Here is a 115343-nt window from a genome sequence, read left to right on the forward strand (position 1 = left end):
AAGGAAGCCTGAATGCGCAAAAACTGTGCCAAGATTATCGCAGCTGAAGACTCAATCTAAAGTAAGTGCCATTCGGCGGAAGCCCCGAGACATTGGACGCAAATACAAAAGGTCGCCCCGGATGGGGCCGTCGTTGCTGTCGTCGCGTCGCATGACGCGGACGGTTGGCAGTGGGTTGGGTGGCGATGAGGCCCGGCCGTTGAGGGCTGCCCGACGGAACAGTTGAGACAACTGTTCTACTCTGGCTTCGTTCTCCTCGCCCCGGACGGGGCCGACTTGGTTAGCTCGGGGCGGAAGCCCCGAGACATTGGACGCAAGTACAAAAGGTCGCCCCGGATGGGGCCGTCGTTGCTGTCGCCGAGCCGCGTGACGCGAACGGTTGGCAGTGGGCTGGGTGGCGATGAGGGCTGGCCGTTGAGGGCTGCTCGACGGAACAGTTGAGACAACTGTTCTACTCTGGCCTCGTTCTCTCCTCTTCGCTATCAGGACGCCAATAGCAAGCATTTAGCGGCCCAGGCAAACGCCCAAACAATTGGAAGTCGACTCAGTCAACAGCCCGCTAGCGGCGTTTTTTGTTGCCGGGTTTGCCGGACTTCCCGGAGGGTGGTCGTTTGCGGTCCTTGGGCAACGGGGCAGCTTCTACTTCCGGCGTTCCCAATCGCTCGCGGAGTCGATCGGCCATCGTTTTCGGTTTGCTGTCGGAATTTTTCTTTCCATTGGCGCCCGCGGAATCGTTGACTTTGCCATCGACTGTACCGCCACCTTGCAGTGTCGCCGGGTCAAAGTGTGGCTTGGACGGAAGTGTCTTTTTGACCAAGACTCGTTCGCCGATGCCCCACAGACTGCTGGTGATGAAGTAGATGCACAGTCCAGCTGGCACGCGGAAGAAGAACAGGCCCATGACCAAGGTCATGTAGTTCATCATCTTTTGCGTCATCGCGGTTTGTTCATCCGTTGCCGGTGGCATGAACATTTTTTGCTGGGCCAGGAACAGCGAGACCACGATCATCGGCAGGATGTTGAAGTACGGTCCCAACCAACCGGTGCCGCGGCCGGCTAAGTAGTCCCACATCCAGTCGCCCCAGTAGTACATCATGTCGGGAGCGGCCAGGTTCGACGCCCAGGTTGTCCAGGAAGCAAACGCGGCTTGTCGCAGTTCGATGTCCACCGACAGGGTTCGGTACAGGCCGATGAAGATTGGCAACTGCAGGAACATCGGGGCACAGCCTGCCATCGGATTGAAGCCGACGCGTTGCTGCAGTTCCCGTTGGGCTCGGACGCGAGCCTCCATGTCGTCTTTGTGCTTCTCGGCGATCTTCTTCAGTTCAGGGGCCAGCTCTTGCATGCGTTGCGCATTGATCGCCGCTTTTCGCGAAAGCGGGAACATCAGGCCTCGTACGCACAACGTCAGCAGCACGATTGCCAACGCGTAGTTGCCGACGTTGGAGAACAGGTGCAGCAGGCCGCCAAGAGGTTTGGCGACAAACGAGAACCAACCGTAATAGATGCAATCACCCAAGCCGTAGGCTTCCATCACGTCGGGTTGTTTCGGGCCCGCGAACAATCGCAGCGATTGTTTCAGGGAGGATCCCGGGGGCACATCGGCGATGGCGCTGTCGAGGTAGAAGCTGGCGTTGACCGCGCGTTCTTTGTTGTCTGGGACGGCATTGGGGTCGGCGATGATATTCGCGGCAGCGCGACGGAAGGTTTGCAGTGAGGCTTGGCCTTCCGGGGGCAACATCGCGACAGTGAAGTACTGTGCGTCGACGCCGATGTAGCTCAGGTCGCGAGCTGGTGGAGCGGAGTCGGGGGCAAACAACGTTTGGTCGTTTGCTTCGGATTCATTCTTGGCTCGTTTCAGCAACGCGTATCCCGAGACCAGTTCGTGGCCTTCTGCGGTGGTCTTGTAGACGACATCGCGAGCGGCGGAACCGCCCCAGTTGGGACTGATCTTGTTGCTGTACCACCAACCTTCCAGCGTGATGCCGTTGGCACCTTCGATTCGGTAAGCCAGTTCTTGAGCTTCCTCGGCACGGTTGTCGATTTGAACATCCATGTCCAATGAGTAGCTGTCTGGCTTCAGCGAGTAAGTTCGTTGCAGCCCCACCGATTTGCCTGAGGCCGGCTTCATCTCGGAATCGGACAGTTGCAGTTGGTAGGAAACTTGGTCGCCGTTCTGAGAGGCGTCCCAGATCAGATCGCCCGTGTCGACCATTCCCTCGATGGTTTTCTCGCCCGATTGAATTTCGCGTCGTCCCACGCGGCCCACGGTCAGCAAGCACGACAGTCGAGAGAGGTTGCCTTCGACCTCGTCATCGCCGCCGTGCTCGGCCAAGCGGACCAGGTCCAAGGGATGCTCGGACAAGGTGGTTTTGAATTCAATCGGTTTTTCGTTTCGCAGAACCGTGACCGTGGCGTCTTCGCCCGGTTTGGTTTCCAGCATCGCTTCCCGAAGCATCGACAGGTTGTTGACGTTGGTGTCGTTGAAACCGGTGATGATATCGCCCGGCTTCAGTCCGCCTGGCACGCTCGAGGCGGTTGCCAGATCAGCTGGCGTGCCGGGGCCGACCACGTTGACTCGGATGCCAAGGTCGGTGGCGGCGGGGTCCGCGGCCAAATAACCGAGGTAACCGGAGCGGACGTCGACGCGTCGATACTTCAGGCGACCGTTTTCTTTTCGTTCGGTCAGTTCGATCCGTTCAATGCCACCGCCGCGACTGTTCAGGGTGACCAGCATCACATAGCCACTGGCCGCGTCCATCGAACCGAGCGTTGACCAGGTCGGCGATTCGGGGCGAGTGATCGCGTCGGCATCCTCCGGGGCCTGTTCACTGTCGCCGGGCGCATCCGGGTCCGTGTCAGCCACCAAGTCCTCCGCTGACTCGACGGTTTCGCCATCGATTTCGGCGACCACGTCTTCCTCGGGGGGCAGTGGTGGCGCGAACATGGTCCGGAGGGACATGTAGATCAGGAAAAACGCCATCGACGAGAGGATGAACGAAAAGAGTCGGCGTTCCACAGAAATGTCGGCCAATCAGAAGGGAGGCGGGTGAGGAAGCCCGCTATTCTTGCCGCCCGATGCGTTCTTGAAAAGCCAAACTCCTTGCGTGGAGCAGCCGAGAGGCTCAAAAACGCGGCCTCATGCCGTCAAAGGCAGCGGCGTTTCGCCCAATCGTTTCAGATAAGCCTGCAGTTCGGACTCGGAAATCCCCTGTTTGGAACGATCCAGCACAATCCAGGGGCGAGCCTTGCGGATCACACCTTTTTCAAGGAATTCGCCAAACAGTCGCAGTTGCAGGTGCCCTTCGCGACGAAGATCGGTCGTGAAGGGGGCATCGGTGGGGGCCAGAAGCACCGCAATCGAGCCCGTTTCGCCATGCAACTTCACGGTCGAGATCGGCGGGCTGCCGTCGCCCAGCGTGTCGCCTTCATCAAAGATTGCTCCACAATCACCCAGGGCCGTGAGATCCAAGGTTGGATGGGTATCGAGCAGCAGGGTTTGAATCGACAGCGTGGGCTCGATCACCAAGCGGGTTTCGGTGGCTTCGATCACGCGCAAAGCCAGTCGCAACGAATACTGGCTGTCGCCCTGTGGGAGAGTCACATTCCAAACATCACCGCGGATCGATTGTTCCGTGGCGACGGGAAGCGTGTCGTCTCCCACCGGCAACAGGCTGACATGCAACGACCCGTCGGGGTCACCGAAGCTGATTCCATTGGAACCTCCCGCGGTGTGGCAAACCCAATCGTGACCATCCGCATTCCAGTGCGCTGTGTAGCACTGGCCGGCGCTTTGGTCGCGGGCGGCACCAGGTGTTGGGGCCGCGAAATCTTGAAATTGCCACATGGGGATCAGCTCGTTTGTTTGCTTAGCTCTTGTATTCGGCGTCGAAGAACTCTTTGCTGCCTTCCACGTCAGCTTTGATTGTACGCGAGCCTTCTTGCCAGTTGGCAGGGCAGACTTCGCCGTTGGTTTCAAAGTACTGAAGGGCTTTGACCATTCGCATGGCTTCGTCGACGCTGCGGCCGAGTGGCAGGTCGTTGACGACTTGGTGACGCACGAAGCCCTTTTGGTCGATCAAGAACAGTCCACGCAGAGCGACACCGCCGTCGAGCAGCACGTCGTAGTCACGCGAGATTTGTTTGTTCAAATCGGCGACCAAGGGGTAATCCGTCTTGCCGATGCCGCCTTCATTGCGAGGCGTGTTGGTCCATGCCAAGTGCGTGAAGTGGCTGTCAATCGAGACACCGATGATGTTCACGCCGAGGGCTTCGAACTCTTTGGCTCGGTCGCTGAACGCGATGATTTCGGTTGGGCAAACGAAGGTGAAGTCGAGTGGCCAGAAGAACAGCAGGACGTACTTGCCCTCGTAGTCCGACAACTTGAAGTCGTCTTTGAACGTGCCATCGGGCATGACGGCGGTGGCGGTGAAGTCAGGGGCTTTTTGGGTGACCAAAACACTCATGGTGAAGCTTGCTTTCTAAAAAAGAGTGAAACGTGTTGGTGAATGGAGATCGGGATCAGTCGCGAAGGTTCGAATCGAAGACGCGAACTTCGGCCCAGTTGGGTTTTTGACGCTCGATGAATTCCAAGTGCCGGGGGGCGGTTTGGTAAGCATCGTGGGCGGCACGGTTTTCGAAAACGGTGTGCAGGGCCACGTCGTAGTCCATGTTGACCGGGCGGTCGTAGTCAGGCTCGCAGCGACCCACGGCAAAGTCCACCAACCCGGGGTGGTCGTTCAGGTAGGTTTGACAATCGTCCAGCAGCGCGTTGATGGTTTCGTCGCTGCGGTCTTTGGTCGTGAAGAAGACTTGATGGGCGAGTCGAGACATGGTGCTCACGAAGGATCGGAAAAAGGTCAGAAACGCTGCTTCGTGGACAGGACGACGAAGCCGGCGTGGCCGAAATCAAGATGGCTCGTCGGTGATTCTAGCCGCCGCATCAATTGGCTTGAACCGGTCGCCCGCCGCCAACAGGAGGTCGCCGTGGGGTGTACTGGCAGCAATCCTGCGGGCACACATCATGCCAAGCCCCCAGGTCACCCAGAGCGGGTTTTTCGTTCGAAACGCCCAGGCGTTCTTGGACCAAGCCGCAGATCATTTCGACAAAGTCAGGGTGCGTCCCCACCGACGAGGCTCGCGCCATTTTGATCCCACGCTGCTGGCAGAGCTGAGCGGCTTCTTCGTCCAAATCGAACAGCACTTCCATGTGGTCGCTGACGAAACCAATCGGCAAAATCACCAGCGTGTTCAGTTTCTGTGCTTCGTCCATCTCGACGATTGCGTCCAAGACGTCTGGTTCCAACCACGGTTGCGAGGGCGGGCCACTGCGGCTTTGGTAGACCAGGTCCCAGTCCGTCGCACCGCAGGCATTGGCAACCAGACGACATGATTCACGCAGCTGTTTTTCGTAATCGCAGTTGTCTGCCATTCCCATCGGGATGCTGTGCGCGGTGAACAGCACCTTGGTCTCCGCCGGTGAAACACCGATTGTCTGGGCCGCTTTGGAAAGGTTGTCCGACACCGCCGCGATGAATCCTGGATGGTTGAATCCCATCCGAACCTTTTCGACCAACGGGGCGCCCTCGCCGACCTCTTCACGAGCCTGGATGATGTTTTCGCGGTACTGGCGACATCCGCTGTAGCTGCTGAACATGCTGGTGAAGAACGCCAACGATCTTTGCTTGCCGTCTGCCTTCATCTGGCGAAGAGTGTCCGCAAAGGTCGGGTCCCAGTTGCGGTTGCCCCAGTAAATCGGCAAGCCAATTCCGTTGGCGTCAAAGCGTTCTTGCAGGGCCGCGATGAGCTGACGGTTTTGCTCGTTGATCGGGCTGACGCCGCCGAAGTGTCGGTAGTGCTCCACCACTTCCAGCATGCGTTCACGCGGCACATTCTTGCCTCGCAAAACGTTTTCCAAGAACGGAATCACGTCGTCCTGGCCTTCGGGGCCGCCAAAGGACACCAGTAAAAACGAATCGTAGGGAGGCAGTTCACTCATGTTGGGAAGTCACGAAGGCGGCGGTTGGACGAGATGTGCGATGGCCTTCCAAGGCCGTCGACCCTGATTCTGATGGCCTTGGAAGGCCATCGTACGGAGTGATCAACCAACTGTCGGGCGGCAGACCATTAAGACGAAGTGTCAACTCCACCGTGGCCCAACGGCGGCGGCTGGTTGTTGACGCCAAGACAAACCGACTCAGTAGATGTCTTGAGGCGGGAGGTTGTCCGCATCGAGGTCGTCTTCGGTGATGATCCGAAAGCCTTTTTCGCTGAGCGTTTTCATCGCCAAGTCGATGTTTTCCACCATGATCGCGACCGCGGGTTTGCCGTGTGGACGCACGAACAATGGGTAAGCCTGAATGATATTCAATTCGGCTTGCAGCAGCGCCGTGCAAACTCGGAGCAACGGTTGGGGGCCTTCAGGAAGTTCGACGCCGACCAAGTCGGATTCGATGATGGCCAGTCCAGCGCGTTCCAGAATCTCGCGACCGCGGTCCGCATCGCTGATCAGGAAACGAACGAACGCACATTCTGCGGCATCATTGATTGACAGGGCCACAATTCGAATCCCAGTCCCCTCGAATCGACGCACGACTTCGAGCAATTGCCCGACTCGGTTCTCGAGAAAAATGGTGAACTGACGGATCGCGGGGAATTCGCGACCGTGCATGGTTTCGAATTGCGTGTCGGCACCGGCTCCAAAGCTCATGCTCGCAATCTCTTGTTAGCGGCAAAAAGGCGTAATCGCCGGAGTCTACCGGTCGGTTCATCGCACGGCAAACCGTCTGGTTTCGCGATTTGATGCAGGGTACCGCATGGATGCAAGCATTTTCGGGTGCGAATTGGATTTCGGCGACGAAGCGAAATGATCGCTGGGCGACCGCAGTGGTGCCAAATTGAGTGGTGCAATCGCCTGAGGTCTGCCGTGCAGCCTTAAGCGGGTGGGCTGGCGCGCCGTTTGCCTCCCTTGAGTGGTGCTTTTCTATGTCCACGGCAAACGCGGACACTCAACATCACCAACAAAAGGTTCCCCCATGAAATTCCTCCATCGCCAACAACCCCTGCTTCGTTCTTTGGTCGCGACCGCTGCCGTTTCTTTCCCGCTCGCCTGCACGCCAGTCGCGATGGGGCAAACGGGAGACTTTGATCCGGAGGACCGAGGCAGCAAAGTCGAAGACGATGCCTGGTACGACATCTCGGAATGGTTTGACGGAAACGACTACAACCCGACGGACGAGGCTATCGGACGCTGGGACGATGAGGTCTTTTCCTACGAAGAAGCTCGCACAAGCAGCGACTCAGACAATGACCAATTGATCATTCCTGCTGACACGTTTTATGGCGAGGACTACAACGAAAGTCATGTGTCGTACGAGGATCGGGATAAAGACGGAACCTACGAGCGATCCACTCGGTACATCGATCGTGACGGAGACTACCTGAACGATGCCTACGTCTCTTACGTCGACGAAGATGGCGATGGCACGTACGACAGCTATGACTACTCGGAGCTAGGCAACACGTCCAAAAACGCGGTGCCTCCATCCGCGATCGCTCAATCCGTGAAAGAAGGTTTGAGTGGCAAGCGTCATGAAGTGATGGGCACGGTTCGCGATATCAAGACCGTCCAGCGAGGCAACGAGTACTCGATGATGATGCAGGTCAATTCACAAGACGGAAAAGATGTCTGGATCGATCTCGGCGGACATGCAACAGGAGTCCAGCTCTTCAAGGATGACCAAGCCACTTTCTACGGACCGATGGTGAAACGAGGCGAGAAGGAGGTGCTGGTGGCGACCGCTGTCGATCTGCCGAAACACGGAATGTACAAGGTGGAACGATCCGGCAGTCGCTACACGGGTGAGGTTCAGTCAACCAAGACGGCCACGGTTCGCGGGCAAGAGCATTTGGTCGTCAAGTTGAAAACCAAGAACGACAAAATGATGACCGTCGACATGGGACTCGCCTCGGAGGCAAAGAAACCGAGCGAAGGAGAAAAAGTCACCGTCACAGGGGTGCCAGTCAAAATGGGCGACCGAGTCATCCTGATCGCTGATCAAAAGCAGAGCTGATCAGGATTGTGTTCCGTTCGCCGCAAACCAGTGCACCAACTCTAAGGCGAGTGGTCTGTCTATAGAGGTCGATTGCGGTGTCTTGTTGTCCCTTGCGGGGGCCGCGCGGGGGATCGAGCGTGTTTTCGGCACGTAAGTTCCACTGGCGATCGCGCGGCTCTCGTCCGCTGCGGCCCCGCAAGCGAGGGCAATCTTCCCGAAAAATCTATAGGTTTGGGTGGTGAAATAGGCCGGGGAATGTGTCATATTTGCATGCTAATGTGAAAAGCGATTGACTTAACGCGTGCGTTGAGCATGATTCCTGCGCGTTACCCGCATTTCGCTCTTTGTCCCAATCACGCGGTTTCAATCTGCCGGGTGGTCACGTGGCCAAATGAAAAAAGAAGTTTCCCGATCTGCTAATGTCACGATCGATCTTAATTCTATGGAGTCATTTCTATGAAGTTTTGTCACTTTAAAATGCTCGGTTTGGCTGCGTTGGTGTGCGTGGCTGCAATCAGTGGTTGCACCGAATCGAAACCAGCAGCGACGTCGACCGACGAGTTGACTCAGTTCTTGAATGACAACCCCGAGCTGAAGGAGCCGAAGGACGAAGTTCCTGCATCGGATCCATCCAAGCCCTGATGCTTTGATTTGACATCCGGGTGGTGCGTTCTCGCTGGCGAGACCGCCTCTCATGCACTTTTTGATCGCTCTTTTTTCGAAGAAGGAATTTTCTATGAATGCTTCCAGAAAGCATCAGGGCTTCACGTTGGTGGAGTTGCTGGTGGTGATCGCCATCATTGGCGTTTTGGTCGGTTTGCTTTTACCGGCCGTCCAGGCTGCTCGTGAAGCCGCTCGCCGAATGAGTTGCAGCAACAACTTCAAGCAACTTGGTTTGGCAATTCACAACTATCACTCGGCTTACAACGCGATGCCGAAGCACGGTTCAGGGACCTACACCGATTATCCAACGGACAACGGGATCAACCCGCCCGGCGGAAACCGATCGGATTTGTCTGTTTTGGTAGGCATGTTGCCGTTCGTCGAGCAGCAAGGATTGTGGGAAGTGATCAGCAACCCAACGGCTTCCGGTTTCCAGGCGATGGGGCCTTGGCCCAATCGTCAATTGGCTGCCCACGCTGCTGTTCCTTATGATCCGTGGCTGACCAACATTCCTACCTTTCGTTGCCCCAGTGATCCCGGCGTTGGCTTGCCCGCTCACGGTCGTACGAACTATGCCGTGTGCCTCGGTGACTCGGGAACGTTGTGCGACGTTGGTGACACCACCGACTTGGGTAACAGTCGCGGTTTGCGGATCTATCAACAAACGGCCTGTCGCGGGGCTTTCATTCCCCGGACGCAAACCAAGTTCCGCGGGATCTTGGATGGTCTGTCCAACACCATTGCAATGGGCGAAATCATCACCGACTTGGGTGACTACGACACTCGCTCTCACGCAGTGGACAGCCCTGTTGAGGTTTGGCGTGAAAACAACGCGTTGTCGTGTCGGCAGTACATCGATGTGGACCGCCCTCAGTTCTGGCGGAACGATGGTTCCACACCATTCACCGGAGATTCAGAGCAGCGTCGCGGTTTTAAATGGGCACTCGCTCGCCCGTTGTACACGGGCTTCGTCACTGTCCTGGCTCCTAACGATGAGTTGTGTTTCCAAGGCAACCAGGAACGGGAAGGCGACGTCACGCCCAGCAGTCGTCACCAAGGTGGCGTGCATGTCCTGATGTGCGACGGTGCGGTCAAGTTCATCACGGACTCGATCGAAGCCGGCAACAGCAACAGCGCTCAAGTGCGACACGGTGGCGGATTCTTGACCCCTGGTTCGCCATCACCGTTCGGCGTCTGGGGAGCCTTGGGCACTCGCGCCGCGAAAGAAATCATCGACGCAGAATTCTGAGTTCTGGCTGTGCGAGACTTCTTGTTGGTCGTTTGAGACTTTGAGCGACGTTGGTCGCTCAGGTCGGTTGGCTCTCGCGGTGAAAAGCGATCACCGCGGTGTCGGCATTCAGATTGGGATCGTTGTCGGGTTCAATGCGTTGACCCTGGTCAACGTCCCAGAAGACTTCCTGATCGATCACGACGTTCAGTTGGCCCAGCAGGTCACGAACGTCGGCGATCGTGGGGAAGCGTCGGTTGGGCGTGTTGTGCCAATCGAAATCAAACTCGCCCGGGGCTTTGGGCGATCGCCCATGTGTCACGTAGTGATCTCTGAGTTGGCGATAGGCAAAGTTGGGGAAGCTGATGATCGCGTGTCGGCCGACTCGTAGCATCTCGTCCAGCAATTCGACAACGTTCTCGACCGCTTGCAGTGTCGCGTTGAGCACCACGTAATCGAACTGGTTGTCGATGAAGGCGGGCAGTCCGTTGTTCAGGTCGTAGTCGATCACATCGATGCCTCGCATCGCGGTCGACAACAGGTTCTCTTGAGCCACCTCGACGCCCATCAGTCGCTGTCCCGGTTCAACGTGCCGGTCGCGAATCGCGGCGAGCAATTGGCCGTTGCCACAGCCGAGGTCCAGCACGCTGGCTCCCGTGGGGATGATTTCCAAGATGGATTCTTCGTCCACGCTCAGCCTGGTCTCCGAGGGGACCTCGGGACGTGTTTCCGGGTCTCGCAATCGTTCGCGAACCAGCGGTCCGTAGGTCGCGATGTCTTTTGCGATCAGGAAGGCATCGTGCCCCGCGTTGGTGGTGATCTCGGCGTAGGTGACACGTTTGTCGAGTGCCGTCAGCGCGTTGACGACCTCGCGGGATTGAGCGGGTGGGAACAACCAATCGCTGCTGAAACTGATGAGCAAGAAATCACAGGATGCTTCGTCAAACGTTTCCATGAGCTTCAATCGCGTGCCGCCAAGGTCGAATAGGTCCATCGCCATCGACAGTGTCACGTAGCTGTTGGCATCGAAGCGTGTTGTGAACTTCTGGCCTTGATGGGCCAAGTAAGAGCCAATGCTGAAACGTTGTTCAAATTGCGAGGCAATCTGCCGTGGGTCATGACGGTCGGGATCGAACTTGGCCTCCATCGCTTCGACCGACAGGTACGTGATATGACCGAGCATTCTCGCGATCGCGAGTCCTGTGTCGGGGCGTTGGGCTTGATTGTAGTACTGGCCGTCGGCGTAGTGTGGGTCGGTTTGGATCGCGTTGCGAGCGATGACATCAAACCCGAGTGCTTGGCTGTTCAGTCGTGGGGAGGTCGCGATGGCGATGCAGGTTTTCGCCGCGTCGGGGTAGCGATTGATCCATTGCAAGACTTGATGACCGCCCAGGGAACCGCCAACCACGGCCCGCCATTGTTGGATTCCCAGGTGGTCCGCCAATCGCTTTTGAACTTCGACGATGTCGCCGATGGTGATCCGGGGGAAGTTGGCTCCGTAGGGTTTGCCATCAGGCGAGGTGGGGTCCGCGTCGCCGGGGCCGGTGCTGCCGCGACAGCCTCCCAAGACGTTCGGGCAGACGACGAAGAATCGATCGGTGTCCAGGGGCAAACCGGGGCCGATCAAGCCATCCCACCAACCCGGTTCGTCGTCTTGATTGTGACGTGCCGCATGGGAGTCACCTGAGACGGCATGGCAGACCAGAATCGCATTGGATGCTTCGGCGTTCAGCCTGCCCCAGGTCTCAAAGCAGCATCGAACCTCGGGAAGTTCGCCGCCGCGTTCGAGTGTCAGCGGTTGATCAAACGTCACGTACTTGGCATGCGTCAAAGGAGCGTCGGTCCGCACATCGTCGGTGCTCGACAGGTCCTCGTTGGAAAGCTCACCCATGGAAGTTTGGCTCTCGATTCGTGCTTTCCGAAACGATCTCCCGGAAGCTTTTTCGCGGGAGATGGAATGTTTCGGAGGCAACGTTTCGAATGCTTCTGCGGTTACGCGGTCGCAACGGCCAGAGCCTGTTTGAGGTCATCGAGGATATCGTCGATGTCTTCGATGCCCACCGAAACCCGGACGTACTCGGGGCTGACACCGGCGCGTCGTTGCTCGTCTTCGGTGAGTTGCTGGTGCGTGGTGCTGGCGGGGTGAATGACCAGCGTTTTTGCATCGCCGATGTTGGCCAGATGCGAGCAAAGTTGGCAAGCGTTGATGAACTTCTTGCCCGCTTCCATGCCGCCTTTGATACCAAACCCGAGGATGGCACCTTTGCCGTTGGGAAGGTATTTCTCTGCCATCGCATGATGCGTGTGCGATTTCAGGCCGGGGTAGTTGACCCATTCCACGGCGTCGTGAGCTTCCAGGAACTCAGCCACTTTCATCGCGTTTTCGCAGTGACGCGGCATGCGAAGGTGAAGGGTTTCGATGCCTTGCAAGAACAGGAACGCAGCGAAGGGGCTCATCGCTGCCCCCGTGTCACGCAACCAGTGCGTGCGGATGTGGACGTTGTAGGCGATGTTGCCCATGCCACGCAGGTGTTCTTCGAAAACCGCACCGTGGTAGGAAGGGCTGGGGGCACAGAACTCAGGCCACTTTTCGGGTTGGTCGGCCCATTTGAAGTTGCCGCTGTCGACGATGCAGCCACCGATGTGCGTGCCGTGGCCACCCAGGAACTTGGTTGTGCTGTAGATCACGATGTCGATGCCGTGCTCGATCGGACGCAGCAAGTAGGGCGTCATCACGGTGTTGTCACACAGCAGAGGGATTGCGCCGTGAGGTGCCGAGTGGGCGGCGTCCGCGATGGCTTTGAAATCGGGCACATCGTTTCTGGGGTTGCCGATGCTCTCCATGTAAACCAGTCGCGTGTTCTCATCGACCAGTTCGTGGATCTTTTCGGGGTGATCGGGATCGAAGAAGCGAACTTCGATGCCGAGGTTCTTCAGCGTTTGCGTGAACAGCGTCCAGGTGCCGCCATACAGCGACGTGCTGCTGATGATGTTTTGGCCGCTGTGAGCGATCGCCAGAACCGCCGCGGTGATCGCGGCTTGTCCCGATGCGAAGCACAGTCCCGTGGCACCGCCGTCCATCGCTGCGATGCGTTTTTCCAGCACATCGACCGTGGGGTTCATCAAGCGACTGTAGATGTTGCCAAATTCCGCCAAGCCAAACAGGGCGGCTGCGTGATCCGTGCTGTCGAATTGGTAGCTGGTGGTGGCGTAGATCGGCACCGCGCGGCTTTTGGTCGTGGGGTCAGCGACTTGTCCGGCGTGAAGAGCTCGGGTCGCCAGGCGATGATTTTGAGTCGGATCGGCGGACATGCAAAAACTCGATCGTGGGGGACTAGGAAGGGGATTTCAGCGGCAAAGACGCAGCAGGCTAACAAATCGTTCAGCGATTGTCGCCAGCCAGCTTGATCAGCTTTTCGGCACCTCGACGCAGCGTGTCATCGCTGGCCGCGAAGCTGATTCGGAAGTGGGAATCGTGTTGGCTGAAAATCTTGCCAGGAATGATCAGCAAGCCATCGGCGATGGCGCGTTCGACAAACGCTGTCCCGCCCTCGTTTCCCGGGGCTTTCGGAAACAGGTAGAAAGCGCCCCCAGGGCTGGTCAATTCAAAGTGCGGGGACAATTGTTCGACCATGAAATCGCGTTTTCGGCGGTAGTCATCGATATGGCCGTCCAGCGAGACTTCCATCGCTCGCAGGGCTCCCCACTGGGCGGGCTGCGGCGAGCAGACAAACGAATACTGTTGGATCTTGAGCATCGTCGCGATGATTTCAGGCGGCCCGTGGACGTAACCCACTCGCCAGCCTGTCATCGCATGCGATTTGCTGAAACCGTCAATCACGATCGTCTCGGGGTTGGTCGCCGCGGGCGATGCAAAATCGCCGTCGTAGAAGAATCGGCTGTAAATCTCGTCGGAAAGCAATGCGATGTTGTGCTTGGCCGCCAATTCGCCGACGTCCCGCAGGTCTTGCTCCGAAGCGGTCACCCCGGTCGGGTTGGCCGGGCTGTTGACCAGGATCATCTTGGTTTGGGGGGTGATCGCCGCTTCGATCTTGGCTGGATCCAAGCGGAAATCGGGGTAGGAGTCGATCGTGACAGGGATTCCGCCGCACAGACTGACGAGGGCCGGGTACATCACGAAGTACGGGTCCAGGAAGATGACCTCGTCGCCGGGATTGATCATCGACAGCATTGACAGCACCAAGCCGCCCGATGTCCCGCTGCTGATGAACACGTCTCGGTTTTGACCGGGGTACTTGGCGTTGACCTCTGCCAGCAGCCTTTCTCGCAGCGGAGCGATGCCCTGGGTTGGCGAGTAGGCGTTTTTGCCCGAGCGAATCGCGTCGATGGTGGCGTCTTGGATTTCTTCGGGGACGTCAAAGTCCGGTTGCCCGATCGACAAGTTGATCGGGTCTTTCAGTTTCGCAGCCAGATCGAAAACTTTTCGAATTCCGCTGCTATCAAAGGAGGCCGTTCGATCCGCGATCCAAGGATGCATGGTGACTCGTTGTCAGTGATTGAGGGTTGGGGCACCGTAGCGGAAGTCGTCGAGACTTTCGGGACTTCGTCAAGGAAGTCGAAACTCTTGACGAGTTTCGCTACTCAAGCAAATCACGCTCGTTTCGCGGATCAGGATATCATTCACCTCGGGTTTCGGTAGTCCGTGTTTGAGTCTCGAGCTCCGTCGATTGACACCGCCGCCCTGCCCTGCCCAAGATTTGGGATGGCCCGCCCGGGATTATCAGAGGGTCCGTTGCGGGCGGTTGGTGAAGCGAAAAGGAAAAATCGTGCTAGGAAGGATGTTGAAAACGGGATGAGCGAAATTCGATTGATCGAGCCTGTGGTCCGTTTTTGCGCCGTGATTTCGCGACACGAGGAGGCTCGCCAGTGGGCGAAGCAGCGGTTGGCCGAACGCTGGGGTGAACTCGGTGAGCAAGGCACGCCCAGTTCGTTCGAAGCAGGAGGGTTTTACAAGCCTGAAATGGGCGATGGTTTGACCAAGGAATTGATTGGAATCGCCGAATTCGCCGATCCGGCTGGGTTGGCGGACTGGAAAAACGTCACCAACGATTGGGAAGCCGAATACGCTTCGCTGGGCCGGCATCCCGAGCCTCGGCCGTTGAATTTGGATCCCGGGTACGTCAGCCAGGCCAAGTTAGTGTTGGCGACGATCAAGGATCGCGATCACCGGATTTATCTGCGAGACGGGATCTTTGCCGAGGTCACCTTGAACTATGTTGGTGGCCGTTGGGTTCATCACCGATGGAGCTACCCGGATTATCGCATTGAAACCGTGGCCCAGTTCGCGGCGGCATGCCGAGGGCGGTTGCGTCAGCATTTGAAGGCGACCGGCGGTTTTCGTGTTGGGGTCAAGAAAACCCCCGGTGCGAAGTCCGTGACTGGCTCCTGAGGCTCGTTTCGTCGGCCGGTGAGATCCTGGCGATCGCACAGGCAAACAAATCCGCCGAATCCGTGTTCTGGCTGCAAACCAAACGGGTTGGTCTCGCGTAGCAGCCTGACCGAAGGTTCTTTCCGTCCTTTTCTCGACACGAGTCGCCAAGCATGATTGCTGGGTCCGCTATTTCACTGTTCTCCGATTTTGCTGGCGTTGAATCGGGTTTGTTTCCAGTTGCCCAGGTCGGCAAGTGGCTGCCCGTGTTCGTCACCCCCCTTTGGGTTCTGTCGATTGGGTTGCTGCTCGGGGCGTTGGTGACCGCGGTGGTCCACGGCGTTTTGAGTGCCCTGTCGTTTGTGCCGGGGTTGGGGAATTTGGCAGACGACCCCAAGCGTGGCGTCACGCTGTCGCTGGTCGCCGGTGCGATTTTCTCGGCCGTGTTGTGCTACTTCTACGTGCCCCAAGGCGGTGAGAATGGCCAGCTCCTGTATCTGCCCCTGGTGACCTTGGGCATGATTCTGGGGTTTGGGTTGATCTACGGAATGTGGCATCGAACTCGATCCGAGTGGATGTCGATTCTGGGCGAAGGTGTCATCCCGTACATCTTGAGCACGCTGGGTGTGTTCGCCGTGATCGGTTTGGGATCGACGCCGTTTGTCGAAAACCCGATGGCGATTCTCGAGAGCGTTCCCGCGGTGAACTTGGTCGGTGACGGCACCGTGGTCGAAGTCGCGACCATCGCTCCTTCGTCTGACCCGGACATTCCTGAGTTCCTGCCAGCGGAGATCACTTACAACTTCCGCAACGTCGCGGAACTGCGAATCGAAAGTGACAAGCGAGTTTTCCTGGCCGATTCCGACAAAGCCGAAGCCTTCAGCCGTGCTCCCATCGAGTTGAACCCGGGCAGCACCGAAGCGGTGACCTACAAATACGAAGACCGTGAGCAGCCACCGATTCCGGGTGACCCGTCCAAGCTGCACATCTACAACCAAGAAATCGACCCGGCTCGTGTGGTCTTCACGTTCAAGAACTTGCCGCAGATTCCGCAAGCGTCGTCGATCGTGTTTTCTGCGATTGCATTCTTTTTGACGCTGACCGGATTCATGGCGCTGCGGCAAGCGGCTCCTCGGGTTTGGGCGTTGGCTCTGTCGACCGCCAAGAACGAGATGGCTCAGCCGTTGTACCTGTTGCTGTTGGCGATCGGGATCTTCGCGGTGTTGCTGTTTGGGATCTTCCCATTCAACACGCTGGGCGATGACATTCGACTGCTCAAAGACAGCGGTGTGACCATGATCATGGTGTTGGGCATGTTGCTCGCCGTGTGGAGTGCCGGAACATCTGTCAGCGACGAAATTGACGGCCGAACCGCATTGACCGTGCTCAGCAAACCGGTGAGTCGACGTTCGTTCATCTTGGGCAAGTACACCGGAATCATGTTGGCCGTGTTGGTGCTGTTCGTGATTCTGGCAGCGGTCTTGTTGGTGGTGATGTCTTACAAGCCGATTTATGACGCTCGAGAAACCAGTCAACAGCAGCCTCCGTGGCAAGTCGGCCATGAAGAGATCATCACGACATTGCCGATCTTGGGCCTGTATTTCATGGAAACAATGGCGATTGGTGGAATCGCGGTCGCATTGGCAACCCGTTTGCCGCTGCTGGCAAACTTCATCACGTGTTTTGCGATCTACGTGGTCGGCAACCTGCTCAGTCCGTTGGTTGCGTCGGCGAGAGAGAACACGGAATTGGTCGGATTTGTTGGTAAATTGATAGCGGTGGTGGTCCCCAATCTGAACTCATTCAACGTTCAGGCGGCGGTGGACGCAGGAAATGCGATCCCTCTGATCTACTTGGCGGCCGCTTTCAACTATCTTGTGGTGTTTGTCATTGCCATTTGGATGGTGGCGATGTTGTTGTTTGAAGATCGCGATTTGGCTTGATTGCCGCGTCTGTTGCATTGGAAGCTGGTTTGAGAAAAACGGTGACCGGTCGTGACGGATCGTCGATCGCAACGATTGCGGTCGGGATAACAAACGAACGGTGGCTAGATTTTCAACGAGGCTCGCAACGGTGAATCGCTTTTCCAGTCTGAAACAACCACGTCGCGAACCGGAAGCGGCGGGCGCACCCTTGCATCTGGTTTGCGCTGCCATTGCCGGTTTGATCATTCCGGTGTTGGTGGTGGTCTTCGGCATCATTGCGGTGCTGGTGGATGAAGGCGGTGGGTTGTCCCGTTCGCCGATTCAGTTGGGGACCCACCTTTCGATTCCGCTACCAGATTTCTTTTTGGCGCAGAACAAAGTCGTTCAGCTATTCAGCTTGGTGGGATTGTCATTGGCAATCGCGGTCGTGTTCTGCCTCGCCGTTTGGTTGCACCGACGCTCGGCCGACGCCCGGTCCAGACGCGTGATCAAAATGCTGCACTCTCGAACGTTGAAGCAAAGCTTGCGGCGGGCGGAAGTGGAAGGCGCTGCTGCCCAGCGTGAACGCGCTCGTTTGATCATCGGCCGGCATCTGCCCGAGGTCGGTCGAGGTCTCTCGCTGTGGTACCGCTCGATCCCACGCAGTGTGCTGATGTTGATCGGTTGCGTGACGCTGGCGTTGTTGGTCAACGTTTGGTTGGCGATTCTTGCGGTGATCAGTGGCGTGGCGCTGTGGCGTTTCTACGCGAAGCTCCGCAATCCCGATTGGTTGGAGCTCTCCCGTTTTGAAATCCCTCAGATTCGTGAGCGGTTGATTGGTTTGATCGGCGACGCGCCCATGATGGCGAGGTTGCAAGCGGGCGGTTTGGCCGATCAAGCTTACGAAGCGGAACTGGATGCACTGGATCGGCGGATTGCTGGCGATGACGCGCGACGAGGGCGATTGTGGCCGGTGATGATGATGGCCGGTGGCGTCGCGATCGCAGTCATGCTGCTGGGTTTGGGGCTGAACACACTGCAGGGTGAACAAGGTTTGAGCCTGCCTTCCGCATTGGTGCTCGGGTTGTCGTTGACCGGCGCGGCGTTGGCTGCGGCACGCTTGAGTGAACTCAAACGGCAACTCCGTCGCAGCAGCAAAGCTTGCGAATCGGTCTACTTGTATCTGCAACCCAACAGCGAAGTTTCTCCTAGCGAACAACGTGTTGGATTGGGCGGGCTTCGAGATTGCGTGACGATGGAAGACGTTTCGCTGCAAGATTCCGCCGGCAAAGCAATCTTGCGTGACTTGAGTTTGTCGTTGCAACCGAAGTCGCTGGTGGCTTTCCTCGGTACGGAAGAGGTTTCGACGCGTGCCCTGCTGGAATTGCTGATGGGGTTTGGTCGCCCGCATCGAGGCAAAGTTCAGATTGATGGCATCTCCTTGCTGGACGTTCACCCCCAGGCCCTCGCGAAAAACGTGATGTGGATCGGGCCCGACGGGCCGCTTTGGGAAGGTTCGTTGCGAGAGAATTTGATGGCGGGAGTCGACCGCAGTGTCGACAACCGTGACATGGTCGAAACCCTCGAGCGACTTGGGATCTACGAGCGGATCACTCGACTGCCCGAAGGCTTGGAGACGATCATTGAGCCAGGTTCCAATTTGGGATCCGGCGATGATTCGGAGTCGTTGGGAACCGATGTTCGCTACGCGGTTGGGATCGCCCGTGCGATGTTGCACCGGCCGCCGATTGTTCTTGCCAAAGAGCCCCCTGCCCCGACCGAACATGTCAACGAAGATCCCTGCTTGATTGCACTGCGTGAATTGGCGGATGCTGGCTCGTTGGTGGTCATGTTGCCTCACCGGTTGAAGACGTTACGTTCTTGTGATCGGGTGATGTTGCTCAATGGCCCCAACTTGGTGGGCGAGGGGCGACACACCGAGTTGCTGAATTCCAGCGATCTGTATCGCCATTTGAACTATTTGTTGTTCAATCCCTACCGACACCGAAGCCCATCCTGAGAGAGGCGTGTGACGCAAACCAACGAGGACGACGAACAAACCCCCGACGACGTCTTTCGAACTGCCGTCGCGGTCGAAGCCGGGTTGGGTGCCCTGGCGTTGATTCTTGGATACCTGCTGGGGCCGAGCGCCCGGGATTTGGTTCCGCCGCTGAACGAAACCGCTGTGCCGGCGGTGGTGGGTGGCATCGGGCTGGGGATCGTTGCGACCATCCCGCTGCTGTTGTTTGTCGCCGTGTTGCGGCGGATCAAACACCCCGCCATCGAAGAGCTCGACAAACTCGGGGATCACCCGATGATCGGTCTGATGCTGCGGCTGAATGGCTGGGAGTTGTTTGCGATCAGCCTGTGCGCGGGCGTTGGCGAAGAATTGTTGTTTCGCGGTTGGTTGTTGCCTTGGTTGGCCGGAGACGCTGCGTCCTTGGCTCCTGACCTGGAGGCTCCATCGCGTTGGTGGGCCTATGGTGGATGGCTCGGCAGTTTGCCCAACTCCGTCACCGAATTCGCATGGCCAGACGAAAGCCTGATGGCCTGGTGGTCTCGTGTGGGCGGCTGGGAATTGACCGCGGCTTGGTTGGTTTCTTCATTTGCCTTCGGGATGTTTCATCCGATCACCAAGCTCTACATCGCCATCACTGCCTTGATGGGGTTGTACTTTGGAGCGTTGTTGATCGTCAGTGGAAACCTGTTGATCCCGATCACCGCTCACGCCCTGTACGATGCGGTTCAGTTATGGGGTGCCGGGCGAGCGGAAGAAGAAGAGTCGGATGAAAAGTCCGACCAAAGCTGATCGACTCGATCGGCTTGTGTGGCAACGGTGATGAAGTTTGCCGGCATGCCAATCGCCAGCCTTCCATGGGTCGTGGATCGACCCAGTGCATCGGCACCGTTGGCAGTCGCCATGCGGAGAACCTCCGTTGGGATCAGGTCCTGGCGATGGCGGAGCAAGTGCTGGATCTCACTCCAAAGATTCAGGTCCGGGTTGCTGGCTCGGGAGTCCGTTCCGAGCGCCACGTTGATCCCAGCGGCTTGCAGTTCCGCGACGGGGTGTTGGGAGTGCCCAAAGAAATGATGGGTTCGCGGGCAGTACACCACGCTGCAATTCGGATGCGATGCGATGCGTTGGATTTCGCTTTCGTTCAGGTCGTTTCCATGAACGATCAACGTGCGAGGTGCTTTGGCGAGCAAGTCGATCAGATGCACCAACGGCGAAGGTGCTGCCCATGGAAAGAACTGGTCGACGGGCAACCCCAAGGCTTGCAGTGATTCAGCAAATGGTCCGGTCCCATGATTCAGTAAGTCTCGTTCAGCGGGGGATTCCGCCACGTGCATCGCCAAGGGAACCCGGTTTCGCTTGGCGGTTTCAATGCAGTGGTTGAGCAACGGCAGCGGGGTCGAGTAAGGAGCATGCGGGCTGATGGCGGCAGCACTGGCTTGCAAGTCTGGCGAGGCATTCTTTTCGAGGTGTTGTTCCGCCTGGGCCATCCGTTCGTCGCCCCGTGCTTGGCTCAGCCCGAGCACTTCGGCGAACGCGATTGTGTTGCTGGGGATCGTTTCCAGTGGCGTGGTCACGATGTCGGCGATCAATTGGGTTCCCGATGCGATTGCTTCCGCGTGCCCTTTCAGAACATGTTTCTGTCGCGTGTTGGTATCCACCATCCCACGGGTCGCGATCACTTCACGAATCCAATCAGCCAGTTCCATGCCGGCCTGCCCGATCGGTTGAACCAAGTCGCTGAATTCGAGATGCGTGTGCGCGTTGACCAGCCCCGGTAAAATCGCAACGTCGCCCAGGTCAACCAGGTCGCCTTCGACTTGGGAATCTTGAAACGGGCTGATCAAGGTCATGATTCCCGAGTCAACCACGATCATCCCATTGGGGATTGGATCGCCATCGATGGGCAGCAACCAGCGTGCGCGATAGGTTTGTTTCGATGAATGGTGCAAGGCAGAATCAGGTCAATGCGAATGACAAAGGAGACCGACAACTCGAATGGGAGGCGACGGAGTCGTTGCCGCCCAGGTTCTTTGATCGTCGCCCCGAGGTCGTTGCACGCCAGTTGCTGGGATGCGGGTTCGCTCGGCAGATCGCGGGCACCTGGATCGGCGGATGGATCGTGGAAACGGAAGCCTACCTGTCCCGGCGCGATGCTGCGAGTCACAGTGCACGCGGTGCAAAGCCGGGAAACGCGTCCATGTTTGGGCGGCCTGGCACATTGTATGTCTATCCCATTCACGCCAAGCATTGTGTGAATTTGGTCACCGGGTCGGTCGGTCGCGGGTCTGCGGTTTTGATCCGGGCTCTGGAGCCCGTTTGGGGAATTGACCGCATGGTGAATCACCGTGGTTTGGTGACGGAAGGGGCTCCCGATGGCAGGTCGCTGACAACCGGACCCGGGCGATTGTGTCAGTCCCTGGCGATCGATCGTCGATGCGACGGAGTGGATCCAATTGCCGATGAAAGCTGGCGTGTGTTCTCGGGCCCCAGTGTTCCACGCAATGGCATCACCACCACGCCCCGGATTGGAATTTCGCAGTCCGTTGAGTTGCCGCTGCGGTTCTTTGTGGATGGGAATCGGTGCGTGAGTGGCTTGGCTCGCCAGCATCGCCGTCCCCGTCGGGATTCGCTCCAGTGAGAATTCGCTACACTGCGACCGACCCATCGGTGGCCGGTTCGACGGCCCGGGGTGTCTGAACCGTCAGTTTGTCCATGACTTCCATAACAGCATGTCTTCCAACGCCACCACTGAAGAACACGTCCTTGTGATCCCCGCGACCTTGATCGAATCGATCGGGCAACTGGAGGGATTTGATCGCGACGTGGATCGATTCTTGCAGCCCATTTTAGCGAGCGATGAATTGTCCTACCGGCCTCGCAGCGCGATGGAGCTTGATCCCAGTTTCAAGCAGTTGATTCCCTACGTCGTGATGCAGTGGACGGATCCAGCGGACGGCAGCGTCAAATGGTTTCAGTACACTCGCGGTGGCGGTTCGGGCGAAAAACGCTTGCACGCCAAACGCAGCATTGGCGTTGGGGGGCATATCAGCCAGGAAGATGCGGGAGGCGACGAAGATCCCTACACGATCGGCATGCGTCGTGAACTGGACGAGGAAGTCACGATCGGTGCTCCCTACGTCGATCAACGTGAAGGACTGCTCTACGACCCCAGCAACGAAGTTGGCCGGGTGCACTTAGGTGTTGTCCACCGATTCATTCTGGACCAACCGCATGTCACCAGCAATGAACCCGAACTCGCCGAAGGCCAATTCGTTTCCGTCGATGTGCTTCGACAAGAACGCGAGAACTTGGAAACCTGGAGCCAGCTCACTTTGGACGCGCTGTTCCCAGCGACGGTGTAGTCGAGAGATGAAAAAAACTGCCGCCATGAACGGTTCATGACGGCAGCATCTCCCATCAAAACATGAACGCCGCCCTGGTGGCGACTGGAGGGGGGGGGACCACGTCACGATGGTCCCGTCCGTCGGAGCACAGTTCGCGATTGGGCGAGAGCACGGTGGTCATTTGGGAGTACGGTGGCATGCAATCGTGCCAACGATAGCCACGTCCCCAAACGGCTTGTTTGGTCAACCCAGCCGTCGCCAAAACTGCGGGCGATTGAGCGTTTGGGGCAGGCCCAAAAAAAGCGGCCAGCAATTGCTGACCGCTTTTTTTAATTTTCGAACCGTGCATTCAGGTCCTCACGTTCAATCAACAAGATGAGTGACTGCGAGAGCTTTCGTGCTCCGGCCAGTGCTCTTTTGAGCCCCGTGTTACTTCGTGCCTTCGTAGCCTTCGGTGATGGCATCGGCCTCTGCCAGTGCGGCTTCGTATTCGGCAATTTTTTCAGCGTCGGAATTATCGACAATGTTGCTGTTGCCGGAATCGCATCCGAGAGGAGCCAGGAACAAGCCAAGCAGTCCGAGAGTCAGCGTCCAATTTTTCATCGTTCAATCCAAAAGTGAGAGAAAATAAGCTGTCGAAATGAACAACTGCACTCCCATCTGTCAAAGATGGGAATGCAGTTGCGAAGTCAGTTGAGTGCAAGGGCAGCGAAATCAGAACTCGCCGTCGATCACTTCTTTTGCGGAACGCGATCCAAGAGCGCCCCAAAGTCCGTATGGGCTTGCACTGCCTGCTGTTGGCGATCCCGCGCGATCAGAGACCTGCGGTGCGTTCTTGTTGCCGGCTTCGATCGATTCGGTGATGAACTTGACCGCCCCGTCGCCCATCAGCACATGAACACCACCTTGGTGACGGCTCGAAGGAGGTGAAACCACGTCGCGGTGGTCGGTGCCTTCCGAGCAAAGCTGCGCGTTGGGGGCCAAGACCGTTGTCATTTGGGAGTACGGAGGCATGTAGTCGTGCCAACGGAATCCGCGTCCCCAAACCGATTGCTTCGAAACAGTGTTCGACCAGAACAACGGGCGTTCGGGATCGATGTAAGGTTCGGCGTACGAAGGGTTCAATCGGCATTCATTCTTTTCACTCGGGGCAGCGTGCGCGCCGGTGTTGGTTGCCACAGTGGTGCGTTTGTCGTTGTCGCCCAAGTCAGTTGCGATTTCTCCGCACATGATCGTGTTGGACAAACCATCCAGCGTGTCGCGGAATTTCATGTGACGTCCCGTGACAAACATGCCTCGGTGCGATGCATTCGAAGCGTTGGCGTGGGAGGTGTCCGAAATGTAGGGCAGCTTGCCACCTTCGCCGACTTCGTCGACATCCAGGTAGGAGTCACGGGAATACACGGCCGAGTCACCATGGCAGGCGGCGTAGTTGGTGCGTCCAAGCGATGGCAACCCAGTTCCCGGATCGCTGGGGCAACGAAGACCAGGAAGTTCGGTTGCCCACGGTGGGTATTGAACACGATCAGGGAACGGCCCCATCGATTGCCACGCGGGACTCCGGACGGAGCCATCGGAGTTGACGCTCAGCGGATTGGAGATCTGTTCCCACAAGCCCTGTTGCTCAACGAAGGGAAGCAAACCAACCAAGTAAGACAGGCGGTAGTTGGAGGAGATGTCTCCGTTTGGACCGCTGTCCCAAGGGTCACGCCCACCAACGGCGTAGGTTCCGGAGCCTTGCACAGGAAGGTTGTTGAATGCCGAATGGTAGTTGTGAACAGCCAAGCCGATTTGCTTGAAATTGTTGCTACAACTCATTCTGCGGGCAGCTTCGCGAGCGGCCTGGACGGCTGGCAGCAACAAGCCGACCAGCACGCCAATGATTGCGATCACCACGAGCAACTCCACCAGAGTGAAACCGCGGGGGCGGGAAATACGTGTGTTCATCAAAACCTCTATGGAACAAAAAAAGGATGGGATTGCCCTGGCTCTGAAAATTCAGTCCTGAATTCGGAGGGGCAAAGGCGATCGTTTCGGTGGGGCTTGGAGCCACCTCCCTGGCCGATTGCGTGTTGATCTGCTGCTCTTCTGGGGAAGGCGAATACGCGAATCCAGAAAGAGCCAACGGGTTATTATCTAACACACGCTCATTGTGAGGGTGTTGATGAAACTTTTGATACCAGGTGTTTTTTTCGAAATGATTGTCCTCGCCACCTGCATTTCTCTTGCGTGTACTTCTGGCGGTTGTTGCTGCTGCACTGGAAGGGTGGGTTGCCTTCGCGGAATCCCGATCAGATTCTCGTTTTTCTCCTATTGCAAAATCGGTGATTCAACTACTCTTCGGGGCCACAGAAGTCGGCGGCGTGCAAAGTGACGTCGCGATCGGCTTTTCTGCGACAGGTCTTCAGTGTGATCCTCTCGGCAACGACCCGAGAGGCGATCCAATCCGTCGAGCGTCTTGATTGATCGCTTGAGGCGGATTCTTTCTAGTGAATGAGAAGCGGCGTCGCGGTTGTGTCGGAATGCAAGGGTTCGAAAGTCGGGAGCGACTGATCGAACCGACGAGCAACCAGGTTCAAGGCTCTGAACGAGTCTTCTGGTTTGGCATTCCATCCTTACCAATTCTGCCGCGACCTTGACCGCCTGCGAATCAGCAAGCTGGGTGCGGCTACCTTTTTACCGCACGAGATTTTTGATGTCTGATCATCCCGCTTCCAAGGAAACGTTGGTCGATCCCACGTCCGAGTTGAACTCGCAAGAACAAACTCTGGACACGTTTGAGATGTCGACCACGGAGACTGTGGTCGATCTTTCCGCCCAGTGGGCCACCCAGTATGCCAACGCTGTGATCGATCCGAGCGAAGTTGCTTCGCCAACCGTCGACGAATCACTGTTGTATTACCAAGCCGATTGCACCGAAGAAACTTCGGATGCACCCGTGGAGGTCCAATCTGAATTGTCTGTTGAGCCCGTTCAAGTGGAAGTCGCTGAACTGGAACAACCGATTCAGGATCCACCCGCTCTGCAAGAGCAGTCGGTCGCATCGGCGCCAGAAGTGGTGGCTGAATCGCAACCAGAACCACAACCTGTGGTCGAACCAGAGCCAGTGGTTTCGCAGCCGACGCTCGAGTCCGTTGTTCAGCCGGAGCCTGTTGCACAGCCTGAGGCCGTTGCACAGCCCGAGCCTGTTGTTCAGTCGGAACCTGTTGTTCAGCAGGAGCTGGTGGAAGAGCAGCAGCCCGTTGCATCGCCCGAACCGATCGCTCAACCCGAACCGATCGTTCAACAAGTGCCCGTGGCAGAGCCCGAACCTGTTGCACAGCCAGAACCTGTCGCCGCAGCAGCTCCTGTCGCCGCTGCAGTGCCTGCTGCCGAAGTGGTGGCGGTTCCCAAGCAAGAATTGGACGTCAAACCCGTCGAGCCAGTCGCTCAGCCAGTGGCGCCTGTTCGAGAAGAAACGAACCCGCCCGCTCAGTCCAGTGAAAGTGCGAAGGCAGAAGTGTCTCCGCAGTCAAACGAGCCCGCCGAGCCCGCCGAGCCCTTGTTTCGCGACCTGGATTTGCGCAAAGAAGTGCAAAAGGCAGTGGCGGCTTCCGGGTACGACAAACCCACTCCAATCCAAGCTGAGATCATTCCCTACATGCTGGATGGTCGCGACGTTTTGGCTCAGTCGCAAACCGGTACCGGCAAGACAGCTGCCTTCGCGCTGCCGATCTTGTCGCGAGTGGACGTTCGCAACCGTCGTCCGCAGGTGCTCGTGCTGGCACCCACGCGAGAATTGGCGATTCAAGTCGCTCGTTCGTTCACCAAGTACGGTGCCGATCTGGAGGGTTTCCAAGTCGCAGCGATCTACGGTGGTCAAGACTACGAACCGCAGTTGCGTCAACTCCGGCGTGGCGTCCAAGTTGTGGTGGGGACACCCGGTCGAGTGATCGATCACGTCAAGCGTGGCACATTGGACCTTGGTTCGCTCGACTGCCTCGTGCTCGACGAAGCCGACGAGATGCTCAACATGGGATTCTTGGAGGACGTGCAATTCGTCCTTGAAAAAACTCCTGACGGACGCCAAGTCGCTTTGTTCTCAGCGACGTTGCCCAAGCCCATTCGCAAGATCGCGGATGAGTACTTGAACGATCCCGCTCGGATCACGATCAAATCCAAGACCATCACGGCAGCATCGGTTCGGCAGCGAGCACTGTTTGTCTCGCCACGCGACAAGACCGATGCCTTGGCTCGCCTCTTGGAAGTGGAAGACACAGATGGCGTGATCGTCTTCACCAAGACAAAGGATTCCACCCTCAGCGTTGCTGAGAAATTGAGCCAGCAAGGTTTCTCCGCCGTCGCACTCAACGGCGACATGCCGCAAAAAGTTCGTGAACGGACCATTGATCAGCTCAAACGGGGGCAGCTCGATGTGTTGGTTGCCACCGATGTGGCCGCTCGAGGTCTGGACGTTCCGCGAATCAGTCACGTGTTCAACTATGATTTGCCGCATGACAGCGAATCGTATGTGCACCGCATCGGGCGGACTGGACGTGCCGGACGCAGTGGAGAAGCGATCATCTTCCTGACCAACGCTCAGCGTCGTCAGCTTCGCTTCATTGAGAACACGACCAAGCAGCCCATTGAAGTCGTCGATCTTCCGACGGTGGCCGACATCAACAACGCTCGTGTCCGTCGATTCAAGCAACGCATCACCGATGTCTCCGCTGACCAAGATCTGACTGTCTTCAAGGACATGATCGCTCAGTACGCTGAGGAAACCGGCAAATCGATGGACATGATCGCCGCCGCGTTGGCCGAAATGAGCCAAGACGGACGTCCGTTCTTGTTGAAAGAACGCCCCAAGAAACAGCGTGAGCGTCCCGAACGCGATAATTCTCGTGGCCGGGACTCGTTCGATTCGAACGACCGATCCGGCAATCGTGGATCCTTCGGCGATGATCGCCCTCGTCGACCCAAAGGCCGTCCATTGACGCCCGTCAAAGAAGGCATGACCCGCTATCGTCTCGATGTGGGTTGGCAAGACGGAGTCAAACCCGGCAACATCGTCGGTGCGGTTGCCAACGAAGCTGGCATCGATGGCGAGTTCATCGGTCCAATCAACATTCGTGATTCGCACACGTTGATCGACCTGCCCGAAGGCATGCCATCGGACATCTATCAAACGCTTCGTAAAACGTGGGTCGCCGGGAAACGGTTGAACCTCGAAGAGGCCGGCGATGTGGTGGATGACAACGAAGGCGACGGTGCTCGCAGTAACTTCCGCAAGAACAAATTCTCCGGCGGCGGAGATTCGCGTGGCAAGAGTTTCAGCGGTGGAAAGCGTTCGTTCGGCAACAAGTCCCGCAACAATGGAAGCACCGCTCCGAGTGCAAAACGCGGCAAGAAGAAATTCAAACCTTCTTGATCCAGGACGCCGCGTTGCGAAGTCCCGCGGCGGCATCGTTCACCGGCCAATACTCCAGTCCAACGTGGCCGGAGTAGCCGGTGTCCGCGATCGCCGCGAAGATGGACGGGTAATGCAATTCGCCGTGGTCGAGTTCATGTCGACCGGGATTGCCGGCGGCATGAAAGTGAGCGATCGCGTGGATGTTCTGTGTTGAATTCGCGATCACGTGGCCTTCACTGATCTGCTGGTGATAGATGTCAAACGTCACCTTCACGTTCGGGCTGCCAACTTCTTCGATGATCGAGAACGCTTCGTCACTGCGGACCAGGTAGTACCCCGCGTGATCGATCCGTTCGTTGAGTGGTTCAATCGCCAAAACCACGCCCGAATCTTCCAACATCGACGCGGCTTCTTTCAAGCCCGCGATCAGGCAGTCTCGTTGTTCAGCACGATCGACACCCGGGCGTGCGTCACCGACTTGTGAGATCAGCACCGGGCACTTCAGTTGCTTGGCCGCCGCAATGGATTCCTTCACACCCGCTAGGTACTCAGCTCGCGTGGAAGGATCAACCAGGCTCACAAACTTCGTGCAAATCGCTGCAAGCTGCAGTTGCAATTCTTCCCGAGCTTGATTGATCGCGTCCAGGTCCTTGTCCCACCACTTCCAGAATTCGAAGGCGGGGTAGCCACACTCAGCGACCAATTTCATCGCCTCCACGGTGGACAGGTTTTCGAGGACAGCGTCCACGCAGACAGAGGCTTTCAATCGAGCGGGGGAGTTCATGGAGGCGAGTTGCTTTCAACTTCGTGGTAGAGTTCGGCGAGCGGGACCAGGATTTCTTCCAGGTGGTCCGCCCATTGGTTGTCAGGAAAGGCTGCGGGATCGGAAAGTCGCTGCATGCGAAGTGCATCCAGTTGGTCTTCCAGTTCGTCGCGACGTCGGAGTTGATCGTCGGTCCAATTCAGTGAGTTGGCAACCGGGGCGATCGTCATTCGCCCCGCCTGTTTTCCGTCGAGCTTTGCCAGTTGTTCTGGAGTGAGCACCTGTTTGCGAAGATCGTCGGCTTGCGACCCAAGCCCATCGCCGTTGTCATCGATCAAGGCATGTTCCGTCGCGATGCGATCTTCCGCTTCGTAGAACAGTTCGACGTCTTTGCTCGCTCTCACAAACGCTTCGCGAATCGAGACGGCATCGTCGTGATCGAGATCGGAATCGAGGGACGCCAGGGCTTCTGCAAAGTACTGCCCGAACCTCGCGAAATTCTGTTCGTTGCCGCTCTTGGTTGCCGTCACGATGATTCGATTGGGACCCGACAAAGCGTTGATGAACGGGCCGCTCGACGAGGCGTTGTTGACGATCACGACGGGACGCTTGAAACCCGCCAGCCAGCCCTTCATTTGATCCGCCGAAACGTCCGGCCCTCGCAAATTGAACTTGGCGACGTTGCGAGCAAACGTGCCATGCCCGATCAAGGAAATCCACAGCGGTCGCGGCGAATCGGTTTCGAAACCCTGCATGGCTTTCTCAAGCAACTGCAGGTCATCCAGTTCGCTTTTTGTGGACGCGTCCCCAATCCGAACCGCGTTCAGCTTTGCTGTTTTCGCAAGTTGCATCCACGTGCCGGACCACTCGCGAAAAACGGGCTCGTAGTTTTCCTCACCGGCGGCGCCCACCACGACGATCAGGTCGCCACGATTGATTTCGGTTGCCTCCAGTTCGGGGGCGTTCGAGTCGTCGCCAACTTCGAGTTTTGCGGCCGGTTCGATGGTGGATGTGTCTTGCCCCCATGCCAACGTCGATGCGGGCAGGCACAGTGCCGTCGTGAGGCAAAGCTTGGTCCACTTTTGGCGGTGCAGGATTTTCGATCGGTTGTTCATGCGAGTCCCTTCCATCGTCGAAGTCCCCATTCGCCACAGAGACACGCCATTGCGAGTAGCATCACCCATGTTTGGTGCCAAAGTGGATAGACCCAAGTTTCGGTCACCGGTATTTCTCGATTGGGAAGGTCGCTGACAAAGTTGCCCAGATCAGAAACTCGCAGGACTTCACCGCCCGTGGATTCGGCCAGGTTGCTGAGCCAAGTTTCGTTCCATGACAGTCGTTGGGTTTCTTCCATGCCAGGATCGCTGACCCAGCCGCCTTCGTCGTTTCCGATGAAGCTTTGATCCGCCGCTTTCGCATCGGCCGACACGGTGAATCGACCGGATTCACGAGAAACGAAGTTTGCGGTGTAGGTTCCCAGTTCATTTGCATCCGGCCGAGCGGTGAGCGGGATCGCGACGCCATCTTCGCCGGTCACGTTCAGTGTCACGGTTGCATTTTCCATTGGCAGATACGATTCGTCTCGCACCAAGACTCGCAGGTGGGTCGACCCGGTCGAGCCCTCGGGTTGAATCGTCAGTTCCACCCGGCGAGGGACTTCGCCGACCAACCAGCGTGCCATCTGACGCCACGCCTGCGCGGGATCGTCGCTGGCTTCGGTGGGGGTTTCGTTCTGGTCCTTTTGCATTGACCAACGCCAGAAATCGCCGATCGGCATCGCGGCCGTTCGCCCTTTTCCAAATCGCTGGGTGACGAAAGCGGGGGCGGACTGGCCGGACGCTGATTCCAACTGAGCCAGTTCGATGGCGCCCGGTTTGATGTCGCCCACTTCATGCGTGACTCGAAACGGTGGCATCTTTGACAGCCGCATTTTTTCAGCGGTTTCAGTTTCGCGGAGGCGTTGCCAAGGCTGCAGCATGCCTTCGCGTGTGATCGACCACTTGCCGCTGGGAGCCGGTTGGTCGGATCGATTTCGCGGAGCATAAACGGGGGAAAGTTCGCCCAGCGGAGTCTTGCCAAAGGAGTCGTCATTGAACGATTCTTGGCCGCCCAGCATCAGCAAACCGCCTCCCCGCAGGCTCACGAATTGTCGCAGCAGCAGCATTTGGTCCTGAGTGAAAAACTCCGGTTCGATGTCGTCCAGGATGATCCCGTGGTAGCCGAACAGTTCTTCGGGCGTTTCAGGAAACCCTTTGCTGAGTTCTTCGGATTCCTTCACGCCCAATCGGATCATGACGGCTTCGTCGTACTGCTCGCGTGTTTCTTCCTCGTCTTCTCCCAGACCCGCGAACAAGGGGTTGCTGCTGTTAACGCCTTTGTCGCGGAAGCTGAACTTGGGTTCCTTGTCAGCGATCCGAAGCAGTCCCACCAGCTGAGTTTCCGCGTCGCTTTGCAACGCACGCCGAAGGAACTTGAACTCCCAGTTGGGACGTCCGGCCAGGTACAGAATTCGAAACGGGCCGCGCCGAGGTTGGACGTCGATCCAACGCTGGTTGTTTCGCAGAGTGGCTTCATCGCCCGAGGATCCTTCCAACCACGCGTTGCCTTCCTCGATTTGCGATCGAATCGATTGGCGTTGTGACGGCGCAAACGCCAGCACGCGATAGAACTGAGTGCCCGCCTGTTCGGGACGAAAGCGAAACGTGACGGATTGCAGTTCGCCGTCTTCTTCGATGGTGACGGTCTGCTCTTCGACGGAAGTTCCGGATGCGTTCAGCAATTGAACAACGACTTCTTGGTTTTTGATCCCCGTCGCCATCACGTCGGCGCGAACGGTCATCGGCGAGGTCTCAAAATCACTTTGAGTCACACTGACTCGTTCCAATCGCAAATCCGTCGGTGTGGTTGGGCTGTCGGGGAGCACCGGAAAGATTGGAAAGGGAAAATCCATGCTCCCAATTTTTGCGGCGGCGGAGTCCGTGAGGTTGCCATCACTGAACAGCAACGCACCGGCCACGGGGCGTCCTTCCAGTCGCTGTGACAACGCATCGATCGAGGTTTGCAGCGCCGACTGCATGCCGTTGAAGTCCAGGGTGTCGATGTCGGCGAGGCGACTCAGTCGAGCATCGGCTCCGAACAAACGAACATCGAAGGTTTGTTCCAGTTGAACTCGCCAAGGGGAATCGTTTGCCAATTCGTTGGCAAACTTCTGCCCCCGTGAAAGTTCTTCCTCGTCGTCTTGAAGCTGCATGCTCTGGCTGGTGTCGACCAGGATCGGAAACAGGTTGGCTTGTGGACGCGGTCGTTCGCCCCGCCACATCGGCTGAAGCAAACACATCAGCATCAATGCGACGGCGATCAGTTTCAGTGTCGCTGCGAGCACGCGAATCGGGGTGCTCGCGCGAGACCGGGTGTAGGACCAACCGATCGCAGCGGCCAACACGACCGCCAGAATTCCTGCTGGAACGATCCATTCTGGGGCACCCCAGATCAAATGTTGGGTCCAGTTGTCAGACGAGTTGAGAGCGTCGTTCAAAGCCCACTCCCAATTCGTTCGTAGTAACGACGCACCGCTTCGGAGTACTGGTCCGGAACCGGATCACGATCGATTGGAACCAGCGATTGCTTCTTCGCACTGCGCCGCATGTATTCCTCCGCGAGATCACGTTTGAGTTCGCGCATGGGTTCGACAATCATTTCCTCCACCAGATCCCATTGAGGTGGTTTGGATTCACGGCGAATCTCTTCCCGCATGTCACGGGCTCGTTCTCGAATCCGTGTGGCTCGGGACCGCAGTTCGGGGTCGGAGACCATCTCCTCGATGTCACGCAAACCATCAGACCATTCGCGAAATCCTTCGCCGGTCAGCGGTGAGGTGAAGTTGCTGGGAGAGGACGGGGCTTGGGCCGCTGATGGATTGGCTCCGCCGGGTTGCCCTGGTGTGGGCGACATGGAGGGGGATTGCGATTCGCCTGGTTGTGCCTGACCCTCTTGGGGTTGGCCTGGCTGCGTTTGCGAACCGGGGCGAAGTCCAGGAGGTCCTGGCGGACGCTCGGAAGATTCTTGTGGTTCGCTGCCTTCGGCTGGTTCACCCTGAGTCGGTTCGGCTGGAGTTTGCCCCTCTGGAGCTTGTCTGCCCTGCCCTGCACCGCCCTGCCCTGCACCGCCCTGCCCTGGTGAGGTTGACTGGGAAGGCGAGCCCGATGGTGTGGGTTGGCCACCTTCGGATTCACCCGGTGGTTGTTCTCCCGGTGGTTGTTCACCTTGCGGTTGCCCGGGCCCGCCTTGGCCCGGTTGGTTTTCTTCACTGGGTTGGGGTTGGGGTTGGCCGGGTTGACCGGGTTGACCTTCACCAGGCTGCCCGTCTCGAGTTTCATCCCCGCCAGGCTCACGTTCTGCTGTCTCCGAAGCTCCGCCCTGCCCTGCCCCGTTGGGATCGTCCGAGCGTGCTTGTTGGACTTCGTCTTCGACGGCAGATTCCAATTGCTCGGCCAGATTCGCGGCGCGTTGCAATCCTTCCGCTTCGTTGCCCAGCACACTCTCAGCGGCGGCTTCGATTTGCTCGCTCAATTCTTCGATCGCGTCCCCAGCCTGCCCTGCCATCTGCTGGGACTGGGTGTCAAAGCCACGCTGGAGAAGTTGGCTGGCGGCATCGAGTCGTTCTTCTGCCCGACGTTGTTGCGTTTCGCGAAAAGCGTCGTACAGGTTTTGAGCCAACAATGGCTCGGACTCCTCTGCTTCCTGAACGACTTCTTCGATGTCCTCCATCAGTTCCGTCAGAGCTTCACGTTGCTCACTCAGAGCTTCTTTCAGTTCTTCGCGACTGCCACTGGAACGCAGTCCAGGCGAATCGCTGGGGGCATCCATCTCAGACAGTTGTTCTTCGATTTCCTGTTGTCCTGTGTTCAGGTCGCGAGCCCGGTCACGCATCGACTGCATCGCTTCATTGAATTGACCGGCGGCTTGTTCGCGAATTTCTTCTCGAACGGATTCCAGTTCACGCTCGGCGCGTTTGCCGCTGGACAAGGCCGTCGCTGCGTCCTGTTGTTCCATCGCTTCACCCGCCTCGCGAATGTTTTCACGTGTCTGTTCCAGTTGTTCGCTGGCTTCTTGCATGTTGGATGCATTTTCGGGTGAGTTCATGCGTTCCATCAGTTCGTCGGTTTGACGAAGCATGTCCTGCTGCTGTTCACGGAGTCGTTCCAGTTGCCGGCGGAGTTCCTCCTTTTCTTGTTCTTCGTCGGCCAATTGCAACGCGGATTGAAGCTGCGCGAGTTCCTCGTTGAGGTCTTGTTGGCGACGCGCCAGTTCACCCAGACGACTGAGCACCTGACGCGTTTCGCGTTGAGCTTGCTGCTCGGGCGTCATCTGAGCTTGTTGTTGTGTTTCGTAGCGGTCCTGTTCCTGATCCAGTTCGAGTTCGTCGAGTTGCTGTTGTTTGCGTTCTTGGCCCGCGGATCCCTGGCTGGGTTGTTGTTGCTGTTGCGAACGCGAAACTTCGAATTCGCTGGCTCGCATCCGAAGCAGGCCCGCGTAAGCGGATTGTTCCGCCACAACAGCGGCGGACAGCGGTTCGCGATCGTTGGTCTCGATCGCTCGATTCAGTTCGGCAACCGCCGTCAGCATGGATTGCCGGACATTGGCGGCGTGCTGCTTGGATTCGGCTTCGGTGAGTTCCTGAGCCAGTTCGTCCAGTTGAGCGATCACGTCTTGTTGAGAATCGGCGATCACGCGAACGTCGGCCGTGGTTTGCTCGTTCCATCGGACTGTCGATTGCAATGACTTCCAAGTGGCTTGGATGATTTGCTTTTGAGTTTCAATCAGCTCTTCGGCTTGTTGTTCTTGCTCGCTCGGTTCCGATGGTTCCGAAGGTTGACTGGCTTGAGGATCGCCTTCGCGGAAGATTTCTTCGAACCGTCGGACCTCGGCGAAGTACAAATCGCTCTGCGTGCGACGGACGTTGGTTTCCGAGGATTCACTGGCGACCTTGTCTTCGGCCCAGAACGAATACGACAGCAAATCGTCCGGTTTGGCCTCGAGCGATTCCATGTCGACCATGTGCTGGATCGTTTGCTTCTGGTTGGCGGCGATGTTCTCGGCCAACACAATGTCTTGCGGCGGTTTGCCTGCGAAGGTCAGCGAAACGCCCGCGCGAGCGAGTCCGTGATCGTCTCGGACTTCCGCCGCGATCAGGAACTCTTCCAACGCTGAGACGGAAACATCGCCACCGATCGTGGGACGAATCTTGGCCGACTGATTGGGGAGCATTCGAACGATGAACTGAGTCGAGAGCTGGTTCGTGCGATCTTTGTCGTCTTTCAGCCCGACGTCGTATCGTTCGCTTTCTTCCACTTTGATTGCGACGGACCACCACAGGGGACGCTCGGGGTCTTGGGTCATCTCCAAGGGAGCGGAGTCTTCGTAGTTGGCTTCGTTTTTCTTGTATGGCTTGGGGAAGAGTCGAGCCGACGTGACTGGTTTGTTGAGTCGAACCCACCAGGTGACTTCGCTGCCCTTGGCCACCGAGACCCGCACCGTGTCTTCGATGCGGCGGTTTTCCAGTCCGGTGAACTCGGGGTAAACGATCGCGGCGTCGCTTCGACTGACAGCCGGGTATTCGAACACTTCGACGCGGTACTCTTCGCTTGACCAGTGAGGCAGCGCGACTCGGTAGGTGAACGATTCGTCGACCTCGGGAACCAGACCGCCCCAGATGGGATCGGCCATGCTCCGTCGCATCGGCAGACGAGCGACTCGAGGTTCGAGCGGGGTTTCAGGGAGAGTTTGGTCGGTGTCGGCAAGTTGTTCGATCGGTTGATGGTCGATGGCCGTGAGGACCAGTTCCGGCTCAACAGCGGATTGGCGACCAATCCAGTCGGCTTGGAATTCCGCGGTGACCAACAAGTTGGTGCCGCGTTCGATTTCCGTGCTGCCAGGCTGGATCACCACATCGGGTTTTGGCAACACGACCGAAGAGGCAGTGGCGGAAGTGTCCGGTTTGGCGAGTAGAAAGAAGGCGGCCAAGGCAAGTGTCGCGAGTGTTCCCGACAAGCCAAACAATCGGTTGACCCAAAGCCAACGCGAAGACACGACATCGGGCCAATTGTTCCGACGCGCATGCTCGCGAGCCTCACGCATCACCCGTTGATTCAGGTAACTGTCGGGGTGTTGGGCAACGGAGTCATCGACGGCCGTGATCAGGCGTTGGTCGAGGTCCGGGTAGCGATGTTCGATTTCTCTCGCCACGGATTGCACGTTCCGAATTCGCAAGCGAGCCGCGATCAAACAAGCGAGCGCTGCGATCACCAGCGTCGAGACGATCGCGATTGAACTGGAGAGAGAGGACGTTGAAAACGTCATCGACGAAAGCAAAGCGAACGTCCGCTGGGTCGACACCAGCCACACCAGGACGATCAAGGCGATCGTCCAAGCCAGCCAGCCGAGCGATTGCCAAAAACGCAGTCGTCGCATCCGACGAATCACGGGATCGATGCAATCAAGCAATTCGTTTCGCATAGCGTCCTCCCCAAAGGGTTTCGATCACCAACAGTCCGATCGCAGCGAGCAACAACCATTGCCACAAACGTTGGTTGCTTTCCAATTCACGATCTCGCAGTTGCAGCGTCGCTTGAGTCAGTTTTTCAGCCGTGGCTGCTTCGCCCAAGCCAATGCCCAATCGCTCGAGCGTGTCTTCGTCCATCGCATCCGTTTGGCTCTCGGATTCTGACAGGTTGCTGGCGAATGGGATGGGCTCTTCATCGGGTAATTTCAGTTGATAGACGCCTGGACGATCAACGAAGTCAGCGTCCGAAGCTTGCTCGTAAGGCGAGGACTCACCGTCCGAGCGAAGCAGTTCCGCGCCTTCAGTTGGTGGCCAGGGAAGTGGCGTTCCGACCACGTGGCCAGCCACAGACGTAGCCGCTCGCTCGTTGCCAGCGAACATCTGCGCGATCAAGGGAATGAACTTGGTCGACAAAGCCAATTGGCTCGATGATGGTTGCCAGCCCGTTGTTAGCAACCAGATGTTGCCAGACTGCGCCAATGCCGGTGCACCAGAATCGAAAGTTGCCAAAACGTTCCAGTCGGCCGCTTCGAGTCCCGATACATTTCGGTGATTCCAAAATTGAATCTTGCTGAAATCGTTGAACTGCGGATCCGCCATGGAAGCGAACAAGGGCGACGAGAAATCAACTCGCGACCACATGGCGTAGTCATCGATTTTGGCTTCCTGGGTGGAAAGCGAATCGTCGTCTGTGATCGATGCAATGCAATTCAAAACATTCGACGCACTGTCGGATTCATCCATCACGAACAGCACTCGGCCGCCAGCTTCGGCGTAGGTTCGAAGGGTTTGGGAGAATGAGTCGGTGCTGGCGACATCGCCGACCACAACCAGCGGGCATTCACGCGGATCCAAGTCGGATGGCAATTGCGCGACCACGACCGTTTCCATCGAGACCGTTCGCGTCGCGTTGTCGAGTGGAACGCGTTCGAGGTAATAAAACAAACTTTCGCGAGGATCGTCTTCAGACTCCCCGACATACAGCAGCCGATACGAACGCTTTTCCGGAGCGACCCAGTGAATCGTGTTGTCAAACGGTGAGTCGTCGCCTGACAAGACAATCGCGGTGGCGGAATCGGATGGTTGGTTCATGCGGACAATCTGCGTTGCGTCCGCCTCGACCTGAATCGTTTGCTTGTCGCTCGTGTCTTTCCATTGCAGCGTCAAATCAAACTGCGAAGCGAGCTTGGAATTGACGACTCGGACGGGCAGCTTTCGATCGGGTTCATTGCCGGTTGAATCTTGCAAGTTCTCCATCGTTTGGTCGTTCATCACGATCGCGGTGGCATTGCCTTGTTCGGCGGGGACCACTCGGCGGATATCCAGTGTGACCTGTTCAGGCCATGTGTTTTGCTGCAATGAATCGATCTTGGAACCGTCTTGCAGATCTGAAATCAACACGATGCTGGCTGGGCCTGGGGGCTGATTTCGCGTCGCCGGTTCAGCTTCATTGGAATCGTTCTCGGCCGGAGCTCGTGATTCGGTCGGCCACTGAGCCCAATCCGCGGTTTCGCGAAGAGCGGATCCGAGATCAGTGGCTCGCCAAGTGGGTTGGATTTCCTTCAACGCCTGCAAGGCGAGAGCACTCTGGCGTTCATCGGATGTTGCCGCGAGCGATGTTTCCCAGATTCGATCGGTTTCGGTGTCGAACACAAACACCGCGAATTGGTCTTGAGCGGAAAGGTCCGTTAGAACCTCTTCGGCTTTCTTGACCGCCTGGTCCCAGAGGTCCTCCCGCTGCATGCTGGCGCTGCGGTCGATCAACACCGCGATTCGGCGGACGGGAGTGTCGCTGAATTGGTCGGAGGCGCCGCGGAGGAACGGTCGGGCGAACGCGGCGGCCAACAGCAGCAAAGCCAAGGCTCGAAGGAGCAGCAACGGCCACTGATCCAATCGGCTGCGGCGGGTCAGCCGTGGCGGGACCTCTCGCAGGAACATCACCGAGCTGAATGGCAACGCACCCTTGGGATGTTGCCGAATCAGGTGGAACAAAATTGGTGCGGCGACGGCCAGTGCACCGGCCAGGAAAAACGGGGCGAGCATGCTCATCCGGAAGTGCCTCCTGAGCTCAGCATGCCGGATCGGCTGGCACCCACGCAGCGCCGTTGGTGAGCGGAGACAAAGTCAGACAGCGACTCTTGCAGAGGACGGTCGGTGGTGCTGGTGTAAATCGCCGCGCCCACTGCATTGCAGATCGACTCAACTGCCTCGGCGTGTTCTTGGAAGGCAGCTTGGTAAGCTTTGCGAGTCGCGTCCGGATCGACCTGGATTTTGCGTCCGGTTTCCATGTCCACCAACACCTTGGATTCATCCACCGAAAGATGGACTTCGTTGGGATCCAGGATCCTCAGCACGATCACTTCGTGTTGTCGCGACCGCAACAACGCGAGAGAACGTTGCAGTTCTTCGGTGGGCGAGAGCATGTCGCTGATCAGCACGACCAAACCACGGCGGCGGGTGATGGCGGCAATTTGAGAAATCGGTCCGTTGATGTCGGTTCCGGATCCCGATGTTGGACGTGCCAGGCAACCGAGGATCTGGCGAAGATGGCCAACGCGGCTGCGAGCAGGGACGACGTCCGCGATCGCTTCATCAAACGTCATCAAACCAACATGGTCACGTTGCAAAGTCAGGAAGTAGGCGAGCGTGGCGGCCAATGTTCTCGCGTATTCCATCTTGGTGTATTCGAGCGATCCGTAGCCCATCGATTGGCTTTGATCGACCAACAGGTAACAACGGCGGTTCGTTTCGTCTTCGAACTTCTTGATGTAGTAGCGATCGGTGCGGGCGAACAGTTTCCAGTCCAGCCCTCGCGGGTCGTCGCCGGGTGAGTAGGCTCGGTATTCGCTGAATTCGACCGAGGCCCCGTGCAAGGGGCTGCGATGCAAGCCACCAAAGAAGCCCTCGACAACCAGTTTCGACCGCAACTGGAGATTTTTGATCCGCATCAATGCGTGCGGGTCCATCGAGGCAGCGGTGTCACCCGGGACACGCGAGGACCCCGGGGGGTTGCCCTGTAAGGAGTCCGGATGGCCGTGGGTGGCTTTCCGTGACGAGCGAGATTGACGTTGGAACCAGCTCAATTCAGACTTCCGTGGGGATTTCTTGAAGAAGTCGTGTGACCAGGTTTTCAACATTGAAACCTTCGGCCTCGGCTCGATAGCTCAGCAGGACTCGGTGTCGAAGCGTGGGGTGGGCGAGAGCCTGGATGTCTTCGGTTCGGACGTGAGCGTGGCCGTTGAGAAGTGCTCTTGCCTTGGCGCCGAGCACCAACGTTTGAGCGGCTCGAAGGCCTGCGCCCCAAGAAGCGTATTGGTTGACGAAGTCAGGCGTTCCGTCTCGTCCGGGCCGTGTCGCGGCGACCAAACGCACGGCGTAGGCGGCGATCGATTCCGCGATCGGTACGCGTCGGACCGCGGCATGAAAACGGGCGACGTCTTCGCCGGTGAAGATTGGCTGGATCGGTTCGGGCTTGGTCGATGTCGTTTGCAGGACCACCGCCAATTCATCTTTGGGTGGCAAGTAATCGATCAACACATTGAACAGGAAGCGATCGAGTTGGGCTTCGGGCAGCGGGTAGGTGCCCTCCATCTCAATCGGGTTTTGGGTTGCCAGCACGAAGAACGGTTCCTCCAGTTCAAATCGCTGGCCCCCCGCGGTGACTTGGTGTTCCTGCATCGCTTCGAGCAACGCGGCCTGCGTCTTGGGCGGCGTCCGGTTGATTTCGTCCGCCAAGATCACGTTGGCGAAGATTGGTCCTTTGACGAATTGCAGTTTGCGGTGACCGTCGGCGGACTGTTCCAGGATTTCTGTGCCGGTGATGTCCGCTGGCATCAAGTCAGGCGTGAACTGAATCCGCTGGAAATTCAAGTGAAAGATTTTCGCGACGCTGCTGACCAGCAACGTTTTCGCGAGCCCCGGTGCTCCGGTGATCAAGCAGTGACCGCCTGCGAACAGGCAGATCAGGAGCTGCTCGATGACTTCTTCTTGGCCAATGATGACCTTGGAAAGCTCTTGGACGATCCGCTCTCGTCCTTCGCGAATTTGCTCCACCACTTGGGCTTCGTCTTCGTGGGTCATGGTATCCGTTGTCATGAAGTGCAATCGGGTTGGAGGAGCGTCGGAACCGTCGGTGGTTGAGACAAGGAGGGACTCAGTGGGTCATCGCGTAGGTCACGATGTTGATTCCCATCGGATAGGCTTTCTTGACGGAGAACTCATCGAAGTACCATTGGTCTTCGCCTTCCCGTTCCCAGCCGTCGCCCAGGTCGGTGTTGTGGCAAATGAAAACCATGATGCGGTCTTCGTCGTCGGTGATGGCTCGGTAGTGAGGGACACTGGTATCGCTTCCATCACGCGACCATTCCCACGATCCCACGCTGCCGTCGGCGCCACGTCTGGCGGAGTTGATCGCGGGGACTTGCGGCTTTTCTTTGAGGTCGTACACGATGTGAAAGATCTCGTGTTCCAAAGGGACTTCAAAAGGATCCCGATCGGGGAACACGCGTTTGAGTTCGCTGCGCAGATTTTCGTATTGGGAATCGCCCCAGAAGTCATCCACCATCAGGAAGCCGCCGTTGAGGCAATACTTGCGAAGAGCTTTCACCTCCGCGTCTGAAAAGACGAGGCCGCCGGGTTCGATGATGTAGATGAACGGGTAGTCAAACAATTCCTCGTCGGTCAAGCGGATGACCACCGGATCGGGATTGACCTTCAGAGATGTGAGTTGCTGCAGACGCAGCGAGAAGTTGAGATCGCTGTCGGGATAGTCGGTCCAGCATCCTCCGCCGCCTCGACCGCGACCGCCGTAGGAATCGTATTCAATCCGAGCGAACGTGAAGCTGTCTTGAGGGAATCGTGAATCGACTTCCCAGGTTGGCACCCCGTTGCGATCAGAGGGAAGCGATCGGTTGCGACGTCCCCAGAATCCACGCTGCGCGAACGCAGCCCCACCCATCAAGAGGATCAACGCAGCCAGGATCCAACGACGATGGCCAAACGGTTTGCGAGAGAAAGTTGCAGGGGTGGATGGCTGGTGAATTTGTTTGACGTAGCCAGGAGCAGCGTCTTCGGAATGCGTCGTCACCTCTCCCCCAATTTCATTGGAGGAGATGTCGAGCACGCCCTTCAGGCGTTGCTCGGGTGACGGGGCCTCCGCGCGACTTGGGGCGTTGAGTGGCATTGCGGATTGAACCGCCATGGGATCGGCCCCCTCACCCGGACGACGGCTGAACGCCGCGTCCGACCTCTCCCCCGACGATGATCGGGGGAGAGGTGACAGCGGGCTGAGATTGGTAGGGGTCACAACGCTTCCTCCTCTTCGATGGCGGGCACCTTCACGGCCTCAGGATTTTCCACGTCCGCTGGGTCCGCCGCAGCCGGATCGCTACGCGAGACCGCATGATGCAGTTTCCAAAGCAAGCGGTGAGCGTCGCGGTAACGGGGGGCCAATTCCAACGCCATCAGTGCATGGTGTTTCGCGGGGAAGGACTCGTTCTGGTGGTCGTACGCGTTGGCCAGACGAAAATGCAGCGCTGCCGGGTCCACCAGATCCAATTCCAGCAACGCCGACAAAGCCTCCACCGCCAAATCATGGCGATCGAGCTTTTCGGCAGCGACGGCGGATGCGAGGTGAAATTCAGGCAACAAGGGCTGGATCGCGAGCGCCTGCTGCGAAGCGTCCAGAACGTTTTCCCATTGCTCTTCCGATTGGCCAATGTTGATCCAACGCCGCAAAGCCGGCAAAGCATCGCTGGATTGTGCCAAATTGTCTTGGATTGCACGAATTTCTTGGCGGTCCTGCCCCAATTCGCGGTGGGTGCGAGCCAGCCATTCCAGCGGGCCATCGCGTTCGCCCGTCAGCACGCCCAATTGCTGCATCCGCGAAAGCGGGATGAGTGCTTGTTTCCACTGCCCTGCCTCGATCGCGCTTTTTGCTAGTTCTCTCAGTCCCCAGTAATTGGTCGGGTTGGCTCGAGTCCATCCTTTCCAGGTCGCCAAATCGCCGTCTTCGGGCAGCGTGTCTCGCGACCAGTCGACCAGTGCCCCGAACTGGTTGGCTCGTGCTTTGGCATACGCATCGAACTGCGTGTCCAAGCGTTGCAGCGATCCCATGTGCCGAGTCAGTGCGTCGTTGATCGGAATGCCCGCGGCCAAATCATCCAGCACGGCCAGCAATGCCTCCTGGCCATGTTGTTCGATCAAGAATTCAATCACCAAGGACGATTCGTAGTAGGCAAACTGCAGCGCTGTCGCGGAGGGGGGCGACAAAAACGCGGCACTCAGGTCACTGACCGGTGTCAGTTCATCGGAGAGCAGCATTGATCGATACTGAGGCGACATCTTTTCGCCCCAGGAAGGATTGCGTTGGCGTTCTTCGTAAACGGAGATGCCTTCGCTGAGCCAACGCGGCATTCGGTTCTTGGTTTTTTCCAGCGTGACCACGTGACAAAACTCGTGCCACAAAACACTCTTCCAGTTGGAGGGGCGTTCGCCTTGCGAGGCGGGGCTGTTGGCGGTGATGACTCGGCCGAAGCAAACTCCCAAGTACCCTGCCCCGCCCGGCAAACCAAACGTGCGAATGGCAAAGTCATTTTGGTGCGGGAAGATCTCCACCAAGATCGGCTTGTCCGGCATGACGTCGTACTTCTCGCACAAGATACGCTTGGCATCCAAAAGCAATTCCAGGACGGCGTCGCCGTAAAGCTTGGCTTCTTTGGCGTCCATGCGGACTTGGATGCCGTCTTGTTTCAGCACGGAAAACTTCGACGTCCGGTCGCGAAGCGTCATCAAGTTGTAGGCCACGACGTTGTAGGGATCGGACTTGGCGACTTCACCCGCGATTTCCCAGCCGATCTCTTCCTCGCCCAATCGCAGCATGTCTTGGGCGAGTTGAAAACTGGCGGCGATGTGCAGTGGGTCGGCGCTCAGGGCTAGATTCTGATACTCCGCTCCTTCCGCAAAGCGATACTTCTCAGAGAGTTTCTTGCCGATCAAGTGATCGACGTTGGGGTTCTGTTCCCAGGTCGAGAGCGCGGCGGCACGCATCAGTTTTTCGACATCGTATTGGCCGTTCAAGTGAGCGATGACGGCGAGCAAGGCCCATGCCGACGGTTCATGCAGGTTGATTTGCAGCATCTGATTCGCGATGTCTTTGGCATCGTCGTATCGTTCTCGATCAATCGCTCGTTCCGCTAACCACTGCAGCGAAGGCAGGTGTTGCGGGTTGATTTGAAGCGCCGTGGCGATCTGTTCGGCAGCTGCCTGCCCATCGCTGGATTCCAATGCTTTGGCCAGTAAATGGTGCAGTTCAGGCGTCTCTTCCCCCAGTTTCAACGCTTGCTGAAGCGTGTCGGCGGCGACTTGAAAATCGCCTTTTCGAATGGCCAGTTCGGCTGTGGCCAGGTAGGCGTCGAGGTACTCTGGATCACGCTCTCGAACCCGGTCGTAGAACATCTCCAGGACTTTGCGTGCGTCTTCGCCACGACCGGTGAGGAAACGCCCCGCGGCAACCAGATTGTCTCGGGTGATGTATCCCGCGAAGGCGCGTTGCATTTGGGCGAACAAGTCCGCTTCTGCTTGTCCGACTTCATCTTGCAGGCCATTGAAACGCAGCACATCGAGTCCCATGTACCGCAGCGCGATGCTGGTCGGATATCGCTGCAGCGCAGCGCGATAAGTGTGCAGGGCGTCGGCGTGGTTACCCTGAGTCAGTTGGCACTGGATCAACAACCGCGGCCAACGTTCGCTCCAGACACCTCGCTCGACCTCGAAGGCGGCGGTTGCCGCAGCAGCGTCGTACTGGCCATTGCGAAATTGTTGGACCGCCTCGTCGTAGCTGGCTGCCAAACCGGTTGTCGGCATGCCCAGCGTCCCGAGCAGGGTGCAGGCAATGACAATGCAAAGCACCAGCGTGGAGGCGCCTTGTTGGCGGTCGCAACCCGGGCCGCGGACCCGTGATTGAGAACGCGGGCTGAGCACGCGATGTTCGTCGCGTTGGATGTCAACAAGGAAGCCAGATGCATTCACTAGGACAGGTCTCATGCTTTGGTGCGCGGGTGGGAGGCGTCTCGTTCGAAATTCCTCGCAGGTTGATTCTACGCTCTCAGCAACCCGCTCGCACGAATGAGGCCCATTCGGTGCTCATCCGATCTCAAAGGAACCGCTACACTGCCTCCTGTGGGGTGCCTCCCTCGTGCGTTGAATGGCGTTTGTGGCGTGCACACCGACGTTTGCCCTTTGTATCAAGATGACTTGAAGGATCTCGCGATGAGTGAAAGACGCTATTCCCTCGAACGCTTCCTGGAGAAAACCCGGGACAAGGACCTCAACCAGGGGCTGTTCGAGCTGGAGTCGGACCGCATGCTCGACATCAACCTCAATGGGGAGGTCTGGACAAAAATGGGGTCGATGGTCGCTTACACCGGCAATGTGAAGTTCGAACGCGAAGGCATTCTGTCGCAAGGTTTGGGCAATTTGCTGAAGAAGGCCGTCTCCGGCGAAGGCACCGCGCTCACCAAAGTCAGCGGCAAGGGATCTGTTTTCTGCGCCGACGCCGGCAAGAAGATCACGATTCTTGAGCTGCAAAACGAAGCGATTTGTGTCAACGGAAACGACCTCCTCGCGTTCGAAATGTCATTGAACTACAACATCAAAATGATGAAGAAGATGACCGCGATGTTGGCCGGCGGGTTGTTCAATATCCGCCTGGAAGGCACGGGCATGGTGGCGATTACCAGCCACTACGATCCGATCACATTGCCGGTCACACCTCATCAGCCCGTCGTGACGGACCCGAATGCAACCGTGCTGTGGTCCGGGCAGCTCGAACCTCAACTCAAAACCGACGTGCAGTTCAAAACCATGCTCGGTCGCGGTTCAGGTGAATCGTTGCAGTTTCTTTTCCAGGGACATGGCTTTGTGGTGGTTCAACCCTACGAAGAAGTTGTGTTTCAAAATCAAGGTTGATCGAAACGTTGAAACTGATCTCATGGAACGTCAACGGCATCCGTGCCTCAATGAACAAGGGTTTTCGCGAATTTGTCGAGAGCGAACTGCCCGATGTGCTGTGTCTGCAAGAGACGAAGGCGGAACCCGAACAAGTCGATTTGTCATGGGCGGATGAGCTGGGGTACCACCAGTTTTGGAACACGGCGACGAAGAAAGGTTACTCCGGTGTTTCGACCTGGAGTCGCGTGCAGCCATCCAGCGTCACCAAGGGGTTGGACCTCGAGGAGCATGACAACGAAGGCCGCGTGCTGACAACGACGTTCGATGACTTTCACTTGGTCAATGTCTACACGCCGAACTCCCAGCGAGGCCTGGCTCGATTGGAGTACCGGATGCAGTGGGACGAAGCCTTTCTGGACTACGTTAAGAAACTGAATCGTCGCAAACCGGTTTTGTTCTGCGGGGACGTCAACTGCGCCCACCAGGAAATCGATTTGGCGAACCCCAAGTCCAATCGAAAAAACGCGGGCTTCAGCGATCAAGAGCGAGCGGGATTGGACGCGGTCACTGCGGCGGGGTTTGTTGACTCATTCCGACAATTCCACGATGGCCCAGGGCACTATTCTTGGTGGACGTATCGCAGCGATGCTCGAGCCCGGAACATTGGCTGGCGTTTGGATTACTTCTGGGTCGCCAAGAAGTTCTGGGATCACGTTGCCGATGCACGAATCCGATGCGAGATCCTTGGTTCGGACCACTGCCCCGTTGAGTTGACGTTGAAGTGAAGTTGCCCCTGCCCTCGGTGCGAAAGCTCTTTCGGGAGCACTTCTCAGGTGATTCACCGATTTGGATCGATCCAGGGCAACGTGCGGCTCTGATCAAGGCCTGGCGGGCCAAGCTGGGAAAGATCGAGGGTGTGAGGCTGACCACTCATCCCGGCGATCGCGATTCGCGGTCGCCGACCTGGGTGCGGTTCACCATTCCTGATCCGAATGCGTCGCAGACCTATTACCGGTCTGATGAGCTGCGTTTGGAACGCAACGACGAAGGTGAATTGGTGTGCGCGTTTGGGAAGTTCAATCGCGAAGTCACCGGATTGATCAGTGATTTTGACGAGCTGGAGAGCTTGGTGGCGGAGGTGCTTCGTCGATACATCAAGCGTCATGCAGGGGAAGCCAAGCGGGCAAAAGTCCGCACGATGAAGTCCAAAGCGATCGTCGCTCGGGTCAAGGCACTGGCCAAGGAAGAACAATTTGACTTCGCGACCAGCATGGACACGCAGAAACTGCGTCTGTTTGTGAAGTTGTCGAGCCAGCACATGATCGAGATCCACATCCCGTTCACGCGATTCGAAAAGGTCCTGCCTCAACTGCAAGAAACCATCCGCACACTCCGGTCGCTGTACGAGGACGGGTTGCGATTCAAGATGATCGGATTCATGCAGGCCGATTGGCGAACGGAATGGGTTCGGTACGAAGACTGATTTTCGAGCCCAGCTGAAAAGGGGCTGACCCCTTTTCGGATTGGCTTTTCCTTTTGATTCCCACTTTGATTGAGACATTCCCTTGGCTGTTCGAGTTGATGTTCACGAGTTGATTCAGTTGCTCGAAATCACTCCGCCGGACCAAAACATCATGTTGGTCGGGAAGCACGGGATCGGGAAATCACAGATCATCGCGGAACATTTTTTGTCGCGAGGGATGAAAGTCGTGCCGTTTTTCCTGGGGCAAATGAGCGATCCCGGCGATCTGATTGGTTTGCTGCACAAAGATGAAACGACTGGCCGGAGTGAGTTTTTGCCTCCGTTTTGGTGGCCGGTTGATGATGAACCGGTCGTGCTGTTCTTGGACGAACTCAATCGGGCTCGGCCGGAAATCCTGCAATCCGTGATGGAGTTGGCGCTGAACAAAACCCTGGCGGGCAAGCGGTTGCCGGCCGGCAGCGTGATCATCTCAGCGGTCAACGAAGGCGATGAATACCAGCTCACCGATTTGGATCCCGCACTCGTTTCGCGTTTCAATCTGTACCAGTTCGCGCCGACGGTGGACGATTGGTTGCTGTGGGCGGACCAACACAAGGTCGATGGTCGTGTCACCGGGTTTGTGCAACAGCAGCCTCAGTACTTGGACGGTGAAGGGATCGCACCCGCCGCCCAAGACGTGGATTCGATGTCGGGGCTGGTCAAAACACCCGACCGCCGCGGTTGGGCTCGCGTATCCGCGATTCTATGCGGCGTCGATACGATCGAACCGGTGCACGTCAAGCTGATCGCCGGCGTCGTGGGGTCACCCGCCGCGATGGCGTTCCGAAGAAGCCTCGCATCGCGGTTGCCGGTGACACCGGATCAAGTGTTGTTGCAGTTCACCAAGCACCGCAAAGCGATCGAGAAGATGGCTTTGGGAGAGCTGTTGATGTTGAACGAGCAGTTGCTGGTTCACTTGGTGGGCGATCCGTACAGCGAGGTGGATCGAACCAAAGCTCTCAAGGGCATGCTGGGCTACCTGAAGCTGCTTCGTAAACGGAAGCTGGATGAAGCAGTCGCTCACTTGGTTTCGATGACTGATCAACCGAAGTACGAGCCTGCGATGGAGTTCTTTGCGGAGTCGATGGAGCTGACAACTTTGTTGACCCAGTATGTCGAGGGGATCCGAATTCAGTGAGCGACATGGCTTCCGTGAACAACACAGCAGCCTCCGGCGGATCGGATTCGAAACGAGATGCGAAGGCGCGAGAGCGAATCACTCGCGTTGTCGAAAGTTGGTACCTCGTTGATCCGTTGTTGTTTGTGGCCTGGACGTTGCACGAGGTGGTGCCCGTGCCAGAGATCGCAACGCTTCGAGTCGCTCATGGTCGCGTTGAATTCAATCCCGCGTTCATTTCGTCGCTCAAGCGAGACGAGTTGGCGGACGTGCTGCGGTTTGAAGCGATGCGAATCCTGTTGGGGCATCCGTACGCCAGGCGGCAACCCAAGACCGAGCTGTCGTATTCGGCCAGCAATTTGACGGTGCAAGAGTGCCTGCGAAGCAAGCTTCCTATGCCGCGTCCACGCGAGGTGTTGGGCAGTGAGACGCACGACCATCAGTACTTTGAGTACTACTATCGACAGCTCGCAGAGCGGGAAGGCGACCAGGCCAATGAGTCCGAAGAGGACGATCCTAAGCCCGATGATTCGGAGGGGGCATTGCCCGGCGAGGGCGTGGAGGATGCCGATGAGAATCCCAACGAGAACGGGAGTGAACCTGGCGAAGCCGGGAGTGACGTGGCCGCCGAACAAGAGACTGACTCAAGTGAAAAGTCGTCGGATCAGGAAGGGAGCGAGGAGGAGTCCCTGATGGAGTCCGAAGAGCCCTCCCTCGATTCGCCTCGCTCGGACGAGGCCCCGGATTCCACGGCGGCTAGCGACTTGGAGTCCTACGTCGACCCCCACCAAACCGGTGCTGAGAATGCGGATCAGTGGGACGCGGATGATCTGCTTCACGAAGAGATCAAGTCTGCCGTCGCGGATGCCGCTGAGAACGGAGGTTGGGGGACCTTGCCTGGGCATGCGCAAGAGCGATTGCTTGCGACGCTTCGCCCGCCGCTGGATTACCGATCGATCTTGCGTCAGTTTCGGCAAAGTGTTCTGTCGGTCGATCGGCGACTGACTCGCATGCGACCGAGTCGTCGTTATGGATTTGCCCAAATGGGAAGCCGGTACGACTTCACCACACGGTTGCTGTTCGCCGTGGATGTGTCGGGGTCGATGGGCCACCGTGATCTGCAGAACGGTTTTTCGATCATCAATCGGTTCTTTCAGTACGGCATCCGCTCCATCGACGTCATCTGGTTTGACACCGAGGTCCGCTGCGAACCGTTGACGTTTCGATCGGCGCGGCGCGATGTCAGCGTGACCGGTCGAGGTGGCACCCACCTCAGCTGTGTGACCCAGTTCATCGACGAGCAGCGTGGCTATGATGGCGTGGTCGTGTTCACCGATGGCGATTCGCCCTCCCCCAGGCTTCCCCGCAATCGGCAGACGCGAATTCTATGGTTGTTCAACACGCAGGCGGCGTTTCGAAAATCAGCTTCGGATTTGAAGCCTCTGGGCAGCGTTGCGTTTCTAAAACCTTCGCGGGCAACGCCGGGATTCTAGTCGGGGTCAGCTTTCGCAAAGCGGCATGATCGGGCTGGCTGAGTTGACCAAGTCGTCGATCGTGACTCCTCGGAAGGCCTCCTCGGTGGCCGCGTAGGCGCGATCCAGTTCCGCGTGCAGCGGACAAAGTTCGGTGTGCGATTTCAATCCAAGTGGGCACTTTCGAATGCGTTGAAGCGGAGCGACTGTGTTGATAACGTCGAGGATGGTGAGCGTGTCCGTCGGCACACACAGTTCGTATCCACCGCCGGGGCCCGGGCGGGAACGGACCAATCCGGCGGCTGCCAAATCTTGCAGCACTCGCGTGAGGTATCGCCGAGGGACCTTGGTTTGTTCGGCAAGGTGGTCCGCGGAGGCGGGTTTCCCGATCTGGCTGCCCATGCAGGCGATGGCGCGAAGGGCGTATTCGGCAGTTTTGGAAAGCATGTTTGTTTGATGTGATTTTGAAATCTGCATGTTGAAATGCAGATATGGATTCTGTACAGTCAGGTGTACGAATGAGAGTTTAAGCTGGAACCCACTTACGAGCAATCTTGAATGGTATCGCTTCATTTCAAAGGTGCCGCTCAGCCGGGCCACCATCTTCGCCTTTCTGCCGGAAGCCAGCGATTGGTTTGCGGCGGACTGCTGTGTTTGTTTGCCTGGATGGCAGCCCCCGCCTGGGGGCAGCCTGATTTTGAGCGGCCGCCGATTGATTACCTGAACGCGGAGGTGAACGATCCGGTTGCCAAGCTGGCAAAACGGATTGAGGCGGGCGAAGTGGCGCTCCAGAGCGATCCAAAGTTCGGCTATTTGCCATCGGTGCTGGACGCCTTGGACGTGCCGCTCAGTTCGCAAACGCTGGTGTTTTCGAAGACCAGTTTGCAACTGCACCGGATCTCACCGCGACGGCCCCGAGCGTTGTATTTCAATGACGATGTCTACGTCGGTTATTGCCAGCATGGCGATGTTTTGGAATTCGCTTCCACGGATGCGAAGCAGGGCGCAATCTTTTACACGCTGTCTCAGTCGGTCAAGAAAGAGCCCGAGTTCGTGCGAGACCGAGGGGGGTGTTTGTCGTGCCATGCTTCGTCGCGAACACAGAATGTGCCTGGGTTTCTGGTCCGCAGTGTCTTCGCGGATGCCGCTGGTCGTCCCAAATTGGGCAGTGGGACATTCACCACCGATCACAGCAGTCCTTTTGAAGATCGCTGGGGCGGTTGGTACGTCACCGGGACCCATGGTTCGATGCGTCACATGGGCAACGTGATTTGCACAGATGAAGCTCACCTGCTTGATCGCGAAAGCGGTGCGAATCAAGACGATTTGGAATCCTACTTTCGGACGGAATCTTATCTGACGCCGCACAGCGACATTGTGGCGTTGATGGTGTTGGAGCATCAAACGCAGATGCACAACGCGATCACGGCGGCCAATTTCGAAACCCGGCAGGCGCTTCACCAGTCCTATCAAATGAACGAACTGCTCGAGCGAGAGCCCGATTTCATCAGCGAGAGCGCCACGCGGCGGATTGAGTCGTCCGCGGACCGGGTGTTGAAGTACTTGTTGATGTGCGACGAGTTCCAGCTGACGGATTCGGTCGCTGGGACGACAACCTTTGCCAAAGAATTCGCTTCGCTGGGCCCGCGTGATTCAGAACAGCGGTCGCTGCGAGATTTCGATTTGGAAACGCGGCTGTTTCGCTACCCGTGCAGCTATCTGATTTACTCCGATTCCTTCGCGGCGTTGCCTGTTGAGGTGCGTTCACGCGTGCTGGAGAAGCTCAGGCGGATCCTGCACGGCGAGGACCAGTCTGAGGCCTACCAGCATCTGACCAGCACGATGCGACAGGAGATTCTGGAAATCCTGGAAGCGACGCACCCCGATTTTCAGTGAGCCTGTGGTGGGGCTCCGGTTCGGCGGATTTCCACCTGTCACGCCTCTCCTGAAACGCAGCTTGGGGAGAGCTCGAGCGACGCCGTTCAGGTGTCCGCGAGGGTGAGGGCCGGGCATGGGAGGTGGCGCGTCCTGCCCTTGTATGGTTGCAGACGCTTCATCTACCGGTCAAATAAATAATGCCAGTGTTCTGGCCTCGGAGCGTAGCGAAGAGGCCAAAACACTGGCGGTCGGCGACAGATCGATAGCCCTCTGTTCCGCGGCAAGCGAGAACGCGGGAGAGCGGGATCGTCGTCGGCCTTTAGATACAAGCCCGAACAGCCGCCAGAGCCGTCGGCCCCCGAAGGCGACGAGCTCGCATATGCAAGGAAGGGATACTTCTAAAATAAACTTTGAACACTTCATCGGAATCGACGTTGCCAAAGCCAAGCTCGACATTGCCAAAGCAATCGATGGCCCGGTCCTCAAAGTTGCCAACGAGCCTTCCGCTATCTAAGCGATGATCAAAGAGCTGCCGAGGCCAAAGTCGGCGATCGTCGTCGTTGAGGCCACCGGAGGCTACAAAAAAAGCTGGTCATCGAATTGGTGGAGGCGGGACACATCGTCAGCGTCGTCAACCCAAGGCAAGTTCGAGACTTCGCCAAAACCCTGGGGATTCTCGCCAAGACGGACAAAATCGATGCCAGAGTCATTGCGAGATTTGGCCAGCAAGTGCGTCCACGTGCTTACGTGAAAACCCACGAAAAACAGGGCGAACTCGATCAGTTGGTCGCTCGACGTCGACAGCTCATTGGGTTGCGCACTTCAGAAAAGAACCGTCAGCAACAGGCTGATTCCAAGGCCGTTGCCAAAAGCATCGTTCGCACGCTGGATCACCTTCGCAAAGATATTCGCCGGATCGATGAGGAGATTCGCAAGCTCGTTCAATCCGACGACCAATGGAGAGGCCGAGCGGAATTACTCGAGACCGCTCCGGGCATTGGTGAAGTGACCTCAACACCCCTGATCGCCGAGTTGCCCGAGCTTAGTGATCTGAATCGACAACAGATCTCTGCTTTAGTTGGGGTAGCCACGTTCAATTCTGAAAGCGGCACGATGCGAGGCAAACAGATGATCTATGGGGGACGAAAAAGCATTCTCGGGACTTGCACCCCGAGCTACCAACGCGGACTCCTCCGGAGCCACTCCTGTAAATCCGCCCCGGACGGGGCCAGCATCGCTCGCTCGTGGAGGAAGCCCCTAGAAAGTTTTGCCCCCAAAGGGGTCGTAGAGCCTCACCGCGGAAACGTGTTGATCCTCGTTGTGACGCTGCTGTTCACATGGCCGGCGATCGCTCCCTGCTGATGGCTGGCACCATCCTGCTCTCGCTCTTCGTGGACTCGAAAACCAAGGTCGATCTCCAACACCATTTAGTCGCCAGGAAACTGCGACTGCAGAGATCGATGCCGCTCCAGTTCAACGGCCCCTTCGGCGGCCATCGAACGCCCGAGATCACCTCGATCAGAACGAACCGCCTGCCCAAAAATACTTAACGGGCCCCCTTGAGCCCCCTACAGTGGGTAGACCGCCGTTCGAATGAGCGGAGACATGCGTTCCCTGAGAATCTTACTCGCAAGTGGAAATGACATGAATGCCGACAGTCACTCTCGATGGTCCTCAGGTCAAACCGGCTGGAAGCGGGTTGCAGTTTCTCTCCGAAACCTGACCGCGTCCGCCACCGCTGAACGAAGCGGCAATCGAGACTTGATTCCCAATCAACGTTCCCTCCGGATGGAAACGCTTCAGCCGCGAGAAATGCTGGCAGGGGACTCCGCTGCCGCAATGCAGTACACCGCTGGTGCGACCGTGCCCGCCGAAATCGCTTCACCTGGTGAGAGCGAAAACGATGAGGGCGAGCAGTTTGCGGCGAACGACGCCGGCATGTCTGGCAACGTCGTTGTCGGAGATGTCAACGGCGATGGATCACTGACAACGCTTGATAGCTTGTTGATCGCTAATGCTTTGACCCAGCTTCCGTCCGAAGCCCGTCCGATGGAGTACGACTTGGATCAAGATTCGCAAGTTGACCAGTCGGATTGGGAGGTTGTGATCCAGCATCTGTCCGTCAATATCCCATCGTATGAACGAATCGACCCGTATTCGGGTGGGGATGCTGTTTGGAGCGAAGATGCGGTTCCTTGGTCAAACACATCAGGCACATGCGACTACAACGTTCGATGTGCCGCAGACCACAATGAAGGGCAAACGGGCGACGGTTCCTCTTCGAACGATCCATACGGATCCAGTCACGGGACGACAAGCAACCACTGCTTTTACGAACGCTGCTCGCCAACCGATGGTGGCACCAGTCCTTCTGACAACAGTTCATCAGGAGGTTCAACGAATCCTTGGGGGCCCGACCACCCCTGGGGATCTGGCGGCGGTTCCAATGGCGGTGATGGATCGCAACCGAGCGACGGCGACGGTGAAGATGAAAGCCCGTCTAGCACGGATTCAGGCAGCAACCCTTGGGGCGATCCGACGGGTGGAAACACCGGCGATGGTGGGACGGGGGGTGGTGAGACAGGCGGTGGCGGTGTGACCGGAGACGGTCCATCCGGAACAAGTGGAACCGGGGAAACCGATAAACCGGACGAGTCAGACGGAACCGGCAACGGACCGACCAGCGGAGGTCCGCAATCACCTTCCGATCCGAATCCCCCGCTGCCCGCACCCAATCCGCCATCCGACCCGTCAGGGTCGGATGGCACAGATTCGTCCGGTGGCAGCAACCCTGACCCAAACGAGCATCCCGACCAACCCGAGACTTACGAGGTTGTGGCAACACGAATCGGAGTCTTCGGCGGAGACATGACTTCGGAAAATCCGACAATTCACTCAGTTCGTGAAGGACAGTGGCTTGAAATCGGAGGCCATATTGATGGTCCGATTGACGACTACCAAAACCCGTTTCCTGGCACCGCCCCAACACTGACCATTCGAGCGGATCTAAATGCAGACGGTGCCTTCGACGAAAACGAAATCGTTCAAGTCAGGAATTACGGGCCCGGTTGGATTCGGGACCCCACCGAATCCTACGACTACTACACTGGCTTTTACGTTTCGTTCCCGGTGCCGGACGACGGCCCATCACCAGGAAATGGGCAACCCGAGGATGAAATCAAAATCGAAATGGAACTCGAGAGGGTTCAGAACTCCTCTGCTCCCGTACTGAACATCGCCCCGCAGTTTTCCGGTCGCCCAAGTGTCAACTATGGCGTCAATGATTCGGGAAAATCGATCGCCAGGCTGCAAATCAGCGTCTTCGACGAAGGCGTTTTTGACTCGCATCGCGCCATCGTGCACTGGGCCGATGGCGTCACCACAGAGGCGTGGGATCAAGTCGATGAGACGGCGAACGACTACGTTCCCACCCACCACAAATCTGTCTCTCTCGAACGTGTGCTGTCGGGCAATGAAGGAGACCTGCTACCAGCCACGATCAACTTGTTTGATGATGACTTGGGAACCGCCCAATACATCATTCAAGCCGATGATCTATTGCGAAACAACGATGACGACAATCAAAACGAAGTCGATGACTTGCTGGACAGTGGCTTCTCCGACGATGACCTGATTTTCCTGTCTCTCGATGGCTTAACGGGCAGTTTCACCGAACCGGCCACAGGGGAACTGGTTCTGCACTACGACGAGAACCGCATCCGACTGTGGGATACCCGCGACAAGGATAACCGCATCCTTCCCAACCGGGATGAGGACACGCCCTTGGACATCGGAGCAGGGATTCCCTACGACGGACGAAGTTCGGTGTTCGTCGAAGGCCTCGGCGTAGGCGAAACTCGACTCACAATGGCGTGGCGAGCGTTCGAACAAACGTTCGCTGAACGAGAGCAAAACCCTCGTCCAGCATGGACTCCCACCAGCATCGTACTGGGGCACAATGACTTGATTGTGTGGGGCATCGATGTCGATATTGACAGCGATAACAACAACGGACTGGATCTGCCGGACAACAGTGAAACGGAAGAATACCTGGAAGCCAATGAGTTTGGACTGGGGAAATTGGTGTTCCCGACGGCATCGGATTACACCCCCGTGCGTGTCCGATTGCCGGCGGGACTGGATGTCAACGAACCGGCCTTGAAAGCGACGATCGAATTTGGGGCCATTGGTCAATCGGGAGAAATGCATCTATGGAACGCCAGGAAAGGTGCCCCGAACCGAACCCCAGGTGCGATCGCGGATGGAGGGAATCGCATCTATGACAATGATGAATTGACGTTGGCCGACCTGGGCTACAACCCCGCAACCGGTGCCTTCACAGTATTCATCGAGGCCATCAATCCGTTCGACCGTCATCAAGTGAAAAAAGGAGTTGATGAAGGAGGCAAACCCGACGACCGCATCAATGTCGTGATGGCTGGACTGCAGGGCGTGGACGTCTCCGACGAAGTGAAGTACATGCTCGTCGAACCGGACTCGTTCTACCCCCATCTGCAAAGCACTCGAGCATTGCAAAGTGCAATGGCATCAGAAGCGGTTTACGGGTCGGATGGGGGTCGCTTCGCGTTGAAGAAGTTGTCAGCGGCGGAACTGATCGAGATGGGATTGCCGGGTGCGATTGTCGCCAAGATTGGTGATTCTTCCGGCATCCCTGGCTTCCAAGCCGAGGTCTACTTGAATCATATAACGCTTCAGTACGTCTTGGCATTTGCCGGCACGAACGACGCCTACGACATCATTGATGACATTTGGCAAGGACTCGGTCAGCATTCTCGTCAATACACTGCCGCCATCGAAATCGCAGACGCAATCGGAAGAAACGAGAGAATGGAGCAAAACACCATCACCACGGGCCACTCGTTGGGTGGCGGGCTTGCGAGTGCCGCTTCTGTGGTCGCGGCACTTCCTGCCGACACCTTTAACGCGGCCGGATTGCTTGAAGAAACGTTATTGGCACGAAACAACGAAGGCGAATTACTCAATCCACGACAGGAAATCGTCCCAGGTTCACTTGGCAGATACCATGCAAACGGTGCGGGTTTGATACAAGCCTATTACCTGGACTTTGACCTCTTGAGTTTCGTTCAAGACAACACACCACTGCAAAATGCCATCGGTGAACGGCACCTGATGGATGGCCCGATCGATCTGGAAGTGGCAATTCAAACCGGCATCCTCACCGCTCAACTTGTCAGTGGTGTCGGCTGGGGAACCATTTTCCTAAACATGGGCAAGCTTGGCTACAAAATGGGCATTGCTCACACGACCCTCTACTATCAGTATGGCTTGATGTTCGACGAGAACACGGGATGGGATATTTATGGTTACGAATTCTGAGCGAGTACGCAGGTGTCTTCGGCGAGGTGATCCGTTTGGCGATAGCCACGTTTCTCACGCACAACCGGGGCGATCGTCCAAACGGCTCACGCGATTAAACCCAAGCATTCCCGCTTACCTGCGCAGGTCCTGCATGCCTTTTGGCTGGCCAGCAATTTTCACTCTCGCAGTTTGCCTTGTATCCTCGGGATGCAATGAAGCCTCTCAGCTTGCTAAGAACTTGTCTTCCAAACGCACCTTCCACGAGAAGTTCGGCTTGCACGCAAAGGATTTCTTTGACGATCCTGAAGTAATCAAGCTATGCGAGGCCATCGAGAAGAATGATACAGCCGAGATGCAGCGTTTGATTGACATTGGTACCGATGTGAACGCAAAGGGGCGCGACAATGCCACCCCACTGCTGTGGGCGTACTTTGACAACGAACCCGAGCGGTTTGAGATGCTGCTTGTGGCCGGTGCCGATCCAAACGTCAAGCTCACTGGAGATCTGGGAATCCCGTCAGCTTTTGAGCAAGGCGAATCCGTCACCTGGCTCAGCGCCAAAAGCGCATTTCAAAAACAATTCAATTTGGTCATGAACAATGGTGGTGATGCAAACATCACGGACCGTTGGGGAGATCCGGTCATCCACGAATTGATTTTGTTCGGCGGAGGGAACGTGAAGTCTCGATTGCTTACGCTGGCCGAACATGGAGCCGACATCGATGCAGTCGATACCATGGGGTCGTCACCGTTGACCCATGCAATCAGCGCTTACGGTCAATACGAAGTGGCACACGTTCTGTTGGACCTGGACGCAGATCCAAGAATACGGGAGAAGAAGTCGATTGGCCCTATGCACTCGATGGTTCGGGCAGCTGAGCGTCGGGAATACATGCCAGCAACACAGAAGGCAGCGTTTGACAGTTTAATGAAACGACTTGAAGACCTCGGAATGAGTCAAGAGGATGCTGAGGCCGATTGGGAGCGATGGTCGCGACGCCTTCCTCCGTTTTAAGGTTGGTTGAGAGCACGTGTTGCGTTTGCTTCATCATCTGGCTGGGTCACACGGCACGCTGATTGCTCGATGCTTGGGGTGCATGAATGGTGTTGCTTTACTAAGCGAAATACACCCCGATGGGACCAAGCGATTTGATCCACGCCGGCAAGCCGTCGATTGGTTTGGTTGGACGCCCGACCGGAGTAAGTCGCCACTTGATCTAAGCCAGATCAACAACCTTACCAAGCAACTCGACGAACTGGATTGTTGGCTTGCTTCACGAGGAAGGTCGCTGGTGGTTCGAGATTGGTCGCATCTGGATTGGATCGGCTTCCCGTTTCAATCGCCCCGCGAAACATCGGTGTGGGACTGCAACGAAACGATGGGTTGCAACCAGAATCCACTACGTTGCGCGACGGTGTGCCACCCGTTGGATCAGTACCTGCATAGCAAACGACTGGGGGCATTGGCAGACACCTGGAATGACAATCTGTTTTGGAAGGGCACTCGGGCCTTCGCCGAATCGGTCCAGCAAATGCCCTGGGTTCGTGCCGAAGACTTCTTTGCTTCTCCTGAAACAGCCTTGCATGAGATCTGCGATGCCTTGAACGTTTCGTATGACCCGATGTGGAAGCTGAACTTTGCCGACCACGATCAAGTCACGGGCGAGACGGAGTCGATTCGCCGTCGAGATCTGCAACGGAAACCACGTCCGCCCGTTTCCTCAGTCGTTTGGTCATCATTGGGCGAGAACGAAGACTTCCTGGCAACCTTGAGTCTGCTTGGCTACCCGTTACCGGAACCGATGCGTCCCGTTTCAGTGGCCTTGCAAAATCCCTACGCGACGACGCCGACTGGAGAACAGGACGACGATGAACGTGTCATGCGTTGCCGGATCGCTTGTCAGCAAACCCCCGATGACCTGGCGGCGTGGATCTCGCTTGCCAACGCTTTGGACTGGATTGGCTGCCCCGGCGAAGCTGCCGATGGTTTGCTGGCAGCAGGCTTGTCGGACATGACAAACACTCACCCGGAACGCAACACCGCCTTGCATCTTGCTTGCCTGTTGCTAGACCGCGCGGGACGAAAATATGAATCGATCCCGTTGCGGCGAATGATCGCTGCCCGCGAACCACAACACACTGAAAACTTATTCCAATTGGCCTTGCTATCCGCCGGAACAGGGGCGGTGGAAGAAGCGATTTCGTTCGCTCAACAATTGATCGATGTGAATGTCAATCAAACGGGCGCAGCAGCCAACTTGTTGCTTTATCTGAATTACTCCGATCGCTGGACGCCAGCTGAAATCAGCAACGAACACTTTCGAATTGGCATGCGACTGACGGAGCGTCCTCAAACGATTCATGTCCGGCCTCGCAAAGCCGGCGAACCAATTTCGATTGGTTACTTGGGAGCCGATTTCTACACGCATCCCGTTGGCAAGTTGATAAAACCGATTCTGTGGTCGCACGACCGCCCAGCCTTTCGCATTCACGTTTACCACGATGGCTCGAAGCACGATGCAATCACCAAGGACGTGATGGAAGCTTCCGACAAGTTCCTCCATTCGCATGGCTGGTCCGACGGTCGATTGCTTTCGCAGATCCGCGAAGATCAGATCGATGTACTGATTGACCTGGGTGGATACACGGGAGGCGGCAACCGGTTGCGGATGCTCGGTCGCCGAGCGGCCCCAGTTCAAGCGTCATACTTGGGTTACCCCAACACCTCCGCGATTCAGACAATGGACTATCGGCTGACCGATCGTTTGGCTGACCCGCCGGGGCGAACCGATCGGCTGTATGTGGAGCGGTTGGTTCACTTGCAAAACTCTCACTTGGCTTGGACGCCACCAGAAATAGCGGAAGAACTGATGACGGAATCGCCTGATCGGGTATCGAGGTCCGAACAGCCGCCTCGACTGGGGATATTCAACAACGTTGCGAAATTATCCCCGTCCATGATCGAAACGGTCGCCGAGATACTCCGTCGTGTTCCGGATGCGATTTTGCTGATGAAATACGGGGATCGATACGGTGTGCCATTCGTTGCGGATCGCTTCCGCCGCTTGTTTGCTGAGCAGGGTGTCTTGCCACATCGAATCGAATATCGAACCCGGGCCGAGTCGATGGTGGATCACCTTCGGTCCATGAGATCCGTTGACCTGGCCTTAGATTCATTTCCATATCAAGGCACGATGACATCCCTGGAATGCCTTTCGGTGGGAACTCCAATCCTATCGAAGTGTGGCGAGTATTACGCTCACCGCGCCACCTCCGCGATGATGATGCGAATGGGACTGTACGAACTGGTGGCCGAATCCAGCAAGGAATACGCGGAGATCGCGGTCGAACTGATGCACAATCGTCAGACCCTGTCCGATCTTCGCCAGACCGTCTACGAATGCTATCTCGCGAGTCCGCTGAGGGACCCGACCGCGTTGACTCGCGAACTAGAAACAATCTATCGGAGCTGGTGCCCTGGCGAGAGCGTCCCATGAGGATTGCCTTCGCCTGGGAGTGGGGATCAGGATCCGGGCACATCATGCGATTCAGCCCGTTGGCCCGTCAAGCGATCCAGGATGGCCATCAATTGACGTTGATCGTTCGTGATTCGAAGCGAACTCGGAACCTGCTTTCGACCTATCGATTGAATCATGAGAACATTTCAGTCATCGAGTCACCTGCCTGGCCGCGATGCCCACGCGATCAACTTCGACTGCCAAATTGCCTGTCGCAAATTGCTTGGAACTTGGGTTTCTTTGATCAGACGGCAACGAACCAGCAGATTCGATGGTGGCGGGATCGCATGCACGAACTCCGGCCGGAGCTGGTGGTGCAAGACTTCGGTGTGACTGCCGGGCTCGTTGCCTGGACGCTCGGCATTCCAACCCTTCGAATCGGCACCGGTTACACGTGTGCTCCCCGCACCAAAATCCCTGTTTCCATCCCCGCCTTGTTGGATGTCTCGTCTGACTCTCGCACAACGACGAACCAGTCAGCCTGGGAAAGCCTGCGAGAAAGGATTCGAACAGGCTGCCAAACCAATGACCTGAACCCTCCTGATCGTTGGCATGAGATCATCAACGGTTGTGAAGAGGACCGAATCGCCACGGTTGCGTTGCTCGATCCCTACGCGCCCGTCCGCACCAACGCTCGGTACTGTGGTGTGTGGCCAGCGGCATCGTCCGCGATGAATCGAAGCGATCGCTGGGCGACAGCAATTGCGTACCTCAAACCTTTTCCGGCATGGGAGCTGTTTTTCTCGGCGCTCCGCCAGTGTGGCGTTCGCGTTGATTTAGTGCCTGATGGCGTCGACGCAAGCCTGTTACGAACTTGCGATCCTGCGTGGGTTCGGGTTCTGGACCGGTTCGTCCCGATCGAAAAAGCCGCCCAAAACCAACGCCACCTCATCAACAATGGAAATCATGGCACGTCCGCCTTGGCACTTCTATCGGGGATGGCTGTGATCACTTGCCCATTGTTTCTGGAACAGCGTTTGACAGCCGACGCAATTGAAACTGCGGGGTTGGGGCTGCGGGTGAATCTTCAGCGACCCCAATACTTCTTGCAGCGGCTTGACGAAGCTTTCGGATCGAATGCCTTTAACGAAAACGCACGAAACTTCTCGACGTCTCAACGCCAACTTTTTCTGAATGCAGCGCCAGATCGATTGACGCTTGTCAAGCATTGAGTGTGTGCCGGCTCAGCGTTCTCGGGGTTTCTACCGTGACCTACCGATGTCGGCCCCGTCTCGGGCGAACGTGCATGAATGGCTCCGGAGGAGTCGACGTTACTAGCCCGGTGGCATGCCCGAGAAGGCTGGTGGAGATCACAAACCCACCCCAGAGAGGGGCGTCGTGAACGAGCGGGCCAACCCTGTGGATTGAACACGTGGCTCGCACCATCCCAAGTCCGCTCCCGGACCAAAAGCTTGATCGAACGGTTTCTCGCGGGCGAAAAAACGGGAGGAGATCTTCGCTCCCTCCGGGGGGCGCTGATGGACGGAGGCATCCGATCCGTGGGTGCGTTGCTTTTCGAATGGCCGGCAATCGCTCCCTGATAATGCCTCGCACCATCCTGCCCTCCCATGGGAACAGGAGGGCTCCCATGGGAGAGGAAACGGAATCAAGGTCGAGAGACTCTGGCTACTTTGCGACTGGATCAACGGAGATGACCGTCGAACCATCAGGCAGAACCATTCCTGGACGCAAGTCCGCAGTGGCTGGGTCGATCGGCGCATTCGCGGTTGCTGGTGGAACGGAACTGCTCCCATAGCCAGCTTGATAGACCGTTCTCAAAGGAGCCACATAAGTCGTGGATGGAACCACATAAGTTCTCGACGGGTAACTCGAATAGCCGCGGTAGCCAGACGAGTAGCGAAAGTCATTTGGGTAGCCGTAACCGTAGCCCAGACTGCTGTAGCCCAGTCCATAGCCGCCGTAGCCGTATCCATAGGGATAGCCACTACCGATCGACAAACTCAAACCGGGACGAGAGTATCCGTACGACGAGCCAAAGTTGGAATGGTCACGGCCCGAGTATCCTGGACGACCGCTGTGTGAAACGCCGCCCCCGTGAACGCCGCCGCCACGAACGTGACCACCGCTGACGTGACCGCCACCCACGTGACCACCACCGCCCGGGGCTCCTCCTCCGTGGCCACCTCCCCCATGACCTCCTCCGCCACCACCTCCGCCGCGATGTTGAGCCATGGCAACCGATGCCCCCGAGGCGTAAAGGATGAACACGGACGCGAACAAACCCTGTCGAAGGCTTTGCAAGAACATGGGAAGTCTCCTCTGCGAGTGACGCAGTGCAAATGGGATCGGTAACGCATCACCGGAAGATTGTCCGGACGGACCGTTAGCCGAAGTCGCCAGACACCCTGGATGCAGCAATCGGCTTTCCAAGCCTGGACAACGCGTTGATCCAGTGCACATGACGTACCATTGCCGAAACAGCCGCTCAACTGAAAGACAGTGGCGAGTTTTCGTTCGAAACAACCTGTTTTAGCTCACCGGACATCCGCTGGCCTTTGCCAAATCCGCACACATTCGCCCCGGACGGGGCCGTCATCGATGTGCGGGCAGTCGTCTCGGGGCTTCCGCCCCGAGCTACTGACGCCGGCCCCGTCCGGGGCGAACGTGCGCGAATGACTCCGGAGGAGTCCGCGTTGATAGCTCGGGGCGGAAGCCCCGAGATCGATTGTTTGCCCTGCCCTGCCCTTCGATCGCGGCGGCTATTTGACCGTGTGGTTGGTGCCGTTCAATTCGTTGAGAGCGCGGTTGATCACGCGGACGGTGTACTTGCCATCGGCGTATAAGTTTTGCCTTGGCTGGAGTGCTTCTCGCATCGAATCGATCACCGGCAACGCTTTCTCATCGATCTCGTCGAGCACGATGGCAGCTTGCAGTCGCTCCCACTGCGCACCGTCCTCCAATGTCTCCGCCAGGACTGAGAGAGCCTTGTCCGTGGCTTCGGGATTGCCGGAATGGCAAAGCGCACGCGCCGCTGCGACTCGTACCGTCGCGGATTCGTCGGCAAGCCGTTCTTGCAGATCCATCAAATACGGCAGCCTGTCGATCTCGCCGCTAGCGAAAACGTTCCCGATCCCAGTCGCCCCCCAATAACGCACTGCAGAATCTCTGTCGTCGAGTGCGGCTCGCATTTCTGGAAGAACTGCAGGGCCCTCGGATGCCGCGAGAGCTGCTGCGGCAACACGATTCGCGAGCTCGCTGTCGTCCGATTGTCTCAGGACGGCATACTGACTCCCCAGATTGCTGGCGCGTTCGGCGAGGATCGGCTCTGGGATGAGCCCCAAGTCCTTGGTGCGGGTCACCCACTGCTCGTGCGCCGCACGCATGCGATGGAGCACCTCCGTGTGGTCAGAAGACGACGCGAGATCATGGAGCTCATGGGGGTCATTCTCGAGATCGTAAAGTTCTTCGGTGGGTTTCGTTCCGCGGAAGAAAGGCATGGCTGCTTGTGGCAACGTTCCGGCCTGCTCAGCCTCGCGAATCGACCGCATCGTCTGCCCTTTCTCGGGCGTGTTCATGTATTGAAAGTATGGCTTCAACGGTTCGTAATTGCGGATGTATTTGTATCGCTGATCACGCACCATTCGAATGATGTCGTAACGTTCGTCCATCCGGTCGCGAGCACCGTAAACGTAGTCTCGGTCGACGACCGCTAGCTTGCTCAAGGGACTGCTCAGGAACGGCTTGCCTTGCATGGGCTCTGGAACATCCAACCCCGCCAAATTCAAGACGGTGGGACCAAAGTCGATCGAGCTCACCAATCGATCATCAACGACCCCGGCGACCTTGTCGCTGGATCGAAACTTGGCCGGGATGCGGATGACCAATGGGATGTGCGTGCCCGAGTCGTAAAGCCAACGCTTCGCTCGTGGGAGCCCAACGCCATGATCGGACCAGAAGAACACGATGGTGTCTTCGTCCAACCCGTCGGCATGGAGCTGGTCAAGCAACCCGCCCACCCAATGATCGAGCGCCGTGATCAGTTCGTAGTTTCGCTTCCAGTCTTCACGAACGGCTGGCGTGTCCGGATAGTACGGCGGGAACGTCGAGAGCTCGGAAGCGTCTTGCCGCTCACTTTCGGAAAGGCCTTTGGTGACGGACTTGTATTTCGAATCATTCTCGATTCCAGATTCGTGGCAGCCCGTGAAGTTGAAGACAGCAAAAAAGGGCGTTTCGTGATCCGGTCGATCCCGCCAGTGGGCCTTGTTGGACGATTGGTCCCAAGAACCTTTCGGGGTCGCGAACTGATAATCCTGCTTGGAGTTGTTGGTGCAGAAGTATCCCGACTCACGCAAATAAGTTGAAAACGGCTGGATGCTCTTTGGAAGTTTCGCTTGGCAACGCATGTGCTGCGTCCCAAGCGTCGTTTGGTACATCCCAGTGATGATCCCGCTGCGACACGGGGCACAAACACCGGCCGTGGTGAACGCGTTGGAGTATCGAATCCCTTCCTTGGCAAGCTGATCGATGCGCGGTGTGATGGCATGCGGATCACCATAGCAACCGATGTGGGGACTGATGTCTTCTGCGGAAAGCCAGAGGATGTTGGGCCGGTCTCCCGCTTCAACCGTCTGAAACAAGGCCGTTGCGGTCAACAAAAATGCGACCAGGATCGGCACACGTGCGTCTTGGGTTCGTCGGATGGCTACCTGCCACATGGAGTTGGCTCTTTATCTTGGAGGTCGTGCAGTTTGTTGATGCAGTTATTATCACTGCTTTCGCGCACCGTCCCTCTCCCGAAACGAAGTTTGGGGGGAGGTCGAGCGACGCCGTTCAGGCGTACGCGAGGGAGGGGACCGGGCATGGGAGGTGGCGCGCGTTGCCCTCCCCCGGGAAATCTCGCTGAACGCTCGTTTCCCGCCCCCTCCCGCTGCGCGGGCGGGGTTTGCAAGACGTCACGAACACAGCACTTAAAAACGGCACGACCTCCTTGGAGGGAGGGAATGCGGGTCTCTGCATCGTAACTACAGCGGCGTCCTCAGGCGAGCGAGTGGAAGCGTTCGAATCGCGAAAGATCATCCCGAGAAGAAAACGCTGACGAGGCTACGCAATCCAAGAACGGTGACGACGACAACCGTTAGCACGCCGAGCGTGTTGGCGATCCAGTGATTGCGGTGCTTGCCGAGCAACGCCGCGTTGTTCATGACCGCGAGCAAGAAAATGGCCAGCAGAGGCAGCAGCAATCCGTTGGCGACTTGAGCAAACGTGATGATGTCCGTGGGCTTGGAACCGCTGGCAGCGAACGAAATGCCAAACACAATCACGGTGGTGAAGACCGTTCGCAGCCGCCAGTCTTTCAGATCGATGGGCCAGCCAAAACAACCGGCAGCGGCGTAGGCGGCGGCCAGCGGCGCGGTGATGGTGCTGGTCAACCCCGCGGCGAACAGCCCCACACCGAACAGCCAGCGTGCATGGTTGCCAAGCAGCGGTTCGAGTTGTCGGGCGGCGTCGGCAAGGTTCGTGAATCCGGCGTCACTCCTAAAGAAAGCGGCGGCAGCCGTGGCCATCACGGCGGCGGTCACCAACCCGCCCAAGCCCACGCTGAGGATCGTGTCGCCGCGGCTTTCCTGGATCGCCTCGCGAACGGTTTCGTCGCTGACGGATTCGGTCTTGTCGCTGGACCATTTCTCGGCCGATGCGGTGGCGTGAAGAAACAGGTTGTAGGGCACGACCGTCGTGCCGATGATCGCCAAGACTTCTTTCAATCCGCCTTCCGGGATGGTCGGTTTGATCCAACCCATTGCGAACGATCGCCAGTCGATTGGAACACTGAACGCGGTCAACAAAAACACGCTGCTCATCGTCACCACCAACGCAACCAAAATCCGCTGAAGCGATCGGTAGTGACCGATCATCAAGATGCCCCATGCTGCGAAGCCGATCGCAATCGACACCACAGTTTGTTGCTGCGTTCCCGTTGCGGCTGAAACGCCCACAGCGGCGCCGGCGATATTGCCCGCTTGGTAAGCAGCGTTTCCGATGATGATTGCCGAGACGACCAGCACAATGGCCAATCCTCGGGCGAACGCATTGGGGATGGTTGGACGGATCGCCTCTCCCAAACCACGCCCGGTGACGATCCCCAGTCGCGACGCCATTTCTTGAAAGACGATCGTTGCGATCACAGAGAAACCCACCGCCCACAACAGCGTGTGGCCAAAGTTGGCACCTGCGGTCGTGGCTTTGGTGACGGTCCCCGGCCCGATGAAGGCTGCCGTGACGAGCAAGCCGGGACCGAAACGACGAAAGAACTTGGGAAGTTTCATGCCCGTTAAGGTAACGAATGACATCGAACACGTCCCAAGGCATCCGCCATCTTGGTGACGTCATTTGAGGGGTTCACATCGCTCAAACCGCCGGCTGCCAATGGTCACGCTCCTCAGCAGTGAGGCGAGCGGTTTCTATGGCCAGTAGCAGTTATCGCGTTCTTTGCCCAATCGCGCGCGCCAGTCCTGTACACTACCCAGCCTTGTCTTGCATGCCTTTCGGCGTGTCCCGTTGCCGCCAACAGGAAGTGGGTGCATGGTTCCCGATCAAATCCAAGGGACCGCGGTCGGTTCGTTTCACGATCGACTCAGTGGCTTGAAACTTGCGAACGTTGTTTGCATGCTTTTGGTCGGCATGCTGTCGCCGTTCGTCTCCAATCCAGGATTGGCTCAAGACACTTCGCACACCGGCGTGCTGAAAGGTCTCGACCTAGACGGTCGCTTGATTCGATTGGGACAGTCCAACGACACCAACGCCGTCGCGGTCGTCTTCTTGTCCACGCATTGTCCGATCAGCAACGGTTATCTGCCGTTGCTCAATGACTACGCATCGGAATACGGCGGACAAGGCATTGAATTGGTCGGTGTGATTTCCGATCCGTCGGTGACACGTTCGGATGCGAAAAAGCATAGCGTCGATTACCGAGTTGAGTTCCCGGTGCTGTTCGACGGCTCAGGCGAATTGCGTTTGGCTCTTTCGCCGACCCACACGCCCCAAGCGATGTTGATTCGGCCGAACGGCAAGATGCTTTACAACGGTGCGATTGACGACCGGCATGTTCAAGTCGGCCGCAAGAAAGATCACGCCGCCAAACCCTATTTGCGAGATGCGATCCGCGCAGTCATCGCTCGACGTCCGGTGGATGTGCCAAAAACCAAACCCATCGGTTGCCTGCTGGAGGATCCGCCAAACAAAGCGATCGAAGGCGAGGTGACTTACGCACGCGATGTTGCGCCGGTGATCCAAGCGAACTGCGCGGGGTGTCATTGTCGAAACGGATCGGCTCCGTTTCCGTTGTTGAGTTACAACGACGTCAGCGGCCATGCCAATCAAATTTTGGAAGTGACCCATTCGCGTTTCATGCCGCCATGGAAACCGGCCGCCGGGTTCCTGCGTTTCCAAGACGAACTGCGATTGACCAATCACGAAATGTCTCTGTTGAACGTTTGGGTTCGCGATGGCAAACCGGCAGGCGACCCAAAGGATCTTCCGGCCCCTGTTCCGCCATCGAGTGGTTGGCCACTGGGTGAACCGGATTTGATTCTGGAAATGAACGAAACGTTCTCGATCCCATCCAGCGGCCCTGACCTTCGCCAGTACTTCGTCATCCCAACCGGTTTGAAGCAACACCGGTTGGTCAACGCGATCGATTTTCATCCGGGGACGCCTCAGTCCGTTCACCACGCCAGTTTCTTCCTGGACACCAAAAGAAAGGGGCGGCGACTGGACCAATCGGATCCAGCGCCGGGGTACTCCAGCTTTGGCGGGCCGCGCTTTGAACCCGAAGGCACGCTGAGCAGTTGGTTTCCGGGAATGAGCCCCCGACGATTGCCCGAGGGGATGGGACGTTTTGTGCCAAAGGACAGCGACATCGTGGCGGAAATCCACTACGTCACGACCGGCAAACCACATCAAGACAAGTCGAAGATCGGGATTTACTTCGCCCCGTCGTCGGCCAAGAAGATCGTCACCGAAGTCCAGGTCGGCAACAAACGAATCCGTATCCCGCCGGGCGAAAGTCATCATTTGCAACGCGCGACGTACACGTTGCCCGTGGACACAGTGCTGCTGGACACGGTGCCACACATGCACATTTTTGGCCGCGAAATGAAAGTCTGGTCGAAGTCACCCGATGGCGAGACCAAGCCGTTGTTGTGGATCAAAGATTGGGATTTCAATTGGCAAGGCAAGTATTCGTTTGCCGAACCCGTGCGTTTGAAAAAGGGAACGATCCTTCACGTGGACGCTTGGTATGACAATTCAGCCAACAACCCGCTGAACCCGAACTCGCCGCCCAAGCCGGTGTCCTGGGGCGCCGACTCCACCGATGAAATGTTGATCTGTCATTTCCAATGCACCTGCGAGACGATGGGTGAACTGAACGAATTGATTCGGCACCAAAAGAAACACATCGCCGATCGACAATAGTCGGCCGGACAGAGATTCGCCCCGGCTTTCAGCAGGTCGGCAGGAATGATCGGGCACAACCACATGAGCCGCCAGGGCGTTCGCCTGGACTGCGAAATGGTTGGTGTTGTGGAACGCATTCGTTTGCACAAGTTTTCATCCCGGTAGGGATGTCAGATGGTAGCCGTCGGTAAGCGACAGCGCCACCGATGGACATGCAGCCCCCACGCCACCACTCTCCATCCCGGCGTGGCCATTGGCCACGCCGGGATGGAGATTTTTTTGGGTCTCGTTTTCCGGGGGTACGCTGCTTCGCAGCAACCCCGGCTACCATCTGACATCCCTACCGGGATGAAGAAAGACAAACGAACCATGAGCGAAGTTATGCTTGCGTCGATTCAAGCAAGAAACCATTGAAGGTCATTCCGTGTCAGCATTTGAAACCACCCCTCCATCAAATCACGGGATCGGAATCCTGGGTGGGTCTTTCGACCCGCTTCATGTCGGGCATCTTTGGATGGCCGAATCGGCACTGGAACAATTGCCGATTGAACATGTGCGTTGGATCCCGACGGCAACCAGCCCGCTCAAACCCCACGGGCCGGTGGCCAGCAACGAACACCGTCTGCAAATGCTGCGATTGGCACTCAGTGGCCAATCCGGGCACGTCATCGACGACTGGGAACTCCGGCAAGACAGCGTCAGCTACACCCTGCTGACCCTGGAACATTTGCAAGAACAATTTCCAGACCGCCAGCTGCATCTGATCATCGGGGCCGATTCGTTGGCCTCGTTCGATCGTTGGCGAGAACCCGAGCAAATCCTAAAACGGTGCCACCTGGCCGTGATCGCTCGCGGCGGCGACCCTCCACCGGACTACTCGATCCTGGACGGCATGACTGACGAAACGCAAATTCGAAGGATTCGCGAGTCGCAGATCCAGATGCCCCAGATCGAAATCAGCAGCAGCGACCTTCGGAATCGCATCGCAACCGGACGGAGTATCCGGTTCCGCGTGCCACACCCGGTCGCGACGTTGATCGACAATGAAAAGATGTACCGGGTACGATAGCAAAGTTGCCTGCGATTCCCCGCGTGTCGAAACTGAGATCTGCTATGTCGACCAATCCGTTCCCACTGCTGTCCGAACAGGAATACCTTGACCAAGAACGAAAGGCTTCGTTCAAGAGCGAGTACTTCGGCGGCGAAACCTTTGCAATGGGCGGCGCGAAGCGAGCACACAACTTGATCGTGACAAACCTAATCCGAGTTCTAAGCAACGCGCTGCTCGATGGTCCCTGCGAAGTTTACCCCAGCGACATGCGGGTCCAGATTGAAGCCACTGGTTTGTACACCTACCCCGATGTGGTCGTAGCTTGCGACGAACCCAAATTTCGCGACGACCAACTGGACACCCTGCAAAATCCGACTCTGTTGATCGAAGTCGCTTCGGAAAGCACAGAGGCTTACGATCGAGGCACCAAGTCGAGACACTACCGACGCATTCCATCTTTGAAAGGATACGTGCTCGTCGCGCAAGATCGACCAGCGGTTGAATCATTCACCCGTGGAGACGACCACACATGGACGCTTCGTGAAGCGGGGGGACTGGAGAACGAATTGCGGATCGACGCCTTGAAGCTGAACCTGTCGATGGCAGAAATTTATCACCGGGTCCAGTTCGATCGCCCCGATCCGTTGGTGAAATGACTCAGAGCTCAAAGCGACCCTCGCCAGCGAGTCTGCCCCTCACCAGCGAGTCTGCTCTGGACGGAGCATCCGTTTTCAGGTCCCGCACCCTGTGAGGACACTGATCGACCAAGAAAAGCTTTATCAGGCAGAATAGGCAAAAGGGATTGCGTGGAAACGCCGATCTCGGCACACTGTGTGGCCCGCGATCGCAACCTTTTTGCGTTCACGGGACCCATTGGCGAGCCGGAGACATTGGTTTTCCGGCCGAATCAGTCCATTCGCCTTCGATTTCCTTCGAAAAGCTTCATGCCTCCACGTCCAATGAGCACGCGTAGTCGTGCCCGCAAACGCTCCCGAGTCCGCAGCCGTACCCGCCGCAAGGACCCCATCTTCGTCGATGGCCACCGTCCGCGTCCGATGTACGTTGACTACAAGGACCTCGAATTGCTGTCCAAGATGGTCAACCGCCAAGGACGCATCATGGGCCGTCGCAAGAGTGGTTGCACCGCTGCCAGCCAACACGCTGTCACCTCAGCCATCAAACGCGCCCGCTTCATGGCCTTGCTGCCATACGTCGGCGAATAATTCGTCAACTCAGTGAACGATCCAGCCTCTGACGGAGCCCTCAACCAGCGGGCTCCGCTTTATCAGACCCAACGCCGCGTCGAGTTTCGAGACACCGATGCGGCTGGAATCGTCCACTTTTCGGCCTTCTTCCCCATGATGGAAGCGGCCGAACATGAGTTCCTGCGGTCGGTCGGCATCCCCGTGATGCCGCACCATGAGTCCGAGGAACGATTGACTTGGCCCCGAGTCGCCGCCAGCTGCGACTTTCACGGCCCCGCCCGATTTGAAGACATCCTGCAAATTGATTTGCACGTCGACCGGATTGGACAATCCAGTATCAGCTATCGCTTCGAATTGACCTGCGAAGGCCGACGTATCGCCACCGGCAAAATCACTGCCGTGTGCTGCGACCTGCAAGCGGGCGGCAAACTGGTCAAAACCAACGTGCCCGATGACCTTCGCCAGCGATTGTCCGGCCCCCAAAACGACTGAACCAAGAAATGCCCGCGACTTTCGAAGGCTTCGGCCTGAAACTGCTGTACCCAGACAACTGGACTCTGGTCGAGCGAGCCGAAGACGAAGGCGACCAGGGCGCCACGTTCGACCTGCCCGGTGGCGGATTCGTGTCGTTGGAAACACTGCCGATCACCCGAGAAGACGAAGTCGTCCTGGGCGAAATTGACCAGATGCTCCGGGGACAATACGAAGACCTGGAACGCGACAACATCACGCTCCCTGGGGCCTCCGAAGGCGAGCGAGCCGTCGACCTGCGGTTCTACTACTTGGACCTGGTCGTGATCTCACGTGTGGTGCTGCTGGACGCCCCTGCCCCGACCCGCGAACAAATGCCGATCGCGGGACGCATCCTGGCTCAGTTCCAAGCTGAACTGGCCGACTTCGAAGCCGCGGAACCTGTCTTCAACGCGATTCTGCAACAGATCCGGATGGCCGAGCTTCCTGAAGAAGCCTGACCAGCGAGGCGTGTGCGGCCAAGCTTGATCGGCGAAAGATGATCGGCAATGCCCCCAATCACGACCAGCCGCATCAAACCAAGTCTTGCTTCCGCTTTTTGCGTCGGTTCTTGCCACATTCGCGGCACACACCGCTGACCAGCATTCGGTGTCCAGAAACGCGAAAACCGTGCTTCGCCGCCGCCTCGTCTCGCGTCGCGATCAGCTCCTCGCTGCGGAACTCGATCAGTTTGCGGCAACGCGTGCAGTACAGATGATCGTGAGGCGGGTAGCCGTAATCCAGCTCGTAAACCGTGCGGCCATCGAGCTGAAAGCAATTCAGCAACCCAGCGTCGACAAATTCACGCAGCGAACGATACACCGTCGCGGAACTGACATAGTTGGGCTCGCCTTTGCGAGGCAGTTTCTCGATCAGCTCATCCGCATCAAAGTGAGCGTGCTGAGAGAAAATCTTCTCGACCAAGAACTTGCGAGGCTTGGTCTGTCGCTGGCCTTTGCTCTGCAAATACTCCTCAAAACGCTCCTGAGGGGTCAAAGCCACCTCGAGACGTTCAAGAGATTCGGGAACCGAAGACACGTCAGACAAAACGGACCGCTGCAATGGAGAGAAGAAATGCTTGCTGAGCCACTATAGCAGCCCTGTCCAGATTTGTCCCGAGCCGTGGCCCGCGAAAACGCTGCCGAATCGTGCCAAAGCCCGAAGGGCCGGCACAGCACTGGCCGGTGCCGTCAGGCACCGGACACAGTGCCAACATCGCCCCGGTCATTACCGACCCGAAACGCTGGCACAAATCCCCGCTGGATTCACAGTGTCGCCACTCCCGTGGCAATACTCGCAACATCAAAAGCCGACATGTGGGCCGGCCTCCGTCCGCAGGACTGGGTGGATCACGCTGCAACGACACAATCGATCCAAATCGTCATTTCCGCTCTCGACTTTTGGATTCGCGGTCGATATCTTCCGCAACCGATTGAAAAACGGTGCTGGTTCACTCGCGTTTTAAAAGACGCTCAGCCACCCACCGCGGATCAATCAGCACGACACCAGGTCTCGCCCAATCCGGGCGCGGCGGAAGTGTGTTGGCAGGACGTTTCCTAGCGGAATCGCCCACTCCAAACGCACAACGTTGCCATACCGCAAGGTGCCGCAACCTCCATTGCGATCTCCCCAAGGTCAACACGTTATTGCGCCCAGGACGCGGCTCGATAACAGCGAAGAAGAAGTCGGCCAGGGTTCACGAGAACCCTCAGACGAAGCCACGTGGCTTCGAAGTTTTGACTGCATTTCGTTTTTCAACTGACCTTGGTCCCCTTCTGGAGGCACCCCAGCCGCATGATCGCATCGACCATTCTGCGCGCACCCAACGCCCGAACGGCACAGCCGAACCTTTCCTTTGACCTCGCGAAAGAGCTCGCTGAGAAACACGGCACTCCCTTGTTGGTGGTGTCACGATCCAAAGCCATCGAGACCTACTGGGCAATGAAGAATGCCCTGCCTGGTGTCGATCTTTACTATGCGGCGAAAGCCAACCCCGACCTGCATTTTTTGTCAACGCTCAACGGCGAAAACGCATTCATTGACGTCTGCTCTCCTGGCGAATTGCAGGCCGCACTGGCGGCTGGCTTCACGCCGGATCGGATGTTGCACACTCACCCATGCAAGACCGATGCAAACCTCTGGGAATGCGCACAAGCCGGTGTGAATTGGTTCGTTTTTGACAACGCGATCGAAGCGGAAAAGATCCGCCGACTGACACCGGACGTGAACCTGTTGCTGCGTTTGGCGACCACCGGCGCGTCCAGCCGAATCAACCTGTCGGCCAAGTTCGGCTGCCCGATGCACGAAGCGATGGAACTGCTGGCGGCGGCAAAGTCCAAAGGCCTGAACGTTCGTGGGTTCTCGTTCCATGTCGGCAGCCAGTGCCTCAACCCGCACGACTACGTCGAAGTGCTTCGCAGCGTTCGCGCAGTTTGGGACGAAGCCACCCAAGCGGGACACCAACTGGAAGTCTTGGATATCGGCGGTGGATTCCCTGCCCCGTATCGTGAGGACGCTCCTTCGATTGAAACCTTCGGTGAAGTCATCACGCAAGGTTTACGCGAGATGTTCGGCGATTTGCCGATTCGTTTGATCGCCGAACCAGGTCGCGGGCTGTGCACCGAAAGCGTCACCCTGATCACTCGCGTGATCGGCAAAAACCGTCGCTGGGACTTGCCCTGGTTCTTCCTCGACGATGGCATCTACGGTTCGTTTTCAGGCAAGATTTTCGACCACACGGACTTCCCGTTGCTGGTCGAAAACGATGGTTCACGGGAGACCGTTCCGTGCGTGGTTGCGGGCCCCACCTGCGACTCCACCGACATCGTTTCGCGTGATCAATGGCTTCCCGATTTGGAAGTCGGTGAATTGGTCTTGGTTCCGTCGATGGGTGCTTACGCTGCGGCCAGCGCATCGCCATTCAACGGGCTGCCAATGGCCAACAGCGTCGCCATCGACTGACGGACGACACGCCGATGGGATTGATCGCTGCCGTCCTGGCCTACTTGTTTCTCACGATCGCGATCGGGTTGTTCGCAGCCCGACGCGTCGGCAATGCGCAAGACTTCATGGTCGCGGGGCGTTCGCTTCCGCTGTACATGAACTTCGCCTGCGTGTTTGCGACCTGGTTTGGTGCCGAAACCGTGCTGTCCGTTTCGGCGACCTTTGCCGGGCAGGGACTGCGCGCTATCCCCGGCGATCCGTTTGGTTTTTCGGTCTGTCTGGTGCTCGTGGCGTTGTTCTTCGCGCGAGCTTTCTACCGAATGGACTTGCTGACGATTGGCGACTTTTATCGCAAACGCTATGGTCGCTCGATCGAAGTTTTGACGTCCGTTGTCATCTCCGCTTCGTACCTTGGCTGGGCCGCGGCTCAGCTCACCGCACTTGGCCTGGTGATATCCGTCCTGGGCAAAGGCATCGGCTACGATGCGCTGACCACCAACCAAGGCATCGTGATCGGCTTCACCATTGTCGCCTTCTACACCGTGATGGGCGGCATGTGGTCAGTGGCGCTCACCGACATGATTCAGACGTTCGTGATCATCATCGGTCTGTTGGTGGTGTCCGTTTACATGGCTCATGCGGCCGGCGGTGTTTCCGTCGTCATCGATTCCGCTCGCGAATCGGGGCGTCTGCAGGTCTTTCCCGACTGGGGGCAATCCGGTCAGTGGTGGATCTACATCGGCGGCTTCCTGACCGCGGCCCTGGGTTCGATCCCACAACAAGATGTCATTCAACGTGTCACCAGTGCCAAAGACGAACGCACCGCCATGACGGGCACCTTGCTGGGCGGGATGTTCTACTGCATGTTCGCGTTTGTGCCGATGTTCATCGCTTACGCCGCGGTGGTGATCGATCCAGATCACCTGCAACAATTCAACAGCGAAGACTTGCGTGAAGTCCAGCGAACACTTCCGCACGCGGTCATGCAGTCCACACCGTTCTGGGTTCAGACGGTCTTCTTGGGCGCATTGGTGTCGGCGATTCTGTCCACCGCCAGCGGAACGCTGCTTGCGCCGAGCAGTCTGATTGTCGAAAATGTGATTCGTCCATTTCGGTCCGATCTCAACGATCAAAACATGTTGCGTTGGCTACGGATCGTTCTGCTGATATTTGGTGCCTTGGCTTTGCACCAAGCTTTGACCAGCAACAACACGATGTACCAAATGATCCAGCAGGCGTACAGCGTTCCGCTTGTTGGTGCGTTGGTCCCCTTGGCCGTCGGGCTGTATTGGAAACGAGCGACCACTCTCGGAGCGATGGCATCGATCGTGTCCGGTGTGGCAACCTGGCTAGCGTTTGAATACGTGCGGACGGAGTTTTTGATCCCGTCGCAACTGATGGGGCTCGCCGCCAGCTTTCTCGCGATGGTGATCGTGTCGCTGCTGGACAAGTCGGAAAACGCTCGGCCTGTTGCTGTGCAGCGCTGACTTGCTGATCATGGGTGTTCGCTATTTTCGCGATCAGGTTCCCGACTCGCTTTGTTCCAAAGCATCGGCGGGAACGTCAGGTACAACCTGACCTACGGAGGTCGGGCTTCATCGCTCGTGCTGTTGCACGATATCGAGGTGGACTTCTCGCATGGGCAACCAGAAGTCGTTCGTCAACTTGGGGTCGTTGGAACGCACGATGTTCAAGCTCACCTGCAGCTTCTTCAGTGCGGTGTCGAACTGGCTCTTCGTGCACGCCAATCGCTCGATGGCTCGCTTGCGAAGCGGACCGGTGTAGTCCGCTTGCAAACGGATCAGCTCAAAGATCTCTTGCGGGAGAACATCCAATTCGTGGACGGGCTGGTACGCCTCGGCGTAATGCACCTCACGAAAGTGCTGCATCTCCATCAACACGGCGTCGCCGCCGCTCACCTTCCCGTAGAAAACTTCCGCGGGATAGGTTTGCGGGATGCGAGTCTTCCAATCCCAGACGGCCATCACCTTGGGGCTCCAACCGCCCGTCTTGGGTTTGTCCTCCGATAAATCGGTGTTGTCCCACAACGACGGGTACGGCGAGTTCTTGCTGCCGAAGACCGTGCAAACTTTGCTCTTCAGCACAAACTGATAAGCCTGTCCAAACGTCTGGATCATGGAACAGCCTTTTGAATCAATCGACGCGCTGCGTGATCTCGATCAAGTGATAGCCAAACTGTGTTTTGACGGGGCCGTGAACTTTGCCCAAATCACCGCTGAACACCACTTCGTCGAACTCCTTGACCATTTGGCCGGGGCTGAACGTCCCCAACGCACCACCGGATTTACCAGAGGGACAGGAGGAAAACTCGGCGGCGATGGCACCGAAATCTTGTCCTTTTTCGATCTGATCTTTCAGATCCTGACAGGCTTCTTCGGTTTCAACGAGGATATGTCGTGCACTTGCGGTGGCCATGGTGATCTCTGGGGTTCGATTCCGTTGTGGGTTGATTGGGTGCCTGGTAGACGACCAATGTCGTCCGCCAGCTTCGGCCACCATCGTCGCCTGCTCGATGCAGTTCGAAAACCCCTGCTGGCAACACCTTCCCACCTGCTTGCAGAATGGTTTCGATATGGGATAGGTTCGAACGTCGCGAGACCCAACAAAAGAGCGAAAGAGTGGCGGGCTCGATGAAATCCGGTCTCAAATGGATTCCAACGCAGCCTCTTTCCTGACTCGCGAAAACGTTCCTCGGCTTCTGTCCAACCGCCCGTACTTCAAGATCCACACCATGAATTGTCGATTTGTCCTCCCAACGCTCGTGATCAGCTTGGCAACCTTGTTGTCTTCGCCCGGACTCTCCTCCGCGAAAGAATGGTCGGTGCCGGTGGGAGGCAACGCCTTCCGCACGCAACCCGAACCCGGCGGTCGATCGCTCCGTCGAGATGGCACACTCCAGCTCCGTGACCCTGCTGAAGTCCATTCGGTGTACTTCCATGTCAGCGGAAGCGACACGCTTCAGCTTGGCCTGAAAGGCAACGCCCGCAACCACCCCACAACGGTCCAAGCGAGCATCGGCGAAACCAAGCTCTCCTGCGAATTGCACCCGGCACCTGCAAAGACTTACCCGCTCGGCGAAATCGAAGTTACCGAAGCGGGCTACGTCCGGGTCGACCTGCAACTGACAGCTGCTACGAACGGCCAAACCAACCACTCGGTGAACATCGCCGACTTGGTCGTCACGCCCTCCAACGACGATCTGCAACTCGACTACATCCAGACCAATGACGGCAACATGTTCTACTGGGGACGTCGCGGGCCGTCGGTTCACTTGGGTTACCGCCTGCCAAAGGCAACCGACCTGACGTACGCCTACAGCGAGATCACCGTCCCCGACGGCCAAGATCAAATGGGCACCTACTTCATGGCCAATGGTTTCGGCGAAGGGTACTTCGGCATGCAGGTCAACAGCCCCACAGAACGGCGAGTTCTGTTTTCAATCTGGAGCCCCTTCCGCACTGACAACCCCAACGAAATCCCTGACGAAGACCGAGTCGAGACGCTTGCAAAAGGCGACGACGTCATCGCCAAAGACTTTGGCAACGAAGGCTCCGGCGGCCAAAGCTTCTTTCGCTACCCTTGGGAAGCCGGCAAGACCTATCGATTCCTGACCGAAGTCAAACCCGATGGCGAGGGCAACACGTTGTACACCTCTTGGTTCGGCGACAAAGCGAAGAACGAATGGCGTTTGGTGGCCAGCTTCCGACGCCCCAAGACTGACAAGCATCTGACCGGCTTCCACTCTTTCCTCGAAAACTTCTCGCCAGAACAAGGCCACCTGCAACGTTCAGCTCACTATGGCAACCAATGGGTCTGTGACGTCAACGGCGAGTGGCACGAAATCACGCGAGCCAAACTGACCGGCGACAACACCGCTCGCGGTCGTCATCGGCTGGACTATGCCGGTGGAAGCCAAGACGATCACTTCTTCTTGAAGAACTGTGGCTTCTTCTCCGATTCCGTCGCCCTTGACCAGCTTTTCGAGCGAGAATCCACCGCCGACCAGCAGCCTGCGATCGACTGGGATCAGTTGCCACGCTGATCCATCGCAACTTCACTCTCGTAGTGGACGAAGCATAGAATCCCACGCGTGGGTCGTGCGACCGGACTCGTGGCCTCGTCCACTACCATTCAAACAAGTACCACTCATGGATGAAATCGTCTATCACGACCGATACACCGGCGAAGACCGCATCGAAAAGGTGTATGGCGACAAAGCATTGCGTTGGACGTATGGCAGCATCGCCGGGCGTCTCTCGCTTTCCTTGGTTGTGAAACGAACGCTGTTCTCGCATTGGTACGGTTGGCGAATGGACCAACCGAAGACACGCGACAAGATCGCTCCGTTCATCCAAGACTATGAACTCGATGCGGATGAGTTCGTGCGTGACGTGGGTGAGTTCGCCAACTTCAACGAGTTCTTCTTTCGCAAGCTGAAACCCGAAGCTCGCCCGATCGATGGGGATCCGAACTCGGTGGTCTTCCCCGCGGACGGCCGGCATCTTTGCGTTCCCGACCTATCGAAATGCGAAGGGCTGTTTGTCAAAGGCGAGATGTTCGATCTGCCGACACTGCTGCAAGACTCTGCCCTCGCGGATCGCTACGCGAGCGGCAGCCTGCTGCTTTCGCGACTGTGCCCGGTCGACTATCACCGATTTCACTTTCCCGCCGCCGGCGTGCCTGGCGAGAGCCGCTTGATCAACGGACCGCTGTATTCCGTCAATCCAATTGCCTTGCGTCAGAACATTCACATTCTGACCAGCAACAAACGCTGCCTCACGCCGCTCGAGACGGAGTCCTTTGGAACGGTGTTGTTGCTGGAGATTGGTGCCACCTGTGTCGGCAGCATCTGCCAAACCTACTCACCCGGCCAAGCCATTTCAAAGGGTGACGAAAAAGGCTACTTTCGATTTGGCGGTTCCTCGACGATGGTCCTGTTTGAACCAGGCCGAATCCAATTCGATGCGGACCTCATTGAAAACTCACGCCAACACCGCGAACTCTACGCTCGCATGGGCGACCACTTGGGAACACGCCTGCCGTAACACCACCGAGATCCGATGAGGCCAGCCCTGCGCTGTTCAATCTTTGGGGTTGCAGCGTTTCTGGTGCGCGCAAGTTTCTGCCTCGCATCAACAAGTCACCTCTCCCTCAGCTTTGCAGGGGGAGAGGTCGAACAGGTCGATGGAGGCCCTGTTCGGGTGAGGGGGCGATTCACAGCAAACCGGCTTTTTGGCCTCGTTTCAGCGGGTTCCAGCATTTGAGGACCTCTCTCGAAACGAAGTTTTTGGGGAGGTCGCGCGACGCCGTTCAGGCGTACGTGAGGGAGGGGGCCGAGCATGGGAAGCGGCGCGGATTGCCCTGGACTGTCAAAAGGTCGGTATTGACACCGCTTTGGGCTGCGCAGCTTTTGTTCCTCGACTTCGCCCCAACGGGGCAGCCCTATGCCAGCCCAGGGCAACGCCCTGGGTGTGGCGGGACCAAGATTACAAAGCCCCAACGGGGCGGTCCTAGCGGGTTTTGGGGAGTCTTTCTTAGGGCCGCCCCGTTGGGGCTGGTGTCGGAATCTCCGTCACGAAACCCCAGGCGATGCCTGGGGCTATCTTAGAGCTGCCCCGTTGGGGCGTAGGACAGACCAAAATCAACGTCGCATTTTCCGTGTCAATACCAACCTTTTGACAGCCCAGGATCGCCCTCCCCCGGAAATCTCGCTGAACGCTCGCTTTCCGACCCCTCCTGCTCCGCGGGCGGGGTTCTCACCTGCAAAGTGCGCATGCGATGAAGATTGAGCCATCACGACTTCGAGTCACGATACGCTCTCTTCTCAATCAATCCGTTCTTCACTCTCCATCAAACGAAAAAACCGTTCGTCTGAAAACACGACTTCACCTGGTTTCGCGTTGACACTTTTCCACGTCAACAGAATTTTGTATTCATCGCGACCATTTGAATAAATAGATCCGGTGACGTTGTATCAACTGCCGGAGCTTGGACAGTCGCTCGGCATCCGCTTCCCGCTGGAAGAACTCTTCTGCCAATTCGAACCAATGGACGCTTGTCTTTTCTTTGGCGTAGTACGCATCCATTCCGGCCAACACCCGTTCGGGATCGACTCGCATGAAATCACTGGCGGGTTGCCCACGCGGATAGAACCTCGCTGTGCTGACCATCAACCGACTGTACATCGCGTCGCCCTCGGCACCGCCCAGTTGATCGCAGACCGCCTCAATGTAGTTTTCGAAATCGCCGGGGTTGCCGTACCAACGCGGCAACAAATACGTCACCGCCGAAGAGTGCACGGACAAACTCCCCTTGGCGGGACTTTGCATGGCACGCCGAGTCAGCTCACCCACGGCACTCTTTGGGGCGGACAATCCCATTGAAATCCCGAGCGCAAGGGAGAACACACGTGTGGCAGGTTGCTGTTTTTTCAGCAGCGGTTTGAGGTGTTCCAGTGCGACACCCAACTGTTCATGAAAAACTCGCATGTCATCCTTCGAAACCGTGTTCACAAAACCGGTTCCGCGAGCCTCCCAAGCCAGGTCTCGATGATGCTGAGCACGCAGCATGGGAATCACGATAGACCGCGGCATCCGTTCCCCGGCTCGCTTCAGCCACAACTCTTTGCGGATTCGAGCATCGCCACCGTGCACCCAGCCATATTCTTTGGACACGATGTCCAGCGCACTTAGAAACTCCTCGCTCAATTCATCGGGGTATTCACTGACCGCCGCGATCGCGGGTGTTCGCAGATACGCAAACGCAGCGTCCAACTGATCGATCTGGTCGCGGTCCACCAAATCCTCCGCCAACACTCGAAGGATCCGAGACGCACGGATGCGTTCCGGAGCGGCGGCATGAATCCACTCATCACCTCGACGAAATACCATCGCCTTTCCACTCGCCGCGATCATGGCCGGTTGAGTCAAGTCACAGTTCACGTACTCAACCATCCCCATCCGATCGCCATTCAAATCGAAGTTCGCGATGAAGGCAAAAGGATCTGGGGAGCCCGCCAATCCTGGCAGCATCCCCATGACACGAATCTGCGAGAGTCCTTCTTCGACGGGAACGTTGTCCATCCAGTAAGGAACGATGCTCAGCCGACGAGTGGCATGAACCACCTCTCCCTCTTCGACGCCAAAGTCGATTGCCCAAGGTTTCTCGTCCGTGCTAACCCAGGCCCTTTTGTCCAAGACCGCCAGTGCGCGGACCTTCGGAAGCCTCGTCAGTTGAGCTTGATTCGCGATCTTCCCAGTGGTTTCATCGACCTTCAACAGGTACATGTTTTGATTGCTGGTCGCGATGAAATTCGCACCGTCGCGAGAGCACCATAGCTCGGAAGTCATTCGTTCCCCATCGAGCAACTCGATGCGTGATTGCTTGACTTCCAACGATGCCAGGTCCAACAAGTAGATCCACCCATCGTGGGTCGTGAAAAAGATTCGATCCCCATCGGCAGATTGCGCCGAAGCCAAGGGTGGCTTCACTGCCTGATAGCTCGCCAATTTGGTTCCCTGTTGCAGATCCCAAAGGGTCAGCACCCCACGTTCAAAACCGATCAGTCGATTGCCATCCGGCGACAGATAAACTGGGTGCTGTCCGTCCAATCGACTTGGAATTCGATGGACGATGTTCCCGCTTCGATCCACCACGGCAGGATTGTTTCCTGCGATCAACAAGAACGCCCCGTCCACTGACATCTGCAGCACCGTCTGCCCGGGGCTGAGTGCCAAACGTGTCTCTTTCCACTGGCGTGAGAAGCCACGACGCAGCAATTCCAACCGCTCGCGATATTCCGCATCCAACGTGGCTGGACGAGCAATGACTTCATCCTCGGTGACAGGTTGAGCCAACCGCTCATCCACCTGGTCGTCCCACTCGATGCCATGTTCCCGTCGGTACAACTCACCCCGCAACTTCGGTCCGTCAACCGGATGAAGTTCATCCACAGACAAACGAATCACGGATTCGTTCTCGCCCTCAAAATAGATGTAGTACCGATTCGCGCGGATCGGCGTGGCGGGCAAAGTGGTCCAACCGTCGGCCCGTCGAATCACGCGATGGGTGATCGTGGACGGGTCCAGCCCATCTGTGCTGCCTGCTTTGCCCTGCTCACGAAACTCGGCGGCCATCTCCTCCATTGTCTTCCAATCGTGTTCCGCAAACAACGAGCGTGCAATGCGGAAGTGGCCGCCTACCATCCCGCGCATGATCGCGTCGTCACCGTCAAAACGGTCAAAGTTAGCGGTAAACAACTGATTCGAGTCCACCAATTTCCAGGTCAGAAAGCTTGGCGGCTTCGGCAGATTGCGTAGTTCCTCTTCCAACTCTCCCCGGAGGACTTCTTGAAACTGGTCGACTTCTTGCGTCGCGGCGTACTCGTCGTCGGTTGAAACGGTTTGCCGGACTTCGGCTTCGGAACGCAATTGCACCTCCAGCTCAAGCTTTTCCAGGTGCGAAAAGGCTGTTCCAGGGATCGTCTGACGCTTTCCCTCCTCATCGGTGAACAGGAATTGATCGCTGTCGTTCCAGCTTGGATCCTCTGCCGGCGGCAATGGTTGCTTCCCCATTAACCCGTAGATTCGCAGAGTCGGAATCGCGATCGGTATGGCCTGGTTAGGAAACTGCTCCTTCAGAGCCTGCCATTGTTGGGAAGCTTGTTCATTGGCACGGTCTGTCAAAAGCTCCCTATCAACCAGGAAATCGACCGTCCCATCACGCATGATCCAACTATCAAGGTGTTGACCAACGACAACGCCGTCGAAACCAACCTGAGCCCGATATGGCTGTTTGTGCCAGCTCGCCAACCAGTCTTCCATCGCTTTCGCAGAGGGAAGCTGCATTTCAAAAATGATCTTCTTCTCAAAATGTTCCTGCAGTTTGATCCACTGGATCCGATCCTCGCGAGAGGTTTTGGCAAGCTCCGGCAGTCCCTTGGTAGATGCGGTTGGATCGGCTTCGAGCATCATCAACTTCATTTCCATCGCGTCCACGAAATGCAGTTGATCGACAGGCAACCCCACCGGCGTGTCACGGTTGGCCATTTTGACCTTCAAGGAGGTCTCGTTCGTCATCTCCAATGGTTTGATCGCCAACACCATGGAATGGGAACGTCGGACGAGAAAATACTCGGCATGCAAAGAGGGACGCTTCTCCTTGGGGTGAGCCTCGAAATACTCGTTCAGCCCCCGGACGCTTTGTTCAGCCGCCGCTCTCCACGGTTCTGTCAATTCGGCTTTCAAGATGGCGACCGTCGAGTTTTCGGCATCGAACCGATAGACGTAATACGGGTGTTCTTCGCCAATCAGCGTCGCCGTGAATCGGGTATTGGACGCGGTGTCCTTGAGTCGCCAAGCCCCGCACGTATTGAGGTAGCGGAACGGATTGGAATCGACCAGTTCTTGCCGTTGTTCGTCCCATGACTTGGCAATCTGCTCAGGGGAAACCTCTTCATCAAGCTCATTCATCTTCCTTTCCAAGAGCACACGCCGCAGATCCAATTCCGAAGGACCGGTGAACGAACCGAGCGACTCCCAGCGTTTGATCCGAAACTTCCGAAATCGAGCTCGTTCGGGTCGATGATCAGGCACGAACCATGAAACCTTGCTCTTGGAAGGATCCGACTCATCTTCGACGATTTCAAGCGGCTTCCCAGGTCCGAGCATCCCCAGTCGCCCAGGCCAACACCAAAGATCGGTTTGCTCGAGGCCTGGTACCTGTTTCACTTTTCCAGTCTGCAACCAATCCGCCGCTCGTTCGCGATCAGCTTCCGCGAGCATGCTTTTGCGAACACGAAATCGAGCCATCACGGGGTGCGAAGCATATGGCTTCCAAATGCGTCCGAAGACAAAGGCGTCGTTCACTTGGCCAAGCAATGCGGCTCGAAACTCCACCCCAGGAACCGCGGTCTGCCATTTCGACAACTTGTCGAGAACGTTCAGACGCTCGCGCATCAGATCACGTTGTTCGCCCCGGAATGACGCCAGCGGAATGGCAATCAACTGTTGTTGAATGTTCCAATACGAGATGTCGTCTTCGACCAACAACAGAGACGCGTTGTTCAGTTCCCGGTCACCTTGCATCCACGCCTTGCCACCTTCGTCGCGAATGGGAAACGCCTCGCGAAGCCGGTCCACCAAAGAACGCCAAGGTTCCAACGTCTTTTCAATGAATTCGCGATCGGAGTCACTGAACTGCCTCAACGGAAACGACTGGAACTTTCGACTGCGTACCTCAAGATGGATCCAATCGTCTGGACCAATCCATTGGACCAATCGTCCTTGAATCGGTTCTCGATCCTGCAATTGCCACTCCCGTGCTTCCGTGACCTTCGGGGCATCGTTCACTCGGGCCGTCAGAACAATTTTGGCACCATCGGCGATCGCGGACGGGTTCAGGCCGCTCGGCAATTGAGCGTGAGCTGACGCCCCCAAACACAAGAGGAATACCAGCGACAAAACCAAACGTTCAAAAAGGGAGTCGCCCTTCATTCCAGCCACCAAAATCAAGAATGGATCGAGTGAGTGCACCGCGACCGAGCATCATGCAGTGCAACACAATTTTATCAGTCAGCAAAACTCGCGGCGCCCATGAAATCGCGCCGAACAGGCATCCGATTCCAACCGCTGGCATCTCCATTTCTGATGCCTTTTCGCCGTAACAGTTCCTTTATTTCTTTGATTTCAAGCGTTCCGCCAATTTACTTCCAACAACGAAAAAACCCTCGCAAGAGAACTTGCGAGGGTTTTTCGTTCATTCGTTCTGTTCAGGTGATCCGTTGGATCACCTATCAGACTACTTGTCAGTGAAGTCCAAGAACCACCAGCCGTCATCCCATTCGAGCGACACTTTCCGCCATCCCAAAGGAACTTGTGGGTAGGGGTAGAAAGGTCCGATGTAGGGGAACGCCGATGGGCTGTACTGCTGTGGGTACGTCAGTGCGGCGTAGTTCGGATAGGCTGCGTAGCCTGGCCAAGCGTAGTTCGGCAAGTTCGGGGTGTCGTAGCGAGGTGCTCCGGCAGGTGCGGCAGGCGCCATGGGAACAGGTTGTCCCATCATCGGTGCCTGAGCCATCGGTGCTGGTGCTCCCTGCATGCCGGCGGCTCCATGAGTCATCATGCTGCCGGGAACAACCATTTCGCCATTGATCACTTGTCCGCCCACTTGGCCGCCCATTTGCCCGTACGAAACGGGACGAGCTTGGACCTGACGATTGGCAGGTGGCAAAGGCTGCAACCCACCGGTGCGATGCGTGGCAGGCGTGGCAACCAAGCCTGGGTTTGATCCAGCCTTGACGGTCATCAGATCGCGGACGCCGCGTGCTCCAGGAGCATGACGGGCGATTTCAGCGATCAGTTTTCGCTGGGATGCCGAAGCAGCTTCGCCGGTGATCTCCACGATGCCGTCGTAAGCGTTGACGTCCACACCGAAGTCTTTCAGGTGACCGACGGACTTCGCTTTGCCCAAGGCAGCGGCGACGGAACGAGTGATCGCTTCGTCCGAACCGGCTTCTCCACCAGCATCTTCCCAAGCCGCAACAGTGCGGGTTTGCGAGTCAGCGGCTTCTTCGCCGGCAACAGGTGCCACCGAACCAGGAACCACTTCTTGAACTTCGGTTTCCAAAGCTCCCTTGAAGTCGAACGCTTCCGCAGGCTTCACCGCTGCAATCGCAGCGGCCTTGGGCTTGTAAAGCTTTGCTTCGAGAACTTCGAGTTCGTTGACAACATTGACAACGCCATCGACATCCTTCAAAGCCGCCAAGACCAGGTCTTGTTGCTCGGTGCCATCGACGGTGCCGCGGAACACGACCACTCCGTCATTGACTTTCATGTCAAGGTTGAAGTTCTTCAGTTGACCTGCATCACGGCTGACTTTGAGCCGCTGCATGACTTGTTGTGCGATCTCGCGATCACCGCCAAAGGCCTGAGCAGGCCCCAGCGTGGCGATCGCGGCCAGCGCCAGTCCAAAATATTTGCGTCGCATGGAAATGCCTCCCTACAGTCCTTTGTGAGGTGTCATTCACCGACCGCGTTACTCGCGGAAAAAAAGGACCAGCCAACAGCCGGTCCGATCGGTGCTATGGACTGTTTCGGTTGTAACGAGGCCTAGCCGGCAGGTTTTTTCCGATTTTGTGGATAAATCCACACAATTCGGGTTGAACAGCCTGCCAAGAGACCGCGTGTCACAAACCGTTCCCAAACTCAGCCAGCTGTGAAAAACCGCTTGTTCGTCCCCCCACTGCCAATCGGCACCTCCACCCGAGCGCCACATTTGGGGCATCCACCCCGGTAAGCGGTCTGCTGATCATTTCGGTAGATGCGACCGTAGGTTTGGCAACACCGAAACTGAATGCCCAAGAACGGACGCGGGTTTCCCGGCGTGCCATCCGCCCCCAAATTCGTACGTGCTGTGCCCGAACCACCACGCGCATCGTGCACAACATCGAAGTGACTGCCTACGCTTCGTTGAGGCGTGGGATCGACCATGGTTGTCTCCCTCGTAAGCCATGAACGGGAAAGAAGTGTCAGGGACCTGGTTCGCCCGAAGATTCTGACTCGGGTTCTCGCAGCTGTTCAATCGCCAACCGCAATTGTTTGCGAGCCCGGTTCAAACGGCTGCGAACGGTGCCAATGGACAGCTCCAAAATCTCCGCCATTTCCTCATAAGAAGATTCCTCCATTTCTCGCAAGACAAGAATGCTGCGGTGCTGATCGCTGAGTTGCTGCAGAGCCACTTGCACCAACGAAACGTCGTCCTGGCGAATCATGTTCGCATCCACGGCCTCGCCCCCACAAACGACTTCTTCGCCGATTTCTTCACGTTGCTGGTCCAGCGACAGACGAACCTTCTGACGCCGCTTTCGCGACAACGCGATGTTGAAGGCGACCCGATACAGCCACGTGAAAAACTGGCTGTTTTGCTGAAACGTGTCCAGTTTGATGAACGCCCGAATGAAAGCCTCTTGCGTCACTTCCTCGGCATCGTGAACCGAACCGGTGACGTGGATCATGGCGTGATGCAGCCGGTCCTGGTGACGGATCACCAAGCTCTCAAACGCGGACGCGTCACCCGACAACGCCGCTTCGATCAGCGCCACTTCGTCCGCCGACGCAGGATTCGCCGTGGCGTTTTCGTTTCGGTTCGAGTTGGCTGCGTCCACTTCCCCTCAACTTGATGATCGTTCGCTGGGTGATCAGTTTAACTCAAACGAGTCGCCCTGTTGCAAAGCATTTTGGGGCATTCCCCAACGCCGGAGCCTACCGAACGTCCTCATCGAAATGGTCCGCGATTTCGCCGATATCCTTCTCATCGCCCATTGGAGCGAGCGATTCCCCGTTTTCATCCAACCACAACGGAATCGCTAGAACCCCGAAAAACGAAACAATCAAACCAAGTTGCGATGCCTGCTCGCTGGGCCAAACGTGGGACGCCACCAGCCCCCGCCACAGCAACAATTGCACGCTCGTCGCAACCGGCAAACTGACCGCAAAACGGCCCAAGGAATCACGGGACTGAGCGAATGCAAACATCTCGAGAATCTTCGCTAAAATCGCCGCGATCAGAATCACCCCCATCACCGCTTGCCAGCCCACCACGATCGCTGGGACCGCGATCAAGACCATCAAATCAACCAGCCGCCGCGTTGATGAACCGAGCGGGTCCATCTTCATGTCCGCCGAAGGACAAAAGCTCTTCGCCAGCACGCGAGCAAAGAAGCCCGCCGCCACCAGCGACGTCAACAACCGCAATCCAATCTGGACCAAGGTCACGGACCAGTCACCACCGGTCGTCATCCATCCGGTCGGCGGCCAAGAACCAACCATCGATGGCATTGAATCGCCAACAAGCTGCCACGGAACCACCATCGCCTGCGGCAATGCGAACATCCCGCCGATCAGCGTCACCGCCGCGAACAATGTCAATCGAGGTGGCAAAGGATTCCCGTCGAACCGGATCAGCCCCGCCGCCCAGGCGGTCGCCAGCGCCACCACGTGATACAAAATCAGCGTCAACAAATCCGCGTCAACGAACGGGGTCGACAACCAATTCGGCCGCACGGAATCACCCACGTAGGGCAGACTCCAACGCGTCAATTCGGTTGTCCCCACCACCGCGAACGTGATCCCGACCAACGTTTCAACGATCGGATAACGAGACGAAATGGGAAGCCGGCAGTCTCGGCAACGCCCGCTCAACCACAGCCAACCGAAAATCGGCACATTGTCACGAGCTCGAAGCTGGTTGCGACATCGCGGGCAGAATGAATGGCCGTTGACGTTCAAACGCTGAGGCAATCGCCACACGACCACATTCAAGAAACTGCCGACGCTGGCCCCAACCACCAGAAAAAACGTGAAGAGGACCACGTCATTGGCTCGTGGCAACAACAGATCGGTCACCCGGAAATGAGGGTGCCAACGGGTCACCCAGAGCGCAGCCCCCCACACATAAGCCACCGATGCGAGCAGATACCCGATCAGCAAGCAGACAGCGAGAATTCGATAGGTTGAACGTCGTCGCGACAAAATTGCATGGCCCTTGGCGAGTCAGCACACTCTACTAGCCAACCGCCGAACTGACGACATCCCATTCCCATGACCGCTGACCATGACTCCCACGCTCCCTCCCCAGCGTCATCAATTCGCCAACGACCACCCACCCCGGCACGAAGGCGATTTCGTCGTCTACTGGATGATCGCCCAGCGGCGACTGCACTGGAATTTCGCGTTGCAGCACGCGATCGACCGGGCACTCGAATACGAGAAACCGCTGCTGATCTTCGAACCCCTGCGAGTTCGCTACGAATGGGCCAGCGACCGGATCCACCGATTCATCATCGAAGGCATGCGAGACAACGCGGCCGCCGCCGAATCATTGCCGGTCGTCTACTACCCGTACGTCGAACCGCGTCCGGGAGCCGGCTCGCCACTGCTTCATCGTTTGGCCAAACGAGCGTGCACGGTCGTCACCGACGAATACCCGTGCTTCTTTCTGCCCCGCATGATCGACGCCGTCAAAGACAAACTGCCCGCCCGCTTGGAATTGATCGACTCCAACGGCGTGCTCCCCCTGCGAGCGGCGGAGAAGACTTACACGGTCGCACACAGCTACCGGCGGTTCATGCAGAAGAACATCCTGCCCGCTCTCGAACATTTGCCACTTGCAAACCCGTTGGCCCCGGACGACCGCCCTGCCCTGCCCTGCCCCGATGGCGAATCGATGGCCGAGCGTCGAAAGGAATTGCTGTCGTCCAAGATCCTTTCCAAATGGCCGGCCGCGAATCTCGAAAAACTGCTCCGCGAAAATGGCTTGTCGGAAATCCCGATCGATCATTCGGTTCGTCCGTCCCAAGCGACCCCCGGCGGAACGGTGGAAGCCTCCCGTCGCTGGCACGAATTTTTGAACAAGAAACTGTCTCGCTACAACGACGACCGCAACCAACCCGATGAACACGCCACGACGGGCCTGAGCCCTCACCTTCACTTCGGTCACATTTCAGTGCACGAGATGGTTTCTTCGTTGCTGGAACACGAGGGCTGGTCCGCCGACCAAACGTCCCCACCCAACGGCAAGAACCATGGCTTTTGGAATGTCGGCGAAAACGCGGAAGCCTTGCTCGATCAGTTGCTGACCTGGCGAGAGATCGGATTCAACTGGTCGTTCCAAAACCCAGACACCTACGACTCATTGGAATCATTGCCGGACTGGGCGAAGAAGACGTTGAATGAAACGCGTGATGACGAGCGGCCCCATCTCTACACGCTGTCGGAGTTTGAGAATGCCGAGACGCACGATGAGCTTTGGAACGCGGCGCAGCGTGAATTGGTGGCAACCGGCGAGATGCACAACTACATGCGAATGCTGTGGGGAAAGAAGATTTTGCATTGGACAAGGACGCCCGAAGAAGCCCTCGAGTTCATGGTCCACCTGAACAACAAGTATGGCTTGGACGGTCGCGATCCAAACTCGTACTGCGGCATCCTTTGGGTGCTCGGACGCACCGACCGAGCCTGGGGTCCCAAGCGTCCCGTCTTCGGCAGCGTCCGCTACATGACCAGCGACAGCACCCGCAAAAAGCTCAAGCTCAGCAAATATCTCCAACGGTTCGCCGGATCAAACAAGAAGTAAGGACAGAGCGAAAATCAAGTGGCATAGGCTTCCAGCCTGTGATTGCGCGGAACACAGGCTAGAAGCCGACGCCACATTATCACCGCTCAAGGAAGACGGACCGAACGAAGTGAATTCCGGCAGAAGACGCGACCCTCAAAATCCAAAGGAACCCGAAAAGTGGCTGGCACCTTACGGACAGGCACCTTACGGACACTGTGGTCGACAGGTTTAGAAAACCATCGCACGGGCACGTGAAATGGGAATCGCCTGGCGACGGGCGGCAAACAACTGCCGTCGCTCCGCGACTTGGGGGCCTGGGTGTCGACGGTTGACCTTGGGTTGAAAACCCAAGGCTTTCGGCTGTCGTCGCTCCGCGACTGGTTGCGGGCCCCGACAAGTGGATGACACCATCCCGATGACACTATGATGCGACCCGCAACCCAAACACGACGAGTTTGACTCTGCCTTTGGCCACAGAGCGAAGAAACGCCATCTCCAAGCAAGTCTGCGAGGAATCGGGCGTCAAATCCTCGTGTGGCTTGTTGGAGCACAAACTCCGAACACCATGGAAACTTTCTTCGTGCACGCAAATCACCACTCCGAGACAGCCCTGAAGCTTGCCACGCTCTGCTTCGTTTGCATGACGGCAGCGATCGACCAAGGCGGAGAACTCCGTGCGGACCAACCACAGACAAACGAATCGAAATCCGTGTCGGTCGGGGGAGCAATCATTCTTAGCAATGACTTCTCCGATGAATCGATCGGTCCCTACACAGACGTCACCTTCAAAGCCGACCGCGACTGGGGCAAAGTCCTGTGGGCGAATTATCACGGTCGAGCGGAGATCATCGATCATCATGGTGACCATCAACTCCGGCTGAAGTTTCCCAAGGGAAAGTTCGGTCACCAACACACGGGCGGCAACGCCGCTGTTTCCATTGGGACACACGACGAAATTTGCCAACGGGTGACCATCCGTTTCGAACCAGGGTTCTCCTTCGTCAAAACGGGGAAAATTGTGGGGCTGGGAAGTGGTGCTCATTGGAGTGGCGGAAACGTTCCGCGAGAAGGGCAAGGCTACACGTCCCGCTTCATCTGGGATCGTGAACAGGAGGCCGCGATGTATCTGTACCACATGGATCAACGCAGCAAGTACGGAGACGTCGTGAAGCTGGGTTTCAAGTTTCAAACCGGTGTCGACTACACGCTCACGCAGCGTGTCAAGACAAACACGGGCAGCGACCCAAACGGCATCTTGCAAGTGTGGGCCAGTGAGAACGGCGAACCGCCAAGGCTGGTGGTCGATCGAAGCGACCTACGATTTGGAACCAAGGGTCGCGGAAAAACGGAATCGATGTTCGTGGCACCGTTTCACGGCGGCGGCGATTCCAGTTTTGCAGCCGCCGAAACCAGCTATCTGACGCTGGACGATTTCATCATTTCAACGGTCAAATTCAGCGACCTGCCCTGAACCCAAGACTTCCGTGAGTCGTCATCGCGGCGCAACCGCGGAGCGGTGAAATCTGTCAGCCTCGGGTTTCAACCCGAGGTTTGAGTTGTGCCGCCCCATTTGAAAAGCCGCGGAGTGGCGACAGGTGGTTGCGAAACGCGATCAACTGTCGTCGCGCCGCGACTGGGGAGATGGTTGGGCGCTGATGGTCCTTGGGTTGAAACCCAAGGCTGGCCGGATGCCGTCGCGCCGCGACTGAAATGAGGAGACGCAACCGCGGAGCGGTGAAATCTGCCAGCCTCGGGTTTCAACCCGAGGTTTGAGTTGTGCCGCCCCATTTGAAAAGCCGCGGAGTGGCGACAGGTGGTTGCGAAACGCGATCAACTGTCGTCGCGCCGCGACTGGGGAGATGGCTGGGCGCTGATGGTCCTTGGGTTGAAACCCAAGGCTGGCCGGATGCCGTCGCGCCGCGACTCAAATGAGGAGGCACAACCGCGGAGCGGATTTTCGTCGGCTGACGCGAATGTCGAAAGCCTGCCGCCATGTCGTGGCCTTTGGCCGCGTTTACTGATCGATGCTGTGAATTGGTTTTGGCACGTCATTGCAAGACAGACACCCCCAATTGGCCTCCGCGTTTCGGTTAGATTAGGTTCGCTCTTCCAGGGCAACCTCTTTGAATTTCCCATCGTGTCGCGCATCCACCTGAGACTCCCGAAGCATCATGAAAGTATCACTTGCGGTCTTCTTGGCACTCACCCTGACCATTTCCATCCAGGCAGAAGAACTTCCTGCTGTCGCCGTCGCGAGTGATGGTGCGTTGGTTTCGTCGCAACAGATCTTCGACCTGACCGACAAGCCCACCAAAGAGAGCCATGCGTCCACCCTCGTCGAGACTCCAACCGGTCTGGTCGCGGCTTGGTTCGCGGGCACTCGGGAGCGTGACGCCGATGTCGGCATTCGCGTCTCTCGCAACGAAAACGGCCAATGGACTGAACCGGCCGAGGTCGTCAACGGAGTCCAGTCATCGACGCTCCGCTATCCCACTTGGAACCCGGTGCTGTTTCAGCCCACCGAAGGCCCGTTGATGTTGTTCTACAAAGTTGGCCCCAATCCACGGGAATGGTGGGGCATGCTAACGACGTCCGAAGACGGCGGCAAAACCTGGTCGTGGCCAACGAAACTGGGCGAAGCCCACACGATCGGCCACCTCCTTGGGCCAGTCAAAAACAAGCCGATTGAGCTCGCCGATGGAACAATTCTGTGTCCATCGAGCACCGAAATCGAGTACGCGGATGGATCCTCCCACTGGCGGGTTCACTTCGAAGTCACCAAGGATCTCGGCAAGACTTGGGAGGTCATCGGGCCGATCCAGACCGGGGAAACCTTCCATGCGATTCAGCCCAGCATCTTGACCTATCCCGACAACCGTCTGCAGATCCTTTGCCGCAGCAAAGAGAAACGCATTGTCGAAAGCTGGTCCAAGGACGGCGGAAAAACCTGGAGCACACTCACCGCCACCGAACTGCCCAATCCCAACTCCGGCACCGATGCGGTGACACTTCAAGACGGACGACAAGTCTTGATCTACAACCACTCCGAAGGCATCGTGAGACGAAAAGACGCCCCGGACTTGAAGCCTCGCCGGATTCTGAATTTGGCGATTTCGTCCGATGGCAAAACGTGGGATCCTGTCCTGACGCTGGAAAATGAAACCGGACCTCACCCCAAGGACGCGGATCGCCGACGGCACTTCGGTGAGTACAGCTACCCGGCCATCATCCAAACCTCCGACGGGATGCTCAACATGGTCTACACGTACAATCGGGAAGGCGTCAAACACGCGGTCGTCGACCCGAGCAAGCTATGAACATCGCCCGCATTTCGATTGGGCGAACCGTTTGTTCGCTGCTAGTGCTGTTGGCCTTCAGCGGTCGAGGATTCGCGGCGGATCCCCGCCCGAACATCGTGTTCCTCCTGGCGGACGACCTGGGCTATGGAGACCTTGGATCCTATGGTGGGACCACGATCCGAACACCCAACCTGGACCGACTCGCTGACGAAGGCCTCCGTTTCACCCAGGCCTATTCTGGCGGGCCCGTCTGCACTGCCGCACGCAGTGTCCTGATGACGGGTCTGCACAACGGCCACACCGTCGCTCGTGACAACGTCCCGCACTATCACACGTACTTGCATGATTCCGACCTGACTCTTGCGGAAGTGCTGCAAAAGGCCGGCTACCGATGCGGCGGTGTTGGCAAATGGTCCCTCGGAGATGCCGACACCGAGGGCCGGGCCACCGCGCAGGGTTTCGACCGTTGGTTTGGTTATCTCAACCAGGATCACGCCCACTACTATTACCCGGAGTACCTCGATGATGACGAACAACGGCTGGAGTTGACCGGGAACACCGAATCGCGCGAACACTACTCCCATGATCTGCTCACCGAACGAGCACTCAACTTCATTCGCGAATCAAAGGACGCTCCGTTTTTCTTCTACGGTGCTTATGCTCTCCCGCATTTTTCAGCGAGAACCGAAGACCCAGATGGATTCACTGTCCCAACGACCGAACCTTATGCTGATCGTGATTGGGATCTGGCGTCTAAAAAATACGCGGCCATGGTCCACATGCTTGATCAAGACGTGGGAAAGATCACCCAACTCATCGATGACCTGGGTCTTCGCGAAAACACTCTGATCATCTTCTCAAGTGACAATGGGGGCCATCGAACCATCCACGAACGCTTTGACACCAACGGCCTCTTGCGCGGGTACAAACGCGACCTCACCGAAGGCGGAATCCGGGTCCCCTTCATCGCCCGTTGGCCCGGCGTCGCCCCCGCTGGCCGCACCAGTGATCAAGTGATCGCGTTCCAAGACATGCTCCCCACCTTTGCCCAACTCGCCGGCACCACGATCCCGCCCGATCTGGATGGCATCTCGGTGCTGGACGCCCTGAAAGGTGGCTCGATCAACAACCAGCAACGCGTGCTCTACTGGGACTATGGCCACTGCCGCGGCAACCAATATGCCCAGGCGGTCCGGTGGGGCGATTGGAAAGGAATCCGTTCCAAGAAGAACGGTGATGTCCTCGAACTTTACAACCTTGCCAACGACCTGAGTGAAACAACAGACGTCGCGGATGCCCATCCGAAAATCGTGAAACGGATTGGCGAGCTGATGGATCAAGCCTTCACGCCCAACGCTCGCTATCAAGTCGGCACCTCCTACCGGGGCTCCGCCCTTTGGAAACGAGGACAGTGAGCGCACTGACACCTCCGGTAAGCCACGCACGATGAATAAGTGGCGGGTTTCGTAGTGGCCGAGGCTACGAGTCCCGTGCATGGGGATTCGTGGCCTCATCCACTACGCCAGGAATTGATTGTGCGTCGCTAAGCAGGTACGCAGGTGTCATCGGGTATGTGAGCCGTTGGCGTTAGCCACGGTTTTCACGCACAACCGGGGCGAACGCCCAAACGGCTCACATGGTTGTGGTTGATCATTCCTGCCGACCCGCTCAAAGTCCGCGTCAGGTCGTTCGTAGTCCCAAACGCAAGGTGGATACCCATCAACTGCCCGCTCGCGATCTTTCGCTCCAGCGGTCTGCGGCGGCAAGGGTTTTGAATTAGGATTTGGTTCTTCCGCCGAAGTACTCCGCACCCCCTTCCCAGGTCGTCCAACATGCTTCTCCCGAAGTGCTCTCGCATCGCGTTGCTCGCGGTCGCCTTGTTCACAAGCGTCAACGGCACTGCCGCGCACGCCCAATCCACTGCCCCGTCAATCCAAGTGGGACTGCCGCCGTCGCTGCAATTCGCTTCGGAGGACGCGTCGTTCTACTACGCTTTGCTGAACAATCGCCTGAAGTGGGATGCGGTCGCTGAAAACGCGACGGTTCAACGATTGCTGGCGATGCCAGTGGTTCAACGCGGCATCGCGGATGCTCGTGACAAAATCCTGTCGGACATCCAAAACGATCTCGATGGCGCCGACACACCCGCCTGGGTTCGCTCCTCCTATGAGTTTTGGAGCAGTGAAGAAGGGCAAGCCTACCTGCCCACGATTGCGGACCTGGCTTCGCGTGAAGTCTTCGTGTTTGCCGACAAAAGCCTCGCCGAACAATATGCTGCCTTCAACAGGATGATGTCGGAGCAACTATCAGAGATCGACCTTGATCGGGATGCGAGTTCAGACGAACTTGAGCCCTTCAACTCCCTGACGGATTCACCCGAGAACAAGGACTTCCTCGACAGCCTGCAAATCCCTCGCATTGTGGCAGGGGCTAAAATGTCGGGAGCGCCCGAGCAGCAGCGAACCAGAGAACTTCTGAACATGCTGGAAGAAAAGTTTCGGAATGAGTTGCTGCAACTCTCCGAGGCCGAAAACCAATACATCCTGGATTCGCTGGACCACCAGAACGTGGGCCAGGCCGATGAAAGGTGGGTGATGCAACTGACCGGAGATGACTTCCCGTGGGATGCGGCAATCCAGCGAATGAGCGTCGACGCCGAACCTGAAGAGATCGCTGAACTGGAAGAGCGATTCGCCACAATCCGCGAGCGCACTGCTGGTAAATCAGTGGTCCTCAGCATTGGGTTTGCAGACGGCTACTTGTATGCGTCGGTGGGTCACGATCGTGAGGTGGTTGCCCCAGCCAAAGTGGAGCGACCTCTTTACCGACGCGATGTCTTCCAGCCTTTGCTGGAAAATCGCGGCAAAGCCTTCTCGGGAGTGGGCTATCAAACCAGCACGCTGAAACAGCAAACGTCTTGGGTCACACAATGGTCCATGTACCTGCAACTCATTCCAACCTTCGCTGAGAAGATGCTTTCGGATTCCGAACTGGATCCGCTTTCCTACCAACCGTTGCTGGCCAACCTCCATGAAGATGCTGAGATGCTGCTGGCGGATTTGAACCGGCTTTACAATCCCCTGGGCGAGGAACTGACGTTTGCGTTCTTTTTCAAGGGTGGAATTGCTGGCTATCAATATCATCATCACACCAACCCGATCCGCGTCCAAGCTCAGCCTCTGAAATCGTTGCAACACATCGGAGAGAACCCGGCGCTGTTCAGTGCAGCAGCGGACTGGGACGACGATGGGACGCTGGACAAATGGTTGAACCGGATCCAAGAGCGAGCCAAGCAGGCCATGGATCTCGCTGCCGAGTCTGGGGGCGCTTCGCCGACCAGCGAAATGGACCCTGCGATTGCAGCCGGACTCTCGGAATTGTTCTTGGCCACCAAAGACGATCTCCTGCCGTCGGTGGGCAAGGAAGCAGCCTTTGTGCTCGACTTTGAGCAGCGAAGCCGACAGTGGCATCCCATCGTCCCACCGTCCGCGGACGCCTTGCCGTTCCCCGCCCCTGCACTCGTCTACGAGCTCAATGATGCCGAACGACATCGCCGTGCCTGGCGTCGCTATTTTGACACCATCAATCCGTTGTTTGCGGCGTTTGGTCCGTTGATGGGTCTGCCGCCCGGACAAGGGTTGCCCGAGGCGACGGAATCAGCGATTCCCGGCGGCGTCTACCTGCAGGTGCCCGGCGTTCCAATGCTCGGTGCCGACCCTCAGTTTTCACCTGGGCTGGCGCTCACTTCTGACTGGGCGGTCTACACCTTGTTTCAAGGACAAGCCACCAACTTCGTCCAAGCGAACTCGCCCTCGTTCCCACCACCTCTGAACGATCTCAACCGACCTTTGATCGCGGCGGGACACATCGATCTCCTGCAATTTGCGGACGCCGCGCAAGCCTGGATGAAGGATGTGATGCCAATGGTGAGGCAAATCAATCGCAACCAAGGGCCACCTGGTTTGGATGCAGAGCCAAGCAACACGCCGAACATGGAAGAAACGGCCGAACTGGTCGCCATCGCGATTGATTTGCTAAGGCAGATTCCCTCTTACACTCATGCCACGTACGTGCAAGACAACTCGGTCGTCACGCAGTACGTGATCAAGGTGCCGACGCTACAACCGGCGGCAAAGTAAGAGCCAGCATTGCTGCTTGGCAAATCCATTGACCAAGATCGCAGCGCCTCACCAATTCCAGCGAGTGAGGTGCTCGCGATCTTTGATCAGCAAGTACTTGGTCCCCAACACGGGAGCCGCCCATGTCGGTGAATCGGACACCGAGTAGGTCGCCTTGACTTGGTATTCATCCGCGGCCGCATCAATGACACGCAATTCGCCACTGTCGGTCAGCGTGATCACGTGGCCGGGAATCGCCAAGAACGTGGCGTGATCACCCAGCCGCGGCCGGCCTTGCCAAAGGATGCTCCCGTCGTCAGGGCTGATGCAGAACAAACGGCCGCTGTCGTAGTGAGACAAACCAAACAGGCGACCGTCATTCATCACCGCGGTCGACATGTTCATTGCCAAGTCTTCCAGCACCCAGGCCTCCTCCACCTTCCATCCATCGTCTGTCTTGGTTGGACGCAACGAGCGAATCCCACGGTTCTCGGCACCGATGATGATCGTGTCGCGGTGCTGGACTGGCGTCGGCGAATTCTGGTCCGGGTCGACATGCTTCAACGAATACGACCACAGCCATTCCCCGGTCTCGACATCGACGCCGGCAACGTCGTCACGATTCCAGTCGATGACTTGGCGAACGCCGTGCAGCTCCACCACCAACGGGGACGAGTACGAAATCGGCTTGTCACCCTGCGACCAAAGCGTTTCCCCCGAGGCAACATCAAAGGCATACAAGGCACCGGTTTCGTCATTCCCCAAATGAATCAGCAGACGATTCCCATCCACGACGGGTGAGCAACTGGCGCCCCACTTTGGATGATTGATTGAAAATCGCTGTCGTTCGTCACGTTGCCAGATTTGATCGCCCGATTCCGCATCCCAGGCCGTTACGACGCCATTGATGCTGGCGGTGAAGAGACGACCGTCCGCCATCACGGGATTGGATTTGGGCCCTGCCCCGTGCCGCTCGCCGCCACCACCGATTTCAAAGGGCACCGGCCAAGACCGTTTCCAAATCTCGTCCCCCGACGAGAGGTCGAAGCACGCGAGCACTTCCAGATCGCCCTGACGAGCGTGCTGGTAGACTCGGTCGCCGCTGACCAAGGGCGTCCCGTAACCTTCGCCGACTTCGATCTTCCATGCCGGAGACAGTTCCTCGGGCCACGACTCGGGGGGCGAAAAATCGGCCACCCAGCCGTTCCGCTGCGGCCCCAGCCAACCGGTCCACGCGTCCTCCGCAGTCGCCGTTTGCATTGAGTTCATCGCGGGGATCAGCGTGCAAGCCAGCAGCACCAAGCCGGATCGGGAACCGTTCATCATGGAATCCACCAAAGGTCGAAAGCGAGCCTGGACCGGCGCGTGCTTTCTCGAGGGTCAAAAAAACAAATCGTCGTCATTGTAGGGTGGATGAACATTGGGACGACCGAGCCGCCCTGTCTTTTTGGCTCCGCCTGGACGATCTCAAAACTTCAGGACGCTAATGTTCTGTCCTGGACGATTCACAACGCGGGATGGGCAGAGTGTGTCAGAATCGCGTGTGAGCGATTGAAAAAGTTCAATTGACAATTTCAAAGTGCAAATTGCATTCGCTGGGCAGTGGCGTTTTTGGGGAAGCCGGACGTCCGATTCCGGCAAAAGTCATTGGCCCCGGTGGACTTAGAAGTCATGCCGTTTTTGGTGCCGTATTGCCAAGCGTCTCTCAAGGTGCAATCCAGGAATAAAATTGGCATCCGCAATCAGAGCGTCAATGGTGACGGCTTGTCGACTCAGTCCTCAACGACGTTTCAACGAATGTAGGACGGGCACTCTTGCCCCGTCAGAGTCGGCCAAGACCACCAATCACAACCCGAAGCGTGAGCAAGGGACGCCCCCAACTCCCACGACGGCCCCATCCGGGGCGAAACCCAGACGCTAGCCGCCATTTATTTTTCGAACGTCCGAAGGGAGGGTGAAGCTAACCTGCACGACCTCTTTCAACGGGCAAGGTTTGCCAGAGGTTGCGAGACCCGCATTTCAAAATGCCGTCCGAACTCCTGAAATGGTGTCTGGCGGATGCTCTCGCCAGACTCCCGGCAACGCCAACGAGTCAGGCTCGGACGGGCATTCGGACGACGCTGCCGCTGATGGCGGGCAGAGCTTCGATGTCGGTGGTCGCTCGTGAAGCAGCGCCTTCGCTGGCTTCGTGAGTCATGATCACCAACGGCACGGTGTTGTCCGACGAACTCGCTTCATCCTTCGATTTCGGTTCGTGCTGGATGACCGAAGCGATGGAAATCGATTGGTTGGACAAGACGCCGGCGATCGCGGCCAGAGTTCCTGGGTCGTTGGCCACTCGCAATCGCAAGTAGTACCGGCCTCGCAGCCGATCGACATCTCGCTGAGCCGTTCGAGGAGGACGCTCGGCCGAAAAGTACTCGAGGGTTTCAAACGTGATCGGGGTGCGTCCCACGGCAGTGTCGATGACATCGGCGACGACAGCGGACGCCGTCGGCATCTGCCCTGCCCCCAGACCGTGATAGAAGACGGGTCCAACCGCATCACCCACCACGCGAATGGCATTGAAGGCGTCGCGGACTTCGGCCATCGGGGTGCCGATGGCGACCAACGTCGGTGCAACGGACAATTCCAGTTCGCCATCGACCAAGCGAGCCGTCGCCAGCAATTTGATTCGGTACCCGAGCTGGCGAGCGTAAACCAGATCGGCTGGATCCAGCCCATCGATGCCCTGGCGAGGGATGTCCCGCCAATCCACGGTGGCTCCAAAAGCCAAGTGCGACAGGATCGCTAATTTTTGGGCTGCGTCGGTGCCGTCGACATCCATCGCAGGATCGGCTTCGGCGTAGCCCAACTCCTGAGCCCGTTTGACGGTCTCGTCGTAGCCGGCCCCCTTTTCGTCCATTTGCGAGACGATGAAGTTGCTGGTTCCGTTGAGAATGCCTTCGAGCGATTCAATTTGGTTGGCCGACAAACACTGGCTGATATTCGCGATGATCGGAATCCCACCAGCGACGGCAGCTTCAAACGCGATGCTGCGTCCCAGTTCGCGTGCTCGCGTGAACAATTCAGCACCATGTTCGGCCAGCAAGGCTTTGTTGGCGGTGACGATGTCCTTGCCGGCTTCCATCGCCCGCAGCATGACTTCGCGAGCCGGGGACAGCCCGCCCATCAATTGGATGACGACGTCGATTTCAGGGTCGTTCAGAACATCGTCGATCGAATCGGTCAGGACGCCTTCGGGCAGCTCGATGCCGCGGGGTTTGCTGAGATCGCGGACGACGGCCTTGGACAGCCAAATCGTTTTGCCTGCGTGCCGAGCGGTTCGATCGCCGTGATCGATCAACAATTGGGCGACTCCGGCACCGACAGTTCCCATTCCGATGATGGCAACGTTGGTCCGGTCCGGTGATTTTTGCTTGGTGGGTGTTGCATTCATGTGGGGGATGGTAATCAGAGCCCACGATCATTGAACACGGGGGGCATCCAGAATCCGCGAGAAGTCTGCGGGACCGGACAGCGATTCCGGTCAGGAGGGCTCGCCGGGCCCCAGAAAGGGAGCCGCCTGCGAAGAAAGCCGATTTGGGTGGCAATCAAAAGAAAACGGCGGAGCAACGTGCCCATACGCTGTCCCGCCGTTCTCATTTTCAATCGCAAGAAACATGCATTCGGGTCTCCGTGCCGCAATCCCACACCACGACATTTCCCCCCGTCTGTCCGTCTCGGCCATAGCGTCGGGTCCTCCACTCGGTTGACCACGCCGGCTAGTCGTAATGTTCGGCATAACCGAGCCTCGAACGAATGCGAATCCGGCTAGAAAGACGAGTTCGTTGAACAACGTTGGTTGACCTTGACGGTTATGGCAATTCAGGTCGTCCCAATCCAGATTTATGCACTTTCGATCTTGTGACCGAGCGCATTGCTTTGAGAAACTTGAGGCAGATTCGGAACTTTTCGTTTCGAAGTTTCCCGACCAATCGCTTCCGCCGCTGCAAGGATGCTCCGATGGCAATCGGCCCCCTGACCGACACCTCCACGTTGTCGATCGATCGCCTGTACGACCTCTACCACGCCATTGCTGAACGAGACCACGTGTTTCGTTTGCAATCTCAATACGGCAGCACGCCGCCTCCCAAGGGGCACTGCGAATTCCGTCCGCTGAGACGCCAAACGTTTGTGCAACGAGTGCTGCACTACGACTCGCTTCCGAGCGCGGTCGGTGCGGCTTTCCGAACACGATTGTCACGCCAAGCGGCAGCCTACGGCGTGGATCCCTTGAGCCAAACACTCAACAAAACCAACGCTGCCTGATGAACGATCGAGGCCAAATGCTTTGTCAGATTTTGCGTGCTGCCCACTGTCGTAGCACCCATCATCACTTCGCCCTGGACGCGACCGAATTGGTTCAAACCGATTCGGGGAAGCGTTTGGTTTCCCAATTGCGACGGCATCACACCCGCTATTTCAGCGGCGCCAAAGATCCCGACGTGCGTTTTCGTGATTTTCAAAATCACGTGGTTCACGTCGATGACGGCTACTGGGGCGGCGCACCTCGCGTCGCTCACCAGTGGTACGACCGACTGCAGCGGTACCTGCACCAATCACGTTTTGACGACGCCGCCCACGCCGCCGGTGTCCTCAGCCACTACGTGACCGACCCGATCCAGCCGCTGCACACAGCACAAACACCGATGGAAAAGGTTCTGCACCGTCCTATCGAATGGTGCATCACCCAAAATTACGCGGATCTGTTTGCTCAGTGGCAACAGGATCCGACACGAATCGTCTTCCAATTGTCCGACCAACCTGGCTGGCTCGGCGAAGCGATCCTGCAATCCGCTCGCTTGGCCCACAGTCACTACCAAACACTGCTGGACAACTTTGACTTGGCTGCGTCGGAATCCGATTCCAAACGCGGTCTGAATGAAGTTTCCCGCCGCATCATTTCTCAGTTGATCGGTCTGTCAGTGACCGGTCTGGCGAGAATCATCGAACGAGCCGCCTTCGATGCCGAACAACGCAGCGGTCGTCCCATTCCCACCGCGGGGCTGACCCTGCCAACGGTGCTGTCGACCATCCGGGTCCCCGACCGATTGTGGCTACGAAGGATCACGCACCAAACCGAGCGTGCCAAGGTCCAAATGCTGATCGATGAATTCCGACGCACCGGCGACGTGGAACAACACCTGCCCAGCGAAGTGCGTGTCCTGCAACGGGTGCGAGTGATCTACCATCGCGAAAAGGAGTACCGCCAAGCGAAGGCCAAATTGGCCGCCGCCCGCGAATCCTTGCTGGCCGCCGAAGAAACCGAGCGTCAATCTCAAACCGCTGAAGCGAACCTGTTGCCGTTTGTCAGCACCGAAGCCAACGTCCGCTTGCAGGTGACCGATCCGCTGGTGGATGCACCGTCGATCGGCAAAAAGACCGCCGCTCGGTTTGCCGGCATCGGCATTCACAGCGTGGGCGATTTTTTGAAAGCCGACGAGACAATGATGACACGTCGGTTGGACACGCGCTGGATCACGTTGGCCACGCTGCATGCCTGGCGTTGCCAGACGATGCTGATGTGCCAACTGCCATCCATGTTGGCTCGTGAAGTCCAACTGCTCGTGGGTGCCGGCTACATGACCACCGATGCACTCGCGAAAACCGATGCCACGACGTTGCATGCCGCGGTGGAAGCCTACGCGGCGACCTATTCGGGCCGCCGATACCTTCGTGGTGCCGAGCCTCCGACCATCGATCGACTGGAAGTCATGATCGGCGACGCCGCTCACGCGATGGTCAAACTCAAACGCGACAACGCGATGCACCGCGACGAATCGGGGAGCACCGATTCAAGCAAGGCGGATCAACGCACCAATCCCACGACCAATCAGGCGAGGCAGTCACCCCAGCGACGCGCCGCCTGATCGTCCGATCGAGACGCCAGCTCAATTGCTTGGCGTGACCTCAACTTCGATCATGCCGTCTTGGGCCATGGGCACCGGCTGAGCGATTTCCGACGTTGCCGGTGCAGGCTGCGTGGCTTCGTACGAAGTCGCTCCCATCGTCGACTGAACCGCGGTCGGATCAAACTGCCCCGACGTCAATGGGCGTGGTGCGGAGACCTTCTCGGGATGACGACGTGGTTCGAGGAATCGTCCCAGCTCATACGCATCGCGTTCGGCACCTGGGCACCAGGCTCCCTCGGTCAAGTTGACTTGGTTGTAAGCCAACAACGATCCCTTCTCTTGGTGAAAATCTCGAATGGCCAGGTTGTAGTCGCTGATCGAGCTGTAGAACTCCGATTCGCTGGTGACCACCTGCCGCTGGGCTTGCAACAAGAAGTTGATGTTGTCGGTCCCGTCACGATAGCGGCGACGCAGCACCTCCACCTGACGCAAATCCGCCAAGTAGCGGTTGTAATTGGTTTCCACCAATTCAAATGTCAGGTCAATGGAACGAGCCGCATCGGACAAATCGTGGCTGATCCGCAGTTCGGTTTCGGCCAGAACGGCACGTTCACGTTGCAGGTTCAGCTTGGCATGAGCCACGGCGGAACTGGCGGCACGCAATCCGATCGGCGCCAAAAACTCGACGCCGGCGGTCCACTCCTGGTAGTTCCCGCCCGTGATCGAATCGACCAAGTTGTCGTTGAGCCCTTGATCGCCAGGTCCGATCAAGTTGTCCCCCAAACCTCGCCAGCGGTATTGGCCGACGAAGTCCATTTGCGGTCGACGGTTCAAACGCGACGCCAGCAGTTCCATTTCACGGCGTTTGACCGTGTACTTTTGGCGACGCACTTCGACTCGGCGATCAAGCGCTTGTCCCAACGCACTTTGCCAATCAAACACGACTTTCGCGTTGAGTGGATCGGTGGTCGGACGCAACAAAGCACCGTCGGTCGCAGGCAAGCCAATCAGATAACGCAAGGCTTGTTCGCGAGCGTACAAACCGTTCTCGCCCGCCAAAGCGGATTTGACTTGAGCCTCGAATTGGTAGTACTGCGAACGAGCTTGAGCTTCCTCGTCACGCCGGCCCGTGCCGACTTCCAATCGCACCTGTTGGTACTGGAACGTTTGCAACGCCGATTCCCGGCCCTTCGCGGTCGCTTCCAACAATCGGTACGAAGTCGTCAGGTCCCAGTAGGCTTGCTCCACATCGGAAACCAACTGGATCACCGCGGCCTCGAAATCAGCCAAGGCAACGTCTTCGTTGACCCGAGCGATCAAAACTCCGTTGTACTGGCCGACCACGCCGTTGGCCCCAGCCGATCCCGCGATCCGGTTGTAAGTTGTCCCGGCACCTCGCATCAAAGGTTGACGGTACTCCGCTTCGAGGTAGCCAATGAAATCACTTTGGAACTGACGAAATGGTCGGTTGTTTCGGTCGTAACCAATGTTGCTCCGCAAAGCGAACTGGGCACCGGTGGCGGTGCGTTTGGACAGTTCGTTGGAGAACGTGGCTTGGGTGGCTTGAGAGGTGGTCGGTGTGAATGCCGCTCCCAAACCTGCCGAAGCGATGTTCTGGGGCTGATCCACTTTGTTCCAGAACAACGATTGGCTGTACTGAGCATCAAAGTTGGCCAGTGCCGCTTCCACACCGCCCAGCGGATCGGCGTTTGCCAGACCTGGCGTGAAGACCGTCGTCGCGGATGTTGGAGCACTCACCACCGTGCCACCAATCGTTCGCAGCACCGGGCTGGAACGCAACGCCTGCTGAACCGCTTGTTCGAGCGTCAGCTCGACGCTGGGCAAATTCGCGGGGTCTTCCAGCGTGTTGGGCTGAGCCGCGGAAACCGCCGCCGACACAACCGGCGTGGCACACTGGGCCACCTCGGGATACTCGATCCGCATCGCCGAATGGTCGTGGTACGACGTCTTGGTGTCGTGCGGACCGTCCGGGATTTTCTGCGCCCAATGGCATCCGCTGGTCAGCGTGGATGCCGCCACCGCGACGCCCAGCCATGAGGCCAAGCGACGACGACGGGTTTGTTTGCGCAAAGAGAGAGACGTTTGCCGATCCATGGCAATCTCGATTCCATATCAGGATGGTTCCCTCTGCTCGCACCGACATCCTTGTCAGTGCCCAGCCGCAGAGGCGGATAGTTTCGTTCACCAAATCACTCGGCCACTAAGGCAGAGCGATGATTCCGCCCGCAATCGCGGCGGCTTCAACCACAACAGCACGCCGTTCCAGCGGCGGTCGCTGCATCACGCAAGGTGCCGATGATCCAGCTCGGAAATAGCCCTTGCTGTAAACGATGTCACACGGTTCCTGAATCGTTGCCAGGTAAGGCAGCATCGGAATCGTCGTGAAGAACCGAGCCCCGGCGGCGATCGGTTGCATGCATCCCCATCGTTCGTGACCGTGTCGTTCCAACATTCGGTCTTCGAAGTACAACGGATGCGAATACGTGTTCGGTGCAGCCCAAGGCAAAACCGCTCCGGCCGCGACCATGCCACGAGCAAACGGTTCCTCGGGAAGAGGGATCACAACCCCGTCTTCTTGCGAGTCAAAATCGTCCGGCAAACGACCATTGCCAATCGACGACTTGTCCAACGACACCGCTCGCAGCGATGGCAACTCGATGCGGCCGTTGGTGACATCGGGCAACCGTTCGCTGATGAATGGTTGCGAGAACATGCCGCCCTCATCCTTTTCATCTTCTTTCGCGTCGGCAATGATCTCATCCCGCAACGACATTCGGTCCTTGTCGTTGTTGGCTTCTGCCCGATCGGTTTCCGCATCGTTGCGAAGCAGGTCCCGCAAACGTTGCCGGCGAGCTTCGTCAGCGTTCGCTGATTCCGCTTGGCTTGCCGCATCGGCAACCTCCGCCGCGTCAGCGACTTCATCATCATTGATCATCGCGAATCCGGCCGCGGCAAAAAAGCCACTGGGCAGCGACGCCACCTGGGCATCCGCGGCAGTCAATGCCAACGGATCGTCAGCAACGCTGACCGAGGCGGTCGAGACCAGACACCCAGACAAGACCCAAGCAAACGTTCGCCGACTTGGCTGAAGCCCTCGGATCCAACGCATCGTTTCGCTCAAACGCTTTGTCGAGATTTCGGCAAAATGTCTCGGTGTGCAGCGAAGTCCCCGCGTGCAGCGGAGTCTCAGCGTGGAGCGGAGTCTCAGCGTGGAGCGGAGTCTCAGCGTGGAGGGGAGTCTCAGCGTGGTGCGACGAAGCGAGGGGGCGTCACCAAACCACCAATCCCATGTAGATTCCAGCATTGCGGTCGTCTTCCTTGACGGGTCATGCAAAAAGTGAAAGCTCGTTCAAACAACGACCTTCCCGTGCATCCTTCGGGTCGTGACGAACACTCACTCCAAATCAGTTGAGCCTCCTGGCACAATTGCGCCGCTGGATCGACACAAATCCCGCACAACCCGCACAAACGGAACCAGACGCTTGACCGAAACCATGAGGGACCTCGATGACCCCCGGCTCTCGCCTTACCGCGATTTGCGGCATCGTGAAGCGGAGGAAGGATTCATCGCCGAAGGCAGCGTGGTCGTACGCCGTTTGTTGCAAAGCGATCTGGGGGTTCGGTCCGTGCTGATCCACGAGGGGCGTGAAGCAAAGTACTTGCCTCTGATTCCCAAAGGTGTGCCCGTCTACCTGATCGCCCGGGAACTCGGCAAACAGCTTGCTGGCTACGACTTTCACCGGGGCGTGCTGGCGCATGGTGTCAGCCCCACCATCCACCCGATGGAGGACTTTCGCGACACAGCCCAGCCATCATTGGCGTTGGCTCTGGTCGGCCTGAGCGATCCTGAAAACGTGGGCAGCCTGCTTCGTTCCGCCGCTGCGTTGGGCGTGCGAGACATTCTTCTGGGACCGCGAACAATCTCGCCGATGACACGACGCGTGATCCGAGTCAGCATGGCGTCGGTGTTTCGCCATCGCTTCTATCAATTTGACCAACCCGCCGAACAATTGCGTGACCTGGCGACCGCCGGATTCGCCTCGATCGCCACCCTGTTGGATGACACTGCGATTCCTCTGATTGATCTCCCCCAAGCGATCACGTCCAAGCGACGGATCTTGATCGTCGGCAACGAGGCCAAGGGCTTGCCACCCGAGGTTGCCAAAGCAGCCACCCACCGCAGCACGCTGCCGATGCGAAACAACACGGACAGTCTCAACGTGGGAGTCGCCTCAGCCATTTTCCTGTACGAGCTGACTCGAGCACAGGACGCCGATCATGAAAACGGCTGAAGTCCCACACTTGCTGTCGGCGTTGTTGCAGCAAGCGAAACAGCAACCCGACAAGGTCGCTGTGCTCGATTCCCGAACGGGAGATGCGACTTGCACCTGGGGTGAACTGGCCCGCAGGGTCAACACGACCGCGAGCATCCTGCGAACGGAATTGCCCTGGAGCGGCTCGCCCAAACGCATGACGTACTCGTGCACCAACCACCCCAACGAAGTGGTGTTGTCCTTGGCCTGCATCGCTGCAGGCGTCACCGAGATCCCCATCGATGCGTTCCTGCCGAAACCTCAACAGAAAACCCTGGTCCAACGATCGAAAGCGTTGCACTGGGACCACGAGAAGCACTGGGACCCGGAGAGTCATCACGCAGCCACTTGCGCCACCAGCCTGAGTGAGGCGATCTCAAATCTAGAAGCATCCGCCCGCGAAGTTGACCTTCACTCACCTTCGCTGGTTCTGTGGACAAGCGGCACGACAGCCAAACCTCGTGGCGTGATGCTTTCCCAGCACAATCTCACGACCAACGCGAAGGCAAAACTGCTGGCGGTCCCCCAACAGACCTCGGACCTGCGACTGTCGTTGCTGTCCATCGCTCACGCCTACGCTCGAACCAGCGACATGGGGACGTGGTTGCTTTCGGGATGCCGATGGAGTCTCGGCCGAGGCCGGTCAACCTGGCGTTCGCTCCCCGACACGCTCTCGCCGACATTGATCAACGCTGTGCCCGTGTTGATCGATGACATTCTGAACCGAATCGAATCGGGGCCATCCAATCTGCAAGCTTTGCGGTTGCTCGGCTGTGGCGGCGTCGCGATGTCCTCCGAGCAATTCGAGCGATGCCAACGAAACAACATCGGCGTCGTCCAAGGTTACGGCTGCACGGAATCGTCACCGGTGATCTGCAGTGCGTCGCCTGACAACGCGACTCCCAATCGCGTCGGACCGCTGGTCGCGGGTTGGGAATCCAAAGTGAAAGAAGGACGCCTGCATGTGCGAGGTCCGGGCGTGATGCTCGGCTACCTCGATGATGAATCCGCAACACGGCAGAAGATTTCACCGGACGGTTGGCTCGACACCGGTGACCTGATTGAGATCCACGACGATGGCCAATTTCAAATCCTGGGTCGAGCCGACGATGTGATCGTGCTGGACAATGGCTTCAAAGTCTTTCCCGCCACCATTGAACGCCAACTGTTGCAGTTGCAGGGAATCGAGCAAGCGGTCCTGCTGCATCACCAAGATCAACTCTGGCTGCTGCTTTCGCGCGTCCCGTCACAAGCAACAGCCGAGGATCATTCCAGACAGGATGCGATCGCATCGTGCTTGGCCAATAACCTTCCGCCCAGAACGAACGTGAAGCAACTCGAGTTGTCCGAACCGTTGTCCATCCAATCCGGCGAACTCACCGCCAAAGGAACCCCACGCCGACACATCATTCGTCAGCGCCGACTTTCCACCAACGACTCGTTGGACGGCGGCGATCAGGCCGGGTCGTAGGCTTCGCTGCCCAGCCCCCTGCCCCGTGGCATGTAGGCGCACATCACGATCCCGAGGAAGTACAAGAACAACAGCGGTACCGCGAGCGCGATCATGCTGGTCACGTCCGCCGGTGTGACAATCATCGAGATCACAAAGATCACCAGCACCGCGACTCGCCAACTGCTGATGTAGTCTTCCGTTTGGACCAAATCGATGCGTTGCAGGAACAACATCACCAATGGCAGTTGGAACGCGACGCCGAATCCCAGCGGCAACATCAACACAAAGTTGACGTAATACGTCAGCCGAGGTTCCACGGCGACATCCATCGAACCATTGAATTGCAGCAAGAACGTCAACACGTAGTGCAACACCAACCCAAACGCGAGCACGACGCCCGAGACAAACAGCACCACGCTGAACGGCAGGTACACATACACGTAGCGGCGTTCGTGGTTGTGCAACCCAGCGGCAACAAACGACCACAGGTGATAGAAGATCATCGGTGAAGCGAGCACCGCGCCGACGATCAATCCAGCTTTCACCCAAATCATGAAGGGCTCTTCGATCTTCAACGAGCTCAATCCGCGTTCGCTGCGACGCAGCTGGATCATGGGCACCAATTCATCCGGGTTGGGGATGGTCCCCATGGATTTCATCAATTCCGCCGTCGTGATTCTCTCCGGAATGGCCAGCGATGCTGGGTCTTCCACCCCGGTTTCGGCATCGGAACTGGCTTCCTCGCCCGCTTCCGATTCGACGGCTAAATCGGCGGCCGCATCCGCCTCCGCCAACGGAATTCCCGTCGGCACCGGGACGCTGGCCGATGGCAATGTGTACACCACGTCCGCGACCAGAGAATTGGACGTCAGGAATTCGTAGAAACGACTGACTTGCGGGTCTTCCTTGCGGTCCGGCAGCCCCATTTCCTTCAAGTCGCGATCGGCGTTGTACTCGATGATCGCTTGCTTGAGCGGTTCCTGGATGAAACGCACCACTCGGTTGGCAAACATCAGACCAACAGCCAATCCGATCAACAACCAAATGATTGCTTTGACCAGAGAGCCTCGGAGTTCTTCGAGATGCTCCCCGAACGTCATCGTCGAATTGTCGAACAAATCGTCTTTGGGTCGCGACAGTGCTTCCACGAGTTTCTATCCACCAGGGGAGGGAGGGTACCATTGTGCTGAACTACTCAGTGCCGGACCATTCTAACTGACCAATCCAATCTCGCACGGTGCCATTCATGACCGATCCAACTTCCTCTTCCAAACCCGCGACCTCGGTTTCCGTCGATTCCGTTTCGCCGCAGACCCTCACGGGCAAACGAGTTCTGTCGTTTGTGGGCGAAATCTACGAGGACTTGGAACTGTGGTACCCCAAACTCCGCCTGATCGAAGCCGGAGCGGAATTTTTTGTCGCGGGCCCGAAAGCGGGAGAAAAATACAACGGCAAACTGGGCTACCCCTGCGTCAGCGACCTGGCCATCGAGGCTTGCGAAGCCCATTCCTTTGACGGATTGCTGGTTCCTGGCGGGTTCATGCCCGACAAATTGCGGCGAGATCCCAAGGTATTGCAACTCGTCCGAGACTTTGATGCGGCGAAAAAGCCCATCGCCGCGATCTGCCACGGTGGCTGGATCCCCATTTCAGCAGGCGTCTACCGAGGCGTCCGCGTGACCGGATCCCCAGGCATCAAGGATGACCTGGTCAATGCAGGGGCGATCTTCGAAGACGCCTCCGTCGTCGTCGACGGGCACCACGTCAGCAGCCGCCGCCCCGACGACCTGCCCGATTTCTGCCGCCACTTCATCGCCCTGCTGGCTTGAACGAAATCGGTCGCTCGGTGGTCACCCACCGAGACGAGAGTAGAACGGGTGTCCCCGACCGTTTGCCTGCCCAGGTGGACGTGTTTCCAAGCGTTACGCGGACGGTCTTCGGGTGTGAACCGATGCGGCGCTGCTCGGCTTTTGAATGCGACGAGACGGAACAATTGGGGACAATTGTTCTACTCTGGTCCCCCACCGAGACCAGCACAAATTCACAGCAGGGACCGCCTCACGACCGGTTGTTTGAGAACGATCGCATCCTGTGAAACTGAAGCGTCGCGATTCCTTGCCAGAGTTGACTTGACATCGTTTGTCGCGGATTCGTAGGGTCGGCTCATTCGACACTCCCCTGGTTCTTTCCGACTTGGTAGGACGGCATTTCCGCGTGCTTTTTCGTTCCTCTGAACGAGTCTCCATCACGACACCGATGCGGTGTTGGTGGACGCTTTGCGCGCTGCTGGCGATCACGACGCTCGGTTCGGGATGCTCGCTTTTCCCAAGCGGCGCTTGGAACGACGGGGCCCTGGAAGAGTCGCACCCCAGATCCAAGCACACTCAGGTTTCCAAGCTGACTCACAAGAGCCGCAACACCATTTCGTTGCAGGCAGACTTTCGTCACGTCAGCACCCAAGACCTCGATGAATCGCTCTGGCAGCATGTCGACGAAACCGCTTTCCCACCGAAAATTCGCGAAGCCTGGCTGCTCAACGGATTTCGCATTGGTTTGATCGCCACTCCCGATGCGTTGCCCGAGACGGCAGAAGACAATCTTGCTGCGAACGATGACCCCATCAATCGATTGCTTTCCACCGCCGGGGTGCTGGGACGCAGTCCGTCGGGAGTCGAAACCATTCCCCTGCGTTCGTCGCAACGACATGAACTTCCTGTCTCGACCGTGCTGGATGGTTCTCATGTGGTGCTGGCTCACGAGAACGGCAAACTCACAGGCCGATCGTTGGACTCGCCCCAGATGTCGCTGTCACTCACCCCAACCTTGGGGCCTGGCCCAGGCCAAGCCACCTTGGAAATTCGCCCCGAGGTCCAGCATGGATCGGTCCAGCAACGTTTCATCAGCAGCGAAGCTGCCACACGCTTGGCGACCGGTCGCTCGACCTGGGAATTGCCGGAGATGAACCTGTCATGGGTGGCCAATCCCCATCTGACACTGCTGATCGCCCCCGTGCACCAACCGGACGAAACCGAACCCACCTTCGGACTGGCTCGCCAAATGCTTCGGGACGCGGATCACCTTCAAGACGACCAGCATGTCATTCTGTTGCTGCGGGTCGATGACCTGCCCTCGTCCTGAGCCCCCTCACGCTGTGCAGATCGTCTCCCCGGTTTGTCTCCGCTGACGCTTGCTGGGGCTGAACTTGCCGCCCTTCCCGCGCGGGACACGGCGTGATTCCGGGATGCCCCCGCGAAGGTTTGCCACCATTTGCTAAACTTCTGTTTTCGATGACTGCTGATCGCATCTGAACCGGTGGAACTTCGTTCATGAAAGACGCTTGCTTTGGCTGACACTCCCTCTCCCGATCCCGCCCCGATCGTTGACGCGCCCCCGGTCTCGCCACCCGGCGAATCGCTGTCGATGGACGAAGTCACCGTCCGACAATCCACCCCGCTGGACGCCCAGGCCATCCATGCTTTGATGCGTCCGTTCGTCTCACAGCACCTGCTGCTCTCTCGCACCGAAGCCGAAATCATCGAACTGACTCGCCACGGCTATGTCGCCATGGTCGGCCCACGCTGCATCGGTTTTGCGGCGATCGAGGTCTACAGCACAAAACTGGCCGAACTGCAATGTTTGGCCGTGCACCCTGAAGCTCAACGACTGGGTCTGGGACGCAAATTAGTCGGCCACTGCATCGAACGAGCCCGCACGCTCGGGGTGATGGAAATCCTTGCGATCAGCTCCTCCGAAGACTTCCTCAAATCATGTGGCTTCGATTACTCGTTGCCTGACCAGAAGAAAGCCCTGTTCTGCCAACTCCGTCCTCGCAACTTCGATGACCACTGAAATGCAACCGCTCGAATTTTTCAAGCAATCGATTCTGACACCCAGCCCTTCGGGCTACGAAGAACCCATTCAGAAACTGATCAGCCAGTACCTGAAACCGCACAGCGAAGAAGTCTCCATCGACGTGCACGGCAACCTGACCGCTCGAGTCGGCAAGGCCGGGGCGCCAAAATTGATGCTGGCCGGTCACTGCGACCAAATCGGGATGCTGATCTCGCACATCGATGAACAAGGTTTCCTGTACGCCCAAACGATCGGCGGTTGGGACCCACAGCAACTGATTGGCCAGTCCATGACGGTGTGGACCGACGACGGCCCTGTCTCCGCGGTCATCAGTCGCAAGCCGATTCACCTTCTGTCCCAGCAAGAACGCGGCGAAGTGGTCAAGCTCGAACAGATGTGGCTGGACATCGGAGCCAAAGATGGCGAAGAAGCCAAATCAAAGGTCCGCATCGGCGACTGCGTGACGTTGGACCTCGCCTACCGTGAATTGCTGGGCGACTTGGTCAGCGGCCCCGGCATGGACAACAAAACCGGCATGTGGACGGTGATTGAAACGGCCCGTCGTTGTGCCACCTCCGACCAAGCGTTGCAGTGCGAACTGCACAGCGTCGCGACCGTGCAAGAAGAGATCGGGCTGCGGGGAGCCAGGACCGCCGCCGGACGCATCAACCCTGACGTGGCCATCGCAGTCGACGTCACGCATGCCTCGGATTGCCCAACGATCGACAAACAACAACAAGGCGATATCAAAATTGGGGGCGGCCCGGTGATTTTCCGTGGCCCCAACATCAACGCAAAAGTCGCGGCGAGATTGATGAAGTTGGCCGATGACAACGACATCGCCTACCAACCCGCCGCGCTCGGGCGAGCCGCACCCAACGATTCCAATGTGCTGCAGATCTCCGGCTCAGGCGTCGCCACCGGATTGGTCGCGATCCCCAACCGCTACATGCACTCGGCCGTCGAAACGATCAGCCTCGGCGACATCGAAGCGATCGCGAAGTTGCTGACGCTGTTCGCTCAATCGCTGACGCCGGAATGCGACTTCATCCCCGGTTGATCCAAGGGGGCGGAACAAGCTGTCGCTCGGTGGTCTCCACCGAGACGAATCTGATCTCCCGGCAGAGGAGCAATCGCTGTCCTAAGCAGGTCGGCTGGAATGATCGGGCACAACCATGTGAGCCGTTTGGGCGTTAGCCCCGGTTGCGCGTGAAAACCGTGGCTAACGCCAACGGCTCACATACCCGATGACACCTGCGTACCTGCTTAGAAGCCCACGCAAGCAGGCTGGCAGGAAAAACCATGTGAGCCGTTTGGGCGTTCGCCTGGACTGCCAAATGCTTGGTGTTATGGAACGCATTCGTTTGCGCAAGTTTTCATCCCGGTAGGGATGAAGAAAGACAGGAGCCGGAAGAAAAATTGCATCCGCTGTTGGAGCGCCAATAGCAAACATTTCGCAGTCCAGCGTTAACCCGGTTGCGCATGGGAACCGTGGCCAACGCCAAACGGCTCACATTCCCGAAGACGCCTGCCTGCTTAGGATCGAAGCGTTCAATCAAAACCCAACATCTCACGGCGGGGACCGCCGTGCGACGGGTCTGGAGGTCGCATCAATTCGGGAAGCGTCTCAATCCGAGCAACATCTCGGCTCTCTCGGACAACGGTTGGTTTGCCAACGTGCAATCGGTGTGCTCAGAAAGCTGCTCGCAGACAAGCTGGTAAACAGCCTGGCGATCCAGACTGGTGTCCAATTCGACGCACCGCTCTTGGCTCTTGAAAAACTGGACGGTCGGCAGCGTTTCTTTTTTGAAGGTGTCGAACCTCGACTTCAAGCTCACCAAATTGTCGTCCTGTCGTCCGGTGTACTTGGCGCGAGCCAAAACGCGTTTTTCCAGAACCTCGTACGGGCACTCGAAGAACAGCATCTTGGGCAGTTCGGCCTCTCGGCCGAAGACCTCATACCACGCGTCCAAGTTTGACTGCGATCGCGGGAACCCATCGAGCAAGAAGTTCCGGTTGCCGGTG

Annotated in this window: 83 protein-coding genes and 1 pseudogene (1 of these 84 running past the window's edge); 45 read left to right on the top strand and 39 right to left on the bottom strand. The window is 57.5% G+C overall.

What is annotated here, in order from left to right:
- Positions 1 to 559: 559 nt before the first annotated feature.
- The 6 genes from RISK_RS18150 to RISK_RS18175 all read right to left on the bottom strand — a co-directional run bounded on the left by RISK_RS18150 (position 560) and on the right by RISK_RS18175 (position 6709).
- Positions 560 to 3019: a YidC/Oxa1 family insertase periplasmic-domain containing protein gene (locus RISK_RS18150; RefSeq protein WP_047815753.1), complete on the bottom strand. Its 2460-nt coding sequence runs from the start codon at positions 3017 to 3019 to the stop codon at positions 560 to 562.
- 120 nt (positions 3020 to 3139) lie between these two features.
- Complete coding sequence (locus tag RISK_RS18155; protein ID WP_047815754.1) at positions 3140 to 3847, bottom strand: hypothetical protein; 708 nt, start codon at positions 3845 to 3847, stop codon at positions 3140 to 3142.
- A gap of 22 nt (positions 3848 to 3869) precedes the next feature.
- Positions 3870 to 4466 (bottom strand): peroxiredoxin, encoded by a 597-nt coding sequence (locus RISK_RS18160; RefSeq protein WP_047815755.1) that lies wholly within the window; start codon positions 4464 to 4466, stop codon positions 3870 to 3872.
- A gap of 55 nt (positions 4467 to 4521) precedes the next feature.
- On the bottom strand, positions 4522 to 4833 hold the full coding sequence (locus RISK_RS18165) for a Dabb family protein (RefSeq protein ID WP_047815756.1): 312 nt from the start codon (positions 4831 to 4833) through the stop codon (positions 4522 to 4524).
- 109 nt (positions 4834 to 4942) lie between these two features.
- Entirely contained in the window at positions 4943 to 5998 is a 1056-nt protein-coding gene (locus RISK_RS18170) for a ferrochelatase (protein WP_047815757.1), read from the bottom strand.
- A 198-nt stretch (positions 5999 to 6196) separates the two neighbouring features.
- Positions 6197 to 6709: an acetolactate synthase gene (locus tag RISK_RS18175; protein WP_047815758.1), complete on the bottom strand. Its 513-nt coding sequence runs from the start codon at positions 6707 to 6709 to the stop codon at positions 6197 to 6199.
- Positions 6710 to 7034: 325 nt separating this feature from the next.
- Between RISK_RS18175 and RISK_RS18180 the strand changes: the two genes are divergently transcribed.
- From RISK_RS18180 to RISK_RS18195, 3 genes are all read left to right on the top strand, one after another.
- Positions 7035 to 8072 carry a hypothetical protein gene (locus RISK_RS18180; RefSeq protein WP_047815759.1) on the top strand — a complete coding sequence of 346 codons (1038 nt, stop codon included), beginning with the start codon at positions 7035 to 7037 and terminating at the stop codon, positions 8070 to 8072.
- Between the two features lie 438 nt (positions 8073 to 8510).
- On the top strand, positions 8511 to 8696 hold the full coding sequence (locus RISK_RS18190) for a hypothetical protein (protein ID WP_236696423.1): 186 nt from the start codon (positions 8511 to 8513) through the stop codon (positions 8694 to 8696).
- A 94-nt stretch (positions 8697 to 8790) separates the two neighbouring features.
- Positions 8791 to 9966, top strand: a complete 1176-nt coding sequence (locus RISK_RS18195; protein ID WP_047815927.1) for a DUF1559 domain-containing protein — start codon at positions 8791 to 8793, stop codon at positions 9964 to 9966.
- 58 nt (positions 9967 to 10024) lie between these two features.
- Here the strand turns inward: RISK_RS18195 and metX are convergent, their stop codons facing one another.
- The 3 genes from metX to RISK_RS18210 form a co-directional block, all read right to left on the bottom strand.
- Positions 10025 to 11836 (bottom strand): homoserine O-acetyltransferase MetX, encoded by a 1812-nt coding sequence (gene metX / locus RISK_RS18200; protein ID WP_047815761.1) that lies wholly within the window; start codon positions 11834 to 11836, stop codon positions 10025 to 10027.
- A 101-nt stretch (positions 11837 to 11937) separates the two neighbouring features.
- On the bottom strand, positions 11938 to 13257 hold the full coding sequence (locus tag RISK_RS18205) for an O-acetylhomoserine aminocarboxypropyltransferase/cysteine synthase family protein (protein WP_047815762.1): 1320 nt from the start codon (positions 13255 to 13257) through the stop codon (positions 11938 to 11940).
- Positions 13258 to 13327: 70 nt separating this feature from the next.
- Positions 13328 to 14443 carry a pyridoxal phosphate-dependent aminotransferase gene (locus tag RISK_RS18210; RefSeq protein ID WP_047815763.1) on the bottom strand — a complete coding sequence of 372 codons (1116 nt, stop codon included), beginning with the start codon at positions 14441 to 14443 and terminating at the stop codon, positions 13328 to 13330.
- Positions 14444 to 14758: 315 nt separating this feature from the next.
- Between RISK_RS18210 and RISK_RS18215 the strand changes: the two genes are divergently transcribed.
- From RISK_RS18215 to RISK_RS18230, 4 genes are all read left to right on the top strand, one after another.
- On the top strand, positions 14759 to 15355 hold the full coding sequence (locus RISK_RS18215) for a DUF4416 family protein (protein ID WP_047815928.1): 597 nt from the start codon (positions 14759 to 14761) through the stop codon (positions 15353 to 15355).
- 152 nt (positions 15356 to 15507) lie between these two features.
- Positions 15508 to 17277, top strand: a complete 1770-nt coding sequence (locus RISK_RS18220) for an ABC transporter permease (RefSeq protein ID WP_047815764.1) — start codon at positions 15508 to 15510, stop codon at positions 17275 to 17277.
- Between the two features lie 130 nt (positions 17278 to 17407).
- On the top strand, positions 17408 to 19258 hold the full coding sequence (locus tag RISK_RS18225; protein WP_047815765.1) for an ATP-binding cassette domain-containing protein: 1851 nt from the start codon (positions 17408 to 17410) through the stop codon (positions 19256 to 19258).
- A gap of 9 nt (positions 19259 to 19267) precedes the next feature.
- Entirely contained in the window at positions 19268 to 20047 is a 780-nt protein-coding gene (locus RISK_RS18230) for a CPBP family intramembrane glutamic endopeptidase (protein ID WP_047815766.1), read from the top strand.
- Here RISK_RS18230 and RISK_RS18235 read toward each other — a convergent pair.
- Entirely contained in the window at positions 19984 to 21204 is a 1221-nt protein-coding gene (locus tag RISK_RS18235; protein WP_236696424.1) for an amidohydrolase family protein, read from the bottom strand. The genes RISK_RS18230 and RISK_RS18235 overlap by 64 nt on opposite strands.
- On the opposite strand from RISK_RS18235, the gene RISK_RS18240 reads away from it, so the two are divergent.
- Positions 21192 to 21893, top strand: a complete 702-nt coding sequence (locus RISK_RS18240; protein ID WP_047815767.1) for a DNA-3-methyladenine glycosylase — start codon at positions 21192 to 21194, stop codon at positions 21891 to 21893. The genes RISK_RS18235 and RISK_RS18240 overlap by 13 nt on opposite strands.
- Positions 21894 to 21984: 91 nt before the next feature.
- Complete coding sequence (locus RISK_RS18245) at positions 21985 to 22617, top strand: phosphoesterase (RefSeq protein WP_047815768.1); 633 nt, start codon at positions 21985 to 21987, stop codon at positions 22615 to 22617.
- Between the two features lie 411 nt (positions 22618 to 23028).
- On the opposite strand, the gene RISK_RS30965 is transcribed toward RISK_RS18245, so the two are convergent.
- Both RISK_RS30965 and RISK_RS18255 read right to left on the bottom strand, forming a co-directional pair.
- A complete protein-coding gene (locus tag RISK_RS30965) occupies positions 23029 to 23202 on the bottom strand; it encodes a hypothetical protein (RefSeq protein ID WP_236696425.1) in 174 nt (57 codons plus the stop codon).
- A gap of 111 nt (positions 23203 to 23313) precedes the next feature.
- Positions 23314 to 24546 carry a DUF1559 domain-containing protein gene (locus tag RISK_RS18255; RefSeq protein ID WP_047815770.1) on the bottom strand — a complete coding sequence of 411 codons (1233 nt, stop codon included), beginning with the start codon at positions 24544 to 24546 and terminating at the stop codon, positions 23314 to 23316.
- A 748-nt stretch (positions 24547 to 25294) separates the two neighbouring features.
- On the opposite strand from RISK_RS18255, the gene RISK_RS18260 reads away from it, so the two are divergent.
- A complete protein-coding gene (locus tag RISK_RS18260; RefSeq protein ID WP_047815771.1) occupies positions 25295 to 28009 on the top strand; it encodes a DEAD/DEAH box helicase in 2715 nt (904 codons plus the stop codon).
- Here the strand turns inward: RISK_RS18260 and RISK_RS18265 are convergent.
- The 9 genes from RISK_RS18265 to RISK_RS18305 form a co-directional block, all read right to left on the bottom strand.
- Positions 27996 to 28775 (bottom strand): hydroxypyruvate isomerase family protein, encoded by a 780-nt coding sequence (locus RISK_RS18265; protein WP_047815772.1) that lies wholly within the window; start codon positions 28773 to 28775, stop codon positions 27996 to 27998. The genes RISK_RS18260 and RISK_RS18265 overlap by 14 nt on opposite strands.
- Complete coding sequence (locus RISK_RS18270; protein ID WP_236696426.1) at positions 28772 to 29869, bottom strand: hypothetical protein; 1098 nt, start codon at positions 29867 to 29869, stop codon at positions 28772 to 28774. The genes RISK_RS18265 and RISK_RS18270 overlap by 4 nt, the downstream gene beginning before the upstream one ends.
- A complete protein-coding gene (locus RISK_RS18275; RefSeq protein ID WP_047815773.1) occupies positions 29866 to 32289 on the bottom strand; it encodes an Ig-like domain-containing protein in 2424 nt (807 codons plus the stop codon). The genes RISK_RS18270 and RISK_RS18275 overlap by 4 nt, the downstream gene beginning before the upstream one ends.
- Positions 32286 to 36269, bottom strand: coding sequence for a coiled-coil domain-containing protein (locus RISK_RS18280; protein ID WP_047815774.1), 3984 nt, complete (start codon positions 36267 to 36269; stop codon positions 32286 to 32288). The genes RISK_RS18275 and RISK_RS18280 overlap by 4 nt, the downstream gene beginning before the upstream one ends.
- Positions 36250 to 38364, bottom strand: a complete 2115-nt coding sequence (locus tag RISK_RS18285) for a BatA domain-containing protein (protein WP_047815775.1) — start codon at positions 38362 to 38364, stop codon at positions 36250 to 36252. The genes RISK_RS18280 and RISK_RS18285 overlap by 20 nt, the downstream gene beginning before the upstream one ends.
- Positions 38361 to 39398 carry a DUF58 domain-containing protein gene (locus RISK_RS18290; RefSeq protein ID WP_047815931.1) on the bottom strand — a complete coding sequence of 346 codons (1038 nt, stop codon included), beginning with the start codon at positions 39396 to 39398 and terminating at the stop codon, positions 38361 to 38363. The genes RISK_RS18285 and RISK_RS18290 overlap by 4 nt, the downstream gene beginning before the upstream one ends.
- A 1-nt stretch (position 39399) precedes the next feature.
- Positions 39400 to 40395 carry an AAA family ATPase gene (locus tag RISK_RS18295; protein WP_047815776.1) on the bottom strand — a complete coding sequence of 332 codons (996 nt, stop codon included), beginning with the start codon at positions 40393 to 40395 and terminating at the stop codon, positions 39400 to 39402.
- 73 nt (positions 40396 to 40468) lie between these two features.
- Complete coding sequence (locus tag RISK_RS18300; RefSeq protein WP_047815777.1) at positions 40469 to 41515, bottom strand: DUF4159 domain-containing protein; 1047 nt, start codon at positions 41513 to 41515, stop codon at positions 40469 to 40471.
- A 101-nt stretch (positions 41516 to 41616) separates the two neighbouring features.
- A complete protein-coding gene (locus RISK_RS18305) occupies positions 41617 to 44358 on the bottom strand; it encodes a tetratricopeptide repeat protein (protein ID WP_236696427.1) in 2742 nt (913 codons plus the stop codon).
- A 225-nt stretch (positions 44359 to 44583) separates the two neighbouring features.
- Here RISK_RS18305 and RISK_RS18310 point away from each other — a divergent pair, with 225 nt between their 5' ends.
- The 5 genes from RISK_RS18310 to RISK_RS18330 all read left to right on the top strand — a co-directional run bounded on the left by RISK_RS18310 (position 44584) and on the right by RISK_RS18330 (position 49396).
- Positions 44584 to 45282: an AIM24 family protein gene (locus tag RISK_RS18310; RefSeq protein ID WP_047815932.1), complete on the top strand. Its 699-nt coding sequence runs from the start codon at positions 44584 to 44586 to the stop codon at positions 45280 to 45282.
- Between the two features lie 8 nt (positions 45283 to 45290).
- A complete protein-coding gene (locus RISK_RS18315; protein WP_236696428.1) occupies positions 45291 to 46049 on the top strand; it encodes an exodeoxyribonuclease III in 759 nt (252 codons plus the stop codon).
- Entirely contained in the window at positions 46046 to 46747 is a 702-nt protein-coding gene (locus RISK_RS18320; protein WP_047815780.1) for a hypothetical protein, read from the top strand. Before RISK_RS18315 ends, RISK_RS18320 begins: the two co-directional genes overlap by 4 nt.
- An 82-nt stretch (positions 46748 to 46829) precedes the next feature.
- Positions 46830 to 47924 (top strand): AAA family ATPase, encoded by a 1095-nt coding sequence (locus RISK_RS18325; protein ID WP_047815781.1) that lies wholly within the window; start codon positions 46830 to 46832, stop codon positions 47922 to 47924.
- A gap of 14 nt (positions 47925 to 47938) precedes the next feature.
- On the top strand, positions 47939 to 49396 hold the full coding sequence (locus RISK_RS18330; RefSeq protein ID WP_047815933.1) for a DUF2201 family putative metallopeptidase: 1458 nt from the start codon (positions 47939 to 47941) through the stop codon (positions 49394 to 49396).
- 6 nt (positions 49397 to 49402) lie between these two features.
- Here RISK_RS18330 and RISK_RS18335 read toward each other — a convergent pair whose 3' ends face one another.
- A complete protein-coding gene (locus tag RISK_RS18335) occupies positions 49403 to 49822 on the bottom strand; it encodes an RrF2 family transcriptional regulator (protein WP_047815934.1) in 420 nt (139 codons plus the stop codon).
- A 111-nt stretch (positions 49823 to 49933) separates the two neighbouring features.
- On the opposite strand from RISK_RS18335, the gene RISK_RS18340 reads away from it, so the two are divergent.
- Positions 49934 to 51271 carry a hypothetical protein gene (locus RISK_RS18340; RefSeq protein WP_047815782.1) on the top strand — a complete coding sequence of 446 codons (1338 nt, stop codon included), beginning with the start codon at positions 49934 to 49936 and terminating at the stop codon, positions 51269 to 51271.
- 585 nt (positions 51272 to 51856) lie between these two features.
- Positions 51857 to 52039: pseudogene (locus RISK_RS33105) on the top strand (IS110 family transposase); the annotation flags it as partial.
- A 36-nt stretch (positions 52040 to 52075) separates the two neighbouring features.
- Here RISK_RS33105 and RISK_RS33405 read toward each other — a convergent pair.
- Positions 52076 to 52198 (bottom strand): hypothetical protein, encoded by a 123-nt coding sequence (locus RISK_RS33405; RefSeq protein ID WP_261340228.1) that lies wholly within the window; start codon positions 52196 to 52198, stop codon positions 52076 to 52078.
- A gap of 60 nt (positions 52199 to 52258) precedes the next feature.
- Here RISK_RS33405 and RISK_RS33110 point away from each other — a divergent pair, with 60 nt between their 5' ends.
- From RISK_RS33110 to RISK_RS18370, 5 genes are all read left to right on the top strand, one after another.
- Positions 52259 to 52615 carry a hypothetical protein gene (locus RISK_RS33110; RefSeq protein ID WP_236696464.1) on the top strand — a complete coding sequence of 119 codons (357 nt, stop codon included), beginning with the start codon at positions 52259 to 52261 and terminating at the stop codon, positions 52613 to 52615.
- Positions 52616 to 52897: 282 nt separating this feature from the next.
- Positions 52898 to 56611, top strand: a complete 3714-nt coding sequence (locus tag RISK_RS18355) for a dockerin type I domain-containing protein (RefSeq protein WP_047815784.1) — start codon at positions 52898 to 52900, stop codon at positions 56609 to 56611.
- Between the two features lie 133 nt (positions 56612 to 56744).
- Positions 56745 to 57608: an ankyrin repeat domain-containing protein gene (locus RISK_RS18360; protein ID WP_150122623.1), complete on the top strand. Its 864-nt coding sequence runs from the start codon at positions 56745 to 56747 to the stop codon at positions 57606 to 57608.
- Between the two features lie 82 nt (positions 57609 to 57690).
- The gene (locus RISK_RS18365) at positions 57691 to 60090 is read left to right on the top strand and encodes an O-linked N-acetylglucosamine transferase, SPINDLY family protein (RefSeq protein ID WP_150122624.1); all 2400 of its coding nucleotides are present in this window, start codon (positions 57691 to 57693) and stop codon (positions 60088 to 60090) included.
- A gap of 44 nt (positions 60091 to 60134) precedes the next feature.
- Positions 60135 to 61283, top strand: coding sequence for a glycosyltransferase (locus RISK_RS18370; protein WP_047815787.1), 1149 nt, complete (start codon positions 60135 to 60137; stop codon positions 61281 to 61283).
- A 454-nt stretch (positions 61284 to 61737) separates the two neighbouring features.
- Here the strand turns inward: RISK_RS18370 and RISK_RS18375 are convergent, their stop codons facing one another.
- The 3 genes from RISK_RS18375 to RISK_RS18385 form a co-directional block, all read right to left on the bottom strand.
- The gene (locus RISK_RS18375; RefSeq protein ID WP_053061230.1) at positions 61738 to 62379 is read right to left on the bottom strand and encodes a hypothetical protein; all 642 of its coding nucleotides are present in this window, start codon (positions 62377 to 62379) and stop codon (positions 61738 to 61740) included.
- A gap of 452 nt (positions 62380 to 62831) precedes the next feature.
- Positions 62832 to 64787 carry a sulfatase family protein gene (locus RISK_RS18380; RefSeq protein WP_047815788.1) on the bottom strand — a complete coding sequence of 652 codons (1956 nt, stop codon included), beginning with the start codon at positions 64785 to 64787 and terminating at the stop codon, positions 62832 to 62834.
- 357 nt (positions 64788 to 65144) lie between these two features.
- Positions 65145 to 66395, bottom strand: a complete 1251-nt coding sequence (locus RISK_RS18385; RefSeq protein ID WP_047815789.1) for an Nramp family divalent metal transporter — start codon at positions 66393 to 66395, stop codon at positions 65145 to 65147.
- Between the two features lie 256 nt (positions 66396 to 66651).
- On the opposite strand from RISK_RS18385, the gene RISK_RS18390 reads away from it, so the two are divergent.
- The 6 genes from RISK_RS18390 to RISK_RS18415 all read left to right on the top strand — a co-directional run bounded on the left by RISK_RS18390 (position 66652) and on the right by RISK_RS18415 (position 71753).
- Positions 66652 to 68544: a thioredoxin family protein gene (locus tag RISK_RS18390; protein ID WP_047815790.1), complete on the top strand. Its 1893-nt coding sequence runs from the start codon at positions 66652 to 66654 to the stop codon at positions 68542 to 68544.
- A 367-nt stretch (positions 68545 to 68911) separates the two neighbouring features.
- Positions 68912 to 69595 (top strand): nicotinate (nicotinamide) nucleotide adenylyltransferase, encoded by a 684-nt coding sequence (gene nadD, locus RISK_RS18395; protein WP_047815791.1) that lies wholly within the window; start codon positions 68912 to 68914, stop codon positions 69593 to 69595.
- Positions 69596 to 69639: 44 nt separating this feature from the next.
- Positions 69640 to 70233, top strand: a complete 594-nt coding sequence (locus RISK_RS18400; RefSeq protein ID WP_047815792.1) for a Uma2 family endonuclease — start codon at positions 69640 to 69642, stop codon at positions 70231 to 70233.
- Positions 70234 to 70521: 288 nt separating this feature from the next.
- A complete protein-coding gene (gene rpsR / locus RISK_RS33115; RefSeq protein WP_233215804.1) occupies positions 70522 to 70800 on the top strand; it encodes a 30S ribosomal protein S18 in 279 nt (92 codons plus the stop codon).
- Positions 70801 to 70812: 12 nt separating this feature from the next.
- Entirely contained in the window at positions 70813 to 71274 is a 462-nt protein-coding gene (locus tag RISK_RS18410; protein ID WP_047815793.1) for an acyl-CoA thioesterase, read from the top strand.
- A gap of 8 nt (positions 71275 to 71282) precedes the next feature.
- Positions 71283 to 71753, top strand: a complete 471-nt coding sequence (locus RISK_RS18415) for a hypothetical protein (RefSeq protein WP_047815794.1) — start codon at positions 71283 to 71285, stop codon at positions 71751 to 71753.
- A gap of 73 nt (positions 71754 to 71826) precedes the next feature.
- Here RISK_RS18415 and RISK_RS18420 read toward each other — a convergent pair whose 3' ends face one another.
- Positions 71827 to 72330, bottom strand: a complete 504-nt coding sequence (locus RISK_RS18420; protein ID WP_007338703.1) for a Fur family transcriptional regulator — start codon at positions 72328 to 72330, stop codon at positions 71827 to 71829.
- 756 nt (positions 72331 to 73086) lie between these two features.
- On the opposite strand from RISK_RS18420, the gene RISK_RS18435 reads away from it, so the two are divergent.
- Together RISK_RS18435 and RISK_RS18440 are read left to right on the top strand one after the other, a co-directional pair.
- Positions 73087 to 74253, top strand: a complete 1167-nt coding sequence (locus RISK_RS18435) for a type III PLP-dependent enzyme (protein WP_047815797.1) — start codon at positions 73087 to 73089, stop codon at positions 74251 to 74253.
- A gap of 14 nt (positions 74254 to 74267) precedes the next feature.
- Entirely contained in the window at positions 74268 to 75722 is a 1455-nt protein-coding gene (locus tag RISK_RS18440) for a sodium:solute symporter family protein (protein WP_047815798.1), read from the top strand.
- Between the two features lie 108 nt (positions 75723 to 75830).
- Here RISK_RS18440 and RISK_RS18445 read toward each other — a convergent pair whose 3' ends face one another.
- Both RISK_RS18445 and RISK_RS18450 read right to left on the bottom strand, forming a co-directional pair.
- Positions 75831 to 76373 (bottom strand): AlkZ-related protein, encoded by a 543-nt coding sequence (locus tag RISK_RS18445; protein ID WP_047815799.1) that lies wholly within the window; start codon positions 76371 to 76373, stop codon positions 75831 to 75833.
- A gap of 16 nt (positions 76374 to 76389) precedes the next feature.
- Positions 76390 to 76671, bottom strand: coding sequence for a peptidylprolyl isomerase (locus RISK_RS18450; RefSeq protein WP_047815937.1), 282 nt, complete (start codon positions 76669 to 76671; stop codon positions 76390 to 76392).
- A 232-nt stretch (positions 76672 to 76903) separates the two neighbouring features.
- Here RISK_RS18450 and RISK_RS18455 point away from each other — a divergent pair, with 232 nt between their 5' ends.
- Positions 76904 to 78298 carry a DUF3472 domain-containing protein gene (locus tag RISK_RS18455; RefSeq protein ID WP_236696431.1) on the top strand — a complete coding sequence of 465 codons (1395 nt, stop codon included), beginning with the start codon at positions 76904 to 76906 and terminating at the stop codon, positions 78296 to 78298.
- Positions 78299 to 78404: 106 nt separating this feature from the next.
- Entirely contained in the window at positions 78405 to 79301 is an 897-nt protein-coding gene (locus tag RISK_RS18460; protein WP_047815800.1) for a phosphatidylserine decarboxylase, read from the top strand.
- 888 nt (positions 79302 to 80189) lie between these two features.
- Here the strand turns inward: RISK_RS18460 and RISK_RS18465 are convergent.
- From RISK_RS18465 to RISK_RS33450, 4 genes are all read right to left on the bottom strand, one after another.
- Positions 80190 to 84788 (bottom strand): hypothetical protein, encoded by a 4599-nt coding sequence (locus tag RISK_RS18465; RefSeq protein WP_150122625.1) that lies wholly within the window; start codon positions 84786 to 84788, stop codon positions 80190 to 80192.
- A gap of 265 nt (positions 84789 to 85053) precedes the next feature.
- The gene (locus RISK_RS18470) at positions 85054 to 86241 is read right to left on the bottom strand and encodes a BON domain-containing protein (RefSeq protein ID WP_047815802.1); all 1188 of its coding nucleotides are present in this window, start codon (positions 86239 to 86241) and stop codon (positions 85054 to 85056) included.
- Between the two features lie 541 nt (positions 86242 to 86782).
- Positions 86783 to 87418, bottom strand: a complete 636-nt coding sequence (locus tag RISK_RS18480) for an RNA polymerase sigma factor (RefSeq protein WP_047815804.1) — start codon at positions 87416 to 87418, stop codon at positions 86783 to 86785.
- 97 nt (positions 87419 to 87515) lie between these two features.
- Positions 87516 to 88784, bottom strand: coding sequence for an A24 family peptidase (locus RISK_RS33450; protein WP_315852655.1), 1269 nt, complete (start codon positions 88782 to 88784; stop codon positions 87516 to 87518).
- An 82-nt stretch (positions 88785 to 88866) separates the two neighbouring features.
- On the opposite strand from RISK_RS33450, the gene RISK_RS18490 reads away from it, so the two are divergent.
- From RISK_RS18490 to RISK_RS18515, 5 genes are all read left to right on the top strand, one after another.
- Positions 88867 to 90387: a deoxyribodipyrimidine photolyase gene (locus tag RISK_RS18490; protein ID WP_390173949.1), complete on the top strand. Its 1521-nt coding sequence runs from the start codon at positions 88867 to 88869 to the stop codon at positions 90385 to 90387.
- A 547-nt stretch (positions 90388 to 90934) separates the two neighbouring features.
- Entirely contained in the window at positions 90935 to 91840 is a 906-nt protein-coding gene (locus RISK_RS18500; protein ID WP_150122626.1) for a polysaccharide lyase, read from the top strand.
- 700 nt (positions 91841 to 92540) lie between these two features.
- The gene (locus tag RISK_RS18505; protein WP_047815807.1) at positions 92541 to 93686 is read left to right on the top strand and encodes a sialidase family protein; all 1146 of its coding nucleotides are present in this window, start codon (positions 92541 to 92543) and stop codon (positions 93684 to 93686) included.
- A complete protein-coding gene (locus RISK_RS18510) occupies positions 93683 to 95083 on the top strand; it encodes an arylsulfatase (protein ID WP_047815808.1) in 1401 nt (466 codons plus the stop codon). The genes RISK_RS18505 and RISK_RS18510 overlap by 4 nt, the downstream gene beginning before the upstream one ends.
- 417 nt (positions 95084 to 95500) lie before the next feature.
- Positions 95501 to 97807 carry a hypothetical protein gene (locus RISK_RS18515; RefSeq protein ID WP_047815809.1) on the top strand — a complete coding sequence of 769 codons (2307 nt, stop codon included), beginning with the start codon at positions 95501 to 95503 and terminating at the stop codon, positions 97805 to 97807.
- Positions 97808 to 97855: 48 nt separating this feature from the next.
- Here RISK_RS18515 and RISK_RS18520 read toward each other — a convergent pair whose 3' ends face one another.
- Both RISK_RS18520 and RISK_RS18530 read right to left on the bottom strand, forming a co-directional pair.
- A complete protein-coding gene (locus tag RISK_RS18520) occupies positions 97856 to 99112 on the bottom strand; it encodes a PQQ-binding-like beta-propeller repeat protein (RefSeq protein WP_047815810.1) in 1257 nt (418 codons plus the stop codon).
- A gap of 766 nt (positions 99113 to 99878) precedes the next feature.
- On the bottom strand, positions 99879 to 101225 hold the full coding sequence (locus tag RISK_RS18530; RefSeq protein ID WP_047815812.1) for a homoserine dehydrogenase: 1347 nt from the start codon (positions 101223 to 101225) through the stop codon (positions 99879 to 99881).
- Between the two features lie 566 nt (positions 101226 to 101791).
- On the opposite strand from RISK_RS18530, the gene RISK_RS18535 reads away from it, so the two are divergent.
- Complete coding sequence (locus RISK_RS18535) at positions 101792 to 102097, top strand: hypothetical protein (protein ID WP_236696432.1); 306 nt, start codon at positions 101792 to 101794, stop codon at positions 102095 to 102097.
- Entirely contained in the window at positions 102097 to 103698 is a 1602-nt protein-coding gene (locus tag RISK_RS18540) for a DUF4332 domain-containing protein (RefSeq protein ID WP_047815814.1), read from the top strand. Before RISK_RS18535 ends, RISK_RS18540 begins: the two co-directional genes overlap by 1 nt.
- Positions 103699 to 103719: 21 nt before the next feature.
- On the opposite strand, the gene RISK_RS18545 is transcribed toward RISK_RS18540, so the two are convergent.
- Positions 103720 to 105795 carry a TolC family protein gene (locus RISK_RS18545; protein WP_047815815.1) on the bottom strand — a complete coding sequence of 692 codons (2076 nt, stop codon included), beginning with the start codon at positions 105793 to 105795 and terminating at the stop codon, positions 103720 to 103722.
- Positions 105796 to 105901: 106 nt separating this feature from the next.
- Positions 105902 to 106810 carry a hypothetical protein gene (locus RISK_RS18550; protein ID WP_236696433.1) on the bottom strand — a complete coding sequence of 303 codons (909 nt, stop codon included), beginning with the start codon at positions 106808 to 106810 and terminating at the stop codon, positions 105902 to 105904.
- Positions 106811 to 107183: 373 nt separating this feature from the next.
- Here RISK_RS18550 and RISK_RS18555 point away from each other — a divergent pair, with 373 nt between their 5' ends.
- Positions 107184 to 107993 (top strand): TrmH family RNA methyltransferase, encoded by an 810-nt coding sequence (locus tag RISK_RS18555; RefSeq protein ID WP_047815941.1) that lies wholly within the window; start codon positions 107184 to 107186, stop codon positions 107991 to 107993.
- Entirely contained in the window at positions 107980 to 109485 is a 1506-nt protein-coding gene (locus RISK_RS18560) for a class I adenylate-forming enzyme family protein (protein WP_047815816.1), read from the top strand. The genes RISK_RS18555 and RISK_RS18560 overlap by 14 nt, the downstream gene beginning before the upstream one ends.
- Here RISK_RS18560 and tatC read toward each other — a convergent pair.
- Complete coding sequence (gene tatC, locus RISK_RS18565; protein WP_047815817.1) at positions 109470 to 110615, bottom strand: twin-arginine translocase subunit TatC; 1146 nt, start codon at positions 110613 to 110615, stop codon at positions 109470 to 109472. The two genes, RISK_RS18560 and tatC, sit on opposite strands and share 16 nt — an antisense overlap.
- Before the next feature lie 98 nt (positions 110616 to 110713).
- Here tatC and RISK_RS18570 point away from each other — a divergent pair, with 98 nt between their 5' ends.
- The 4 genes from RISK_RS18570 to RISK_RS18590 all read left to right on the top strand — a co-directional run bounded on the left by RISK_RS18570 (position 110714) and on the right by RISK_RS18590 (position 114378).
- On the top strand, positions 110714 to 111295 hold the full coding sequence (locus RISK_RS18570; RefSeq protein ID WP_047815818.1) for a type 1 glutamine amidotransferase domain-containing protein: 582 nt from the start codon (positions 110714 to 110716) through the stop codon (positions 111293 to 111295).
- A gap of 385 nt (positions 111296 to 111680) precedes the next feature.
- Positions 111681 to 112604 (top strand): hypothetical protein, encoded by a 924-nt coding sequence (locus RISK_RS18580; protein ID WP_173442699.1) that lies wholly within the window; start codon positions 111681 to 111683, stop codon positions 112602 to 112604.
- A 282-nt stretch (positions 112605 to 112886) separates the two neighbouring features.
- A complete protein-coding gene (locus RISK_RS18585; protein WP_173442707.1) occupies positions 112887 to 113315 on the top strand; it encodes a GNAT family N-acetyltransferase in 429 nt (142 codons plus the stop codon).
- A 1-nt stretch (position 113316) separates the two neighbouring features.
- Positions 113317 to 114378: a M42 family metallopeptidase gene (locus RISK_RS18590; RefSeq protein ID WP_047815944.1), complete on the top strand. Its 1062-nt coding sequence runs from the start codon at positions 113317 to 113319 to the stop codon at positions 114376 to 114378.
- A gap of 550 nt (positions 114379 to 114928) precedes the next feature.
- Here RISK_RS18590 and RISK_RS18595 read toward each other — a convergent pair.
- Positions 114929 to 115343, bottom strand: partial view of a nucleoside monophosphate kinase gene (locus RISK_RS18595; RefSeq protein ID WP_047815945.1) — the 3' portion only. It continues 623 nt past the right edge of the window; only the last 415 of its 1038 coding nucleotides appear in the window; its start codon lies off the right edge, out of view; the stop codon is at positions 114929 to 114931.

Origin of the sequence: Rhodopirellula islandica (assembly GCF_001027925.1) — a bacterium.
Taxonomy (GTDB): Bacteria; Planctomycetota; Planctomycetia; order Pirellulales; family Pirellulaceae; genus Rhodopirellula; species Rhodopirellula islandica.

Excerpts from the sequence above, each read along its gene's own strand:
- RISK_RS18155 (WP_047815754.1), bottom strand. The coding sequence starts at position 3,847 with ATGTGGCAATTTCAAGATTTCGCGGCCCCAACACCTGGTGCCGCCCGC.
- RISK_RS18160 (WP_047815755.1), bottom strand. The coding sequence starts at position 4,466 with ATGAGTGTTTTGGTCACCCAAAAAGCCCCTGACTTCACCGCCACCGCC.
- RISK_RS18165 (WP_047815756.1), bottom strand. The coding sequence starts at position 4,833 with ATGTCTCGACTCGCCCATCAAGTCTTCTTCACGACCAAAGACCGCAGC.
- RISK_RS18170 (WP_047815757.1), bottom strand. The coding sequence starts at position 5,998 with ATGAGTGAACTGCCTCCCTACGATTCGTTTTTACTGGTGTCCTTTGGC.
- RISK_RS18175 (WP_047815758.1), bottom strand. The coding sequence starts at position 6,709 with ATGAGCTTTGGAGCCGGTGCCGACACGCAATTCGAAACCATGCACGGT.
- RISK_RS18180 (WP_047815759.1), top strand. The coding sequence starts at position 7,035 with ATGAAATTCCTCCATCGCCAACAACCCCTGCTTCGTTCTTTGGTCGCG.
- RISK_RS18190 (WP_236696423.1), top strand. The coding sequence starts at position 8,511 with ATGAAGTTTTGTCACTTTAAAATGCTCGGTTTGGCTGCGTTGGTGTGC.
- RISK_RS18195 (WP_047815927.1), top strand. The coding sequence starts at position 8,791 with ATGAATGCTTCCAGAAAGCATCAGGGCTTCACGTTGGTGGAGTTGCTG.
- metX (WP_047815761.1), bottom strand. The coding sequence starts at position 11,836 with ATGGGTGAGCTTTCCAACGAGGACCTGTCGAGCACCGACGATGTGCGG.
- RISK_RS18205 (WP_047815762.1), bottom strand. The coding sequence starts at position 13,257 with ATGTCCGCCGATCCGACTCAAAATCATCGCCTGGCGACCCGAGCTCTT.
- RISK_RS18210 (WP_047815763.1), bottom strand. The coding sequence starts at position 14,443 with ATGCATCCTTGGATCGCGGATCGAACGGCCTCCTTTGATAGCAGCGGA.
- RISK_RS18215 (WP_047815928.1), top strand. The coding sequence starts at position 14,759 with ATGAGCGAAATTCGATTGATCGAGCCTGTGGTCCGTTTTTGCGCCGTG.
- RISK_RS18220 (WP_047815764.1), top strand. The coding sequence starts at position 15,508 with ATGATTGCTGGGTCCGCTATTTCACTGTTCTCCGATTTTGCTGGCGTT.
- RISK_RS18240 (WP_047815767.1), top strand. The coding sequence starts at position 21,192 with ATGAATGGTGCAAGGCAGAATCAGGTCAATGCGAATGACAAAGGAGAC.
- RISK_RS18245 (WP_047815768.1), top strand. The coding sequence starts at position 21,985 with ATGTCTTCCAACGCCACCACTGAAGAACACGTCCTTGTGATCCCCGCG.
- RISK_RS30965 (WP_236696425.1), bottom strand. The coding sequence starts at position 23,202 with ATGAAAAATTGGACGCTGACTCTCGGACTGCTTGGCTTGTTCCTGGCT.
- RISK_RS18255 (WP_047815770.1), bottom strand. The coding sequence starts at position 24,546 with ATGAACACACGTATTTCCCGCCCCCGCGGTTTCACTCTGGTGGAGTTG.
- RISK_RS18260 (WP_047815771.1), top strand. The coding sequence starts at position 25,295 with ATGTCTGATCATCCCGCTTCCAAGGAAACGTTGGTCGATCCCACGTCC.
- RISK_RS18265 (WP_047815772.1), bottom strand. The coding sequence starts at position 28,775 with ATGAACTCCCCCGCTCGATTGAAAGCCTCTGTCTGCGTGGACGCTGTC.
- RISK_RS18270 (WP_236696426.1), bottom strand. The coding sequence starts at position 29,869 with ATGAACAACCGATCGAAAATCCTGCACCGCCAAAAGTGGACCAAGCTT.
- RISK_RS18280 (WP_047815774.1), bottom strand. The coding sequence starts at position 36,269 with ATGCGAAACGAATTGCTTGATTGCATCGATCCCGTGATTCGTCGGATG.
- RISK_RS18285 (WP_047815775.1), bottom strand. The coding sequence starts at position 38,364 with ATGAGCATGCTCGCCCCGTTTTTCCTGGCCGGTGCACTGGCCGTCGCC.
- RISK_RS18295 (WP_047815776.1), bottom strand. The coding sequence starts at position 40,395 with ATGACCCACGAAGACGAAGCCCAAGTGGTGGAGCAAATTCGCGAAGGA.
- RISK_RS18300 (WP_047815777.1), bottom strand. The coding sequence starts at position 41,515 with ATGGCGGTTCAATCCGCAATGCCACTCAACGCCCCAAGTCGCGCGGAG.
- RISK_RS18305 (WP_236696427.1), bottom strand. The coding sequence starts at position 44,358 with ATGAGACCTGTCCTAGTGAATGCATCTGGCTTCCTTGTTGACATCCAA.
- RISK_RS18310 (WP_047815932.1), top strand. The coding sequence starts at position 44,584 with ATGAGTGAAAGACGCTATTCCCTCGAACGCTTCCTGGAGAAAACCCGG.
- RISK_RS18335 (WP_047815934.1), bottom strand. The coding sequence starts at position 49,822 with ATGCTTTCCAAAACTGCCGAATACGCCCTTCGCGCCATCGCCTGCATG.
- RISK_RS18340 (WP_047815782.1), top strand. The coding sequence starts at position 49,934 with ATGGTATCGCTTCATTTCAAAGGTGCCGCTCAGCCGGGCCACCATCTT.
- RISK_RS18355 (WP_047815784.1), top strand. The coding sequence starts at position 52,898 with ATGAATGCCGACAGTCACTCTCGATGGTCCTCAGGTCAAACCGGCTGG.
- RISK_RS18360 (WP_150122623.1), top strand. The coding sequence starts at position 56,745 with ATGCCTTTTGGCTGGCCAGCAATTTTCACTCTCGCAGTTTGCCTTGTA.
- RISK_RS18365 (WP_150122624.1), top strand. The coding sequence starts at position 57,691 with ATGAATGGTGTTGCTTTACTAAGCGAAATACACCCCGATGGGACCAAG.
- RISK_RS18370 (WP_047815787.1), top strand. The coding sequence starts at position 60,135 with ATGCGATTCAGCCCGTTGGCCCGTCAAGCGATCCAGGATGGCCATCAA.
- RISK_RS18375 (WP_053061230.1), bottom strand. The coding sequence starts at position 62,379 with ATGTTCTTGCAAAGCCTTCGACAGGGTTTGTTCGCGTCCGTGTTCATC.
- RISK_RS18380 (WP_047815788.1), bottom strand. The coding sequence starts at position 64,787 with ATGTGGCAGGTAGCCATCCGACGAACCCAAGACGCACGTGTGCCGATC.
- RISK_RS18385 (WP_047815789.1), bottom strand. The coding sequence starts at position 66,395 with ATGAAACTTCCCAAGTTCTTTCGTCGTTTCGGTCCCGGCTTGCTCGTC.
- RISK_RS18390 (WP_047815790.1), top strand. The coding sequence starts at position 66,652 with ATGGTTCCCGATCAAATCCAAGGGACCGCGGTCGGTTCGTTTCACGAT.
- RISK_RS18400 (WP_047815792.1), top strand. The coding sequence starts at position 69,640 with ATGTCGACCAATCCGTTCCCACTGCTGTCCGAACAGGAATACCTTGAC.
- rpsR (WP_233215804.1), top strand. The coding sequence starts at position 70,522 with ATGCCTCCACGTCCAATGAGCACGCGTAGTCGTGCCCGCAAACGCTCC.
- RISK_RS18415 (WP_047815794.1), top strand. The coding sequence starts at position 71,283 with ATGCCCGCGACTTTCGAAGGCTTCGGCCTGAAACTGCTGTACCCAGAC.
- RISK_RS18435 (WP_047815797.1), top strand. The coding sequence starts at position 73,087 with ATGATCGCATCGACCATTCTGCGCGCACCCAACGCCCGAACGGCACAG.
- RISK_RS18440 (WP_047815798.1), top strand. The coding sequence starts at position 74,268 with ATGGGATTGATCGCTGCCGTCCTGGCCTACTTGTTTCTCACGATCGCG.
- RISK_RS18445 (WP_047815799.1), bottom strand. The coding sequence starts at position 76,373 with ATGATCCAGACGTTTGGACAGGCTTATCAGTTTGTGCTGAAGAGCAAA.
- RISK_RS18450 (WP_047815937.1), bottom strand. The coding sequence starts at position 76,671 with ATGGCCACCGCAAGTGCACGACATATCCTCGTTGAAACCGAAGAAGCC.
- RISK_RS18455 (WP_236696431.1), top strand. The coding sequence starts at position 76,904 with ATGGATTCCAACGCAGCCTCTTTCCTGACTCGCGAAAACGTTCCTCGG.
- RISK_RS18460 (WP_047815800.1), top strand. The coding sequence starts at position 78,405 with ATGGATGAAATCGTCTATCACGACCGATACACCGGCGAAGACCGCATC.
- RISK_RS18470 (WP_047815802.1), bottom strand. The coding sequence starts at position 86,241 with ATGCGACGCAAATATTTTGGACTGGCGCTGGCCGCGATCGCCACGCTG.
- RISK_RS18490 (WP_390173949.1), top strand. The coding sequence starts at position 88,867 with ATGACTCCCACGCTCCCTCCCCAGCGTCATCAATTCGCCAACGACCAC.
- RISK_RS18500 (WP_150122626.1), top strand. The coding sequence starts at position 90,935 with ATGGAAACTTTCTTCGTGCACGCAAATCACCACTCCGAGACAGCCCTG.
- RISK_RS18505 (WP_047815807.1), top strand. The coding sequence starts at position 92,541 with ATGAAAGTATCACTTGCGGTCTTCTTGGCACTCACCCTGACCATTTCC.
- RISK_RS18510 (WP_047815808.1), top strand. The coding sequence starts at position 93,683 with ATGAACATCGCCCGCATTTCGATTGGGCGAACCGTTTGTTCGCTGCTA.
- RISK_RS18515 (WP_047815809.1), top strand. The coding sequence starts at position 95,501 with ATGCTTCTCCCGAAGTGCTCTCGCATCGCGTTGCTCGCGGTCGCCTTG.
- RISK_RS18520 (WP_047815810.1), bottom strand. The coding sequence starts at position 99,112 with ATGATGAACGGTTCCCGATCCGGCTTGGTGCTGCTGGCTTGCACGCTG.
- RISK_RS18530 (WP_047815812.1), bottom strand. The coding sequence starts at position 101,225 with ATGAATGCAACACCCACCAAGCAAAAATCACCGGACCGGACCAACGTT.
- RISK_RS18535 (WP_236696432.1), top strand. The coding sequence starts at position 101,792 with ATGGCAATCGGCCCCCTGACCGACACCTCCACGTTGTCGATCGATCGC.
- RISK_RS18540 (WP_047815814.1), top strand. The coding sequence starts at position 102,097 with ATGAACGATCGAGGCCAAATGCTTTGTCAGATTTTGCGTGCTGCCCAC.
- RISK_RS18545 (WP_047815815.1), bottom strand. The coding sequence starts at position 105,795 with ATGGATCGGCAAACGTCTCTCTCTTTGCGCAAACAAACCCGTCGTCGT.
- RISK_RS18550 (WP_236696433.1), bottom strand. The coding sequence starts at position 106,810 with ATGCGTTGGATCCGAGGGCTTCAGCCAAGTCGGCGAACGTTTGCTTGG.
- RISK_RS18560 (WP_047815816.1), top strand. The coding sequence starts at position 107,980 with ATGAAAACGGCTGAAGTCCCACACTTGCTGTCGGCGTTGTTGCAGCAA.
- RISK_RS18570 (WP_047815818.1), top strand. The coding sequence starts at position 110,714 with ATGACCGATCCAACTTCCTCTTCCAAACCCGCGACCTCGGTTTCCGTC.
- RISK_RS18585 (WP_173442707.1), top strand. The coding sequence starts at position 112,887 with ATGGACGAAGTCACCGTCCGACAATCCACCCCGCTGGACGCCCAGGCC.
- RISK_RS18590 (WP_047815944.1), top strand. The coding sequence starts at position 113,317 with ATGCAACCGCTCGAATTTTTCAAGCAATCGATTCTGACACCCAGCCCT.